Annotated in this window: 100 protein-coding genes, 4 pseudogenes and 1 riboswitch (1 of these 105 running past the window's edge); of the genes and pseudogenes, 55 read left to right on the top strand and 49 right to left on the bottom strand. The window is 41.4% G+C overall.

The window, feature by feature from the left end; translation table 11 throughout:
* Positions 1-813 carry the end of an RHS repeat domain-containing protein gene (locus B0X70_RS08040; protein ID WP_217471255.1) on the top strand. 4,053 nt of this gene lie to the left of the window's left edge, so 813 of the gene's 4,866 nt are visible here — the last part of the coding sequence; the start codon falls outside the window, past its left edge; its stop codon occupies positions 811-813.
* Between the two features lie 112 nt (positions 814-925).
* Here the strand turns inward: B0X70_RS08040 and yiaY are convergent, their stop codons facing one another.
* On the bottom strand, positions 926-2,077 hold the full coding sequence (yiaY, locus tag B0X70_RS08035; RefSeq protein WP_217471254.1) for an L-threonine dehydrogenase: 1,152 nt from the start codon (positions 2,075-2,077) through the stop codon (positions 926-928).
* 297 nt (positions 2,078-2,374) lie between these two features.
* Between yiaY and B0X70_RS08030 the strand changes: the two genes are divergently transcribed.
* From B0X70_RS08030 to B0X70_RS08020, 3 genes are all read left to right on the top strand, one after another.
* On the top strand, positions 2,375-2,866 hold the full coding sequence (locus B0X70_RS08030) for a YbaK/prolyl-tRNA synthetase associated domain-containing protein (protein ID WP_217471253.1): 492 nt from the start codon (positions 2,375-2,377) through the stop codon (positions 2,864-2,866).
* A 493-nt stretch (positions 2,867-3,359) separates the two neighbouring features.
* A complete protein-coding gene (locus B0X70_RS08025) occupies positions 3,360-3,980 on the top strand; it encodes a beta/gamma crystallin domain-containing protein (RefSeq protein WP_036777938.1) in 621 nt (206 codons plus the stop codon).
* A gap of 836 nt (positions 3,981-4,816) precedes the next feature.
* Complete coding sequence (locus tag B0X70_RS08020) at positions 4,817-5,446, top strand: beta/gamma crystallin domain-containing protein (protein WP_217471252.1); 630 nt, start codon at positions 4,817-4,819, stop codon at positions 5,444-5,446.
* 181 nt (positions 5,447-5,627) lie between these two features.
* Here B0X70_RS08020 and gndA read toward each other — a convergent pair whose 3' ends face one another.
* Positions 5,628-7,034, bottom strand: coding sequence for an NADP-dependent phosphogluconate dehydrogenase (gene gndA / locus B0X70_RS08015; protein ID WP_217471251.1), 1,407 nt, complete (start codon positions 7,032-7,034; stop codon positions 5,628-5,630).
* A gap of 245 nt (positions 7,035-7,279) precedes the next feature.
* Between gndA and B0X70_RS08010 the strand changes: the two genes are divergently transcribed.
* Together B0X70_RS08010 and B0X70_RS08005 are read left to right on the top strand one after the other, a co-directional pair.
* A complete protein-coding gene (locus B0X70_RS08010) occupies positions 7,280-8,851 on the top strand; it encodes a TerC family protein (protein WP_036777931.1) in 1,572 nt (523 codons plus the stop codon).
* 287 nt (positions 8,852-9,138) lie between these two features.
* Positions 9,139-9,576, top strand: a complete 438-nt coding sequence (locus tag B0X70_RS08005) for a GNAT family N-acetyltransferase (protein WP_217471250.1) — start codon at positions 9,139-9,141, stop codon at positions 9,574-9,576.
* Between the two features lie 134 nt (positions 9,577-9,710).
* On the opposite strand, the gene asmA is transcribed toward B0X70_RS08005, so the two are convergent.
* The 4 genes from asmA to apbC form a co-directional block, all read right to left on the bottom strand.
* A complete protein-coding gene (gene asmA / locus B0X70_RS08000) occupies positions 9,711-11,543 on the bottom strand; it encodes an outer membrane assembly protein AsmA (RefSeq protein ID WP_217471249.1) in 1,833 nt (610 codons plus the stop codon).
* Positions 11,544-11,600: 57 nt separating this feature from the next.
* Positions 11,601-12,182: a dCTP deaminase gene (gene dcd, locus B0X70_RS07995; RefSeq protein ID WP_040151020.1), complete on the bottom strand. Its 582-nt coding sequence runs from the start codon at positions 12,180-12,182 to the stop codon at positions 11,601-11,603.
* Positions 12,183-12,240: 58 nt separating this feature from the next.
* Complete coding sequence (udk, locus tag B0X70_RS07990) at positions 12,241-12,882, bottom strand: uridine kinase (protein WP_118985326.1); 642 nt, start codon at positions 12,880-12,882, stop codon at positions 12,241-12,243.
* A gap of 272 nt (positions 12,883-13,154) precedes the next feature.
* A complete protein-coding gene (gene apbC, locus B0X70_RS07985) occupies positions 13,155-14,267 on the bottom strand; it encodes an iron-sulfur cluster carrier protein ApbC (RefSeq protein WP_217471248.1) in 1,113 nt (370 codons plus the stop codon).
* 221 nt (positions 14,268-14,488) lie between these two features.
* Between apbC and metG the strand changes: the two genes are divergently transcribed.
* From metG to sanA, 6 genes are all read left to right on the top strand, one after another.
* The gene (metG, locus tag B0X70_RS07980) at positions 14,489-16,516 is read left to right on the top strand and encodes a methionine--tRNA ligase (protein WP_217471247.1); all 2,028 of its coding nucleotides are present in this window, start codon (positions 14,489-14,491) and stop codon (positions 16,514-16,516) included.
* Positions 16,517-16,647: 131 nt separating this feature from the next.
* Positions 16,648-17,076 (top strand): CidA/LrgA family protein, encoded by a 429-nt coding sequence (locus B0X70_RS07975; protein ID WP_217471246.1) that lies wholly within the window; start codon positions 16,648-16,650, stop codon positions 17,074-17,076.
* Positions 17,077-17,078: 2 nt separating this feature from the next.
* Positions 17,079-17,774: a CidB/LrgB family autolysis modulator gene (locus B0X70_RS07970; RefSeq protein WP_036814618.1), complete on the top strand. Its 696-nt coding sequence runs from the start codon at positions 17,079-17,081 to the stop codon at positions 17,772-17,774.
* Between the two features lie 142 nt (positions 17,775-17,916).
* The gene (gene cdd / locus B0X70_RS07965) at positions 17,917-18,801 is read left to right on the top strand and encodes a cytidine deaminase (protein ID WP_217471245.1); all 885 of its coding nucleotides are present in this window, start codon (positions 17,917-17,919) and stop codon (positions 18,799-18,801) included.
* Between the two features lie 214 nt (positions 18,802-19,015).
* Entirely contained in the window at positions 19,016-20,713 is a 1,698-nt protein-coding gene (locus B0X70_RS07960) for an NAD-dependent malic enzyme (RefSeq protein ID WP_217471244.1), read from the top strand.
* 144 nt (positions 20,714-20,857) lie between these two features.
* On the top strand, positions 20,858-21,682 hold the full coding sequence (gene sanA / locus B0X70_RS07955; protein WP_246593472.1) for an outer membrane permeability protein SanA: 825 nt from the start codon (positions 20,858-20,860) through the stop codon (positions 21,680-21,682).
* Here the strand turns inward: sanA and yeiB are convergent.
* The 3 genes from yeiB to B0X70_RS07940 all read right to left on the bottom strand — a co-directional run bounded on the left by yeiB (position 21,570) and on the right by B0X70_RS07940 (position 24,758).
* The gene (yeiB, locus tag B0X70_RS07950; RefSeq protein ID WP_217471243.1) at positions 21,570-22,718 is read right to left on the bottom strand and encodes a DUF418 domain-containing protein YeiB; all 1,149 of its coding nucleotides are present in this window, start codon (positions 22,716-22,718) and stop codon (positions 21,570-21,572) included. The two genes, sanA and yeiB, sit on opposite strands and share 113 nt — an antisense overlap.
* A gap of 21 nt (positions 22,719-22,739) precedes the next feature.
* On the bottom strand, positions 22,740-23,399 hold the full coding sequence (folE, locus tag B0X70_RS07945; protein WP_036777911.1) for a GTP cyclohydrolase I FolE: 660 nt from the start codon (positions 23,397-23,399) through the stop codon (positions 22,740-22,742).
* Positions 23,400-23,570: 171 nt separating this feature from the next.
* Positions 23,571-24,758 (bottom strand): YbfB/YjiJ family MFS transporter, encoded by a 1,188-nt coding sequence (locus tag B0X70_RS07940; protein ID WP_418889066.1) that lies wholly within the window; start codon positions 24,756-24,758, stop codon positions 23,571-23,573.
* A 381-nt stretch (positions 24,759-25,139) separates the two neighbouring features.
* On the opposite strand from B0X70_RS07940, the gene B0X70_RS07935 reads away from it, so the two are divergent.
* The 3 genes from B0X70_RS07935 to moeB all read left to right on the top strand — a co-directional run bounded on the left by B0X70_RS07935 (position 25,140) and on the right by moeB (position 28,102).
* Positions 25,140-25,886: an SDR family NAD(P)-dependent oxidoreductase gene (locus tag B0X70_RS07935; protein WP_036777910.1), complete on the top strand. Its 747-nt coding sequence runs from the start codon at positions 25,140-25,142 to the stop codon at positions 25,884-25,886.
* A 222-nt stretch (positions 25,887-26,108) separates the two neighbouring features.
* Positions 26,109-27,350 (top strand): molybdopterin molybdotransferase MoeA, encoded by a 1,242-nt coding sequence (gene moeA, locus B0X70_RS07930; protein ID WP_046394732.1) that lies wholly within the window; start codon positions 26,109-26,111, stop codon positions 27,348-27,350.
* Positions 27,350-28,102, top strand: coding sequence for a molybdopterin-synthase adenylyltransferase MoeB (gene moeB / locus B0X70_RS07925; RefSeq protein ID WP_046394733.1), 753 nt, complete (start codon positions 27,350-27,352; stop codon positions 28,100-28,102). Before moeA ends, moeB begins: the two co-directional genes overlap by 1 nt.
* Before the next feature lie 98 nt (positions 28,103-28,200).
* Here the strand turns inward: moeB and B0X70_RS07920 are convergent, their stop codons facing one another.
* The 5 genes from B0X70_RS07920 to B0X70_RS07900 all read right to left on the bottom strand — a co-directional run bounded on the left by B0X70_RS07920 (position 28,201) and on the right by B0X70_RS07900 (position 33,618).
* Positions 28,201-29,796: an ABC-F family ATPase gene (locus B0X70_RS07920; RefSeq protein WP_046394734.1), complete on the bottom strand. Its 1,596-nt coding sequence runs from the start codon at positions 29,794-29,796 to the stop codon at positions 28,201-28,203.
* Between the two features lie 257 nt (positions 29,797-30,053).
* Positions 30,054-30,548 (bottom strand): aminoglycoside 6'-N-acetyltransferase, encoded by a 495-nt coding sequence (gene aac(6'), locus B0X70_RS07915; RefSeq protein ID WP_082300795.1) that lies wholly within the window; start codon positions 30,546-30,548, stop codon positions 30,054-30,056.
* A gap of 111 nt (positions 30,549-30,659) precedes the next feature.
* Positions 30,660-31,817: an iron-containing alcohol dehydrogenase gene (locus tag B0X70_RS07910; RefSeq protein ID WP_046394735.1), complete on the bottom strand. Its 1,158-nt coding sequence runs from the start codon at positions 31,815-31,817 to the stop codon at positions 30,660-30,662.
* Between the two features lie 40 nt (positions 31,818-31,857).
* Positions 31,858-32,895 (bottom strand): NADPH-dependent curcumin/dihydrocurcumin reductase, encoded by a 1,038-nt coding sequence (locus B0X70_RS07905; RefSeq protein ID WP_046394736.1) that lies wholly within the window; start codon positions 32,893-32,895, stop codon positions 31,858-31,860.
* Positions 32,896-33,018: 123 nt separating this feature from the next.
* Positions 33,019-33,618, bottom strand: coding sequence for a TetR/AcrR family transcriptional regulator (locus B0X70_RS07900; RefSeq protein WP_046394737.1), 600 nt, complete (start codon positions 33,616-33,618; stop codon positions 33,019-33,021).
* A 1,160-nt stretch (positions 33,619-34,778) separates the two neighbouring features.
* On the opposite strand from B0X70_RS07900, the gene B0X70_RS07895 reads away from it, so the two are divergent.
* Positions 34,779-35,189 carry a hypothetical protein gene (locus B0X70_RS07895; protein ID WP_036777902.1) on the top strand — a complete coding sequence of 137 codons (411 nt, stop codon included), beginning with the start codon at positions 34,779-34,781 and terminating at the stop codon, positions 35,187-35,189.
* Between the two features lie 251 nt (positions 35,190-35,440).
* Here B0X70_RS07895 and B0X70_RS07890 read toward each other — a convergent pair whose 3' ends face one another.
* A complete protein-coding gene (locus B0X70_RS07890; protein WP_046394738.1) occupies positions 35,441-36,004 on the bottom strand; it encodes an LOG family protein in 564 nt (187 codons plus the stop codon).
* A 431-nt stretch (positions 36,005-36,435) separates the two neighbouring features.
* On the opposite strand from B0X70_RS07890, the gene rhtA reads away from it, so the two are divergent.
* From rhtA to B0X70_RS07875, 3 genes are all read left to right on the top strand, one after another.
* On the top strand, positions 36,436-37,329 hold the full coding sequence (gene rhtA, locus B0X70_RS07885) for a threonine/homoserine exporter RhtA (protein WP_046394739.1): 894 nt from the start codon (positions 36,436-36,438) through the stop codon (positions 37,327-37,329).
* Between the two features lie 278 nt (positions 37,330-37,607).
* A complete protein-coding gene (gene dps, locus B0X70_RS07880; RefSeq protein ID WP_105396643.1) occupies positions 37,608-38,114 on the top strand; it encodes a DNA starvation/stationary phase protection protein Dps in 507 nt (168 codons plus the stop codon).
* A 218-nt stretch (positions 38,115-38,332) separates the two neighbouring features.
* Entirely contained in the window at positions 38,333-38,554 is a 222-nt protein-coding gene (locus B0X70_RS07875) for an alkylphosphonate utilization protein (RefSeq protein ID WP_036777898.1), read from the top strand.
* Positions 38,555-38,715: 161 nt separating this feature from the next.
* Here B0X70_RS07875 and B0X70_RS07870 read toward each other — a convergent pair whose 3' ends face one another.
* Entirely contained in the window at positions 38,716-39,123 is a 408-nt protein-coding gene (locus B0X70_RS07870) for a hypothetical protein (RefSeq protein ID WP_217471241.1), read from the bottom strand.
* 169 nt (positions 39,124-39,292) lie between these two features.
* On the opposite strand from B0X70_RS07870, the gene B0X70_RS25930 reads away from it, so the two are divergent.
* The 4 genes and pseudogenes from B0X70_RS25930 to B0X70_RS07855 all read left to right on the top strand — a co-directional run bounded on the left by B0X70_RS25930 (position 39,293) and on the right by B0X70_RS07855 (position 41,936).
* Positions 39,293-39,511 carry a type II toxin-antitoxin system RelE/ParE family toxin gene (locus tag B0X70_RS25930; protein WP_072165121.1) on the top strand — a complete coding sequence of 73 codons (219 nt, stop codon included), beginning with the start codon at positions 39,293-39,295 and terminating at the stop codon, positions 39,509-39,511.
* A 2-nt stretch (positions 39,512-39,513) separates the two neighbouring features.
* A pseudogene (locus B0X70_RS07865) lies at positions 39,514-39,699 on the top strand (helix-turn-helix domain-containing transcriptional regulator); the annotation flags it as partial.
* A gap of 233 nt (positions 39,700-39,932) precedes the next feature.
* Positions 39,933-40,730, top strand: a pseudogene (dkgB, locus tag B0X70_RS07860) (2,5-didehydrogluconate reductase DkgB).
* Between the two features lie 246 nt (positions 40,731-40,976).
* Positions 40,977-41,936 carry an alkene reductase gene (locus B0X70_RS07855; protein WP_246593471.1) on the top strand — a complete coding sequence of 320 codons (960 nt, stop codon included), beginning with the start codon at positions 40,977-40,979 and terminating at the stop codon, positions 41,934-41,936.
* A gap of 22 nt (positions 41,937-41,958) precedes the next feature.
* Here B0X70_RS07855 and B0X70_RS07850 read toward each other — a convergent pair whose 3' ends face one another.
* Entirely contained in the window at positions 41,959-43,128 is a 1,170-nt protein-coding gene (locus tag B0X70_RS07850; RefSeq protein ID WP_217471702.1) for an RNA-guided endonuclease InsQ/TnpB family protein, read from the bottom strand.
* Here B0X70_RS07850 and B0X70_RS07845 point away from each other — a divergent pair.
* Together B0X70_RS07845 and B0X70_RS07840 are read left to right on the top strand one after the other, a co-directional pair.
* Positions 43,103-43,309 (top strand): hypothetical protein, encoded by a 207-nt coding sequence (locus B0X70_RS07845; RefSeq protein WP_217471814.1) that lies wholly within the window; start codon positions 43,103-43,105, stop codon positions 43,307-43,309. The two genes, B0X70_RS07850 and B0X70_RS07845, sit on opposite strands and share 26 nt — an antisense overlap.
* A pseudogene (locus tag B0X70_RS07840) lies at positions 43,288-43,449 on the top strand (alkene reductase); the annotation flags it as partial. The gene B0X70_RS07845 and the pseudogene B0X70_RS07840, both read left to right, overlap by 22 nt.
* A 165-nt stretch (positions 43,450-43,614) precedes the next feature.
* On the opposite strand, the gene yafC reads toward B0X70_RS07840, so the two are convergent.
* A complete protein-coding gene (gene yafC, locus B0X70_RS07835) occupies positions 43,615-44,544 on the bottom strand; it encodes a DNA-binding transcriptional regulator YafC (RefSeq protein ID WP_217471240.1) in 930 nt (309 codons plus the stop codon).
* A complete protein-coding gene (gene dinG / locus B0X70_RS07830; RefSeq protein WP_217471701.1) occupies positions 44,541-46,691 on the bottom strand; it encodes an ATP-dependent DNA helicase DinG in 2,151 nt (716 codons plus the stop codon). The genes yafC and dinG overlap by 4 nt, the downstream gene beginning before the upstream one ends.
* Before the next feature lie 164 nt (positions 46,692-46,855).
* On the opposite strand from dinG, the gene B0X70_RS07825 reads away from it, so the two are divergent.
* The 7 genes from B0X70_RS07825 to B0X70_RS07795 all read left to right on the top strand — a co-directional run bounded on the left by B0X70_RS07825 (position 46,856) and on the right by B0X70_RS07795 (position 54,799).
* Entirely contained in the window at positions 46,856-47,017 is a 162-nt protein-coding gene (locus tag B0X70_RS07825; protein WP_162835243.1) for a hypothetical protein, read from the top strand.
* A 62-nt stretch (positions 47,018-47,079) separates the two neighbouring features.
* Positions 47,080-47,919: a 3-mercaptopyruvate sulfurtransferase gene (gene sseA / locus B0X70_RS07820; protein ID WP_105396853.1), complete on the top strand. Its 840-nt coding sequence runs from the start codon at positions 47,080-47,082 to the stop codon at positions 47,917-47,919.
* 323 nt (positions 47,920-48,242) lie between these two features.
* A complete protein-coding gene (locus tag B0X70_RS07815; protein WP_217471239.1) occupies positions 48,243-49,367 on the top strand; it encodes a lipase family protein in 1,125 nt (374 codons plus the stop codon).
* Between the two features lie 480 nt (positions 49,368-49,847).
* The gene (locus tag B0X70_RS07810; protein ID WP_046397504.1) at positions 49,848-50,966 is read left to right on the top strand and encodes a lipase family protein; all 1,119 of its coding nucleotides are present in this window, start codon (positions 49,848-49,850) and stop codon (positions 50,964-50,966) included.
* A 379-nt stretch (positions 50,967-51,345) separates the two neighbouring features.
* Positions 51,346-52,422: a lipase family protein gene (locus B0X70_RS07805; protein WP_046397505.1), complete on the top strand. Its 1,077-nt coding sequence runs from the start codon at positions 51,346-51,348 to the stop codon at positions 52,420-52,422.
* 459 nt (positions 52,423-52,881) lie between these two features.
* Entirely contained in the window at positions 52,882-53,994 is a 1,113-nt protein-coding gene (locus tag B0X70_RS07800; protein ID WP_046396822.1) for a lipase family protein, read from the top strand.
* A 250-nt stretch (positions 53,995-54,244) separates the two neighbouring features.
* A complete protein-coding gene (locus B0X70_RS07795; protein ID WP_217471238.1) occupies positions 54,245-54,799 on the top strand; it encodes a GNAT family N-acetyltransferase in 555 nt (184 codons plus the stop codon).
* Positions 54,800-54,911: 112 nt separating this feature from the next.
* Here the strand turns inward: B0X70_RS07795 and dusC are convergent, their stop codons facing one another.
* Complete coding sequence (gene dusC, locus B0X70_RS07790) at positions 54,912-55,844, bottom strand: tRNA dihydrouridine(16) synthase DusC (protein ID WP_217471237.1); 933 nt, start codon at positions 55,842-55,844, stop codon at positions 54,912-54,914.
* Positions 55,845-55,847: 3 nt separating this feature from the next.
* Complete coding sequence (gene rhlE, locus B0X70_RS07785; protein WP_217471236.1) at positions 55,848-57,134, bottom strand: ATP-dependent RNA helicase RhlE; 1,287 nt, start codon at positions 57,132-57,134, stop codon at positions 55,848-55,850.
* A gap of 302 nt (positions 57,135-57,436) precedes the next feature.
* Here rhlE and B0X70_RS07780 point away from each other — a divergent pair, with 302 nt between their 5' ends.
* Genes B0X70_RS07780 through B0X70_RS07760 form a run of 5 tightly spaced genes read left to right on the top strand, consistent with a single transcriptional unit; the run spans position 57,437 to position 63,154 of the window.
* Complete coding sequence (locus tag B0X70_RS07780; RefSeq protein WP_036777886.1) at positions 57,437-58,123, top strand: transcriptional regulator; 687 nt, start codon at positions 57,437-57,439, stop codon at positions 58,121-58,123.
* A gap of 16 nt (positions 58,124-58,139) precedes the next feature.
* A complete protein-coding gene (gene hlyD / locus B0X70_RS07775; protein WP_217471235.1) occupies positions 58,140-59,132 on the top strand; it encodes a secretion protein HlyD in 993 nt (330 codons plus the stop codon).
* Positions 59,133-59,141: 9 nt separating this feature from the next.
* Positions 59,142-60,878, top strand: coding sequence for an ATP-binding cassette domain-containing protein (locus tag B0X70_RS07770; protein WP_217471234.1), 1,737 nt, complete (start codon positions 59,142-59,144; stop codon positions 60,876-60,878).
* A complete protein-coding gene (locus tag B0X70_RS07765; RefSeq protein WP_217471233.1) occupies positions 60,875-62,035 on the top strand; it encodes an ABC transporter permease in 1,161 nt (386 codons plus the stop codon). Before B0X70_RS07770 ends, B0X70_RS07765 begins: the two co-directional genes overlap by 4 nt.
* A gap of 12 nt (positions 62,036-62,047) precedes the next feature.
* Positions 62,048-63,154 (top strand): ABC transporter permease, encoded by a 1,107-nt coding sequence (locus B0X70_RS07760; RefSeq protein ID WP_217471232.1) that lies wholly within the window; start codon positions 62,048-62,050, stop codon positions 63,152-63,154.
* A 66-nt stretch (positions 63,155-63,220) separates the two neighbouring features.
* Here the strand turns inward: B0X70_RS07760 and B0X70_RS07755 are convergent, their stop codons facing one another.
* The 5 genes from B0X70_RS07755 to moaA form a co-directional block, all read right to left on the bottom strand.
* Positions 63,221-63,931: a Bax inhibitor-1/YccA family protein gene (locus B0X70_RS07755; protein ID WP_110091467.1), complete on the bottom strand. Its 711-nt coding sequence runs from the start codon at positions 63,929-63,931 to the stop codon at positions 63,221-63,223.
* A 180-nt stretch (positions 63,932-64,111) separates the two neighbouring features.
* On the bottom strand, positions 64,112-64,567 hold the full coding sequence (gene moaE / locus B0X70_RS07750) for a molybdopterin synthase catalytic subunit MoaE (RefSeq protein ID WP_217471231.1): 456 nt from the start codon (positions 64,565-64,567) through the stop codon (positions 64,112-64,114).
* A gap of 20 nt (positions 64,568-64,587) precedes the next feature.
* Positions 64,588-64,833: a molybdopterin synthase sulfur carrier subunit gene (moaD, locus tag B0X70_RS07745; RefSeq protein WP_036777878.1), complete on the bottom strand. Its 246-nt coding sequence runs from the start codon at positions 64,831-64,833 to the stop codon at positions 64,588-64,590.
* Positions 64,833-65,309: a cyclic pyranopterin monophosphate synthase MoaC gene (gene moaC, locus B0X70_RS07740; protein WP_036777877.1), complete on the bottom strand. Its 477-nt coding sequence runs from the start codon at positions 65,307-65,309 to the stop codon at positions 64,833-64,835. The genes moaD and moaC overlap by 1 nt, the downstream gene beginning before the upstream one ends.
* A 39-nt stretch (positions 65,310-65,348) precedes the next feature.
* A complete protein-coding gene (gene moaA, locus B0X70_RS07735) occupies positions 65,349-66,329 on the bottom strand; it encodes a GTP 3',8-cyclase MoaA (RefSeq protein ID WP_040150973.1) in 981 nt (326 codons plus the stop codon).
* Positions 66,319-66,463: riboswitch (molybdenum cofactor riboswitch) on the bottom strand. Its footprint overlaps the gene before it by 11 nt.
* 244 nt (positions 66,464-66,707) lie before the next feature.
* Here moaA and yvcK point away from each other — a divergent pair.
* Together yvcK and B0X70_RS07725 are read left to right on the top strand one after the other, a co-directional pair.
* The gene (gene yvcK / locus B0X70_RS07730; RefSeq protein WP_046396809.1) at positions 66,708-67,616 is read left to right on the top strand and encodes a uridine diphosphate-N-acetylglucosamine-binding protein YvcK; all 909 of its coding nucleotides are present in this window, start codon (positions 66,708-66,710) and stop codon (positions 67,614-67,616) included.
* 624 nt (positions 67,617-68,240) lie between these two features.
* Positions 68,241-68,528, top strand: a complete 288-nt coding sequence (locus B0X70_RS07725) for a hypothetical protein (protein WP_217471230.1) — start codon at positions 68,241-68,243, stop codon at positions 68,526-68,528.
* An 814-nt stretch (positions 68,529-69,342) separates the two neighbouring features.
* Here B0X70_RS07725 and B0X70_RS07720 read toward each other — a convergent pair.
* The 5 genes and pseudogenes from B0X70_RS07720 to uvrB form a co-directional block, all read right to left on the bottom strand.
* Positions 69,343-69,771, bottom strand: a pseudogene (locus B0X70_RS07720) (type VI immunity family protein); the annotation flags it as partial.
* 38 nt (positions 69,772-69,809) lie between these two features.
* A complete protein-coding gene (locus tag B0X70_RS07715; RefSeq protein WP_217471229.1) occupies positions 69,810-70,955 on the bottom strand; it encodes a DUF3396 domain-containing protein in 1,146 nt (381 codons plus the stop codon).
* Between the two features lie 14 nt (positions 70,956-70,969).
* Positions 70,970-72,328, bottom strand: coding sequence for a VRR-NUC domain-containing protein (locus tag B0X70_RS07710; protein WP_217471228.1), 1,359 nt, complete (start codon positions 72,326-72,328; stop codon positions 70,970-70,972).
* A gap of 2 nt (positions 72,329-72,330) precedes the next feature.
* Positions 72,331-74,472 carry a type VI secretion system Vgr family protein gene (locus B0X70_RS07705; protein ID WP_246593470.1) on the bottom strand — a complete coding sequence of 714 codons (2,142 nt, stop codon included), beginning with the start codon at positions 74,470-74,472 and terminating at the stop codon, positions 72,331-72,333.
* 504 nt (positions 74,473-74,976) lie between these two features.
* Positions 74,977-76,986: an excinuclease ABC subunit UvrB gene (gene uvrB, locus B0X70_RS07700; RefSeq protein ID WP_217471227.1), complete on the bottom strand. Its 2,010-nt coding sequence runs from the start codon at positions 76,984-76,986 to the stop codon at positions 74,977-74,979.
* Between the two features lie 1,736 nt (positions 76,987-78,722).
* Here uvrB and B0X70_RS07695 point away from each other — a divergent pair.
* Positions 78,723-79,337, top strand: coding sequence for a helix-turn-helix domain-containing protein (locus tag B0X70_RS07695; RefSeq protein WP_046395960.1), 615 nt, complete (start codon positions 78,723-78,725; stop codon positions 79,335-79,337).
* The gene (locus B0X70_RS07690; RefSeq protein ID WP_217471226.1) at positions 79,338-80,231 is read left to right on the top strand and encodes a queuosine precursor transporter; all 894 of its coding nucleotides are present in this window, start codon (positions 79,338-79,340) and stop codon (positions 80,229-80,231) included. It abuts the gene before it with no gap.
* Positions 80,232-80,448: 217 nt separating this feature from the next.
* Here B0X70_RS07690 and bioD read toward each other — a convergent pair whose 3' ends face one another.
* Genes bioD through bioB form a run of 4 tightly spaced genes read right to left on the bottom strand, consistent with a single transcriptional unit; the run spans position 80,449 to position 84,061 of the window.
* Positions 80,449-81,129 (bottom strand): dethiobiotin synthase, encoded by a 681-nt coding sequence (bioD, locus tag B0X70_RS07685; RefSeq protein WP_217471225.1) that lies wholly within the window; start codon positions 81,127-81,129, stop codon positions 80,449-80,451.
* On the bottom strand, positions 81,122-81,889 hold the full coding sequence (gene bioC, locus B0X70_RS07680; RefSeq protein WP_036780700.1) for a malonyl-ACP O-methyltransferase BioC: 768 nt from the start codon (positions 81,887-81,889) through the stop codon (positions 81,122-81,124). Before bioC ends, bioD begins: the two co-directional genes overlap by 8 nt.
* Positions 81,873-83,024, bottom strand: a complete 1,152-nt coding sequence (gene bioF / locus B0X70_RS07675) for an 8-amino-7-oxononanoate synthase (RefSeq protein ID WP_217471224.1) — start codon at positions 83,022-83,024, stop codon at positions 81,873-81,875. Before bioF ends, bioC begins: the two co-directional genes overlap by 17 nt.
* Positions 83,024-84,061, bottom strand: coding sequence for a biotin synthase BioB (gene bioB, locus B0X70_RS07670; protein ID WP_036812938.1), 1,038 nt, complete (start codon positions 84,059-84,061; stop codon positions 83,024-83,026). Before bioB ends, bioF begins: the two co-directional genes overlap by 1 nt.
* Before the next feature lie 94 nt (positions 84,062-84,155).
* Between bioB and bioA the strand changes: the two genes are divergently transcribed.
* The gene (gene bioA, locus B0X70_RS07665; RefSeq protein WP_217471223.1) at positions 84,156-85,427 is read left to right on the top strand and encodes an adenosylmethionine--8-amino-7-oxononanoate transaminase; all 1,272 of its coding nucleotides are present in this window, start codon (positions 84,156-84,158) and stop codon (positions 85,425-85,427) included.
* 96 nt (positions 85,428-85,523) lie between these two features.
* On the opposite strand, the gene B0X70_RS07660 is transcribed toward bioA, so the two are convergent.
* Both B0X70_RS07660 and B0X70_RS25575 read right to left on the bottom strand, forming a co-directional pair.
* Positions 85,524-86,693, bottom strand: coding sequence for an RNA-guided endonuclease InsQ/TnpB family protein (locus B0X70_RS07660; RefSeq protein ID WP_214040620.1), 1,170 nt, complete (start codon positions 86,691-86,693; stop codon positions 85,524-85,526).
* Positions 86,694-86,734: 41 nt separating this feature from the next.
* On the bottom strand, positions 86,735-86,869 hold the full coding sequence (locus B0X70_RS25575) for a hypothetical protein (protein ID WP_256448172.1): 135 nt from the start codon (positions 86,867-86,869) through the stop codon (positions 86,735-86,737).
* A gap of 211 nt (positions 86,870-87,080) precedes the next feature.
* Between B0X70_RS25575 and B0X70_RS07655 the strand changes: the two genes are divergently transcribed.
* Complete coding sequence (locus B0X70_RS07655; RefSeq protein ID WP_036812928.1) at positions 87,081-88,133, top strand: Abi family protein; 1,053 nt, start codon at positions 87,081-87,083, stop codon at positions 88,131-88,133.
* Between the two features lie 359 nt (positions 88,134-88,492).
* Here B0X70_RS07655 and pgl read toward each other — a convergent pair whose 3' ends face one another.
* Entirely contained in the window at positions 88,493-89,479 is a 987-nt protein-coding gene (gene pgl / locus B0X70_RS07650) for a 6-phosphogluconolactonase (RefSeq protein WP_110087192.1), read from the bottom strand.
* A 145-nt stretch (positions 89,480-89,624) separates the two neighbouring features.
* Here pgl and B0X70_RS07645 point away from each other — a divergent pair, with 145 nt between their 5' ends.
* Positions 89,625-90,443: a pyridoxal phosphatase gene (locus tag B0X70_RS07645; RefSeq protein ID WP_110087191.1), complete on the top strand. Its 819-nt coding sequence runs from the start codon at positions 89,625-89,627 to the stop codon at positions 90,441-90,443.
* Positions 90,444-90,559: 116 nt separating this feature from the next.
* On the opposite strand, the gene modC is transcribed toward B0X70_RS07645, so the two are convergent.
* The 4 genes from modC to B0X70_RS07625 all read right to left on the bottom strand — a co-directional run bounded on the left by modC (position 90,560) and on the right by B0X70_RS07625 (position 93,481).
* Positions 90,560-91,624, bottom strand: a complete 1,065-nt coding sequence (modC, locus tag B0X70_RS07640; RefSeq protein WP_217471222.1) for a molybdenum ABC transporter ATP-binding protein ModC — start codon at positions 91,622-91,624, stop codon at positions 90,560-90,562.
* The gene (gene modB / locus B0X70_RS07635) at positions 91,618-92,313 is read right to left on the bottom strand and encodes a molybdate ABC transporter permease subunit (protein WP_110087193.1); all 696 of its coding nucleotides are present in this window, start codon (positions 92,311-92,313) and stop codon (positions 91,618-91,620) included. The genes modC and modB overlap by 7 nt, the downstream gene beginning before the upstream one ends.
* Positions 92,314-92,327: 14 nt before the next feature.
* Positions 92,328-93,098, bottom strand: coding sequence for a molybdate ABC transporter substrate-binding protein (modA, locus tag B0X70_RS07630; RefSeq protein ID WP_110087189.1), 771 nt, complete (start codon positions 93,096-93,098; stop codon positions 92,328-92,330).
* Positions 93,099-93,346: 248 nt separating this feature from the next.
* Positions 93,347-93,481: an AcrZ family multidrug efflux pump-associated protein gene (locus B0X70_RS07625; RefSeq protein ID WP_071647086.1), complete on the bottom strand. Its 135-nt coding sequence runs from the start codon at positions 93,479-93,481 to the stop codon at positions 93,347-93,349.
* A 184-nt stretch (positions 93,482-93,665) separates the two neighbouring features.
* Between B0X70_RS07625 and modE the strand changes: the two genes are divergently transcribed.
* From modE to B0X70_RS07600, 5 genes are all read left to right on the top strand, one after another.
* Positions 93,666-94,457, top strand: coding sequence for a molybdenum-dependent transcriptional regulator ModE (modE, locus tag B0X70_RS07620; protein WP_217471221.1), 792 nt, complete (start codon positions 93,666-93,668; stop codon positions 94,455-94,457).
* A 176-nt stretch (positions 94,458-94,633) separates the two neighbouring features.
* On the top strand, positions 94,634-96,109 hold the full coding sequence (modF, locus tag B0X70_RS07615; RefSeq protein WP_217471220.1) for a molybdate ABC transporter ATP-binding protein ModF: 1,476 nt from the start codon (positions 94,634-94,636) through the stop codon (positions 96,107-96,109).
* Positions 96,110-96,572: 463 nt separating this feature from the next.
* Complete coding sequence (locus tag B0X70_RS07610; protein ID WP_217471219.1) at positions 96,573-96,950, top strand: hypothetical protein; 378 nt, start codon at positions 96,573-96,575, stop codon at positions 96,948-96,950.
* A gap of 96 nt (positions 96,951-97,046) precedes the next feature.
* A complete protein-coding gene (locus B0X70_RS07605; RefSeq protein ID WP_217471218.1) occupies positions 97,047-100,298 on the top strand; it encodes a hypothetical protein in 3,252 nt (1,083 codons plus the stop codon).
* Between the two features lie 173 nt (positions 100,299-100,471).
* The gene (locus B0X70_RS07600; RefSeq protein WP_217471217.1) at positions 100,472-101,983 is read left to right on the top strand and encodes a transposase; all 1,512 of its coding nucleotides are present in this window, start codon (positions 100,472-100,474) and stop codon (positions 101,981-101,983) included.
* 20 nt (positions 101,984-102,003) lie between these two features.
* Here B0X70_RS07600 and B0X70_RS07595 read toward each other — a convergent pair whose 3' ends face one another.
* Complete coding sequence (locus B0X70_RS07595; protein ID WP_217471699.1) at positions 102,004-103,173, bottom strand: RNA-guided endonuclease InsQ/TnpB family protein; 1,170 nt, start codon at positions 103,171-103,173, stop codon at positions 102,004-102,006.
* 329 nt (positions 103,174-103,502) lie between these two features.
* Between B0X70_RS07595 and B0X70_RS07590 the strand changes: the two genes are divergently transcribed.
* The 3 genes from B0X70_RS07590 (at position 103,503) to gpmA (ending at position 106,041) form a co-directional block, all read left to right on the top strand.
* Positions 103,503-103,988, top strand: a complete 486-nt coding sequence (locus B0X70_RS07590; RefSeq protein ID WP_217471216.1) for a hypothetical protein — start codon at positions 103,503-103,505, stop codon at positions 103,986-103,988.
* A 316-nt stretch (positions 103,989-104,304) separates the two neighbouring features.
* Entirely contained in the window at positions 104,305-105,129 is an 825-nt protein-coding gene (locus B0X70_RS07585) for a CPBP family intramembrane glutamic endopeptidase (protein WP_217471698.1), read from the top strand.
* Positions 105,130-105,288: 159 nt separating this feature from the next.
* Positions 105,289-106,041, top strand: coding sequence for a 2,3-diphosphoglycerate-dependent phosphoglycerate mutase (gpmA, locus tag B0X70_RS07580; protein ID WP_217471215.1), 753 nt, complete (start codon positions 105,289-105,291; stop codon positions 106,039-106,041).
* 96 nt (positions 106,042-106,137) lie between these two features.
* Here gpmA and aroG read toward each other — a convergent pair whose 3' ends face one another.
* The 3 genes from aroG to nadA all read right to left on the bottom strand — a co-directional run bounded on the left by aroG (position 106,138) and on the right by nadA (position 109,272).
* Positions 106,138-107,190, bottom strand: coding sequence for a 3-deoxy-7-phosphoheptulonate synthase AroG (gene aroG / locus B0X70_RS07575; protein WP_036812891.1), 1,053 nt, complete (start codon positions 107,188-107,190; stop codon positions 106,138-106,140).
* Between the two features lie 260 nt (positions 107,191-107,450).
* Entirely contained in the window at positions 107,451-108,176 is a 726-nt protein-coding gene (pnuC, locus tag B0X70_RS07570) for a nicotinamide riboside transporter PnuC (protein ID WP_036812889.1), read from the bottom strand.
* A 55-nt stretch (positions 108,177-108,231) separates the two neighbouring features.
* Positions 108,232-109,272, bottom strand: a complete 1,041-nt coding sequence (gene nadA, locus B0X70_RS07565; RefSeq protein WP_217471214.1) for a quinolinate synthase NadA — start codon at positions 109,270-109,272, stop codon at positions 108,232-108,234.
* 1,151 nt (positions 109,273-110,423) lie between these two features.
* Here nadA and B0X70_RS07560 point away from each other — a divergent pair.
* The 3 genes from B0X70_RS07560 to B0X70_RS07550 all read left to right on the top strand — a co-directional run bounded on the left by B0X70_RS07560 (position 110,424) and on the right by B0X70_RS07550 (position 112,796).
* A complete protein-coding gene (locus B0X70_RS07560; protein WP_217471213.1) occupies positions 110,424-111,182 on the top strand; it encodes an ATP-binding cassette domain-containing protein in 759 nt (252 codons plus the stop codon).
* 98 nt (positions 111,183-111,280) lie between these two features.
* Positions 111,281-112,033 (top strand): ABC-2 family transporter protein, encoded by a 753-nt coding sequence (locus tag B0X70_RS07555; RefSeq protein ID WP_217471212.1) that lies wholly within the window; start codon positions 111,281-111,283, stop codon positions 112,031-112,033.
* Positions 112,020-112,796, top strand: coding sequence for an ABC-2 family transporter protein (locus B0X70_RS07550; RefSeq protein ID WP_236545981.1), 777 nt, complete (start codon positions 112,020-112,022; stop codon positions 112,794-112,796). Before B0X70_RS07555 ends, B0X70_RS07550 begins: the two co-directional genes overlap by 14 nt.
* A gap of 287 nt (positions 112,797-113,083) precedes the next feature.
* Here the strand turns inward: B0X70_RS07550 and B0X70_RS07545 are convergent, their stop codons facing one another.
* From B0X70_RS07545 to B0X70_RS07535, 3 genes are all read right to left on the bottom strand, one after another.
* Positions 113,084-113,956: a phage tail protein gene (locus B0X70_RS07545; RefSeq protein ID WP_217471211.1), complete on the bottom strand. Its 873-nt coding sequence runs from the start codon at positions 113,954-113,956 to the stop codon at positions 113,084-113,086.
* A 409-nt stretch (positions 113,957-114,365) separates the two neighbouring features.
* A complete protein-coding gene (locus B0X70_RS07540; protein ID WP_036812871.1) occupies positions 114,366-114,749 on the bottom strand; it encodes a hypothetical protein in 384 nt (127 codons plus the stop codon).
* Positions 114,746-115,102 (bottom strand): tlde1 domain-containing protein, encoded by a 357-nt coding sequence (locus tag B0X70_RS07535; protein WP_046396219.1) that lies wholly within the window; start codon positions 115,100-115,102, stop codon positions 114,746-114,748. Before B0X70_RS07535 ends, B0X70_RS07540 begins: the two co-directional genes overlap by 4 nt.
* Positions 115,103-115,343 lie beyond the last annotated feature (241 nt).

The raw sequence follows: 115,343 nt of genomic DNA, 5'->3' as shown, positions 1-115,343 counted from the left end.
AATGGCCATCTTAGTGCAGGGGGAACATTAGGCATTGCACTCGGTGCAATCAGTACCATTGTGGGCATTGTATCTCTGGGCGACAGAGCGGCAATTAGTGCGGGCTTAATTGCAGGCGGCGGAATTCTCGGTGCCATGACTTCTACCGGTGCCCTTGCCGTCACTGCGCCAGTGATTGAGTTGGCCGCTAATACGATAGGAATTGAATCAATCCTATTATCAGAAACATCTCACACATCAAATTGGGCTAGTGTAGGGTTGAAAATATTGAGCGTTGGGGCCAGTGCTTTCTCATTGATGCGATCGGCACGAAGTGGTACCCAAGCAATCAGCGCGGGTGTCGGTGTTATCGGGTCAGTACCTCTCGAATTTGGTCAGTTTGCCAGACGTTCCAACAGACGTTGGAGTTTAGCCTTACCGGCAATACCATTTGATGCAACTTCAACGGGACTCACTCTGGGAACAGCGGCCTCTTCTATGGCAGACCGTAATGCTAATGCCGCTAATATCTTAGGATGGGTATCTGTAGGTTTTAATACTGTTGCAACAACGGCGGGACTAGCAAATCTGGCTCATAAGGCTTATTCAATCGACTGTCACACTTGGGAACTTAACACGGCGGCAGGTATTGTTGAAAGGAACAACACATATATTTTATCCCGTTTAACACAACTGGAATCAGAAGCAGTGAATGTCCATCCGTCCATTCGCGCAGTTGAAGTGAATCAAACATTCCGCAATAGTATCGGGGATCTATTTAGTCAATCGTCCATTGAAACCCGTAACATGCTACGAGGTCGCCTGACAATATAAACATTCTGCACGAAAAACGACTAAAAGGAGACGTAGACATCTACGTCTCCTTTTAATGACTGCTCCCCGCCCAATTAGGTATAGATATCTACACGAAATGAACGTTTATAAATCACATAGCAGCTTTAAAGATTGCAACAATTTCCTCGTGGGTAGCCTGAACCGGATTAGTCAAACAACATATATCTTTCAAGGCATTAGTTGCTAACTCTGGTAAATCTTCTAGTTTGACATTCAATTCAGCCAAACCAGCGGGAATGCCAATATCTTTTAATAACTTACGAATTTCAGCAATACATGCCGCAGCCCCTTGCTGATCATTCATAGCGCTTACATCTACCCCCATTGCGGCGGCGATATCTTTCAAACGCCCCGCAACTGCTTTAGCGTTGAACTCTTGAACATGCGGCAACAAAACAGCATTACATATACCATGTGGTAAATCATAAGTGCCACCCAATTGGTGAGACATGGCGTGAACATACCCCAGTAATGCACTATTAAACGCCATGCCCGCCAAGAATTGTGCATAGGCCATGTTTTCACGTGCTTCTATATTGCTCCCATCTGCAACTGCCTGGCGTAAAGAGTAACTAATCATCGAGATTGCTTTCAGTGCACAAGCATCCGTTATTGGATTAGCCGCAGTAGAAACATAGGCTTCAACCGCATGAGTCATTGCGTCCATTCCGGTTGCGGCGGTTAACCCTTTCGGCATTCCCACCATCAATTCTGGATCGTTCACAGACAAAACAGGTGTTATTTTCTTATCAGCAATGGCCATTTTAATATGGCTTTCAGTATCGGTAATGACACAGAAACGTGACATTTCTGACGCAGTACCCGCAGTCGTATTAATAGAGATTAATGGCAAATGCGGTTTAGATGAACGACCAATACCTACATAATCCCGGATATCTCCTCCATTAGCAGCGACTAACACAATCGCCTTTGCACAATCATGTGACGACCCACCGCCTAAAGAAATAACGCAATCACTATTATGCTGACGCAGAATATCCAAACCTTCCTCAACGTTAACTGTCGTCGGATTCGGATGGGTTCCATCATAGATTTCACTCTCAATATCAACATCAGATAATAGAGCTTGAACTTTTGCCGCCACTCCAATTTTACTTAAAACACGATCAGTCACAATCAATGCTCGTTTGTAACCATCAACTTTCATCGTATTTATCGCTTTAACCAAACAACCCGCACCAAACATATTTACTGATGCCATAAAAAAAGTCGTAGTCATCATTGATAATTCCTTAATATTAAAATAGTTTTAGAATGAAAATATATGAAAATTAAAATTTAAAAATCACCTAATGGAACTACAGATCATTGCTCTTGCAACAAACATAAATAATAGTTCTATTTAAACCACATAATTCAAAAAATATAAATATATACATCGGTAGAGTTAGATGATGTTTATTAAAATAGTATTTGATAATTTTCCCTATTGGTAATATATGTAATTAGCAATATAATAAATACAATAATCGATAAGATTAATATATCAATTCACAAGATTATTACTTAGGAGTTTATTTTGCCCTCTAACGAAATATTTAACCGCCTGACTGCATTACTCGATAATCATCATGCCAGCTATCGGGTGGTGGAACATCCAACCGCCGGACGTTCCGAAGAAGTTGCAAAAATCCGTGGTACGCAACTTGGACAAGGAGCAAAAGGGTTAGTTTGCCATGTTAAAGGGGAAGGATTCCGTCAATACGTACTCGCTGTACTACCTGCGGATCAACAAGCCGACCTCTCTTCACTGGCAAAACAGATCGGTGGCAACCGCGCCTCACTGGCAAGCCCTAAAGAAGTTTTTGAACTGACTCAATGTGTGTTTGGCGCTATTCCACCTTTTAGTTTCCATCCAGATCTGAAACTAGTCGCAGACCCTTTATTGTTTGAACGTTTCGATGAACTGGCTTTTAATGCCGGCAGCCTTGAACTCTCTGTGATTCTTAACACTCAAGATTATCACCGAATTGCACAACCTGAATTAGTGAGTTTTCACCGGGTAGAATAAATACCATTGCAAAAAAATGATATTTGTCAAATAGCCTATAGAAATAGGCTATTTAAGATAATATTCTAAACATATTTATTGAAAGTGGTGACTATCCTACCCTATAACGCTATATCACGAGATAAAGTCATCATTATTGCTACATTATATAAACATTAAACAGAGAGGTATAATTATCAAATACCATGAATATCTAATTATTCACTACTGAGCCATATACAAAAAATTATCAATTACATTAGGGGATAATTCCCTACCCCAATAAAGGTGTCTTTTGATAGGAATCTTCAATTATTTTTAATTTCAGAATCTTTATTTCAATTATCAGCATAAAATGACATGTCAATTATATTGGTGTTATATTGGCAACAATTTAATATGCCTATTCATTATATTTTATTAAATACAAGAACCCACACTCACTGTATTCTCATATCGCTTTCAAAAAGAAAGATGACGTTTTTTTAAAATAAAGTTTAAGGAATAGAAAAATATGACTAATAAGTTAGTTACAGGTGCAACTTTTTTCGATAGAAAATACTTTCTGGGTGAAGCGCACCATTATCCAGAAAATGATGTTATTATTCCACTGCCTTATGATCTCAACGACAGATTCCGCTCAGTAAGAGTTGGAACACTATCAAAAGTTTATGCATGGCGTCATCAGAGCGATTGTGAACCAGGTCAACGCTATCGTGAATGGGAATACGATCATCCAGATATCGATAGAGAAATTAGAGGATTATCTAAGTTCAAAGTAGCACCAAAAGATACCTGTCTAGTTGCATTAAGACTTATTGATGATACTTATTCAGGTATTAAATTCTCAATGTTCACGAATACACATTGTGTGGGTCCAGTTGAAACAACAACTGATGATGATTATGCACTGGTTGGTATACTGCCATTTGAGACCGAGTTAGTCACTGCCATTGCAATAAGAAATACCAGTACTGGAGTATATATTAATAACGGATCATTCTATTTCTATCGTGATGCAAATGGTGTTGTTACTATTGATGAGAAAGCTAATTTCCCTAAAAATCTCAGAATAGTTAATGTAGGTGGTAATCGTTTCGATATTCATATTATCAGTACCGATTTTTCTAACTAATCCGGTCATAATGTAACAATAATTAACCATTGTTTTCAGACAGGCTACGTTCTGAAAATTTAAGCAACACCGTTGCGGAATATCATTAAAAACCGCAACGGTGTATTCATTTTTGCCAATAAAATAAATTTTTAACAATCAGTTAGCCATTCACTGTTATTTGTCTTTTTTCATAAAAATTTATAACTAAAAAGTTAAATAATAATTTAACCTAAAAAAACATTAAATCAATATCCCCAAGAACAATGATCATAATCTATTTCCTTTGAGATAAATAGTTCCCTAACGATTAATTCTAAAAATTATAGAAACATCCAACCATTACATTATTGCATATTTAATTCTAGGTATTTTCATAATATTATTAATAAAAAACAATCTTATAACATCTACTCAAAACACCAAACATGAAAAATATTCACAATTAAATTGAATACCAAGCCTAAGATACAAGACTCACTAAAAGTATCAAACTCTCATATTTCAAACAGTTAGTTGGACTATATTAATATAATTATCAAGATATTATTAGGTACTTTTTAAACAGCTTTACTTTATACATTTTTATGCTAATTTTAATATTAACCTATCGAATATTATTCCTTTATTGACTGGATATATCACATCTAAAGATGAGGAACGAATAAATTATTAGTAGCAAATATCATATATAAAAAGCCAATTTGTAAAAATAGTAGAAACGAGCAAATACTATATACTTCGCATTAATACAACCAGGTATATTTCCAGAAAAGCATTACATAGGCATTTATTAGCAGAAACATTATTTCTTGGCAACCTATATATTACTTACATTAACTTTAAGGAGTAAAAGAATGACAAAAGAATTAATTACCGGCGTCACATTTTTCGAAGAGAAAAACTATCAGGGTAAGTCACATGATTACCCAGAGCTAGATAAAATTATATCGCTCCCTTCCAATCTTAACGATAAGTTCCGTTCAGTAAAAATTGGCAAGTTATCAAAAGTCCATGCATGGCGCCATTATAACGATCCAGAGAGTAAATATTATGAGTGGGTAGTCGATAATCCAGATATCGATAGAGAAATCAGAGGATTATCTAAATTCAGAATTATGCAGAAAGATACGAAACTGGTTGCACTAAGAATCATCGATGATACTCATTCAGATATAAAATTCTCTATGATTGTCAAGATATTTAATGGAGAAGAACAAGAAACAATCGACGTTAACGCAACAACAGATGATAATTATACTGTCGTTAACGAATTATTGGTACAGAAAGAGATAGTCACTTCAATTTATGTAAGAAATGTCAACACCGGAGAATATATTAGTAACGGGTCATTCTATTTTTCTTATGATGCTGTCGGTATTGCAACTGTCGATGAGGGCCTCAATTTCCCTAAAAACTTGAAGCTGGTTCATGTAGGGAATAATCGTTTTGATTTTCACATTATTAGTATTGATCCTATTGTTTAATCCGGGATTAATGTGACAATCATCACACTCAGATAAGTCATATTCTGAAATTCAGGCTACGCCGTTACGGTACATTTGTTAAAAAACCGTAACGGCATATTCCAGACGATCGCGGAAATTAAAACCGCATCATATCTGATGTGGCCTCTTCACGTTCCTGGTCAATCGATAATACTTGGGCTTATTCCATCCATTCAGTATGGAAAACCCCCTCTTTATCAGTACGCTTATAAGTATGAGCACCAAAATAATCACGTTGAGCCTGAATTAAATTAGCGGGCAATACAGCAGAACGATAACTATCATAGTAAGAAATAGCAGCGGAGAACGTGGGAGTTGGGATACCATTTTGCACACCATACGAGACGACATCACGCAGCGCTTGCTGATATTCATCAGCAATTTTCTTAAAGTAAGGCGCCAACAACAGGTTAGCAATATCCGCATTTTCGTTATACGCGTCAGTAATTTTTTGCAGGAATTGAGCACGAATAATACAACCCGCCCGGAAAATCCCGGCAATCTCACCGTAATTGAGATCCCACTGGTACTCATCAGATGCCGCTTTCAATTGCTGAAAACCCTGAGCATAAGAGACAATTTTACCCAAATAAAGCGCACGGCGGACTTTCTCAATAAATTCGGCCTTATCACCTTTAAATGGTTGTGCTTCCGGCCCGCTCAAAATTTTAGCCGCAGCCATTCGCTGATCTTTTAGAGAAGAGATATAACGTGCAAATACTGATTCTGTGATCAACGTCACTGGAATACCTAAATCCAGAGAGCTCTGGCTGGTCCACTTACCCGTGCCTTTATTTGCTGCTTCATCCAAAATCACATCAACCAAATATTGGCCTGCTTCATCTTTCTTACGGAAAATATCAGCAGTGATTTCAATCAAATAGCTACTCAATTCGCCGTTATTCCAGTCAGTGAAAATCTCAGACAGTTCTTCATTACTCAGATTTAGGGCATTCTTCAATAAAGAATAGGCTTCAGCAATAAGCTGCATATCACCGTATTCAATGCCATTGTGAACCATTTTCACATAATGGCCGGCGCCATCCGGTCCAATATAGGCCACACAAGGTTCACCTTCCGCTTTAGCCGCAATCTCTTGCAGAATTGGCGCTACCAATTCATACGCCTCTTTTTGACCGCCAGGCATGATAGATGGCCCTTTCAATGCCCCCTCTTCACCACCGGAAACCCCGGTACCGATAAAATTAAAACCTTGAGCAGAAAGCTCTCGATTACGACGGATAGTATCCTGAAAATAGGTATTACCCCCATCAATCAAAATATCACCTTTATCCAGATGTGGAGTCAGTGAAGCAATAGTTTTATCGGTTGCTTCACCAGCCTTAACCATGAGCAGAATACGGCGCGGTTTTTCCAGTGAATCGACAAATTCTTCGATAGTGTAGCTTGGAACTAATTTCTTCCCCGGATTTTCGGCGATCACTTCGTCAGTTTTATCACTTGAACGGTTAAATATAGATACGGAATAACCACGGCTCTCAATATTTAGCGCCAGATTACGCCCCATCACCGCCATACCGACAACACCAATCTGCTGCTTGGACATGAATAACTCCTGTCTGATGATAATTCTGCACACTAATAATAATTAGTATGCAATTTGTTAATGTGATCACATGTTAACTCAGGATGCGTCCTAATGGATAGTTATTGGTGCCATCGATGCCGCCACACCTCATTTTTTGGAAAAAACTTCCCAAGATGAAAAATCAACTATTGAAATTTGATGAGTCAATGCCCATTATTCATTATTCGGCATGAGCCGTCATATTAAAAGGTAAAACAAACTGTATGGAATGGATCGCTGATCCGACGATATGGGCTGGACTGGTTACTCTTATCGTTCTAGAAATTGTCCTTGGAATCGACAACTTGGTCTTTATTGCCATTCTGGCAGATAAACTTCCTGAAAAACTAAGAGACAAAGCAAGAATTACAGGTCTGAGTTGCGCATTACTGATGCGTGTCGTACTGCTTTTTAGTCTTTCCTGGCTGATAACGCTAACTCATCCATTAATTACGCTTTGGGAACATCCATTTAGCGCCCGCGACTTGATTATGCTGATAGGCGGCCTTTTCTTACTGTTCAAAGCGACGATGGAGCTGAATGAACGGCTGGAAGGTAAAGATGCCCACTCAGGACAACAGCGCAAAACATCTAAATTTTGGACGGTTGTCGTTCAGATAATTGTCCTTGATGCTGTATTCTCACTAGATTCAGTGGTTACTGCTGTTGGTATGGTAGACAACATCGGTATCATGATCGCGGCAGTCACCATTGCGATGTTCCTGATGATACTGGCAAGTAAGCCGCTGACCACTTTCGTCAATGCTCACCCGACTATCGTTATTCTCTGTCTGAGCTTCTTGTTGATGATCGGTTTCAGTCTGGTAGCCGAAGGTTTTGGTTATCACATACCAAAAGGCTACTTGTACGCCGCTATCGGCTTCTCCATTATGATTGAATCCTTAAATCAATTTGCCCAGTTTAACCGCCGCAGATTTCTTACTGCTTCCCGTTCGCTACGTGAAAGAACAGCCGAAGCTGTTTTACGTATCCTGAGTGGTAAGCATGAAAACGCAGAATTGGACAATCATACATCTAATCTGATTTCTGATAATCAGGAAGTGTTTGATCCACAAGAACGCCAAATGATTGCCAGAGTTCTGGGTATGGCGCAGCGTAACGTCAACAGTATCATGACTTCCCGTCACGACGTGGAGTACCTTGATATTCATGCACCAACCGAAAATCTGACGCAAATACTGAGTAAAAGTCCTCACACACGCATTGTGGTAACAGATGAAAATATCAGTGACGAACCATTAGGTGTTGTCCATGTTATTGATTTATTGAATCAACAGCTTAACCAACAACCTTTCGATTTACACTCGCTGATAAAACAACCGCTGATTTTCCCTGAACAGCTTTCACTACTTCAGGCATTGGAGCAGTTCCGCCAAGCACAAACTCACTTCGCGTTTGTTGTCGATGAATTTGGTTCTGTGGAAGGCGTGGTGACCTTGACCGACGTAATGGAAACTATCGCGGGTAATTTGCCGGTAGATGGCGAAGAAACTGATGCCCGCCATGATATTCAGGCGACTGAAAATGGTGGTTGGATCGCCAATGGTTATATGCCGCTGGATGATTTGATCCTTTATGTTCCTTTGCAACTGGATGAAAAACGTGAATATCAAACCTTGGCAGGTTTATTGATGGAACATTCACAACATATTCCACAACAAGGCGAGCAATTACAGATTGATAATTATCTGTTTGAACCGTTGGAAGTGACCAGTCACCGAATTAATAAGGTAAAAATCACCCCTCTGGCGTCAGAGGAAGAAAATAAAGAATAACTCAGTGTTATTGATCATTAATCATATTTGCCATCACTGAGTTTTTCCTCGGAAACAAAATAAAACCCGGTCAGTTTAAACTGTACCGGGATTTTTTTAGCCTTTGCTATCAATACTATATTCGGAACTATTATATGCGGAACTCTATGCGAATACTGTTAATGATTTATCTAACTAAATTAAATAACTTTGTATTTAGAACAAAAAATCCATAGCTTCTCAATTCAATAAACTTCATATACACTTGCCAATCAATAATATTATTCATCAATTTAAAAGGATATTACATGAATATAACCCTCGCTGATGTTGATAAAAACAATTATGAAGATGTCTGTGATCTAACAGTAACCGATGACCAGTGTGAATATGTCGCAGATAACGTGTGGTCACTGGTTGAATCAAAATTCAATCCCTCATACCAAACACGTGCAATTTGCTTAGACGATAAACCTGTCGGATTTTTTATGTGGGTGCCTGAAACAGATCAAAAGACATCAATTTGGCGATTTATGGTGGATCAACAACATCAAAATAAAGGCATTGGACGCCAGGCAATGCTGCTAGCCCTTAATGAAATTAGGCAAACAAATGGATTAAAAGAAATAGAAATCTGTTATAAGCCAAGCAACACTGTAGCAAGCAACTTTTATGCCAGTTTTGGCTTTGTTGAAGTCGGCATGGATGAAAAAAATGAAGAGATGTTAGCAATTATTAAAATTTAACTCACAAGTAGAAATTCACTTTTGTACCGAAATTGACCGCTCAGGCAACGATAAGAATTTATTTAAGTATCTGGTTAAGCATAATAGTCAATTAACCAGAATTGAACGGTCAAATCAGGCATGAGCTAATACAGCTAATGACTGCTACGTTCAACCCAATCGTTAATAGCCTGCTTTACCTTGTCCTCCAACTCATTACGTAGCAGTTGTTCAATATCCAAATTGTATTGCAGATTATCCCAATGACCATAAACTCTCAGTGGTACTTTCATTTTTCGCAGACGGCTAACCAATTCATTATCTTTGCCCCATCCTTGTGTTACCTGTACTTTTAAAGCGACATCAACATTTTGTTTAAGTATATTAGCCTTACCCTGTCCATCAATATTTAGCAGATCAGATACCGCATGAAGTCGACTGATTTTTATATCACCTCGATTCAGTACCGCTTTAACATCAAGCTTTTTGGCACGGGTAAAGTTATCCATATTATCAGTAATATTCACTTTATCCGTTGCACGAGCAACAGATTGCTGGACTAATTGTGCGATATTTAATCCATACATTTTGGCATTAACTAAACTGAAATTAAGATCACCCTGCCAAATATGCGAAATCGCATAACCATCATATCCTTTACCAGAAAGATCCCCATTCAGATTGAATTTACCACTAAATGCCTGTGGTAAAGAAAATGCTTTGAGTACCGGTTCCAGTTCTATATTCCGCAGCAAAGGTTTTGCGTGTAACTTAAGTTGATTACCCGTTGCATCTAAAAAAACCGGAATAGAGAAATCACCACCAAATAATTTGCCATTCAGAGTAGAAATTTCAGCGACACCACTATTACTTGTCGCTTTCAATATCAGGTTATCGATCTCCATTCCTCGATAAACAAACTTATCCGCATTAATAATCACATTAGCATTAAAATCATTTAGGAACGTGGCGCTATAATCAGTCTGGGCAGAGCTTGAAACAGCGATCACCGGTTTAGCCGAACTATTCTCTACCCGGTAATAACGTTTAACTTCTGAGCCTTCTTTAGGAAACAAGTCCCATCCCATCAGATTATCTAGATTCAGTTTTTGGGAAGATAAGTCGATCTGATAATCCGCGTGAGCCCCCAACATGGCTTTTATACTGCCATGCAGTTCACTCTCATTAGCGGTGAAACTCAACATCTGTAAAGAAACGATTTGCGGTTCATCTGCCGTCTCTTTTTGATAAACAGCATGTACTTTTCCTGAACCACTAATTCCCCCCGTAGGTATACCCGCGCCCTGGAATTGATAATCAAAAGAGTCAATATTACCAGCAACACGATATGGATAATCAGTAATATCAACATCAGCATTAAGATTAAAAGCCAGTTCTTGCTGATTCTTACTGACTTTGCTACTTAACTCCACGCTGATATGGTTTTGGTTATCCCGCGCCATCAGCAGATTAATATCGCGGACATTTAACTGCTCATGCTCATCACGCTGCCAAATAAGCAAACTATCCACGACTTTAATTCTGGCAATATCAAGCTTCCAACCCTCCCCCTTCGCAACAGAATTGGCCGCACTCCCTTTTGGTGCAATAGGGATATTCTCTTTTTTCTGAGATTGACTCTCTGGGGTTACTCTCAATATCGCCCCTTTCAGCATCACCTCTTTCACAGCAAGTTGATGAGAAAGAAGCGGCCACAACTCCACATCAAGACGCATATTTTCTGCCGTCACTGTTGGCTGAGCCGCTCCTGGGGCCGTTAATGACATACGCCCGGTAATAATGCTCAGTTTTGGCCAGACATGCCAGCGCATACCATCTTGCAGGACGAGTTGGTAGCCACTCTTCTTTTGCACCTGTTTGACCATATAAGCACGAAAGTCATTCGGGTTCACCAACATGACTAATGCTGCCAGACCGGTAATAATCACGACCAGCAAAATAATCAGTGTCGTCAGTAATCTCTTCATGACTTCCTCCGCTTTTTTGTCAAAACAGTCAATGCAACTCAATAGCCGATAAAAATATTAATCTTCATCAATACGACTACCCACCGCACCCTGTTGGTTTTTATACTTCGCGTCTTGACGACGGTTATACGGACGGTCTGCGGAACCAGACAATGGTTCAAAACTCAAAGCGCCGATGACCATGCCCGGACGTAACGCCAGAGGCAATTTACCGGAGTTATAGAATTCGAGAACAATCTGACCATGCCAACCAGGATCAATCCGATGTGCCGTCACGTGCACCATCAACCCAAGACGAGCAAGAGAAGAACGGCCATCAAGCCAGCCCACCAAATCGTCCGGCAATGTGACGGATTCCAGCGTAACAGCCAGTGCCAACTCGCCAGGATGGAGGAAAAAAACCTCATCGTCAGACAGGATAATTTCATCACTCATCACACGATCAAGCGCAGCGCTGACCTCATCTTTCGGGCCACTCAAATCAATATATGCCGCAGTATGACCACAGAAAACACGAAACTGATTCCCAAGGCGCACATCAGCAGTTGCCCCGTTAATGCGTTCAATCGGCGGACGTGGAGCAATGATCAATTTACCTTCATCAAGCCATTTAATTATGTCGCGGTCACAGAGTCGCATTATTTCCTCTCAAATACGATGATGCTTATCAATTCAATGCCTGACAAGCAAAGTTTTATTATTCGCAGAACTGACCAATTTTGGCTTTCAATATATCAATCGCTACTCGGTTTTTACCCCCGCGCGGCACAATAATATCTGCATATTGCTTTGATGGTTCAATAAATTGCAGGAACATTGGACGCACAGTTTTATGATATTGCTCAATCACCGAATCCAGAGAGCGTCCCCGTTCATGCACATCCCGTTTAATACGACGCATAAGGCAAATATCCAGTGGCGTATCAACAAAAATAGAGAAGTCCATCTCCTGACGCAAGCGTTTATCAGTCAATAACAAAATACCCTCTAGGATAATAACTCTTTTCGGCGCAAAATGAATCGATTCTAGTTTACGTGTATGGGCAACATAATCGTATTGTGGTAATTCAATTGATTCACCCATTTTCAGCGCTTGCAGGTGAGAAAAGAGCAGATTGTGATCCATTGAGCTTGGATGGTCATAATTAGTCTTATAACGCTCTTCCATTGATAGATTGCTCTGATCTTTATAATAGCAATCCTCTGGTATAATACCGATATTGTGATCACCAACCTGAGCGCGTAATTCACGATAAAGTGTATTAGCAATGAGACTTTTACCTGAGGCAGATGCACCAGAAATTCCTACAATTGTGCACTGATATGCTTCGTCAGCCATAATAGAGATAACCTGATTCTAGAAAAAAATGGGAACAAAGCACTTATGAGTGCTAAGTTTGGCGAGATTATAGGGAGTTAATGGTATCTGTTCCAGTGTAAACAAGATAAGTCTCATTTTTTTCGAAGCGTTTCGCATAAAAACGATGTAACAAGGGAAATCGTAACGAGGGAAATCGGACAAGCATACTTATTCCCCATACAAAATCTCCCCATGCAAAAAGCGGGCAATGAAAACATCCATCGCCCGCTATCATCAATCAAATACCCGCATTAAACGGCACGGAATGAGATTTCTGTTGGTATCTTCTCACCTTGCCAATACATCTGCGCTGAAATATTCGCGGCAATTTCGCGATAAATATCCGTGAATTCACTATCAGGATCACTGATAACCGTTGGCTGACCACGATCCAGATCTTCACGCAGTGAAATATGCAGAGGGATTTGTCCCAATAATTTACAGTGATATTTAACCGCCAATTTTTCTGCCCCACCCGTACCAAAGATAGGTTCCGAATGACCACAGTTGCTGCAAACATGCACACTCATGTTTTCGACAATCCCCAATACAGGCACCTTCACTTTCTGGAACATGACGATACCTTTCATTGCGTCAATCAAAGCAATATCCTGAGGCGTTGTTACCACCAGCGCCCCCGTTACCGGGATGTTTTGTGACAAAGTGAGTTGAATATCACCGGTCCCTGGTGGCATATCGATAACCAGATAATCAAGATCCGGCCATAATGTATCCTGTAACATCTGCATCAATGCTTTACTAGCCATTGGGCCACGCCATACCATTGCATTATCGTCTGTTACTAAATAACCAATAGAGTTAGTGGCAAGGCCATGCGTCATGATCGGCGCCATATGCTGCCCATCAGGGGAAGTTGGGCGCTCTTTGGAGGTTCCCAACATACTCGGAACAGAAGGGCCGTAGATATCTGCATCAAGAATACCGACCTTTGCCCCCTCTTGAGCCAATGCCAGCGCCAGGTTTACGGCGGTGCTGGATTTACCCACCCCGCCTTTACCTGAGCTGACAGCCAAAATATTACGGACGCCATTAATTCCCGGCAGATCATTAGCACGACGTAATGTGCTGATATCATGGATCAATTTCCATGCCACCGATTTTGCGCCAGTTACCGCCTGTAATTTTTCCGTTGTCGCCGCTTTTAACGCTTTAAAGCCGCGTTGCCAGACAAACGGCATCAGTAATTCAATGTGCAAAACACCATCAAGCATCGTACAGTGATGTAAAGCTTTCAGTGTTATCAAATCACGTTCTAGTGTCAGGTGTGTAAAAGCAGCAAGTATTTTTGTTACCTGAGATTTCAGCAGGTCAGGATTGGTCTGCTCGGGGGATTGTGAGTTCATCCCGGCTCCTTTAATGATTATCATTAGCTAAAAACCATCTCTCCATCATAACAGAACCCAATGCGTTCAGATAAGATTGGCGACAAAAACCCGCTTCCCGTTCACTGATTCGATTTTTATCCAACAAAACGCACTAAGATTGAGCCTTACCCTAGCGACAATTTTTTTAATCGGTTAACATCAAACTTCCTTTTTCACTTATTGGAAGTCAGATCCTTACTATGTCTCAAGTCGCAAAAAAATTATTGGTGACGTGCGCGTTGCCATATGCTAACGGTCCAATCCATCTCGGTCACATGCTGGAACATATCCAAGCAGATATTTGGGTCCGTTTTCAGCGAATGCGCGGCAAAGAGGTTCACTTTATCTGTGCCGATGACGCTCATGGAACGCCAATCATGCTGAAAGCTCAGCAAATGGGTATTGCTCCTGAAGAGATGATCGCCACGGTGAACCAAGAGCATCATCAGGATTTTACTGGCTTTTCGGTGAGCTACGATAACTATCACTCTACGCATAGTGAAGAGAACCAAGCGTTCTCAACGAAAATCTATCTCGAACTGAAAAAAAACGGCCATATTAAGAATCGTACTATTTCTCAGTTATACGATCCTGAGAAGAATATGTTTCTGCCGGATCGCTTTGTCAAAGGTAGCTGCCCGAAATGTAAGGCAGAAGATCAGTATGGCGATAACTGTGAAGTTTGCGGTTCGACTTACAGTCCGACTGAACTAATCAGCCCCCGTTCTGCCGTCTCCGGTGCGACGCCAGAAATGCGTGAAACAGAGCACTTCTTCTTCGATCTGCCCGCATTCAGTGACATGCTGCAAGCCTGGACCCGTTCCGGCGCATTACAAGAACAAGTTGCTAACAAAATGCAGGAATGGTTTGAATCCGGTTTACAACAATGGGATATCACCCGCGACGCCCCCTATTTCGGTTTTGAAATTCCTGATGCGCCGGGCAAATATTTCTATGTTTGGCTGGATGCCCCTATTGGGTATATGGGTTCTTTCCAAAACCTGTGTGACAAACGCGGCAATCTAAGCTTTGATGAGTTCTGGGCAAAAGATTCCACTACCGATCTATATCACTTTATCGGTAAAGACATTGTTTATTTCCACAGCCTGTTCTGGCCGGCCATGTTGGAAGGCAGCGGTTATCGTAAGCCAACCAATGTGTTTGTTCACGGCTATGTCACCGTCAACGGCGCGAAGATGTCCAAATCCCGTGGTACTTTTATTAAAGCCAGCACTTACTTGGATCATCTGGATGCAGACTGTTTGCGTTATTACTATGCAGCCAAACTCTCTGCTCGCATTGATGATATCGATCTGAATCTGGAAGATTTTGTTCAACGTGTTAACAGCGATATCGTTAATAAAGTTGTTAACCTGGCCTCCCGTAATGCAGGCTTCATTAATAAACGCTTTAACGGCAAGCTGGCGGATAAACTGGCTGATCCGGCGCTTTACCAACAGTTTATTGATGGGGCCAAGGTGATTGCAGAAGAGTTTAATAACCGCGAATTCAGCAAAGCAATCCGCGAAATCATGGCACTGGCTGATTTGGCAAACCGTTATGTGGATGAGCAAGCGCCGTGGGTGGTAGCAAAAGAAGAAGGTCGTGATGCCGAGCTTCAAGCTATCTGTTCAATGGGCATCAATCTGTTCCGCGTTTTGATGACTTTCCTGAAACCCGTTTTGCCAAATCTGGCAGAACGCGCAGAGGCTTTCTTAAATACAGAACTCACCTGGCATGGTATTGAACAACCGTTGCTGGATCATCAAGTTTCTGCCTTTAAGGCGCTGTTCAATCGTATTGATATGGATAAAGTGAACGCTATGGTTGCAGCATCTAAAGAGAGCATCAACACACCACAAAAAGTCAGCGGTCCACTGGCGGAAGATCCAATTCAAGACACGATCACCTTCGATGATTTTGCCAAAGTTGATATGCGCGTCGCCCTTATTAAACAGGCTGATTTTGTCGAAGGCTCGGATAAGTTGTTGAAACTGATGCTGGATCTGGGTGGCGAAACCCGCCAGGTATTCTCTGGTATCCGCTCCAGTTATCCTGATCCAAAAGCGCTGGAAGGCCGTTTAACCATTATGGTAGCCAATCTGGCGCCACGCAAAATGCGCTTTGGTATTTCGGAAGGGATGGTTATGGCGGCTGGACCTGGTGGAAAAGATATCTTCTTACTCAGCCCTGACAGCGGCGCCCAACCCGGTATGCAAGTGAAATAATAGTCAATTTATTTCATTAATATTTTTACCCACGGGGATCAGCAATGGTCCCCGTTTTTTTGGTGTGATCTATGGCACATTCCCAAGGTTAATTGTATGATGAATACCTCACCAGAATTAGGAATTTTGTTATGTCGTTTCGTGAAGTACTGATTATTGGTTGGCAGTACCTGCGAGCATTTGTTCTGATTTATTTGTGTTTGCTGACAGGTAATGCCATTTCTTCCCTATTACCCATCATTATTCCCGGCAGTATTATCGGCATGTTGATATTGTTCGTTTTATTAGCTTTTCAACTAATTCCTGCTCATTGGGCAAAACCAGGCTGTAGTCTGTTACTAAAAAATATGACTTTGTTGTTTCTGCCTATCGGCGTCGGCGTGATGAATTATTACGATCAACTCAGCCAACAGATAGTTCCGATTGTTTTTTCATGTCTGATCAGTACCGTAATCGTTATGATTATCGTGGCTTACAGTTCCCATTATGTTCATCGTGAACGCCCGATTATAGGTTCCGCATCAGAAGTTAAGAGTGAACAACAAAGACAAGAGAAATAAAAATGTTAAGTCACATTTGGTGGTCGCTGCCATTAACATTAGTTGTATTCTACACCGCAAGAAAACTGTCGCTACGATTCAAAATTCCTATTCTGAACCCCTTATTGGTTTCTATCGCCATCATTATTCCAATATTGTTAATAACCCACACGTCCTATGAACACTATTTTGCCGGCAGCCGAATTCTAAATGATCTACTCCAGCCCGCCGTGGTCGCGCTGGCATTTCCTTTATATGAGCAACTACACCAGATCCGTGCCCAATGGAAATCCATTATCAGCATCTGTTTTATCGGCACTATTGTCGCTATGGTGACAGGCACTGCTATTGCCTTGTGGATGGGAGCAACACCTGAAATGGCCGCTTCGATATTACCTAAATCCGTCACAACACCAATAGCAATGGCAGTAGCTGATGCCATTGGCGGTATTCCGGCAATCAGCGCTGCTTGTGTTATTTTCGTCGGCGTTTTCGGTGCAATATTTGGTCATAACCTGTTCGATCTGTTACAGGTAAAAACCAAAGCGTCCCGCGGTTTAGCAATGGGAACAGCATCACATGCTTTGGGTACTGCCCGCTGTGCAGAAGTTAATTTCGTTGAAGGCGCATACAGCTCATTGGCATTGATGACCTGCGGTATCATTACTTCACTAACAGCTCCCTTTATATTCCCAGTGTTGTTATACCTATTTAGCTAGTTTAGCTGTTAGGAAATTTGATATTAATCGCTTGATTACCCACTTCAATTACATAAGTCTCATTCATCTATATGACATTTATCACATTACAAATATAATCAGACAACTTAGAATGATCTTAAGTTAATTCGGAGATCACACTATGCAAGCTCGTTTTCATCCTATTTGGGTACAGTTACCCCTTAAACTACAGGATGCACTTTTACCTTACGCAGGAAACAATGACTTTCCTGCCATGCTCACTGCTAAACAGGCTAAATCTATTAAGAAAGCCTGCGGTTTTGACGATAACACCCTGGCTGTCGCCCTGTTGCCACTTGCAGCGGCATGTTCCCTGACACCAATATCACATTTTAATGTTGGCGCCATTGCCCGCGGTAAAAGCGGAAATCTCTATTTTGGCGCTAATATGGAATTTGCTGGCGTGCCACTACAACAAACGATTCATGCTGAACAATGTGCGATTACCCACGCTTGGTTATTGGGTGAGAAAAAACTGGCGTCTGTTACTGTGAATTACTCTCCGTGCGGCCATTGCCGCCAATTTATGAATGAACTTAATAGTGGCTCCCAATTAGAGATTCACCTGCCAAAGCAGGTACCTTCAACATTAGGCCATTATCTGCCAGATTCTTTTGGCCCAAACGATCTGGGCATCAAGACGTTGTTGATGGACCCGGTTAATCATGGTTATAAACTAGAAACCACGGATACATTAGTCCTGACTGCATTAGATGCAGCAAACCAGAGCTATGCCCCATACAGTAATTCCTACAGTGGTGCTGCTCTTTTAGGAAAAGATGGAAAAATTTATCCTGGGCGTTATGCAGAAAATGCCGCGTTTAACCCAAGCTTACCCCCATTACAAGCAGCGCTAATTCTGATGAACATTTCTGGTGGTGATTGCCTGGCTATCGACAGAGCTGTATTGGTTGAGGAAAAAAACTGTGATTTATCCCAACGGAGTGCAACTCAATCCATACTTGCTACGCTCGGTTGCAGCAAATTTGATTACTACACTTTCTGAATCCAGTGGAAAATTCATTTTTCCCTCTATGCAGATAGAGGGTTTTCCGCTATAAAAAACAATTATCGTAACATTTTATTAGCCAAATCTGGATGTTATCTCTCATTTTCACTCATAATACCTATAATTAAGTAACATTTACTGTACATATTTTTCCTATCTCTTAGGATCTGTCGCTAACCTTGTTATCCATTTAGTTCAAAGAGTAAGATTCATGGAACTGGAACACGAAAGTAAACGTCCACTATATATTCCCTATTCTGGCCCAATGCTGTTGGAATTTCCCCTGCTGAATAAAGGCAGCGCTTTTACTGAAGAAGAACGCAGCAACTTTAATCTTTACGGTTTATTACCGGAAGCGGTCGAAACCATCGAAGAACAAGCTGAACGTGCTTATCGACAGTATCTTGATTTCAAAAATGATGCAGATAAGCACATTTATCTGCGAAATATTCAGGACACTAACGAAACCCTGTTCTACCGCCTGCTGGATGCACATTTGAACGAAATGATGCCAATCATCTACACGCCAACCGTTGGCGAAGCTTGTGAGCACTTTTCCGATATTTACCGCCGTGCCCGTGGCCTGTTCATCTCATATCCAAACAAAGCACATATTGATGACATGCTGCAAAATGCGACCAAACAAAATGTAAAAGTCATCGTTGTTACCGATGGTGAACGTATCCTTGGTTTGGGCGACCAAGGCATTGGCGGCATGGGTATTCCTATCGGCAAACTCTCCTTGTATACCTCCTGCGGTGGTATCAGCCCAGCTTATACACTACCAGTCGTCCTGGATGTCGGCACCAACAACCCGCAACGCCTGAATGACCCGTTATATATGGGCTGGCGTCACCCGCGCATCACCGGTGAAGAGTATGATGAATTTGTAGACGAATTTATTCAGGCTGTTAAACGCCGTTGGCCAAACGTGCTGCTGCAATTTGAAGATTTCGCACAAAAAAATGCCATGCCTCTTCTTAATCGTTATCGCCACGAGATTTGTTGCTTTAATGATGATATTCAGGGAACTGCCGCCGTTACGTTAGGTAGCTTAATTGCAGCCAGTCGCGCGGCGGGCCGTCAATTGAAAGATCAAACAGTCACCTTCCTCGGAGCGGGTTCCGCCGGTTGCGGCATTGCAGAACAGATCGTCGCCCAGATGAAATCAGAAGGGTTAAGCGAAGAACAAGCTCGTGCCCGTATTTTCATGGTTGACCGCTTCGGTTTATTGACAGACAAACTGCCAAATCTATTGGATTTCCAGAATAAGCTAGTGCAAAAAAGCGACTCATTGACTCAATGGGATGTGAACAGCGATGCCATCTCGCTGCTCGATGTTGTCCGTAATGCTAAACCGACGGTATTGATTGGTGTTTCAGGTCAGTCAGGTTTGTTTACAGAAGAGATCATCCGTGAGATGCATAAACACTGTGAACGTCCAATCGTCATGCCATTATCGAACCCAACTTCCCGCGTTGAAGCCCGCCCTGAAGATATCATCAACTGGACGGATGGCTCGGCTCTGGTTGCGACAGGTAGCCCATTTAATCCGGTAAAATATAAAGACCAGGAGTATCCAATCGCCCAATGTAACAACGCCTATATCTTCCCTGGAATTGGTCTGGGTGTTATTGCGTCAGGGGCCAAACTGGTTACTGACGGTATGTTGATGGCAGCAAGCCGGACGCTGGCGGATTGTTCACCTCTAGCCCAACAAGGTCAAGGCCCGTTACTGCCACTTATTGATGATATTCAGGAAGTATCACGCAAAATTGCTAAACAAGTCGCCAAAGAAGCACAAATACAGGGCGTTGCCACTGTTACCTCAGATGGCGCACTGGATGAAGCAATTGAGCGCAACTTCTGGAAACCTGAATATCGCGTGTACAAACGTACTTCATTCTGATTCTTATCGCTAAAAATATGCAAAAAGCCTGTTAGTAAAAGTAAATTAACAGGCTTTTTTCCTAAAGAGAAAACTTGCTTAGAAATTTCAGGTAAAGTAGCCTTTAACAAATTCAGTCATTAATGTGTATAAAAAGGCAAAAGCATGTGGAAGCGCCTGATAACTGGTCTGTTATTCATCACAGGGATGCTGATACTGACAGCTATTGCACTTGACCGCTGGATTAGCTGGAAAACAGCCCCCTATATCTTTGATGATCTTAAACGACTTCCTGAACGCGAAGTAGGTATAGTGCTTGGTACATCTAAATATTACCTTTCCGGCGCCCCAAATCAGTACTATATGTACCGCATCCAAGGAGCCGTTAACGCTTATAACAGCGACAAAATTAAATATTTATTACTTAGTGGCGATAACGCTCAACAGAGCTACAACGAACCAGTCACCATGCGCAGAGATTTGGTAAAAGCGGGCATTCCTGCTGCAAATATCGTCTTGGATTTTGCGGGTTTCAGAACCCTTGATTCGATAGTCAGAACCCGAAAGGTTTTTAATACTAATGATTTTACGATTATCACTCAACGATTTCATTGCGAACGAGCACTGTTTATCGCTATGCATATGGGAATTACCGCCCAATGTTATGCAGTTTCTACACCTAAAAATATGGTTACTGTTCGATTACGTGAAATCATTGCTCGCCTTGGCGCCCTGACTGATCTTTATATTCTGAAACGTGAACCTCGTTTCCTCGGCCCTCTGATCCCCATTCCAGCTCCGCATAAGGTACCAAAAGGCATGACTGATTACCCCGCCGTAACCCCGGAAGAATTACGGGCAACGGACAAAACCCAACTTAAGCAGACCGGGCCAACACCGCCGTCATCTTACGCCACCGCCGTTCTACCGGCCCTTGCGGGTAACGGCGTAACCACCAGCATGAAAACAGAATATTCACCGCCCAAATAGGAAGAATAAATGCAAGTAATTCCAAACGGCTAAATTGACCAAAAAACCCAAGATTATAAAACAACAGAGTGCAAATTAAGGTTTGTAGCAAGTAATTACTCATCGCCATTCGTCCAACCTGACTGAGCCAGTAATTAATTCGCCAGCATGAAATAACCGGCCAGAAACCATATATCAAAGCCATATAACCCAGTGCCTGAAATGGCGTTACCAACTCAGCAAGGATATAACCGACAATACCTGACCAAAAGTAATCCCAATTATGGATATATTGGAACACGACAGAGAATATCTGAACAGCAACACTGAGTGGTATCAGCAATAGCGCCACATTTCGATAATGGCTTACTGAAAATTCACCTTTTAACCAACCATTACGCACTAATCCCGCACCACATAACATCATGCCGATAAGCTGCCAGCCATACTGAACAAACAGCATAACCATCATCAACATGACCTGATTGAAACGCTCTTTTACTGCCAGCCATCCACCAGACGTTTTCCAATATGTTTCGTATAACATATGGAATTCCGTCTGCTGCCAAGAAATATCATTAGATTCGCCACGGGAAAGAAAGCCAAGAATAAACAATAGCGCTAATCCGATCAGATAAAAAATAGCGCCTTTCATAAATAACCTGCTGCTGGCGCTATTTTGGCTAATCAATTGAAAGCTGAAAAAACCGGCCAAACTATAAGAGAGCAAAATATCGCCATCCCAAAATAGAATGCCATGTCCCAGTCCAATTAGAGCCAGTATGGTTAACCGTGGATAATTCCAGATTGTGCCCCTTGGTAATAGTAGCTCCAAGGTTGCACCAAATAAAAAGGCCAAAATACACAGGAACTTTCCCTGAACAAAAACGTTAAGTACAGACCAGACAATCAAGTCAGTTAAAGAAGCTGAACCATTATATGCCGGATTCAAATAAGCGGCGGATGGCAAAGCAAAACCGGAGATATTGAGTAGCAATATCCCCAGTATTGCCAGACCACGAATACTATCCAGCGAGTCAATTCTCTGGCAGGCCATTCTTATATCCCGATGTAAAAATTACACATGGCGAGTCGTGCGTAAAAACTCTTGACGGGTATTTTGACTAGATTTAAACAATCCACCCAGGGAAGTTGTTGTCGTGGTACTGGTTGCATCTCGGATACCCCGCGCTTTCACGCAGTAATGGACCGCATCAATCGATACAGCAACATTATTGGTGCCAAGCAGTGTCTGTAATGCAATCAGGATCTGTTGGGTCAGACGTTCCTGTACCTGTGGACGTTGCGAAAAAAATTGCACAATACGGTTAATCTTAGACAACCCAATGACTTTATCTTTTGGGATATAAGCAACCGTCGCCTTGCCATCAATGGTTACAAAATGGTGTTCACAGGTGCTGGTTAGCGTGATATCACGCACTGTCACCATTTCATCCACTTTCATCTTATTTTCTATCAATGTGATTTTCGGGAAATTACTGTAGTCCAACCCGGAAAAAATCTCATCGACGTACATTTTCGCAATACGACCGGGGGTTTCTGCCAAACTGTCATCACGCAAATCGAGATTCAACAGTTTCATAATTTCCGTCATATGCTCCTCAATACGCGCTTTACGCACTTCCGGTACCAATGCCTGACCACGCAAAGGCGTTTCAAGACCACGAGCTTCCAGCGCCGAATGCACCAGTTCAGCTTCTTTACTTAAGGATGACATTATTTTCTCCAAAGACATTACTTTGCATCATCTGGCGGGTAGTAAAATGGATGTTCGAGTCATGAAGACCATAACTGAAACAATTCACTACTAACAGGTAACTATTGCACACACTGTAAATGAGCACGTGGTGATTATCCAGTGATTGCTTTTCATAATTATATGAATTTTTTACACACGCCCTTCACTGGTCGGTTTATTTTTATTACAAACCAATAACCCAGCAATGACCAAAGTAATCAATGCGACATATAACGCAGGCTCCAATCTCCCGGTTATCGCGGTAGAAACCGCTGACAGCATCGGCCCAATAAGCTGCCCGACCGCATATCCGGTGGTTAATAACCCGGCCATATAACGGCTATGTTCTGGTGCTAATTCACGCCCATACTGAAACGCCATTTGCACCACACACATAAAACCACCACCAACCAACAAAGAGCTTAATGCCAGACCACCTATTCCCGGAATGCTCTCAGCGATGAGAATGCCCACAGCTTGAATCCATAAAGTGATCGCAAGCCGAATTTGCGTTGTCAACATATGACGGGTCAGAATAGCAAAACCGATGCCGATGACTGCGGCGCCACCAAATATTGGCCAGACAAACTGTGCAAACAAGCTGCCGGGGAAACGATCACTTGCCATTTGCGAAAGAAAAGTCGCAGGTAAAATATAACCAAACCCCGCCAGGCTGTAACTCCATACCAACCGCTTAATTGCCGGGGTCAAAATTAGTTTATTCACTTCGACTTGTGAACGGTGTAGCTCGCCACGACGGGGCAAATGCCGACTAATATAGATACTACAAATCAGCGCCAAAATGCCATATAACAACCACGCTTCGGAAGCGCTCATTTGCCATGCTTGAATACCGATAGCAAGGATACCAGTAACGAATATCCCGACTCCCGGTCCCGCAAATATGGCAGCACTCAACGCAGGACGATTCAATTTAGTCAACTGTTCATTGGCCCATGATGTCACCAACACCAATGTCCAGCCGCTCGCCCAACCAATAAAAAAACGGGCGATACTGTGCAATATCGCCCCATACAGTAGCGCAGAGAGCAACGTAATAATCACCGCCCCCCATAATCCGGTCCAAAGCCGATATTCAATCAAACGGCGCGCCCGCATTGCATCATAGGAGCCGGCCAGATATCCCAGATAGTTAAAAGCCGCAACGATACCAGCCCCAGTCAAACTAAACTGGCATTCTGCGATCATTAAAGGCACTTGAGGAGTGAAGGCCGTACGCCCAATTCCCATAGCGACGACCAGCGCCAAAAATCCACTCATTGCGATATGAAAAGCGAGGTAGCAGTGACTTTGTTGAGGAGAAATTGAATTGTTCATAGCCATAAAATATTATTTTTTTAATTCATTTTTCATAAGCCGTAACAGAAATCAAATACAACATACATTTTTAATTAACAAAGTTCCCAGAAAAACGTAAATTATTTCTGCCCATAAATAAAAAATCAGTAAGCAATTAATTACAGTATCTGGAACGTCAGCGTATATAAATTTTCGTACTCGGCTCCACTTATTTACTTTACCTCTAGTAAGTTACCTCTATTAAAATTAAATCGAGTCTTACAACACAACATTAGCTGAATTAGTCAGGCTTCCACACAATATTGTCCACACAATAATGCCAAAATGGTACTAACAAACCTGTCTATAAGAGATATGATTTATCATGTTATGTACAAATATTAATTAAGGAGCATTTTTATGTATAAAGCATTTCAAGGTAAGACAGCCATTGTAACCGGTGGTGGAACCGGTATAGGACGGGCTATCAGTATTATGCTGGCAAAACAAGGCGCTGCTGTCGCAGTGATCTATTCACAAAGTGAACTTGAAGCGCAGGAAACAACAGAAACCATTATCAAGGATGGGGGGCAAGCTATCGCGATAAAAGCGGATGTTGCCGACGAATCGGCTGTGCAGGCAATGATAAACACCGTCGTGGAAAAATTTAGCGGGATCGACTATCTGGTGAATAACGCGGCGACAACCAGACAACTTCAATTTGAAGATCTCGATGCCATATCTAGCGATATTTGGGATACCATTATTGATGTTAATGTGAAAGGCACATTTTATTGTTGCCGGTATGCGGCACCTTATCTTAAAGCAAGAACGGGGAGTGCTATCGTGAATGTCGGTAGTATCGCCGGCGAAACGGGCTTAGGTTCTTGTATCCCCTATGCCGCTTCCAAATCAGCGGTTCACGGACTGACAAAATCCTTAGCTCGGGCACTGGCTCCATCGGTCAGGGTTAACTGCGTAGCGCCAGGCGCCGTTGAAACAAGATGGTGGAAAGGGAGAGAAGAGAAAATGCATACGCTTTGCACTTATTTGCCCTTAGAAAGAATTTCAACGCCAGAAGATGTTGCAGAAATAACCTTAATGTTGTTAAAAGCAGAATCGATGACAGGACAAATCATAACAGTTGACAGTGGTCAAACCTTATAATCTCTTGCCCGCTTTCTAACCTGGCTATGACAACAGCATATCCCCTGACGCCAGGTTAATCGTCATGTTCTACGTACTTATCACATGTCGCGGCATTTTGGATAACCGACACCAATATCGCCGCGTTTATGGAACATACGATCAAAATCAAATATCACTCACACCTATGATGATCTCTGCCATAATGCCGTTAATAAAAAACGTTATCTGGGAGCATCACTTATGGATCACTGTCATACCTCTGGATTGATCTCTTTGCAGCAGGCGTTGGAAAAACTTCTGACGCAAGTTACACCACTGACTGACACAGAAACCGTCAGCCTCCCGCAAACATCAGGACGCATCACTGCAACAAATATTATTTCTCCTATCAATGTGCCCCCTTTTGCTAACTCAGCAATGGATGGTTATGCCGTACGCCATGCGGATTTAAATGGCGCCAAACCACTGCCTCTGGCAGGAAAAGCGCTGGCAGGCTCCCCCTTTCAAGGAGAATGGCCGGTTGCAACTTGTATCCGCATTATGACTGGCGCACCGATCCCCACTGGCGCTGATACGGTTATTATGCAGGAACACACAGAAATTACTGACGATGGCATCGTTTTCACTCAGCCAGCTAAACAAGGTCAAAATATCCGTCTGGCCGGCGAAGATATAACTAAAGGTGCAGTGGTACTACCCGCAGGCAACAAATTATCCACCGCTCAGTTACCCTTGATTGCATCTTTAGGCGTCACCGACGTTGAAGTGGTTCGCAAATTGAAAGTCGCGATTTTCTCGACGGGTGATGAACTACAAGCTATCGGTCAACCGCTTAAAGAAGGGCAAATTTATGATACCAACCGTTTTGCCATTCGCCTGATGCTGGAGAAGCTGGATTGCGACATTATTGATTTCGGGGTTATTGCAGACAATCCCCAAGCTTTACGGCATGTTTTTGAGGAAGCAGATCAAAAAGCTGATTTAGTCATCAGCAGCGGCGGCGTTTCTGTGGGTGAAGCAGACTACACCAAGCAGATATTGGATGAATTAGGCGAGATCAGTTTCTGGAAACTGGCAATTAAACCGGGTAAACCTTTCGCTTTTGGCAAACTAAAAAATACTTGGTTCTGTGGTCTGCCCGGTAATCCAGTTTCAGCCGTTCTCACTTTCTATCAATTAGTTCAACCTTTAATCGCGCGTCTGTCCGGTTTTACGGCATGGCAACCCCCTATGCGTCTGCGCGCCAAAGTCACCACGCCACTGAAAAAGACACCGGGAAGAATGGATTTTCAACGGGGTATTGCTTCGGTGAATGAACAAGGTGAGCTAGAAGTCCGTACGACAGGGCATCAGGGCTCTCATATATTTAGTTCATTCAATCAGGGGAACTGCTTCATTGTTCTGGAACGTGAGCGTGGGCGGGTAGAAGTTGGTGAAAATGTTGAAATCGAATTGTTCAATCACTTACTGAAAAATGAATAATGACCATTGAACTCACAGACACAGAAATCCTACGCTATAACCGTCAGATTGTTCTACGTGGGTTTGATTTTGACGGTCAGGAAAAATTGAAATCTTCGACGATCCTGATAGTCGGTGCGGGTGGTTTAGGTTGCGCGGCATCCCAATATTTGACCGCAGCAGGTGTCGGAACAATAACATTACTGGATTTTGATACCGTTTCTCTCTCGAACCTGCAACGGCAGATACTGCATCGGGATGAACGTATCGGCATGGCTAAGGTGCATTCAGCCCAATTAACGCTCCGGGCAATAAACCCACATGTCACGATTAAAACCGTTAATGGATTACTGGAAGATCAGGCGCTAGATGAACTTATCAGCCAGAATGATGTTGTCTTGGATTGTACTGATAATGTAGCAATCCGCGAACAACTGAACCGCTTGTGTCTGGCAGAAAAAACACCGCTAGTTTCCGGCGCCGCTATTCGCATGGAAGGACAACTAACTACATTTACTTATCAGCCAGATGCTCCCTGCTACCGTTGCCTGAGCAGGCTGTTTGGCGAAAACAATTTAACATGTGTAGAAACGGGAGTGATGGCGCCATTAGTCGGTACCATCGGTACATTGCAAGCAATGGAAACCATCAAACTCCTTACTGGATACGGCAAAGTCAGTAGCGGAAAAGTTTTATTGTTTGATGCAATGACGATGCAATTTCATGATATTAAATTATCCAAAGATCCCAATTGCGAAGTGTGCAACAGTTAATCTATCCACCGATAGAAATAACAAGTAGTAGAAATAACAAACAATAGAAATAACACGCCCCGGTTATCTCAACCAGGGCGATTTATCTCATAAGATGATTACTCAACAATTCCCTGACTTCTCAGATACTCATCATAAGTACCTTTGAAATCAATGACCTTATCAGATTTAATTTCCATAACTCGGCTTGCCAATGAGCTAACAAATTCCCGATCATGAGAAACAAATATCAAAGTACCTTTATACAATTCAAGCGCAAGGTTCAAGGATTCAATGGATTCCATATCCAAGTGGTTTGTTGGTTCATCCATTATCAGAATATTTGGTTGTTGCATCATCAATTTACCAAATAGCATCCGTCCTTTTTCACCACCCGATAACACTTTGACTTTTTTCTTAATGTCATCCTGGCTGAACAACAAACGTCCTAATACGCTACGAACAGCTTGTTCATCGTCCCCTTCTCTCTTCCATTGGCTCATCCAGTCAAAAACCGTCAGATCGCAGTCAAAATCACTGGCATGATCCTGAGCGTAGTAACCAATGCTACTATTTTCAGACCATTTAACTGTGCCGCTATTTGGCTCTGTCTCACCAACTAATGTTTTCAGAAAGGTCGTTTTACCGATACCGTTAGCACCGATAACAGCTATTTTCTCGCCAACCTCCAGCAAAAGATTGAGATTTTTAAACAGAGGACCATTGTCATAACCTTTAGTCAAACCTTCCAATTCCAGAGCATTACGGAACAACTTTTTATCCTGCTCAAAACGAATATAGGGATTCTGACGACTGGATGCTTTAACTTCTTCCAACTGGATTTTATCAATCTGACGAGCACGGGAAGTCGCCTGTTTTGATTTAGACGCATTAGCGCTAAAACGGCTGACAAAAGACTGTAACTCCGCAATCTGCGCTTTCTTCTTCGCATTATCAGCTAGCAGACGCTCACGGGCTTGAGTGGCGGCAACCATATATTCATCATAATTACCGGGGAACAGACGTAATGCACCGTAATCAAGGTCGGCCATATGAGTACAAACTGTATTCAGGAAATGACGATCATGGGAAATAATGATCATGGTGCTATTTCGTTCATTCAGTATTTGCTCTAACCAACGAATCGTATCGATATCCAAGTTGTTCGTTGGTTCATCCAATAACAGAACATCAGGATTAGAAAACAGTGCCTGAGCCAGCAATACACGCAATTTCCAGCCTGGCGCCACTTCGCTCATCAAACCGTAATGCTGTTCTACTGGAATACCAACACCTAGCAACAACTCTCCGGCACGCGCTTCGGCACTATAACCATCCATCTCGCCATAAGCGACTTCCAGATCCGCAACGCGATAGCCATCCTCTTCGCTCATTTCCGCCATCGCATAGATTCGGTCACGCTCCTGCTTTACCTGCCACAGTTCCGTGTGCCCCATAATCACGGTATCCAACACCGTGTACTCTTCAAAAGCAAACTGATCCTGACGCAGTTTACCAATACGTTCATTGGGATCGGTGCTGACATTACCGGCAGTGGGTGTCAGATCACCACCCAGGATTTTCATAAAAGTGGATTTACCGGAACCATTCGCGCCAATCAGACCATAACGGTTACCGTTGCCAAACTTGACAGAAATGTTTTCAAACAGGGGCTTACTGCCAAATTGCATGGTGATGTTGTTTGTACTTAACACTGCATTCGCTCTTACATTTAGAAACAAAAGGGAAATCGGAAAAATCAATAGCGGCGCATTATGCCACAACAAGGTTAAGAGATCGCGGGAAGTTTTGTGCGTTATTCGAGCTAATTAAAGATGCATACATGAGGTTAAGTTATCATGTCAGAGAGACATAATATATGTAGCACAATGTAATTCGCATCAGCATTCAGTTATAAGAGATGAATGATGATAGAAATAATCCAAGTCCCATTTCGCCATCCAATTGATCCCTATTTGATTAACTTCCTGAAAAAAACTACCCGTTCTGTTTCTATAAACCCAAGAGACAAATGAAGAGCCAGTGATTCTTCATTATTTATTTCAGCGTCTGATGCCATTTCAGTACATCCACGATCCTTAGCCCAATTTTTAATATGAGTGATAAGACGAGTCGCTAAACCCTTTCTTCTTAATTCCGGGGAAATATAGATCCCTTCAAGGTAAGCTACTGGAGAGGAATTGCATCCATTGACATATTCAAATCTCAGTGAAGCCTCTGCAAAACCGCAAAAATCACCTAAATCCGATTGGATCATAAAAGCAATCTGGTTATCAGAATTCAAAATCGAGTTCATTTCTTCACGGTGACTTTCTTCTGATGCCGTAGGCCATAATCTATTCCGCAAATACAACCATTCATTAAAATTATGGCTGTTACTCACTACAATTCGATAGAGATTATTTTCCAACTGAATATGCGACGATTGCTGATGTTTATTATCCATTTTTGACTCAAACATTTTTTTCCTATTTAACTTACATCGTACTGCAAATTCGTTCCCTAAAATAGACTCCAGAGAGAAGCCCTGGAATTTTCCCCAGGGCGCTCCTCCAACTTAAAGGCTTGCTTGCAAGATTTGGCGACTAATATCTAACGTAATGTCTCTGTTTTCACCCAATTGAGTCAGACCGTGAGCTTCCAATCGTTTCACCACCCGATCAATGTCATCAACACCAAGGTTGTAATCTGACAAATGGGTCTGAATTCCTAAATCCTCGAAGAAACCGCGAGTATATGCAATAGCTTGATCAATTCGTTGTTCTTCATCTCCACTGGTAATACCCCAAACACGCTCACCGTACTGCAACAATTTGACACGCTTGCTTTCCCGGCAGATTTTCAGAGTAGCAGGCAGGAGAATCGCCAATGTTCGAGCATGATCAATACCGTAAAGCGCAGTTAATTCATGACCGATGTAATGTGTGGACCAATCCTGCGGCACACCAGCACCAATCAAACCATTGAGAGCCAAAGTCGCGACCCACATTAGATTGGAGCGGATCTCGTAATTATCCGAGGCGTTTATCGCCTGAGGACCTATTTCAATCAATATCTGCAATAGCCCCTCAGCAAACCGATCCTGCACCATACCGTTGGCCGGATAAGTCAAATACTGTTCCATAATGTGTGCGAAAGCATCAACTACCCCATTAGCTACCTGACGTAATGGAAGAGTATAAGTCTTCGTTGGGTCCATAATGGAGAATTGAGGAAAAACAAGCGAACTCATAAAATCCAGCTTAACTTGTTTCGCTTTATTAGTAATCACCGAACTACTGTTCATCTCTGAACCCGTCGCGGGTAGCGTCAAAACGGTGCCAAACGGAAGAGCACTTTGAACAAGCGATCCCCCCTCTTCCAAAATACGCCAAGGCTCTCCTGCAAAATTCACAGCCGCCGCCACAAATTTAGTGCCATCAATCACAGAGCCGCCACCGACAGCGAGCAAGAAATTCACTTCACTATTGCGTATCAATTCAACCGCTTTCATCAACGTTTCGTAAGTCGGATTAGCTTCAATACCACCAAACTCCTGGACAGTTCTATTAACCAACGCACTTCTGACTTCATCCAACGTTCCAGTTTTTTCAGCACTGTTGCCGCCGTAGAGAATCAGTACCCGCGCATCCCGTGGCACCAAGCTATCAAGACGGCTAATAGTTTCTTTACCAAAAACGATTTTAGTTGGGTTGTAATACCTAAAATTTCGCACAACTACCTCACTGTATAGGTCGAATTATGTCTAGTAGCATTTAATTATCAGGACCGACACGGACGACTAACTTGCCGAAATTATGGCCTTGCAACAAGCCAATAAACGCCTGTGGAGCATTTTCCAAACCTGACACCACCTCTTCACGATATTTTATCCTACCATCATCAAACCATGCGGATATATCATGTGAAAATTCATCAAAACGCCGAGTATAATTATCAGTCACAATGAATCCCTCCATCCGAATTCGCTTTCTCAACAGTTTATTCATCAACAAAAACAAGCGATCTGGCCCTTCTGGAAGGTTAGTGGAGTTATAACGAGAAACCATTCCGCAAACCGGAACGCGAGCAAAGTCATTCAGTAACGGCAAAACAGCGTCAAATACCTTGCCGCCCACATTTTCAAAATAAATATCAATTCCCTTCGAACAAGCCTTGCACAACTGTTCTTCAAAGTCTGGAGCATGGTGGTCAAGGCAAACATCAAATCCCAATATATCAACAGCATGGCGACACTTTTCCGCACCACCCGCTACGCCAACGACATAACAGCCTTTAAGCTTACCGATCTGACCAACCGTTGCACCAACCGGACCCGTTGCCGCAGCAACAACCAATGTTTCACCAGCCTTGGGTTGACCGATATCCAACAGCCCGGTATAAGCAGTCAAGCCTGGCATACCAAACACTCCTAATTGGTAGGATGGGTGAACAGGCGATTGGCCTAAGTTGAGAAGGCCGCTACCATCGGAAGCGGCATAATCCTGCCAACCGCTATATGCCAGTACCCAATCACCCACCTGATATCTCCGATGATTTGAAGACACTACCCGACTCACTGTTGCACCAACCATAACGCTATCAAGCTCCACCGGTGGCACATAAGATGGTTCATCGCTCATTCGCCCACGCATATAAGGATCTAGCGAAAGAAAAACGCTGCGTAACAGTATTTCTTTCTCCTTTATCTCAGGAATAGGTTGCTGTTCCAGACGAAAATCAGTCAGTGTCGGGGAACCATTCGGACGTGAAGCCAAGACGATACGGCGATTTATTTGTTGTGTTTGAAACATTCATCTTCTCCTTCAACATTAAAAGTCAGTATCATTGAGATACCCAAAAAGTAGACCAGTCGTCTAATCATTAAGTATAAAAAAACACTGATGAATAGTGACTTCCAACAGTGTTTTTATTCGCTATGCATTCAATAATCGCTTCGTGGTAGCCATAGCACTTTGTAACGGTGCGCTACTCTGGGTGATCTTCGCCATCAGGCTAGCCCCTAACCAAGTCTGATATAACGCTTCAGCCAGTGGAAAAGCTTCCTCAACAGCACAATCCAATCCACCCTCATGGACAATGCTTTCCACGACAGAGGCAAGGCGCATAACAATACTCTTTGTCCCATTCTCCAACACCAAGCGCATCGCTACAGATAGATCACTCACCTCAGCTCCGAGCTTAACCGCCAAACACTTTTGCCCACAAACAGTACCGTCTTCCAACGGCTCCAACCAACCTTGCCAGTACTGCATTAAGTTCTCTTTCGCTGTCCACTCCTTACGCGCCATGATGTTATCCATCCTTTCGAGATGGCACGTAAAGTAATCTTCAAGCATAGCGGCGCCAAATACCTCTTTCGACGCGAAATAATGGTAAAACGAGCCTTTCGGCACTTCTGCCGCCTTTAAAATTTCATTAAGTCCGACGGCTGAAAAGCCTTTACATCCAATAACTTGTTGAGCAATGTCTAGGATGTGCTGACGGATATCTTGGGGGTTTCTATTCGTTTGCATAGATACAACTTATACCGAATTAGACCAGTCGTCTACAATTTAAAACAAAAATTTTCAGTGGGCAAAAAAATTAGGAAATTCTCTGCTAACACCACTTGCTACCCGTTTCTTACTGATTTATAGCGTCACTCTAAAGCGCATGTTACACCGGCAACTTATCAATAGAATAATCCATCATTAAAAATAGACTGTTTTGATTTTTTACTTTTAATAAGATAGCAAGAAGCTTCCAATTGGTGCTCTGAATGACGCAATGACATCGTGATGTGATTTAATTTGATGCAGAATGTGCTCTCAAATCAAACACGAAGAAGAAAACAATAAAAATCAATAATACCACACTGCAAATAAACATATTAATGACCAATGACATTACACTTATAATAATTTCATTTTTTTATGATATTTTTATCAGGATGTAATAGTCCCTGTAGTGAATATAATATTAGATCATTATCCAAATCTCTGTTAATCAATAAATCAGAAAACTTATTAGCAATAAGAAAGACTTATAAAATGAGTGTACTTATTGCTGCTCAGAATAAACACAATCTGTCACTAAGTTATACTCATTCAATATTACAATACATTAACATCTCATCAATATAATGACGAATTAATGTTCAAAAATAATAAAATTATTATTAACTGGTCATAGACCTAGTGACCTATTTTTATTTGCCATTATGGTTGTTTTATATATTAGCTATTAAAAACATAGACATATTTTATCATTTACATCTACGTTTTTAGGTACAAAAATATAATTAACCGGTTGTTATTTTATAATAAAACACAAAGAGTAAAAAAATTGACTTTTATCTGAGAGAAAAGGTATCTTAAAAAACATCGAGGCAAAATAAAGCCTTTTATCTACACCATTTAATAGATAGTTTTTTTGATTTTAATATTTTAAAAGGATAAAAATTATTAAAAGCGATAATAAAATGGTGGTAACGATAAATAAAAACACCAAAATATAAAAAGATTGAAATTCAGGAAATATAAAGAAATGGAATTCTAATAAGAAGTAAAAATAAGCTATCAAATATAGCTAAGAAGGTTCTACCCCAAGTTATTTTATATAACCATAACAGGTTGAATTAAAATCTTGGAATTTATTAATTATACTTTTAAAATCAATCGCAAGAGGTAATACTATGTCAGAGATCGAAGCAATTTCCTTAAAAGCGCCAATCAGCGTTATCGCGAAAGTAACTAACAAATCACCATATAAACTTAAACTTATTCAGGATTCTATCCGTCTTGATCAAGGTGAGTGGACCACTCTTCCTCCTCAAGTAATTAATAGAAGCAATGACAATACTCCTGGAAAAGCGATTTGGAGAAGTGATTCAAACAGCCTGTTAGGTGGTGTTGCAGGGCGTTGTACCTATGTATTTGTAGATAGCAAAGGCGAAATCTATAGCATCTATATTACATGGAGCAATCCTTTGATTGGCAGCAGCAGCTACTCAATCTCAACCGATTATTTAGGTGATGATTTACACTTATCCTATACAGCGGATGGCGGTAACAATCCAATAGTAGAATATATGATTGTAAGCTAATATTTAACCATTAATATTAACAACCATTCCTGTGGCAAAATATTTAAATAAATATTTATGCAACAGGAATGGTTTATTTATTTCGAGAAGCAATATCTGTATCTCCATTTTGGATAATACAATTAACTCAACCTGATTAAAATAGTGATTTCTAGCCACTACATTTAATACTCTTATCAGCTCAAGTTTTATTTTCTGGTTCCTTATTGACAGTATTAAAATGATATCACTTTTTCATTATAAAATTGATTTTAATATGTTTTTATCGATGGCGCCCGATAAGTATCAAAACGATCGAGTAAGATGGCAGGATCTTGTTCAATTATTGCCATATGACGATATTTTTCATGCAAAAATTGTTCATCCGCCATTTTATTAATCATGGCAATGAGCGGATCATAAAAGTTATTAATATTAAGAATACCGCAAGGTTTTGTATGTAACCCAATCTGACTCCAGGTAAATACCTCGCTAAACTCTTCCAACGTACCAAAACCACCAGGTAAAGCAACAAAACCATCAGCTAATTCAATCATTTTGTTTTTACGCTGATGCATAGTTTCAACAACGTATAATTCAGTCAGCTTTTTATGTGATATTTCCCGTGCTTCCAATAATGTTGGAATAACACCAATCACTTTCCCGCCCTCTGCCAAAACCGTATTAGCAACAGTTCCCATAATACCTACACTGGCGCCACCATAAATAAGCGTAAGATTACGTTTAACCAATTCCTTTGCGAAGATAATGACATTTTCTTTATAGATTTCAGATACACCCAGACTTGAACCACAATAAACAGCAATACTTTTCATTATCTCAGCTCCTGTTGCTTTATCTCCACATGAAAATCAGGATTATACGTTAATATCACAATCATACAACTCACTTATAAAACTGATATCAAGCAAAACAAAATAAGAATGGCTTTTTCATATTCAATATATTAGCATTAATCATAACTTATGCTTAATTATTATGATATGAAATCAAACATCAATCAGATTGTAATAAATACCTTCATCACTTGTAATCCCTCAATTATCAACACATCAAAATAAAATATAGATTTATATCAGGATTATATTTCAATAATAAAATTTAATTTCACTATAACCATATAATATGGTCTAATAAATGAAAAATATTTCGTTAAAATTATATTCTCTAAACCTATTGAGTTATCTACGTTTCACTGCGAAGATTATCGGTCAGATCATTTGATTTTAATTGAGGTTTTGCCCGGATGTCTTCTTCCAAGCTCCAAAAGAGTGCCTTTCCATTAATACCTGTAATACTGTTACTGCTTGCCATGACATCAATTCAGAGCGGTGCTTCTCTTGCCAAAACGCTGTTTCCGGTCATCGGCGCACCGGGTGTTACCGCACTGCGCCTAGGTCTTGGAACTATCATTCTGTTTATTATTTTTAAACCCTGGCGTCTGCGTTTTAGCCGAAAATCCATCATGCCGCTGCTTACCTATGGTATTGCTCTTGGCGCGATGAATTATACATTCTATATGGCGCTGACAACTATTCCTTTAGGTATTGCCGTGGCCCTTGAGTTTACCGGCCCGCTGGCTGTAGCCATGTTCTCATCACGCCGACCAATAGATTTTCTCTGGGTGGCATTGGTTATCACCGGCTTAGCTTTCCTACTCCCTATTGGCAATAATAATATTGATAACTTAGATCCTATAGGGATCATTTATGCACTCAGCGCAGGTGTTTGCTGGGCGCTATATATTATTTTCGGCCAACGCGCCGGTGCAGGTCATGGAGCAGCAACAGTGTCTGTTGGTTCATTTATCGCTGCTATGATATTTTTCCCTGTCGGTTTGATACAAACAGGGCCAGAACTATTATTTGATGTGTCCATTCTCCCTCTGGCGCTGGCAATTGCGATTCTATCTACTGCATTCCCATATACACTGGAAATGATCGCTCTGACCCGTTTACCCGCACAGACATTTGGTACTCTGATGAGCCTTGAACCCGCACTGGGTGCGCTATCTGGTATTGTATTTTTGAACGAACATTTGACTATAACGCAATGGCTGGCACTATTCTGTATTATTTTTGCCTCCATCGGTTCTACGTCAACAATAAAAGGAAAACCTAAAATCACCGAAGTCGATTAATTATTTTCTTTAATCGAGATAAAATGGAAGCCGGAGTCATAACGTTATTCTCCGGTTTTTTTATAAATGAACTCATTCATGATTAAATTATTCACACAAATTCATCTTATAAATTATTATATTTTTCAATATTATCATAAGAATTCCATGGTAAATATTTTCCTATAAAAATTAACTATTGATTTAATAGGAACAAGCTATATGATTTAAGACTAATATTGAGTTACATTCGTCTCAGTCAATAAAAAACTCATTATTAATACCAAGGGAAAACTATTATGGATACTGCAAGATTAATCAAAACAGGGATATCCACACTACTTTATACTCGCAATGATATCGATGATGATATTAAACAGGAAACCATTGAAATTCTGAACCACACGGTTATCCAATTTATTGATCTTTCCCTGCTTACCAAACAAGCACATTGGAACATGCGTGGCAGAAATTTCATTTCCATCCATGAAATGCTGGATACCTTTCGTGCCACGATTACTGAACATACGGATATTTTTGCAGAAAGAGTCGTACAACTAGGTGGAACAGCTCTTGGCACCGTACAAGAAATTAGTAGACACACGATACTGAAAAGTTACCCAACAAATATCCATGACGTGCAAGACCATCTAAAAGCATTAGCCGACCGTTATGCTGTTGTCGCTAATGATATCCGCAAAGCGATGGATGAAGTTGAGGATGAAAACACCGCGGATATGTTAACCGCCGCCTCCCGTGATCTCGACAAATTCTTATGGTTTATTGAAGCAAGCGTTGAGCAATAAAATATAAAGAGCCGTCATATTAAGAGCTCTGAGACTTACAGGTCCCTGTTAACAACGGGGACCTGTTTACATTAACCTTTCATTACCCAAGACTCCGACACAGCAAAACATCATAAAATGCCCTCCATACGGATAAATTTCGCCATATTCTTTAAAAATCAGCACAAATTGTCTATAATCCACACTTATTTTCAGAAATAACTTGAGGAAATAATAAAATGGATAACGAAGTAAAAGACAGTAATGGCACCCTGCTTAATGATGGTGATTCTGTACAGATCATTAAGGATCTAAAAGTAAAGGGCACATCAGCAACGCTAAAACGCGGCACTTTAATTAAAAATATCCGTTTAACTCATCGTGACGATGAAATCGAATGTAACGCAGATAAAATCAGAGGGTTAGTATTGAAAACCTGTTTCCTGAAAAAAGTAGGATAAATCGCCTTTTCTATCGATCTTATTTACCGGATTAGCGATAAAAAAAGGGGGGGAGAAGGCTGCTCAAGGGCAACCTTGTTAAGCGGTGAGCGAAGCGAACTAACAGCCCCCCTTTCTTTATGTCTATGCTTATAACTATCGTTAAAACAATCTAATATCTTTTAATTTTTCTCAACGGAGAACAAAACCGTGCGATCTGTATCACCTTGTTTTATCTTTATAAAAATATTACCTTTACTCCAATACTCACCGCCATTTTTCATAAATCCTATATTTTCAATATAGTTTATTAACTCTATTTTACGATTCGGATTAACATTTGAAAATACAACCTCGTTAATCATTGGTTTTGTCCCATCAGGTGAATCGTAATAAATAATATAGTCACTTGAAATAAATGGCATTCCTTTAATTTCATCAAAAGTGAACATATTATATTTAATAAAGTCATTTTTCGTATATGACAAATTAATATTTACAAATAAAACAGGGGTAATTAAAACCACCCCCAAACAAATAAATATAATAAATATTTTTTTTATAAATTTATTCAATTTCAATGCCAACATCTCTTTTTACACCTATGTTATATCCAGTTTTATCGTTAATATGTATTAATACTTGACTTCCATCTATATCATTTATAGGTGATATAGTATTCAAAAATGCGGGTAAAGACGAATAATAAAGCCTAAGCTATATTGACAAAATTGTAGCTTTAAAGCTACAACATGCCACATGAATACGATTAAACATTACCCCATTTCCGATGAACGGGATTTACATATAGAGTTCCTGAAAGAGATTCGTGACCCGATAGCGAAATCAAAAATTTCGTCGCGGGTTAACCGGATGGTCACAGGAAATTTTGGTGATCATAAACCATGCAGAGAAGGTGTCTGGGAGCTTCATATAGACCTGGCTATTGCATGCCTGAAAGATTACTTAAAGAGGTGATTATGACCAAAGCACGTTTACATGATGATGCGATGGCGCAGCTTCTCCGCGAAGACCCTGAATTTGCGCAGTACTATCTGCATCAGGCTTTTGTTGATATGGATGAAGAAGGCGGGCAGGAAACGTTTCTAATAGCATTGCGCCACGTAGTAGAGGCGCATGGAGGAATGGCTCAGATTGCTGACAAAAAGCGCAAGAATATAAAAAACAATATATAGAGCTAAATTAAGCTTGAGAAAAATATCAAAAAACTAACTATGCCTCTTGTTAAATGAAGTTCCTGTAAATAATTTATTTAAATTAATTTAAGTTATATCTTTGTCATATCAGCAAAAGACTTCTGCGTTTATTGCTCTTTTTTATTGCAATTTATCTCATGATAATAAAACCTTTCTTAATTAAATATTAAATGAGGCTTATTATGTCTGTTCCTGCATTTGGATTAGGTACTTTTCGTTTGAAAGATGATGTTGTGATTACATCAGTAAAAAATGCTCTTGAATTGGGATATCGTGCAATTGATACAGCACAGATTTATGAGAATGAAGCAGCGGTAGGACAAGCCATAGAAGAAAGCGGTGTAGCCCGTGAAGATATCTATATCACGACAAAAATCTGGACAGAAAATTTGGGCAAGGAAAAATTGATACCGAGTCTTAAAGAGAGTATAGCTAAGCTGCGCACTGATTATGTTGACTTGACGTTAATTCATTGGCCATCCCCAAATAACGTTGTCAGTGTTGATGAAACAATGAATGCGTTACTGGCCGCCAAAAATATGGGATTGACACGAGAAATCGGCGTTTCAAACTTTACCATTGATCTAATGCAACAGGCTATCGATGCAGTAGGTGTTGAACACATCGCCACGAACCAGATTGAACTTTCTCCCTATCTACAAAACTGTCATGTGACAGCTTGGGCGAAAGATCATGGAATTCATATCACTTCCTATATGACCCTTGCTTATAGTAAAGCTCTTCAAGATGAGGTTATCGGACGCATAGCCACAAAACATCAGGCCACTCCTGCGTAGGTGATTTTGTCTTGGGCGATGACATTAGGTTATAGCGTGATCCCTTCTTCAACTAAACGCGAAAATTTACAAAGTAATCTGAGGGCTTCCATGCTTAGACTTGATGCAAACGATATGACGGCTATCGCCACACTTGACCGTAACGAACGCCTGGTTAGTCCAGAAGGGCTTGCCCCTCAATGAGATAATTAATTAATCCTGCTTATTAATAAACTCGATAATCTCTTAGCGTTGCAGGAGAATATTTGTTTATTTCAGCTCCTTCGGGAGCTGTTTACATATTTACTTAGATATAAAAAAACTCGAACATTTTTACATTTACAGCAAAAGTCTTTTGTACTAATAAGCCTTTTTAGAAAGAATTCGCGAAGCATAATATCTCCATATACACAAATTAAAATCAATGATTAATGAAGAGTGAGGAATATTATGCTGTTTGAACGCTATTCTCTGAATGGTTTGTCGTTATCTAATCGCATTGTTATGCCGCCAATGACACGTTCACGGGCCGGAACAGACGGTATAGCGACTGATTTGATGGCTGAATATTATGCACAACGTGCCAGTGCGGGACTAATTATCAGCGAAGGTACACAAATCAGCCAACAGGGACAAGGATATGCATGGACGCCAGGTATTTATAAGTCTGAGCAGGTGATAGGATGGAAAAAAGTAACAGATGCGGTACATATGGCAGGAGGCAAAATTTTTGCTCAATTATGGCATGTGGGACGAGTTTCACACACGATTCTACAACCTGATAATTCTGCGCCTGTTTCTCCCTCTGCCCTCCAAGCAAAAGGTGTAAAAGTTTTTCTGGATGTGGAAGGCCGTGGACCTGAACATGGTATCGGTGAAATGGTACAACACTCGCAGCCACGAGCACTGACACTTGATGAAATTCCAGATATCGTAAATGATTATGTTCAAGCGGCAAATAATGCTATTGCCGCCGGTTTTGATGGCGTAGAGCTTCATGCAGCGAATGGTTATCTTATTAATCAGTTTATTGATTCTCAGACTAACCTACGAGATGACGAATATGGTGGAACTTTACAAAATCGCTTACGTTTCTTGAGAGAAGTCGCTACATCAGTGGCTACCGCAATAGGGAAAGATAAGCTAGGTGTTCGCCTGGCGCCACTCACAACCCTGATGGGTTCAAAAGATGACACGCCCGAAGCAACTTATCTGGCTGCCGCGAGTGTGCTGAATAATATCGGGGTAGCTTATATTCATATTGCCGAAGCTGACTGGGAAGACGCTCCCGTCATGCCAGTCGCCTTCAAAGAAGCTTTTCGCATACTTTATCACGGCACGCTGATATATTCGGGAAAATACACTTTGGAACGCGCGGAAGAAGCGCTAAGTGACTGCTCCCCGCCGTAAAAACGGCGAGGCTTCCCACTTCTCAGGCCGCCACCGTCTTTATGACGGATTTACGCTGGCCTCCGTGGGCAGAGACGACGAGTCCCGCCGCCTGTAATTCTGTTATGCCCTTGCGCTCGATGTTGAGCGCCGCATTGATATCGCGGTCATGTTCGACTCGACAGAAAGGGCATTGCCAGAGCCGCTTACACAGCGGCATTTCCAGCATTTTGTAACCGCAGCAATGGCAGGTTTTCGAACTGGCGAACCACTGATCCAGTTTGACCAGATGGACGCCTGCCGCTGCGGCTTTGTATTCCAGTTTCTTGATGAAGCCATGCCAGCCCGCATCCCCGATAGCGCGGGCAAGGTGGTGATTCTTCATCATGTTGGCCGATTTCAGCGTCTCCACAATGATCGCTTGGTTTTCGTCAACCATTGAACGAGACAGTTTGTGTTGAAAATCGGCGCGGGCATTCGCTACCCGCTCATGTACGGCGGCAAGCCTCTGTCGTGCTTTACCGCGGTTGGCGCTGCCTTTTTGTTTCCGGGAGAGGGCCTTCTGTTTACGCCTCAGATTACGGCCGGCATTGATAAGATGACGGGGATTGGCCATCTTATCTCCGCTGGATTTGACAGCGTAGTGAGACAATCCCATATCCAAACCTGTCATCTGGGTTATCAAAGCGGGCTTCGCGGGCGCGGCCAGGCCGTCATCACAGAGTATCGAGGCGTAGTATTTACCGGTGGCTGAACAACTCAGCGTAATGCTTTTCACCTCTCCGGTCATTTCACGGTGCAGACGGGCTTCTATCGGCGATAATTTGGGTATTTTTATTGCCCCGTCCAACACCTTCACCCCGACACAATGATAGCTGGACTGCCTGCCATGCTTGCGTTTGAATGTCGGGAAGCGCGCTTTCAGCTTCGGATTAAAAAAGTGGGAAAACGCCATATCGAGGTTAATCACCGCCTGCTGCAAGGCGATGGAATCATACGCTTTGAGCCAGGCATACCGGCGGGATTTTTTCGCCACTGACAGTAAGGGTTTGAGGTCTTTACGCGGGCTGAGGTTCACCCCGTGGCGTTGATAAGCGTGCTTCTTGATGTGGAGCGCCTTGTTGTACGCGAAACGGACCGCACCGAACTGAGCATTGAGATAATCAGCCTGTTCGGGTGTCGGGTAAATGCGGACTTTGGTGGCTCTTAACATCATCAGCGCTCATCGGGATAGTTTATGTATTTTAACCGCTTTTTGGGGCCGTGTCCCCCCCGAGCTGCCAGTGAACGTGATGGTTAATAACCTGAAAGCCCTGCGGGCTTTTCGCCTTATATCACCGCCCGCATTGGGCGAGGGTTTACGGCGGATTTTGCTAAAGGCTGGGCGGATCTGATTGGATTTGGTCGCTCCTTTATTGCTAATCCAGATTTACCCTATCGTCTTGCCAATAGGCTAGAACTAAACCAGCCGATAAAAGAAAAATTTTTCGGTGGTAATGTGGAAGGGTATACCGATTATTTGGCTATAAGCTAATAGAAATCCCTCCCACTCTTTTAAAGAGTGGGAAAATTGTGATGAAATAATTCATTCTTACTGTCAAGGCGTCTAATTTTCTATTTCAAAAGAGAATATGTTATGACTGAAACAAACTCATTTAGCAATTTTCGGGGGAATTACTCTTTCCCGCAAATAGGATAACTAATTCTTCCCACTTTTTAATAAACTCGTTAAACCCCTTTGGGAACTGTTTACATATTCACTCAGAAAATCGATAAATGCTCTAATTCGGGTGCTTACAGCCTGATCACTGTAATATACAGCATTGAAAGGCATCCCGACGGGTAATCGTTTTTCAACCAGTAGTTCAACAAGTTCACCGCTGACAATCTCCTGATCAATCATATAATCAGACAGACACGCGATACCATTACCCGTTAAACATAGTTGTTTAAGGGTTTCACCACTGTTGGAAGAAAGTCCCACTGTTATTTCATGTAGTTGTCCGTCCTGACAAGCTATCGGCCAGGTATTAAGTGATACCGGTTCGGTAAAACCAAGACAAATATGATTTTCTAACTCATCGATACATTGCGGTATGCCATATTTTTTCAGATATTCAGGAGAGGCGACAATTTTTCGGTAGCTGGAAAAAAGTGGTCTGGCTCGAAGACTGGAGTCGGTTAAGTTGCCAGCACGAATGGCAATATCTACTTTGCGCTCAATCAAATTGATATAAGTTTCCGAAGAAATCAATGATAACGTTATTTCTGGATAGCGTTCGCGAAAAGGTTTAATTAATGGTATCAGTAAATGTAATACGACTGGTGTTGCAGCATCGATACGCAATAAACCACTTGGTACGTGTTTCGATTCCATAAGTTCAGTTTCAGCGGCGGCCATTTCTTGTAGAACATGCTGAACTCGGCGGAAATAACGCTGACCTTCTTCGGTTAGACTAAGCTGACGGGTTGTGCGATTGAGCAGACTCACACCTAGTTTCTTTTCAAGTTTTTTTATAGAACGGCTCACGGCGGAATTTGCTAATTGCAGATGTTCCGCCGCACGACTAAAACTCCCGCTTTCCACGACTGACACGAAAATTGTTAACTCTTCTGAATTTGCCTTCATAATTGCCTTTCTTGTAAAAGAGTATTCATGTTCCCAATTTCCGCCTCTGAAAGAACTTCCGGCTGCTCAATGGGGAAAACGGGCAAAGCCTGCAATAATCTTGGGCCATACCTTTTGCTCAGTAAGCGCCTGTCATAAATCACCACATCACCATAGCATTCATGACTACGGATAAGTCTCCCGACTTGCTGAATAAGGCTAAAAGAAGCACTTGGTAAACTCTGCACTTCAAAAGGATAACGTTTAAGTGATTTCAACCATTCGCTTTCAGTGATAATGACCGGATTATTCACTGGCGGAAATGAGATTTTTTGAATGTGAACTTGGGATAGATAATCCCCCTTTAAATCCAAACCTTCCGCAAAAGATTGCAATCCAATCAGCACACTACATTGTCCCTCATTGATACGCTGACAATGTGTTTCCACTAACCGATAACGTGGCTGATCACCCTGCACAAGTAACATCAGGCGTAAGTCTGTCACATAAGAGAGAAAGATATCCATCGCCCTCTGACTGCTGAACAAAATCAACATACCTTTATGTTGCTGCCTCAACAATTGAGTCCTAAAATAACACGCCATCTCTTGCAAATGAGCGGCTTCATTGTGAAGTGTCGGCTCCAATGACATTTTGGGAATAACCAGTTTGCCCTGCCGTATATGATCAAAAGGTGATGACAATGCGACAAAACGGTCGCCTGCTTTTTCAGTTAACCCGGTCAACTCCTGAATACGAGAAAAACTATTCAGAGAACGAAGCGTCGCCGATGTCACGACGACATGAGGAATACTGCGCCAAAGCAGTTGATTAAGCTGTTCGCTGACTCTGATGCCGGCACAATGGAAATAGAGATGTGACTGATTTCTTTCATCACGGCGTCTCAGCCATTTTGATATCGGCGCACTGGATGACTCTTCCAACGCCGCCAAACGCCACAGCTTAGCCATATTTTCAAAATATCCAAGCGCACGGCTGGTATGCAAAATAGAACGATGCAATCTGACAATATCCTGCTTAGCCGTCCGGTCAGTTAAATCATTCAGTATCGCTTCTGTTAATCCCCGTAAACCATCGGTCAATTTAAATAACTGCTGACAACAAAGCAGCAAATTATCCGGCAATTTACCCATCTCAAACAGATACTCATCGACTTCATTCTTTTCAGGTAAAAGCGCCTGAGTGATAGTGGCAAGCTCTCTAAAGCATTCCCGTAGTTTTTCACAGTGTTCATTCAGGCGACTAGCATTAGCTAAACGTGGTGGCTTTGCCGGATGGAATTGCACCAGATATTGCTCAACATGACGAACAAAAGTATCTAATTGACCATTAAGTTGAAACAGGGTGATTTCCCCCTCAACTTCCAAAGAATCCCTGGCGACATCAGGTATATGGTGTCCTTCGTCGAGGACCAATAGTAAATTTTTAGCATCAGGCAGTACTGACTCACTTTCCAATGCCGCCATCACTAACGCATGGTTAGCCACCACCACATCGACATTTTCGATCTCACGGCGAGCAATAAAAAATGGGCAACGATGATAATACTGACAGTTACGCCCCAGACAATTTGCTTTATCCGTGCTCACTTTCCCCCACAAAGCATCGGACAAAGCCAGTTTATGGTGATCACGCAATCCATCCCAAGAAAAGGTTGTGTAATCACTACGCAACCGACGACACAATTCCCTCTCTTCACTATTAGCAAGTTCTGTTTTGTCCTCAACCAAAAACATAAGATCAATCTGTTCGCTATCGGTTGCACAGATAGCTTCAAGATTGCGTGGACAGACATAACGACCGCGACCAAAAGCACCGGTAAATTTCAGATCAGGAATAATTTTGCGCAACAGTGGCAGGTCTTTACTGTAAATCTGATCTTGTAAAGCGACATTCGCCGTACTTACAACCAATGGCTTACTTTCCGCTCTACTGATTGCAATGCCAGGTATCAGGTAAGAGAGGGTTTTACCAATGCCTGTTGGCGCCTCAATAACCAAATGACGACCTTCCTGATCCGCCAGCGTTTTTGCAACTTCGGCAATCATCTGTCGCTGCGGAGCACGAGAAATAAAACCATCAATATGTTGAGGTAATGCTTTATACCACTGGCTTATCTGATTTTTTATTGAATTGGAAAGCGCCATTGAATTCTCTGACATACAACCGGAGTGCTATTGTCCCACAGAGAAGAAATGAAATCAGCTTCATGTCGAGGCGACAATCAACTCGTTTGTTAAATTGGCTAGCACCTTGCCAGCTATTCAGAACGCTATATACTTTCTACTTTCTACAACACCTGAGAACAATAATGAAAAAGCTCCTTATCATTTTCATCGCTATCTTTGCATTTGGTTCAATTGGCGGCGTATTCTTAGCGGGCCTTAATATGTATACCCGCTCAACCACACCGATAGAATCACTAACCAATCAACAGCAAGAGACCGCTACAGCACCGATACAACAACAATAACGGGCTGTAACACTTATTTTATCCTTGTATCTAATTCATCTTCGTGTCAAGTGAGGGACCCCATGAATAACGCATACTTTGTCACTCCACAATGGTTAAAAGATCATCTTGATGATGAGAACATTGTCATCCTTGATGCAACCGCCCCACCGCCACCTCAACAAATTGATTGCCATAAACTTTGGCTGGATACCCATATTCCCAGCGCCCAATTTTTTGATTTAGACAAAGTTGCCAATCATCAAAGTGGATTGCCTCATATGCTGCCCGATCCACAAACTTTTAGTCAGGCGGTTGGTGCAATGGGCATTAGTGAAAATCATCTCGTCGTGATTTATGACCAAGGCAATATGTTCTCTGCCCCTCGCGCGTGGTGGACATTTAAGATCTTCGGTAGCCGTAACGTCCGTATTCTCGATGGCGGTTTACAAGGTTGGCAACAGGCAGGATTGCCAACAGAATCAGGTGAAGTGAAACGCAATCCCCAAATCTTTAGTGTCGATTTCAATGCCGACAAAGTGAAATCGCTGGAACACATTCTGGATTCGCTCAATGATCAACAGACCCAAATTGTCGATGCCAGAGCAATGGACCGTTTTCAAGCCAAAGCGCCAGAACCGCGCCCCGGCTTAAAAATGGGTCGTATTCCCGGTAGTAAAAACGTTCCGTGGACCATGTTAGTAGAAAATGGTCATTTTAAATCAGCAAATGAAATAACAGATATTTTCCATCAGCAAGATGTCGATTTAACCAAATCTATTATCGCCAGTTGTGGATCGGGTATGACCGCTGCCGTTTTGATTCTGGGTTTAGATATCATCGGTAAAAAAGATGTTTATTTATATGATGGCTCATGGGCTGAATGGGGAGCAGACAATAACACCCTGCCACTTGAAAAATAATTAAATACCATAGGGCATATCCACTCTATGCCCTTTAATTATTTAGCATAAACAAATAGATATATTCTTCAACCGTCAAATAACACCCAATCAAATAATTTTCGTATCATTATATTTCAAAACCCCATTTATTAATTTCATTCCTCACCCTCAGTTAATATTATTTTTTATAAATCATAGTTACATTAAATAATAAAATAAATATATTTATAAATTTAAATATTATTATTATCAAATTAAAATTCGACTCTATTTTTTATTTAAAAATAAGATTAAGATACTATTCCATACCAACATTTATATCATAAAAATGGAGAGTAAAAATGACTATTTCTCTTAAAGATCAAAGAACAAATCTCGCGCTCAGCTTTATCAGCGGTGCAGGAAGTATAATAACCGAAAAACCAGAACCGACTATGGTTGCGGAAAACATTCAAACATCATTGGAAAAGAGCAAAGTAACCGCCAATAGATTCTCTGTTATTTGGGGACCTGCTGTTTTCCGTGTTGATAATGGAAAAAACAGTAAAGATAATAAGGACGACCACGTTTTATTTCTTGTAAAAAATCGCAAAATTCCCCATGATTATCGCATCGTTATCCGTGGCTCATGGTCCGATGTTAACTGGCAGGTTGAAAACTTTGCTGTACACGAAACCGTAAATTGGTCACTTTGGGATCAAAATATCCCGGAAGAGTTTAAAGACGCTAAAATCTCCTATGGAACCCACATAGCATTAGACTATATTGTTAATCAAGTAAAAAGTAACAATATTCCTGGTTATGGAGAATCACTCATTGAAGCAATTAATAAAATTGCTGCGGAAAAAGGTATTCATAATATTACCATCACCGGCCACAGTTTGGGTGGTATTCTCGCCTCTACCCTTGGATTATATTTAAAACGCTTATACCTTAATAAAGGGAACAACAACATCCGTATTCATGTTTGCTCTTTTGCCAACCCAAATACCGGTAATGATGTTTTTGCCTCTTACATTAAATATGTTTTTAACCACACGTCAGCAACCAGCTATAAGAGCCATTTCTTAAGGGTCCATAATCAAAAAGATGTTATTTCCCTCATCTGGAATTTGGACGGATTAGAAAAGATTCCAACTATCTATGAACCATTAATTAAATTAGATGAAAAATTAATTGACAGATTTAAAAAGATTGTTCTGCTTGTGAAAGATAAGGGTTACACCAAACTCACGCCAGATTTATATTTTACGGCACCTATTTTAAAATTAGATCTCAATAAGCAAGTTGTTTTTCAACATATTAAAGCCTATGCCAACCAATATGGCATGAATTTAGTGGAGGTTAATGACGGTACTCAACCCCCTATTGATGATATTGTGGTTATTAATAGTAATCTATCTCAAGATATCGTCGCTTATTTCTTACTTATACCTCTGCCTGATGGTAATATTAATGTAGAATAAATTGATTATGCTTTATCTATATTTTATATAAAGTTAATGGAGCCTTATTACAAAGGCTCCATTAAACAACAGCGACTTAAATATAATAATAAAATCACTTCCCTCTACATATCATTAGAATATCACTGATTTATAATCATTCCCAATGAAATTATTCACAAAGACAATCTCAAAGTTATTTATATATTACCACCATCAAGTAATAAATATAATTCTAAAAAATAGCAATAATATTTACATGTAATTATTCAATATATAATCTTGATCATTTACTTTTAATTTCAAAATAAATAATTTATATTTTTGTCAAATGAAACAATATCAAAAAACCCATGTAATTATTTGACAGATTTAAAAGTTATTATTAACTTTAAGTTTAATTCTGTTTTTGTCTAAATGGAAGAAAAAAAGAATTAAATCTCGATATTTAAACCTACACCTCGCATTAATACTTATTACATGAAAAAATAGGGAGTAAAAATGACTATTTCTCGTGAAGATCAAAAAATAAATCTCGCGCTCAGCCTCGTTATTAACTCTGGAGGTATAAAAACTAGCAAACCAGAACCGGGCATTGTTTCGGAAAATATCCACAGATCATTGGAAAACAGTAAAGCAACAGCAAATAAATTCACTATCATCTGGGGACCCGCGGTGTTCCGCGTTGATGACGTTGGTGGGAAAAAAAGCGTTATAGATAAAAAGGATGATCATGTTCTATTCATTGCACAAAATCGCCATGACCCAAATGACTATCGCGTGGTTATTCGGGGATCATGGTCCGATATTAACTGGCTCAATGAAGATATTATTGTCTGTAAGACTCAAGATTGGGCACGATGGGATTCAAGATCACCTGAAAATGCCAAGATAGCCTATGGCACTGACATGGCATTAGGCTATGTTCTTAATCAATTGAAAAGCAACAATCCTCCAGGTTATGGAGAATCACTCACTGATGCCATTGATAAAATTGCCCTGAAAGAAGGGATACAAAATATTACTATCACAGGACACAGTTTAGGAGGCGTACTATCTTCTACCATTGGTTTATATCTAAAGAGACGGTATCTTGATAAAAGAAGCAACAATATTCGAATTAATGTTTGTGCTTTTGCAGGCCCAACTGCTGGTAACGATGTTTTTGCTTCTTACTCTGAATCTGTTCTTAATGAAATATCAACTGTTGGTTACAAAAGTGATTTTCTGAGAATTCATAATAGTACAGATGTCGTTCCCTTAGCCTGGAATATAAATGATTTGGAGAAAGTTAAAGCTATCTATCCAGTATTAAGTGTAACAATTGATGCTCTTATCGTTTCTGTCCTTGATAAGAATTACACGCAAATTTCCCCAGATCTCCCTATTAATTCACAGATTCCAATATTACCAATAGCATCGTTTGACGATTTACTGGTTAATATTGGCAATCAACATGTTCGTGCCTATACCAAAGAGTATGGCATGAGTTTCATCACCATTGATGATAGTTCAAATATACCGACTGATTACGATATTGTTGTCGTTAATGATAGCCTATCCGAAAGTATCATTGATCTCTTCAAATTTTTAACCAAGGATAGAGTCAGTACTACATAACTTTATCCCATCATGTAAAATATAAGTGGAGCCTTTATTAAAGGTTCCATTCATTGCAATAAATGACTTTCCATAAGCGACATTATACACAAAGTAACTTCATATAATCTTTCAAAGATGTAATGATATTTTCATGGAATTATTTGGCACATCACTTTTATCACCTATCTTTAATTTCGTAATAAATAATTTACATATCGCCAAATAAAATAACATTAAAAAATCCTTTGCACACATTTGACAAATTTAAAATTCATTATTAACTTTAAAATTAACTATATTTTCATTTAAACGGAAGATTAAAAAATTTAAACCTTGATGTTTTAGTCCAAACATCAGATCAATATTTATCATATGGAAGAAATAGACGGGGGTAAAAATGACGATATCTCTTGAAGAGCAAAAATTAAATCTCGCGTTAAGTCTTATTATCAATTCTGGAGAAATTTCTGACAAACCAGACAAAATAAACATCATTGAGTCTGATATTAATAAATCACTTAAGAGCAGTAAGACAACGGCAGATAAATTCTCTATCGTTTGGGGACCGGCAGTGTTCCATATTGATGAAAAATACCATGATAAAAAATATGATCACGTTGTAATGATTGTGAAAAATACCGACAATCCAAGTGATTATCGCCTTGTTATTCGAGGAACCTGGTCCCAGATTAATGCGATTGATGAAGATCTTCTTGTAGCTACAACTGTAGACTGGTCAAATTGGGATACAAATATCCCTCAAGAGTTTAAAGACGCAAAGATCTCCTATGGAACAGACTTAGCATTAAAGCCTCTTATTAATGGCAAGCCTATTAATAAGGATTACGTATCACTAATCGATGAAATTGATAGAATTACCACAGAAGAAGGAAAAGATAAGATACTGAATATTACCGTCACGGGACACAGTTTGGGCGGTTTACTCGCTTCTACTATTGGTTTATATCTTAAAAGGCGCTACATCAGCAACAACAATATACGCATTCACGTTTGCTCCTTTGCAGGCCCCACTGCCGGCAATGATATTTTCGCATCCTATTCTGACGCTTTTTTCAAAGGAACATTAAGCCCTAACTCTTATGAAAGTCATTTTCTGAGAATTCATAACAATCATGATATCGTTCCCTTGGCATGGGCTATCGAAGATTTAAAGAAAATTAAGGCTATCTATCCACATATAGCAATCGAAGTATTGGTTGATGCCGCTATTTTTTTTGTCCTCGATAAAAATTACACCCAGATCTTTCCAGATTACTCTTTTACTACAAAGATTCCAGACTCCATTCACGGCTTATTTAATAAGATAGGTTATCAACATATCGATGCATATCCCGAAGGCTATGGCATGAGTTTCATTCGAATCGAGAATGGTCCAGAGATACCGACTAGTTACGATATTGTTGTGGTTAATGATAGTCTATCCGAAAGGATTATTGATCTCTTCAAGTTTTAAACCAAGGATAAAATCGATATTACATAAATTTATCTTATTACGTATATATTTGATTTAATATAAATGGAACCTTTATTAAAGGTTCCATTCATTGCAATAAGTTATTTTTTCTACCTATCATTAATCACAGCAATTCACTATCACTCACTTTTTCAGACACCAATTAAATTATTTCTACAGAGAATACATAGCTACACCCTTCACGTTATCATTCCCGATAGTTAATATAATCTTACAAAATCATAGCATAATTTTTATCGATTATTTTAAAGTTCATAATAGATAATTTATTTTGTTAAATAAAATAACTTTAAAAAATTATATACTCTCCTTTAACAGATTTAAAGATTATTATTAACTTTGACTCTGTTATTTAAATAAAAACCCAAAGTATTGATCATTGATGTTTAAGCTAACACATCAGATCAACATTCATTATATTAAAAATTGGAAATAAAAATGACAATTTCTCTTGAAGATCAAAAAATAAATCTCGCGTTAGGCTTTATTATTAACTCAGGGAGTATAATAACGAATCAACCAGAACCGGCTATCGTTTCAGAAAATATTAAAAAGTCATTAGCAAGTAGTAAAGCGACAGCAAACAGATTCTCTATCGTTTGGGGTCCTGCTGTTTTTCGTGTCGGTAGTGTTGATGTTAATAAGAAAAAGAGCGTTTCAGATAAAAAAGATGATCACGTTTTATTTATTGTAAAAGATCTCAACAATCCAAACGATTATCGAATTGTTATTCGCGGATCATGGTCTGCTGTTAACTGGTTTGATGAGAATTTCAATGTAGGAACAACTGAAAACTGGTCAATTTGGGATTCAAAAGCCCCCAAAGAGGCTAAAATTTCAAAAGGAACCCATATAACTTTAGACTATACTGTCAACCAAATAAAGAGCAATAACCCTCCTGGTTATGGAGAATCACTGGTTGAAGCAATTGATAAAATTGCTCTGGAAGAAGGCGTACATAATATTACTCTTACAGGGCACAGTTTAGGCGGTGTAATGGCCTCTACACTTGGTCTGTACTTAAAGAGACGTTATATTGATAAAGGAAACAATAATATTCGTATTCATGTTTCCTCCTTTGCTGCCCCAACTGCCGGTAACGATGTTTTTGCAGCCTATAGTGAATCTGTTTTTAATGGAACATTACTCTCTAGCTATAAAAGTCATTTCCTCCGGGTCCACAATCGCAAAGATATTGTCACCCTAGCCTGGAGTGTAAAAGGATTAGAAGAAATTAAGGTTCTCTATCCAATATCCACTTTAATCGTTAACGGTTTTATCTCCGTCGTGAAGGATAAGAATTACACTCAACTTACGCCAGATTTAGCTTTTACTGCACCTGATTTAAAACCTTCTCAAGGTTTAATTGAAAAACTAGTATCCCAACACATTGATGCTTATGCTAAAGAGTATGGCATGAGTTTTACTGTAGTTAATGATCGTTCTAATCCCCCGACCAATTACGATATTGTTGTGATTAACGATGGTCAATCTCGCAATATTAAAAACTTTTTATCATCTATTATTCAAGATGAAGGTAATATCTGTTAATTTCACCATATTGAGCCATTTTATAACTTAACCAAAATGGAACCTTGATTAAAGGTTCCATTCTTTTCCCAACGTGCCCAGATCATTCATAGTAACCATTATCACATCAATTAAAATTTCTTTGACAAAAATATCACATAATGGTAATTAAATTCATTATCATCTAACAAGACAGGAGGAATCATTAATATTTCAATTAACACCTTTTGCTACTTTTTTATAAGACAGAACATTACAAAGGGAAACTAAAATGGAACAAAAAAAACTAGAAACCAAAAGATTAATATTATCTCCTTTAAAAAGTAAGGCTCATATACAAATTCAAAACATCTTTCCTCAATGGGAAATTGTTCGTTATCTTACAGCAAACACCCCGTGGCCCTACCCAGATAATGGCGCCCTGGAATATATAAATAATATTGCGCTACCATCAATGGCAGAAGGAAATGCATGGTTTTGGACTATCAGAAAGAAGGATGAGCCATCTATAATAATAGGAATGATATCGCTATATGAGCAAGAAAATAATAATAGAGGTTTCTGGCTAGATCCACAATGGCATGGAAACGGATTTATGACCGAAGCAGTCCAAGTAGTTACTGATTTTTGGTTTAATACCCTAAATCGCCAAGTCCTCAGAGCGCCTAAATCCAGTGACAATATTGCCTCAAAGAAAATATCAATTAAAAGTGGTATGCGGTTAATAAGACTAGAGAATAAAGATTTTGTTAGTGGAAGAATGCTCTCGGAGACATGGGAAATAACTCGCGATGAGTGGAATAACAATAATTCTCAAAAAGAGTAACTGCCTTACATATTCATGGGCGTGCTTTTGCCTAAGCACTGCCCAAGTTCATTTTTCATAACAAAGAAGAGCAAAATAAATGGAAACGTTTTAAGTTGCTCTTAATCATCTGTCACACCAAGGAGATCACATGCGCTATATCAACAGACGTTTTTAACTTTCTTATCTCTTCAAACAGCGTTGTTGCCTCTTCATATTCTTTGCGCAAATAACCAAGCCACTGTTTAATCCGGGCAACATGATATTGCCCGGTATCACCCTGCTTTTCCAACCGGATATATTTTTGCAGTAGTTGAACAACATCCTGCCAGCACATTTTTGGCTCGTTATATTTCACCACTCGGCTCAAATTAGGAACATGAAGCGCCCCTCGCCCAATCATGACAGCATCGCAGCCTGTCACACTCAGGCAATCCTGCGCACTTTGCCAATCCCAAATTTCACCATTAGCGATAACCGGAATGGCAAGACGTTGGCGAATTTCACCAATCGCTTGCCAGTTAATACGCTCCGCTTGATAACCATCCTCTTTAGTTCGCCCATGAACCGTAATTTCCGTCGCGCCCGCCTGTTGTACCGCATCAGCAATTTCGAATTGCCGATCACCACTATCCCAACCCAAACGAACCTTAACCGTCACAGGCAAATGAGCAGGTACCGCTTCACGTATCGCTTTTGCCCCCTGATAAATCAGTTCAGGATCTTTTAGCAACGTTGCCCCGCCACCGCTACCATTGACCGTTTTTGACGGGCAACCGCAATTTAAATCAACTCCATAGGACCCTAATTCAATCGCTCGTGCCGCATTTTCCGCTAGCCATTGTGGGTATTGCCCCAAGAGCTGAATCCGCACCAATGTGCCGGATGGCGTCCGGCTTTGGTTACGTAATTCAGGGCAAAGCCGATAAAAAGATTTTACTGGCAATAGGCTATCGACAACCCGTAAAAATTCCGTAATGCACAGATCATACTCGTTAATCTCACTCAGAAGTTCCCTGACCAAAGAGTCCAGCACACCTTCCATCGGCGCCAGTAAAACCCGCATTAATTAACCTCTGGCGCTCGGCGATTTATGAGATCCATCATGATTGCGGCTACGCTGACGCGAAGGCGCCCCAGAACGGCGATGGCTATTTTTCTGCCGATTATCGCCACGTGCCTGACGGCCATTCTGAATAGGTTCGGCCTTGATGGTTGGATCTGGCTCATAGCCAGGAATCGCCATACGAGGAATCTCCCGTTTTAGCAAACGCTCAATATCTTTCAACAATTTGTGCTCATCAACACAGACCAAAGAAAGTGCCTGCCCTGTTGCGTCTGCCCGACCAGTACGACCGATACGATGGACATAATCTTCGGCGACATTAGGCAATTCAAAATTCACTACATAAGGCAGTTGATCAATATCCAGACCACGAGCTGCAATATCTGTCGCAACTAATACCCTGATGCGGCCCGCTTTAAAATCAGCCAACGCACGGGTTCTCGCCCCCTGACTTTTGTTACCATGAATAGCAGCAGCCGTTACACCATCTTTATTTAACTGTTCCGCCAAACGGTTTGCGCCATGCTTGGTTCGGGTAAACACCAGAACTTGCTGCCAGTTACGGCTGCCGATCAAGAAAGAGAGCAGCTCGCCTTTACGCTTTTTATCAACAAAGTGAACAAACTGTTCAATCTGTTCAGAAGCAGAATTACGACGTGCAACCTCAACACTAACAGGATCATGCAGTAACTTATTGGCTAAATTTTTGATATCGTCAGAGAAAGTTGCAGAAAACAGCAAATTTTGCCGTTTCGGCGGTAATTTATTCAGCACTCGGCGGATGTCATGAATAAATCCCATATCCAGCATACGGTCAGCTTCATCCAATATCAGAATCTCTACCCGCGATAAATCAACTGCATTCTGATGTTCAAGATCCAGTAAACGCCCCGGCGTGGCGACCAAAATATCCACACCACCACGCAATTTCATCATCTGAGGATTAATGCTAACACCGCCAAAAACAACCAGAGAGCGCAATCTGAGGTATTTACTGTAATCACGTACATTTTCCCCCACTTGAGCAGCCAATTCACGGGTTGGCGTCAGGATTAATGCTCTGACCGGTCGGCGCCCTTTCACCTGAATAGAAGAATCATTTAACCGTTGCAGCATGGGTAAGGTAAAACCTGCGGTTTTACCCGTGCCTGTTTGAGCACTCGCTAATAAATCTTTACCTGCTAATACGACAGGGATTGCCTGCTGTTGGATTGGCGTTGGCGCCGAATAACCTTGTTCTTCAATGGCACGCAAAATATCAGCACTTAAGCCAAGTGATTCAAAATTCATAAATAAGAAATGCTCCAGACTTCACCATTCCTGAACGCTATTCAGGGGCAGTTTTATGGGAAGAAAATCAGACGTGGTAAATACCACAAAGAAAAAAACACAAACTGCAATGCGCCATATCTGAATTATTATATCAGATATACTTTCTGATGGCGCAACTAAAACTACAGCTATTTAGCCGGTAATTTTCATGATCCATAACATTTTTATGCAATTTACATTGATTTACTATAAGTATAGAGTTAACCCATGATTGATATTTTGTTTAAGTCTTTTGATTATTTGCAACAGGATTCATGTCCATGTCAGTCAACAACACCCAAACCGCCAGAGGCGAACAAGCTAAACAACAGTTACTCGAAGCAGCCCTTGAAATTTTCGGTAAATCAGGACTGACCGGTGCAACGACTAGGGAAATCGCATTGCGCGCTCAACAGAACATTGCTGCCATAGCCTACTATTTTGGATCTAAAGAGGGGCTTTATCAGGCAGTCGCCCAGTATATTACTGATACAATCAAGAAGGAGTTCACTCATCTTTTTAAAGAGATTGATGATTTTTTTTCATCATCAACGACAGGTGCGCCGGAAAATATATTGAGATTAATTCACGAAGGATTTCTTGGCGTTAATCGTCTGATGATTGAAAAAGAGAGTATCAATATCAGCCGAATAATGGCCAGAGAGCAACTCGCCCCAACGGATGCCTATACTCTAATCCATGAGCAAGCGCTAGCTCCCCTCCATAATAGATTAAATAAACTGATTGCCAGCTATATCGGCGCCGATGAACATCAGCTCTCTACCATGCTGCATGCCCATGCGCTCATGGGAGAAATTCTCACTTTCAGAATGGCAAGGGAAACCTTATTACGTCAAACAGGCTGGAATAATATTGGACCCGAAGAATATAAATTGATTGATCAGATCCTTATCCAGCATATTGATTTATTACTGAATGGACTGAAAAAACAGAATTCGAATAAATAAAATAACAGGGAATATCATGTACAACAAAAAAGTCACGCTGGCAATATTAGTGGTCGCCGTTGTTCTTGGCGCTATTTTAGGAAGTTACTATTATCAAGGTAAAAATGATAAAACTCTGACTCTCTATGGCAACGTAGATATACGTACTGTTAATCTGAGTTTCCGGGTTGGCGGCAAACTCGCCAGCCTGCAAGTTGATGAAGGCGATACCATTGCAGCTAATCAAGCAATCGGCCAACTGGATAATGGGCCATTTATTAACGCCCTTAATAAAGCGAAAGCCACTCGTGATAGCGCTAAAGCCCGTTTAGCTATGATGGAAGAGGGTTATCGCACCGAAGAAATTGCCCAAGTCCGTTCAGAAGTTGCACAACGTGAGGCGGCCTGGCATTTCGCCGATAGTTTCTTCAAACGCCAACAAGGTCTATGGCAAAGCAAAGTTATTTCAGCCAACGAACTAGATGATGCTAAAACTGACCGTAACCAAGCGTTAGCGGCTTTACAAGCAGCAAAAGATAAACTGAACCAGTTCGAAACCGGTTATCGTAAAGAAGAAATTGCAGAAGCCAAAGGCCAGCTTGCTCAAGCCGAAGCGGCTGTTGCTCAGGCTGAATTGGACTTACAAGATACTCAACTGACTTCCCCCTCGCCGGGGACTATCCTAACCCGCGCCATTGAACCCGGCACCATGCTGGCGGCAGGCAATACGGTGTTTACACTTTCGCTGACTGACCCGGTTTGGGTTCGAGCTTATATCAGTGAAAGCCATCTTGGGCTGGCAACGCCCGGACGTGAAATTTTGCTCTATACCGACAGCCGTAAAGATAAACCTTATCACGGCAAAATTGGCTTTATTTCACCCACAGCCGAATTTACGCCAAAAAATGTAGAGACTCCTGATCTACGTACCGATCTAGTCTATCGATTGCGCATTATTGTCACCGACCCGGATGAGGCCCTGCGTCAAGGTATGCCAGTTACCCTGCATTTTTCTGATTCAGACAAATAAGGGGCTGTCATGAGCAGCGCTGCATATACGATAACGTTGGCAAAAGTCGAGAAAACTTTTCCTAACTTGAGTCATCCTGCGGTATCCAGCCTAACCGCTGAGATCTACGGTGGCTCTGTCACCGGCCTTGTCGGGCCGGATGGAGCGGGAAAAACTACGCTGATACGCATGTTAGCAGGCTTACTGAAACCCGATAGTGGTTCTATTGCAATCATGGGGCTTGATCCGATAAAAGATGGCGTACAAGTGCGTTTTGAACTGGGTTATATGCCGCAGAAATTTGGCCTGTATGAAGATCTCACCGTATTAGAAAACCTGAATCTGTATGCAGATCTGCGCGGCGTTCTGGGTGATGAACGTAAGAAAACCTATGAGCAATTACTCACGTTTACCGATCTGACCCGTTTTACCGGGCGACTGGCGGGCAAGCTTTCAGGCGGTATGAAGCAAAAACTGGGGCTGGCCTGTACTTTGCTTGGCAAACCCAAAGTTCTGCTGCTGGATGAACCCGGCGTTGGCGTTGACCCAATCGCCCGCCGCGAACTCTGGAGGATGGTTCACGAACTGGCAGATGATGGCATGCTAATTCTCTGGAGCACCTCTTATCTGGATGAAGCTGAACAGTGTCGCGATGTCCTGTTACTTAATCAAGGAAAATTGCTCCACCACGGGCAGCCGCAAAAATTAACCCAAAAGATGTTCGGACGTTCTTTTTTGCTTGATACCAAACAGGATTCCCGTAGAAAAACACTGCAACACGCTCTTACCTTGCCACAAGTCACCGATGGCGTGATTCAGGGAAAATATGTTCGTCTTATTCTCAAACCTGATGTCTCCCCGCAAGAATTGCTTAACCGGCTTGAACTCCCAGAGGCTGAAATCATTAAAGCAACTCCTCGCTTTGAAGATGCTTTTATCGATTTACTCGGCGGCGGCTCTACCCGTCGTTCGGAATTGGCAGAGATCATGCCACGAATCACAGCTAACCCGACAGAAACAGTGATTGAAGCACAGGATTTAACCAAGAAATTTGGCGATTTTGCTGCCACTGACCATGTTGATTTTCAGGTGAAACGCGGAGAAATCTTTGGTCTGCTTGGCCCAAACGGCGCCGGTAAATCCACCACATTCAAAATGATGTGCGGGCTTATGGTACCTACTAGCGGTAAGGCACTGGTATTGGAAATGGATCTTAAAACCAGCTCCGGGAAAGCTCGCCAACATTTGGGTTATATGGCGCAGAAATTTTCTCTGTACGGCAACCTGACGGTTGAACAGAACTTGAAATTCTTCTCCGGCATTTACGGTCTGCAAGGACGTAAACAAAAAGAGAAAATTGACGGCATGATCGACGCTTTCAATCTCAAATCGGTTTTACAGCAAACCACCGATGAATTGCCTCTGGGATATAAACAGCGCCTTGCCCTCTCCTGCTCATTGATGCATGAGCCAGACATTCTGTTTCTGGACGAGCCGACTTCTGGCGTTGATCCGCAGATACGACGCGAATTCTGGCTACATATCAACGGCATGGTAGATAAAGGCGTCACCGTTATGGTGACTACTCACTTTATGGATGAAGCTGAATATTGTGACCGAATAGGGCTGGTATTTCGCGGTAAATTGATTGCCGCCGGAACACCGGATGATTTGAAACAATTGGTTGCTACCGATGAAAATCCTGACCCATCAATGGAACAGGCGTTTATTGATCTGGTCATTAATTATGATGAGGAGCCACAATGAATAGCCCAAAGCAACATGCTCCACAGCAAGCTGTCCGTTTCTCTTGGTGGCGACTGAAAGCACTTTGTGTAAAAGAGACAAAACAGATCTTGCGTGATCCCACCAGCGGATTAATTTCTATTGTCATTCCATTGATTCTGTTATTTATCTTCGGCTATGGTATTAATCTCGACTCCAGCACCGTCCGTCTTGGTATTCTGGTAGAGCAACAAAGTAAAGAGGCTCGTGAGTTGATACAAGCTTTTGCCGGTTCACCCTATATTGAACCCAAAATCAGTGATAATCGTCAGCAATTAATTAATATGATGCAATCAGGAGAAATACGTGGGCTGGTTGTCATTCCTGTTAATTTCGATACGCAACTTGCCCGCTCTGATGGTAAAGCACAAATTCAGGTCATTACTGACGGCAGCGAACCCAATACCGCAAGCTTTGTACAAAATTATGCCAAAGGCGTATGGCAGATTTGGCTACAACAAAGAGGGCAAGATCAGGGCAACGCGACTAATCCATTAATTGATATGCAGGTCCGTTATTGGTTCAATCCGGCAACAATTAGCCAGCATTTCATCATTCCCGGCGCAATCACCATTATCATTACCGTGGTTGGCGCCATCCTGACGTCATTGGTAGTCGCTCGTGAATGGGAACGCGGTACAATGGAAGCCCTGCTGTCTACTCAAATTACCCGCGCCGAATTACTGCTTTCTAAACTCTTGCCTTATCAAGTGCTTGGATCATTCTCCATGCTACTCTGCATGCTGGTGGCCGTATTAGTGCTAGATGTACCCTACCGAGGCTCGCTGTGGATATTGTCTGCGATCACTAGCCTCTATCTGGCTACTGCCCTTGGTATCGGGCTTTTGATCTCTACGGTGACACGCAACCAATTTAATGCAGCAATGATAGCGTTGAATGTCGCCTTTCTGCCTGCAATTATGCTTTCCGGCTTCATCTTTGAAATAAACAGTATGCCCGCCTTTATTCAGGTAGCAACCTATTTCATCCCGGCTCGTTATTTTGTCAGTAGCTTGCATACGCTCTTTCTGGCTGGAAATATCAGCACGGTATTGATGATAAATCTATTATTACTGATCGCCTCCGCTATTGTGTTTATTGGCCTGACTGCATGGAAAACCCAGCGGCGTCTGGATTAAGAAGGAGTTAGCATGTTTTATCGTCTTTACACCCTGATTATTAAAGAATTGCAGTCTCTACTCAGAGATCCGCAAACACGGGCCATCTTGGTTATGCCGGTTATCTTCCAGATGATCTTATTTCCTCTATCAGCAACCCTTGATGTGACTAACGCGACTATTGCTATTTTTGATGAAGACAAAGGCAAAGCCTCTATTGAACTCACCCAACGGCTGGCAAAATCAAAAGCATTTCCTGACGTGATATTGCTAAACCATGCACAAGAAATACAACCAGTCATCGATCACCAAAAAGCCTTATTATTGGTACGCTTCCCACAAGATTTCAGTGCTAAGATTGCCAGCCATAACCCAGTTTCCCTCCAGGTATTGCTGGATGGACGCAATTCTAACAGCGCTCAAATTGCAGCGGGCTATATCCAAGAAATTGTCCTTAACTATCAACAGGAACTAATGGGTAACCTGCCGAAAGCCACTAATAGCGAGTTGGTGATCCGCAATTGGTATAACCCTAACTTGGACTATAAATGGTTTGTCGTCCCCTCTTTGGTGGCACTAATTACCACAGTCGGGATATTGACGGTCACCGCACTGTCAATTGCGCGTGAAAGGGAACAGGGAACGCTGGACCAGTTACTGGTTTCACCTATGACCACCTGGCAGATTTTCATTGGCAAAGCAGTTCCTGCGGTGATTGTCGCTACCTTTCAGGCAACGTTAGTGCTCGCTATTGGCATCTTCTGCTATCAAATCCCCTTTTCTGGTTCACTCACGCTGTTTTACTGCGCTATGCTGATATACAGTTTATCGCTGGTGGGATTTGGCCTGTTAATCTCTTCCCTTTGCTACACTCAGCAACAGGCGTTTATTGGCGTATTTGTCTTTATCATGCCCGCTATCTTAATCTCCGGTTATATTTCTCCGGTTGAAAATATGCCCGGATGGTTACAAGAGATCACCTGGATTAATCCTATTTGGCACTTTAACGACATCACCAAGCAAATTTATCTCAAAGATGCTGATTTCACTGTTATCTGGAGAAGTCTATGGCCTCTTTTGGCCATTACCGCTACAACCGGTAATCTTGCTTATTGGTTATTTCGACGGAAGATTGCTTAACAAAAATGACCCTGCATTTTAGCTATGCTTAACGATGCAGGGCTTTTATCAGAAGCAAATCAGCGGTTAACGGCGATCGCCAAAAATACGCAATAACATCAAGAACATGTTGATAAAGTCTAGATACAGCGTCAGTGCGCCGACAATCGAGAATTTACGCAAATTCTCCTTGTCATTCACATCCAGATCTTCACCCATCTCTTTCAGCTTCTGAGTGTCATAAGCGGTTAAGCCCGCAAAGATAACGACACCAATGTAGGTTACCGCCCACGTCAACGCTTCACTCTTTAACCATAAGTTAATCAGAGAAGCCAAAATGATGCCGATCAGCCCCATAAACAAGAAGCTACCAAGGCCACTCAGGCTACGTTTGGTGGTATAGCCGTAAAAACTCAGCGCGCCAAACATCCCCGCCGTCACGACAAAAGTGCTCGCAACGGAGCCGATAGTATAGATAACGAAAATACTAGAAAGCGTCAGGCCGGTCAGCGCCGAATAGAGCATAAATAGCCCCGTGGCTAACGAAGCTCCCATACGGTTAATCATGCCAGAGAGGACGAAAACCAACCCAAACTGGGCAATAATCACCCCATAGAAGAGTACTGAGTTTGAGAAAATATATTCAACAATATCCTGATTTTGTGACACATACCAAGCCACAAACGCGGTTAACAACAGGCCACAAGTCATCCAACCATAAACCTGGGCCATATAAGTTTGCAGGCCGGTTCCAGCTTGCTGGATTATCGAACCATTAGAGCGTGGATATCGATCCATGAAGCTTACCTTTTATAACAATATTCAAAAATCCAGGTTGTTCAGTATCAACAACCCACTCAAGTTTTATACATTATCATAGAAAATAAACAAAACAATTAACTATTCAATAATTACTCATATAGCAATCTTTTTAATCAACTCTTTTTCGAAGCGCTTCGCAGAATTTAGCAAAAACTTTCATGACCAACGTCCCGCGGCTTCCTGATCACTCTCACGGGATTCAACCCAGCGTTCACCATCAGACAAAAACTCTTTTTTCCAGAAAGGCGCCTGCGTTTTCAAATAATCCATAATAAATTCAGCCGCTTCAAAAGCCATATGACGATGAGTACCGGTTACACCTACAAACACAATCTCATCACCCGGATAAAGCGTACCAATCCGATGGATAACACTGATTCGCTGCAACGGCCAGCGACTGCGTGCTTCGGTGACAATACGCTGTAACGTTTTTTCCGTCATTCCCGGATAATGTTCCAATCTCAGCGCACCGACATTATCGCCCAAATTATGATTGCGGACTTTGCCGGTGAAAGTGACGATAGCGCCATCTTCATCACACTGCGCAAGCCATTGATATTCATCCCCTACATTGAAATTTTCCGGCCCAACGAAAATGCGGGTGTTGTTCATTGATCATTCCCCAGCATTGATCATCCCCCAGTCACTGGCGGGAAAAAAGCCACTTCATCACCATCCTGTAATGAGTGCCCGCCATGAACGAGAGATTGGTTTACCGCTGACAACAATTTTCCATCTTCCAACGCCAAGGCCCAACGCTCTCCCTTTGATATTAACGCCTTTCTCAACCCATCAACGGTTGTGTAACGATTATCGAGATCCAGTGAATCAGTACCTACCAGCTCACGTACCTGAGCAAAAAATAGTACTTTAATCATTATTCCGCCTTAAAATAGCCTAATTTTCCGCCTATCTTCTCCAGCAAACGAACTGGCCCAATGACCATATCTTTCTGTACTGCTTTACACATATCGTAAATTGTCAAAGCCGCGACCGACGCCGCTGTCAGTGCCTCCATTTCAACCCCGGTTCTCCCGGTCAGACGACAACAAGATTCAATTCTGACCCGGTTATATTCCGTTTGTGCCTCCAACTGGATTTCTACTTTAGTTAGCTGTAATGGATGACATAGCGGAATTAATTCCCATGTGCGCTTTGCCGCCTGGATACCCGCTATTCTCGCGGTGGCAAATACATCACCTTTGTGATGGCTGCCATCAATAATCATTGCCAATGTTTCCGGCTTCATTTCAACAAAAGCTTCTGCCCGGGCCTCGCGTGATGTTTCAGCTTTAGCGGAAACATCAACCATATGTGCTTCACCGGTAGAATTGATGTGGGTTAATTGAGACATTCTCAGCTCCTGAAAAAACAACAATATCTAGACGGTAAATTAACCGCCGATGACAGAAAGATTTGGGGTGATGCCGCTATCGCCTTGATGAAGAAAATGGGTTTCCCGTTTATGTCGCAATCCACCCTGAATACGCAATTTCAGATCACCGAGTTGCTCTTCACTTGCCAACAAGTCACGCAGTGGTATCCCCTGTTCACCAAACAGGCATAAATGAAGATTACCTATTGAAGAAACACGTAACCGATTACAACTTCGACAAAAATCTTTCTCATAAGGCATGATCAGACCAATTTCTCCTTGATAATCAGGATGGTTAAAAACCTGTGCCGGTCCATCACTGCGTGAACGTTGAAGCAACTGCCAACCATCAAGCAACAGACGTTCCCGGATAGTTTCTCCCGAAATGTGGTATTGACGAAACATTTCTCCGCCGTCACCGGTTTCCATCAACTCGATGAATCTCAATTGAATTGGACGATCTTTTATCCAGTTCAAAAAAGCGGGCAGGCGGATATCATTCACATTTTTCATCAACACCACGTTGACTTTCACTTTATTAAAACCCGCCGCAAATGCTGCATCAATACCGCGCATCACCTGAAAAAATTTGTCCTGTCCGGTAATCGCATGAAACTGGCGAGGATCAAGCGTGTCCATACTGACATTCACCGCAGTTAAACCCGCCTCTTTCCACTGAGCAACATCCCGTTCCATTCGATAACCGTTGGTAGTTACCGCCAGGGTTTTAATCAACTTATTCTCACGTATGACGGAAATAATATCGGTGAAATCACGGCGCATGGTCGGTTCGCCACCCGTCAAACGGATTTTCTCTGTACCCAGATCGGCAAACGCTCGGCCAACAAGACGGATTTCGGATAATGTCAAAAAGGAGTGATGTCCACGGGGTTTATAACCCTCCGGCAGGCAATAAGTACACCGAAAATTACATACATCGGTAATGGATAGCCGTAAATAGTAAAATTTACGAGCAAAAGCATCTATGAGTTGTTCCACAATAACACCTTTCCAAACATGGGAGACGCAGGCATTTCTGCCTCACATCCTGGTGACTCAATGGTCACGGCCAAAACATCATATCGCTGTGTAAAAAGTGAGTTAGACGCAGAGGCTAGGAGTTAATTTCAACATCTGTGATTTACATTTCCACTACAAATTCTAGCGCTTAACAAAGGAAAATGCGAATACCTACTTTCGTTATATAATTGAATATACAATGAATTAGCCAGTGGCAGAACAAATCACAGGCAATTTCTATTGGTGATTGATTAAAACATTGCGCCCAATCATAACGCGAGTTGGTTAATCGTGTTTTATAATAAATTACGTTAAAATTATTCGGTAAATATACGTTCAGTTAGCAACAGGAATTCTATGCGAAATCGCACATTAGCCGATTTAGATCGGGTAGTTGCTTTAGGTGGAGGTCATGGCCTTGGGCGCGTTATGTCCTCTCTTTCATCACTAGGCTCCCGCCTGACAGGCATTGTCACCACGACAGATAATGGCGGCTCAACCGGCAGAATCCGGCGTTCGGAAGGCGGTATTGCCTGGGGTGATACCCGCAATTGTTTAAATCAGCTTATTACCGAACCCAGTGTCGCGTCGGCAATGTTCGAATACCGTTTCGGTGGCAATGGAGAATTGGCCGGGCACAATCTGGGTAATCTGATGCTTAAAGCGTTGGATCATCTGAGCGTCAGGCCCCTTGAGGCGATTAATTTAATCCGCAGTTTACTGAAAGTTAATGCTCATCTTATTCCAATGTCTGAGCAGCCCGTTGACCTGATGGCAATAGATGATCAAGGCAACACCATTTATGGTGAAGTTAATGTTGATCAGTTGCACTGTATTCCTCAGGAGTTGATGCTTTATCCTCCCGCGACGGCAACAAAAGAGGCATTGGATGCTATTACTCAGGCAGATCTGATTATCATCGGTCCAGGCAGCTTCTTTACCAGTTTGATGCCATTGCTGCTGCTTGAAGATCTCACCCAAGCCCTGCGCCGTAGCAATGCCAATATGATTTATATCGGTAATCTTGGCAAAGAATTAAGTGCCGCCGCCGCTGAACTGACGCTGAAAGATAAGCTGGAAATAATGGAAAACAAAATTGGCAGCCGGATAATTGATGCGGTCATTGTTGGCCCTTGTACAGATATCAGCGACCTTAACGGCCGAATTATCACTCAGCAAATACTCGAAGCACAGGATGTTCCCTACCGCCACGACCGTGAATTACTGCATCAAGCGTTAGAGAATACCCTGCAAAACCTTGGGTGACTGTTCCCTCCGTTAAAGAGGGTGTCGCAAAAGCTCTCCTTTATGACGACATTTCTACAACAACTGATGCTTTCCATTCACACCGGGCGTCAGAAAAATCTACTCAAAATCGCGGTTTATTTTCAATGCCGGCCTTTTGCGACACCCTCGCATTGGGCCAGGATTTACCAGGCAATTGCTAAAAAAGCCTTTTTTATCTATCAGTGTGGTTTTAAAAGCGGGAAAAGAGGCCAAGTTAACCACGAAAAAACCGGTAAAAACTTTAATCATCAAAAGTAAAAAGCAGTGATTAAGGATTTTTAAAAGCGGATGAAAAGTCCGATGGCATTCGGACATTGGAAGAGAAAACATCAGAAAAAACAGGTTTTAAATTGATTAAACAAGGTGAAAAGATGACAGTGTTAACCTAATAACAATAATATATCCTATCAAAATATTTAACCGTATTAACCGCATTAACCGCATTAACCGCATTAAACCAACTTGCTTAAATAAAAGATTTTGCCTGACTGCAACAAGTTTACGAAAAATCAGAGACTATAATTGTAGAAAACCGGGCAGCTTTTAGATTAACCCCAGAAAATCAAGGATATTTAGCAACATTAAAAATGATTAAAGAAATTGGTGTTAATCTTAATACCGTTATCAGTTCTGCCACCCTCACTGGTTTTAAACCTAAAAGATAAAATACAGAAAAAGGAGAAACCAGAAACCAGAAACCAGAAACCAGAAACCAGAAACCAGAAACCAGAAACCAGAAACCAGAAACCAGAAACCAGAAACCAGAAACCAGAAACCAGAAACCAGAAACCAGAAACCAGAAAACCTAAATATCAGTTTAATGAAAACAAGGAGGTTAAATACGGTTTAGAAAATATAAAAACCATTAAACCTACTACAATTAATCAATAAAAATCACTTATCAAGCAGATTTCCAATTAAAAAACAGCCTCTAAGAGTGAAAACCACAGCTCAAGTTTATCATATTTTTAATATTATTTTTTACTTATATTTCCATTTTACCGGTGATTAATCAACTAAGTATTAAGAAATAGGCACCTCATTGATGCCAGATTTTTAAAAGGCATAGCGTGACTAAAAACAGCCTATTCTTTACTATGTTTAAACATTTATCAGCAATACTATTACATTTAGTCGAAATTCACTAACCATTAACCAAGAGTTGAAAAGCAATAATCACGTAAAATAACATTAATGGAATAGATTAACGCTCAAGTATTTTCTCACCCTCATTTTACGAACAAATAAATAAAAAACGTGATAAAAAAAGAGATAAAGAGATTAATCTGGCAGGACTTAAATGCTAAAAAAGAGTTATCCTAAAAAGCATTAATGGTGTCTTTATACTATCAAGCTATTGATTAGTGATTTACAAAGAAAAGATAAAGGGTGATGATTTAAAAAAACCCGCAGAATTTTCAGTAAAACAATATTGGTAAAAAAATACTGGTAAAACCATGTCAGTTAAAATAAATCGGATATGATTAACATTCGTTAAATGTAAAACCACGATATATCATAATGTTTAAATTTCGCAAAAAGCATATAGCAAAAAGATAAAAAACGGTTAAAACCAGATACCGATTAAAATCATACGTTAAAAAAATAACTTTTAATCACAGTTTAAAACCTGCTCTGGTTTTATGGGTATTTCAATTAAAGGCTTTATACCCTATGGATTTCAAGATACATCGCGACGGCAAGGGAGTGAATCCCCGGGCAACACCAGACTCAGGTAGGAGCTACTATCGTCACCATCAATTTCTCGGGAATCTAGGTAACGCAATCAGATAATGAGGAGATTCATCTTCGTTTTTAACATCACTAACCACCCAATCACAGAGCTGATTTTTTTCCTAGTGAGAATACCTTCCTCTATCTTAATAATATTTTCCGGTGAATATTTGCTTAACCCTTTCAGTGAATAGCTGTGAAAACACAGATGAGTACCGAACTCCTCCCGAAAGCGCCGGTAGCAGGCCAGAATGCGCTGTTTCTTTTCCGGGGTGTAACCCTGTTTAAAAAACAGAGTGATAGAAATCCCAAGACGAGAAACGGTCAGCCCATCGCCATTGAGGAAGGTAAACGCGGTCAGTTGTGATTTCAACTGGGCAAAGTCGTCTGAAATTTCCATCATTTTCTTTGTTAGTTATTAAGTCAGTAGATAATCTGTTATTCCCACATATTTGCCGCTTCCCGGATCAGATGCCAGAGGGTTGTGCCCTTCTCTGCACCTTCAACATCGAAAGCCATCGCGCCCTGAGCAAAGAAGTACTGCCTGCCCGGCAGGCTATCGGTTCGCCAGATCCCGCTAACCAGTGCCGGATGGTCACTTCTCAAAGGGGTCACTTGCAACGGGCCACGGTCATAACGGGCATACCAGGCTTGTGTGGAAATATCATCAAAATGCCCCTCTCCATAAAAATGCAGTGAATCACCTTCTCCCGGAACAAAACGTATCGGACGTATCAGTTGGTTAATGGCAAAATAACTCTCCGGGACACTGCCCGGCAGTGGCGTTAAGTCCGGGTATTCACCGGCCCGGATAATCAGGCCATCACGGTAAGAACTAATCACCACATCCCGGTAGGGGCGCAGCACCTGACGTATCCAGAATTCCCCACCCAGTCGGTTTACAAATCGTTTGGACAACAGGGTGATCCAGTTAATGCTTCGGATGGAGTGGGCATAATCGTCCAGCGTGGTGTGAACTGTGGAGTTGACTTGCAGGGCAGGGTAACGCAGGGCCAGTTGGTACTCCAGAGGAAAATAGTCATGATAATCTCTGGGTAAGACCAGGCAGTAACCACAGTCTCCCCAGTCAGGTTCGAGTTGTTCACACAGAAAGTCCAGCCAGGCCATAAACCGGGTTATGCCCTCTTGTTCCTTTAGATAATCCCAGGGCAATACCAGACTAAGGTAAGAGCTACTGTCGTCACCATCGATTTCTCGAGAATCCAAGTAATGCATCAGATAGTGAGGGGCTTCATAGATGTTTTTAGCGTCACTAATATCCCAAGTAGAAAGCTGATTTTTTTTCTGATTAAGAATACCTTCTTCCACTTTGGCTATATGTTCCGGTGAATATTTTTTTAACCCTTTTAGAGCATGGCGGTGAAAACGCAGGTGAGTACCAAACTCTTCGCGAAAGCGCCGGTAGCAGGCCAGAATGCGCTGTTTTTTCTCCGGTGTGTAACCCTGTTTAAAAAACAGGGTAATTGAGAGACCCAGGCGGGAAACAGTCAGTCCATCGGCATTGCTAAAAAGAAAAGAGGTCAGTTGTGATCTCAGTTGGGCAAAGTAATTTGAAGTATCCATATTCTCTCCGTTAATTATGAAGCGGTAGCGAATGTCACACTCGCCAATATTGCCAGGACGGCAGCTAACGCGGCGGCGCTTACCGCAGCAGCAGCGGCTAAAATCTCCACCAGTGCAATCAGCGCGGCAGTGACGGCAAGGGTGACAAGGATAACAACGGCGACACCGGCAATAATCACCACCATTTCCAGCATGCTTTCACCCACCTCTTTCAGTATCTGCATCCAGCTAATGTTTTTGAGCTCTTCCAGAGTGATATCTGAACCCTGTTGCACCGTCTGCCACCGGGCTTTTATCTCACTTTCAGTCCAGGTCACGATTTTCCCCGTTTGTGCACTGACCCAGGAAAAAGCGTAGCTGACCTGATGGCTTATCGGGTCAATAACTTCTTCACACACCCACTTGCCGGCCTGATTGAGCCATGAACCAAACTGGGCAAGGAGCTCCCGGGTACTGTCGCGGACATAATTCAACCCATTTTCGGCCAGACCCGCCACCTCCTGCCCGAGGATAACCCAGTCTTCATAGCTGGGTAAAAAAGACCACGGGGAGGTACTGACCAGTGGGAGTTTTTTGGTCAGCGGTTGCGGAATAGTCCCCGGCACTCCCTCTGCGGGAGAAGCGGGTAAAGCTTCCTCATCAGGCGGCGAACCGGGTGGCAGCGGGGCCAGTGGGATGGGATTTTTATAGTATTGGGAACCGGGCTGATAAAGTTTTCGCCACGCTTCATCGTACTGTTTTTGCTCTTCTGTACGACTATCGCTGACTCGCATTACGCCAAAACGATCACGGGTAGCAATCTGGATATAATCTTTTTCTTGATCTCTACTTAGCTCATCACCCGGAAATTTCACTTCAATCAACATTTTTAGGTTATCAGGATGCACAGAGCCATCAAAGTAGGTGGCACTTCTGCCCGGCCAGCGAAGAGCTTCATCTTTAACCAGAATAATATCGGGGCGCCGAATACCAACAATTCCAAATTTCTCCATATCGGCGTCAGAAGGCCGGGCAAACGGATTACTGGATTGTGGTAAATTATTACTATAACGCTGCTTAGAGACTTGACTGGTCGCCAGCATGGGCAGAGGAACGTCTTTAGTCGCTCTGATAGCAAACACCACTTCTGCTTTATAAGGCCACAGGAAATCGTGTTTATACTCTTCAACTTTGATTAATCCGCTCATGACAACCTGTTTAAGAAAGCGAATAGCGCCCTGTTTAGTGAAAATTATTGCCGGCAGCCGCTGGGCATATTCAGCTTTTCTCGCCAGATAACAGGGATCTTCATCGGCGGGAAAAACCCCTATTTCCATCGTACAATTAATTGAGGTGACAGCCGGGCACATCTTGCCATTGTTGGATATTGCCATATTTATTTCTCCGTAAATTCCATCACATACTCTACCGGCGTGTTATCACCGACTTCGTATAAGGTTTGCTTCGGTTTCGGTGGGGCTTCCGGCGAACTCAGTTGTAGATTTTCTTCGGCCTCACTCCGTACAGTCATCGTTCTGCCCAGCGCATCGGTTTTACCGGAAAGGGTCTGACCGCCAGCGGTGGTAATGGTATAGCGGGTATGCGCCAGCGGCTTACCACTCTGTTCACTCAGCAGGGTATAGCGGGCGGAGTAGTCAAACAGCGCACCGGCGGATTTTCTTCCTGTCACATGGTCGGTCATGGTGATGCTGACCCCTTCGATACGAATATTCCCCATCGGGTCAATGACTATCTGTCCGCCTGCGTTCCCAATGATGATTTGCCCGCTTTCCGAGTGCATTGTGATATGTTTACCCACGGTAATTTGCTGGTTATCTTCGATGTTTAATTGATGGCTTTTACCAATGGAAATGGCTTGCTGGCCTTTAATGGTCACCGTTTGATTTTGACCGACTTCAAGCGTCTGGCAGCCCTGAACCGCTTCATCATCCTCGTTTTTAATTATCGCCGCGCGGTTATGCGCCACTTCTGTTTGCTGGTCATGGCCTATCTGCGTGGTTTTATCCCAGAGAATCTGCGTTTTCATATTCCGTTGAGCATGAATAAACACTTCCTCGCTGCCTCTTTCATCCTCAAAACGCAGTTCATTAAATCCCTGCCCGCCGCGAGTCCGGGTTTTAAAGGTGGTACGGGTTTTCTCCAGCGGTAAATCAAGCGGCGGGCGGTTGAGGCCATTGTAGGTACACCCCGTCACAATCGGACGGTCGATATCGCCGTTGAGATAGCTGACGATCACCTCCTGCCCGACGCGCGGTATCGCCATAAAACCGAAACCGTTGCCGTTCCAGCCCTGGGCCACCCGTACCCAGCAAGACGCGAGGTCGTCCGCTTTATCGTAACGGTTCCAGTGGAAATGGATGCGTATCGCGCCGTGTTCGTTCACATAAATCTCTTCGCTTCCCGGCCCGACCACCGTGGCGACTTCATCACCGTCCGCCAGCGGTTTGTAGCGGTAAGGGGGCCGCCAGTCCTGTCGCCCCGGAATAAAGGCGACCTCGTTGGTCAGCGTGGTTCCTTCGCCGCCGTCGTCCGACGCGACAGGTTGCCACCCATAATGCGTGACAGACAGCACCTGCCAGCGGTCGTTCATGGCCTCTATGGGATGGGATTGCAGGGTAAAAATTTTGCCCGGACGCAGCCGGATACAGTTGGTTTTGGCGGTGCCGACTTTGCTGTAGTTTCGTAACTGTTCCAGCCGCAGTTGGGTAAACGGTTTTGCTTCCGCGTCCCACTGGAAACGCCCGTAACTTTCAAACACCAAATGGTGCCCGCTATCGTCGGTTGTCTCCCGGTGTTCAAGTGCATAGTTAGGGTTAAGAAAGTTACGATCTTTCTGGACCGTGCCATTCGAGCACAGGTATTCGCCATAACTCCACTGGTATGCGGTAGTATCTGTCTCGTCCGTTTCAGGGTGCGTATTGTAAGTCAGATCGATACCCGCCCGCATGCCCAGATAGCAATCACAGAACAACAGCTGTTTTTCATCAAACCAGAAAATAATGCCCTCTTCCGCCGCCAGTCGGCACCAGAAATCATAGGCGGATTCGCGTTTTTGCGTGGTGTATTCCCGTTCGGCATGGCGTTTATAGAGCGTATCGCAGGTAAATAAAATACGATGCTCTTTAAGCAGGATCGTTAAGATTTCCGGTACGGACTTTCGATGGAAAATACGGCTGTCCTGATTGAGCGTCATCAGCCACATTGTGGGGCGGACAGTGAAAATATAAAAAGTCCGACGGCCATCGGTATTATCCTGTTCAGCCCCGGTTATCAAGCCATTAATGGTCCGTTCGGTGACGCCATTGCGGGTAATGGTCAGTGACGCGCTGTCCCCCAGTTGTTCATTCAGGGGAATGTCATCACGTGAGCTCACCACTTTTAACGTCAGGCGATAAAGCTGTGACAGCTCTTCCTGTAAAGTAAATTGCGCTACCTGAAAGGTGGTTTGGGGCAGTGCGCCAATTCGGCAGGTGAAAACTAATCCATCCATATTTGAAACCCTACATAATTGAGCCATTATCCTGAGATGGGGATAACGCAAGAAGCCATTAAACGAGTCATTACAGCGGCTCTTTTAAATAGCGCCGGTCTGTTCCGCGGTAAAAAAATGACAGCGTAAAACAGCCATCATTTAATACGTGGCGTTAGAGAGAACAACAGACCGCTTCCAACTGAGTAGGATGGAGTGGAGACAGATAACAGATAACAGATAACAGATAACAGATAACAGAGAATTTCGCTCTCTAAATATTATGACCACAAGATCACGATATTTATCAGATGAATATGAAGAAAATGTGATTAATGTCACGAAAAATGGCTAATTAATCGCCATCAATGCCGATTTTTCATATTGAATTCTTTGATTAATAAATCGCTCAACAGCTCCTTTTTCAATCGAAAAATTTAGCCTGTCATGGGTTGTCACTCCCAATAACAGGCAATAAATCTCTGCGGGTTTATTTTCAATGCTGGCCTTTTGCGACATCCTCGCATTGGGCCAGGATTTACGGGGCAATTGTTAAGAATTGGCAATAAATTGCTCACGCAATGCCTGAACCTGATCCCGAACACTCGCCGCCTGCTCGAATTCAAGATCCTGCGCATACTGGTACATCTTCGCTTCCAGCTCGCGGATTTTGCTTTCCAGCTCTTTGGTAGACAGTTTGCTGAATGTTTCCGTTGTGGCAACAGCTTTACCTCTGCCCTTCCCTTTGCCATTCGTCGGCTGCCCGATTTGCAGAATATCACCAATTTTCTTATTCAGACCTTTTGGAATAATGCCGTGTTTTTCATTAAATATCTGCTGCTTAGCACGCCGGCGTTCCGTTTCACCAATCGCTTTCGCCATTGAATCAGTTATCTTATCGCCATAAAGAATCGCTTTACCATATAGGTTACGGGCAGCACGCCCAATCGTCTGAATTAATGAACGTTCAGACCGCAGGAAACCTTCTTTATCCGCATCCAGAATGGCTACCAGAGAAACTTCCGGCATATCCAGCCCTTCCCTCAGCAAGTTAATCCCCACTAATACATCAAACTCACCTAAACGAAGATCCCGAATAATTTCCACACGTTCGACAGTATCAATATCCGAATGCAAATAACGAACCCGTTCACCGTGTTCTTCCAAATACTCCGTTAAATCCTCCGCCATTCGCTTAGTCAATGTAGTGACCAACACCCGCTCATTTTTCACCGCCCGGATGCGGATTTCAGACAATAAATCATCAACTTGCGTTGCGACAGGACGCACCTCCACTTCCGGATCAAGCAAGCCAGTAGGACGCACCACCTGTTCCACCACATCGCCACCAGATTTTTCCAATTCATATTTGCCCGGCGTAGCCGAAATATAAATTGTCTGTGGAGCCAGTGCCTCAAATTCTTCAAACCGAAGTGGGCGATTATCCAGCGCGGAAGGCATACGGAAACCATATTCCACCAGCGTCTCTTTGCGGGAGCGATCTCCTCGGTACATCCCACCAATTTGCGGGATGGTAACGTGCGATTCATCCACTACCAGCAAACCATCAGCAGGGAGATAATCAAACAGTGTCGGCGGCGGCTCCCCCTCAGCACGGCCAGAGAGGTAACGGGAATAGTTTTCAATACCGGAGCAATAACCCAATTCATTCATCATTTCCAAATCGAATTGAGTACGCTGCGTAATACGTTGCTCTTCCAGCAATTTACCATTTGCCAGTAATACCTTACGCCGCTGCTCAAGCTCAATTTTAATCGCTTCCATTGCCTGAATAATACGTTCACGCGGAGTAACATAGTGAGTTTTAGGATAAACGGTGTATCGTGGAACATGATATTGAATCTGCCCTGTTAGCGGATCAAACAGTGATAACCGTTCTACTTCATCATCAAATAGCTCAACGCGCAGGGCATGCTCATCAGATTCAGCCGGAAAGATATCAATCACTTCACCGCGTACCCTAAATGTCCCTCGCTGAAATGCCTGATCATTACGGGTATATTGCAATTCAGCCAAACGCCGCAGAATAGAACGTTGATCAATAATCATACCGTTAGTCAGGTGAAGCATCATTTTTAGGTAACTATCGGGATCACCCAAACCATAAATAGCCGAGACAGATGCAACAACAATCACATCTCGCCGCTCCAGCAAAGCCTTGGTAGCAGACAAACGCATTTGCTCAATGTGTTCGTTTACGGAAGCATCTTTTTCAATAAAAGTATCGGAGCTTGGCACATAAGCTTCCGGTTGATAATAATCGTAGTAAGAAACAAAGTACTCTACGGCATTTTCTGGGAAAAAGTCCTTCATTTCACTGTAAAGTTGAGCCGCCAGTGTCTTGTTCGGAGCAAGTACCATCGTTGGTCGGTTTAAATTGGCTATCACATTAGCGATAGTGAATGTCTTACCCGACCCCGTTACCCCTAGCAAAGTCTGGTGGGCAAGCCCATCTTCTAAGCCTTCCTGTAATTGGCGGATAGCCTCTGGTTGATCACCACCCGGTTGGAAGTCAGAACGTAATTTGAACACCTTAGTCATCGGTATCTCACTTTCCTAACATTAATGCACATATAATACTGGATAAAAAACCAGCTTCAAGTTGGTTTTATAAAAACGGACTTAATTAGGTCACTTTCCTATCAATTAAACATGCGTTGATATCAAAATAAATGCCATTTTATCCCCAAATTATCTTGATTTTTCCATTTTTTATATGATCCGCTGAAAGGTGACAACATGGAGCATCATCACTGGCCAGACAGGGCTTGATTTTAGTTATCTTATTGATATTTAAAAGGATTAAAACAAAGACGAGAATAACATCAACCTTGACTCAAGCCGCGTATTTTCTTGCGTTGCGTCACTTTTCTAAGTCTAATACACAAGGTTATCCACAGGAATAGTGGATAACTCTACAAACCCTATTAACTGTACGAGGTTGCAATATCATGCCACAAAATAGGTATTCTCTATCGATAAAAATTTTTACTATTTTTTTACCTTTATCTCAGTTATTTGTTCCAAAAAAATGAATAACTTTGCTGAAATAAGTAAGAATTTTCTCATGTGAATTAAACATCAATAAACTATATTCGTTCAATGCTACTATAATTAAAGGTAGATAATCGTCAGTGTTTTCTGTATGATTAGTGCAAAAAACTGCCTTTTCTGCATCAAGTAGTAGAAAACAATACTGATACTAGATTGGAATTTTTATTCAACAGGAGATAACCGGTGAACAGTTTCCTGTATGGAAATCTGTTACTCAAGAGGAAAGTTGTGTTTTTGTTAAGCAGAAATAGGCTTTTCTGCTTCCTGCTCTTTTAGCAATAGCAGATTCAATATCATCAACAGCGCTTTTGACTATTTTTACTATGTCGATAAACAATGCTGTCGATAAACAATGTTGTCAATAAACAATGCCAACAAATAATACCTATAAACAATTACCTATAGACAATGCCGATAAATATTTACCAAAAACAATAATTGGCTTAATTGGCATGAACAAAATCCGTTTTTTAATTAGGATATTAATGTATGTTATTGATAAATTAATGAATTTACATCAGTATATCTCCTATTTTACAAAATGAGCCCCATCGCGAACACGTAAAAAAATGATAGATACACAAATATCAAATCGACATTGCCCTCGTAAAACGTCCAATATTCTGTTGGCTATCTCCGATCGAAAAACTACTCTGTATCTATCATTCACAATTTCAATCGATTGCTGTTCCAAAGCATCTTTATACTGCCATTTCCTGGTGTTTTAACCGTGTTATCATTTTATTAATTTACTAATTTCAGTCCTAATGTTTATTTCACTTCCTCTGTTTTCTTGATATTCCCTAGTGCTAAAAGAAATAACCCACTTCCAAACTCGAAGGATAAAGTAGCTCTTTCCCCGAGAGATTTATAATAAGAATAATATTTTGTTTGATGCTATCTGATGACCCAAAAACACATCAACACAACTTAACATTATTATAATAAAATCCATAAAGTCAACACAAAAATAAACATAAAGTTCAGTTTTGTGTAAACTTTATAATGAATTTCACTTAATTACATGATTTAACTTTCATTTTTAGAATATAAATGTAAATCCATGAGCATTTTCTGATATAGGATGTGCTAATATAGATCATCAGAAAATTAAGATATTAAAAGTAAAATCAATAAATTATCACAATGAGTGGTTTTTTCACACTGGACAATATCATCAAGTAATATATAGTAATGCTGTTATTTTTATATAAAGGATTTTCATGAAAACATCTAACGCACAGCGAAAAACAAATATCATTAAAAATATAGAATATTTGATACGTACCCGTGGAGAAACCAAGAGTTCTTTTTCCAATCGAACAGGATTAACCCGTACCACCATTTATAAAATCCTGGAAGGGCAAGTCAATAACGTTCAACAATCTACTATTCTTCGGATCTCCGATTTTTTCGGTGTTTCCTGTGAAGAAATAGAATATTATGACCTTGAACAATTAGAACGCCTCAATGAAACACTCTCAACCGAAGGCAATAAAAATCCTTCGGCTATCCCTATCGTTCCACAATCTGAATTTTTAGCCGTTTCTGAGAAAAAAATCGGTCAGCTTGTTACCGAGTATCCATTGACCTATTTCTTTGGTGATGAATCAAACATGCTGGCTCTTAAAGTTGAATCGGCAATAGAGGATACATTCATTCCCGGCGAGGTGATCCTGATAAAACGTCCCCCCACATTAGTCACCAATACGCCATTATTGTATTACGCTAAGGGAATTGGGTTCTTTATCCGGCAAGAGAGAAATGATGATTACCTCGATAGGAAACCCTACAAAAATGCTCATTTCTTAGGCTATATCGTAGGAGAAAGACTATAAATGACCGCAAATCAGAAGTTTAAATTACTGGGATTCACAAGATACGGTAAATTATCGGCAAACGTCATGGTACTAGCGACAGGCAAGACCATTACTATGGGGTTAAAAGAACTAGCCGACAGTGATATCTCAGAAGACCTGAGCAGGCATGAACTCAGTACGATATACAGGAAATTATACAGCCACAGTAATATCGTAACAGCTTATGAACTTGGGGATCGTCATGAGCGTTCATGGCAAGCCTATTTGCTCATTAGCATCGCACTCAGTGTTATCTATATTTTCTCCACCATATGTGGCGTGAAGCCCATTCATATCCCGATCCTTAATATCGTCACGCCTCCTGGCGTTTTTATTTACCCTATTACCTTCTTGCTGGTCGATATTCTGAACGAATTCTATGGATTACGTCTGGCAAGAAGAACGATTATTATCTCTTTCGCAGCAAACCTATTATTTGTTCTCGGGCTTTGGGGAACCGCACTGATGCCGGGTGTTCCTGGATGGGAGTTTGGTGCAACTTATAATGGAATAGTCAATAGTATTGTATCTGTATTATTGGCATCATCTCTTGCTTATTTCATCTCTGAAAATATAAATTCGTATCTCCTTTGCAAAATAAAATCTCTCACCAATTCAAAGTATCTTTTCCTGCGAGTAATAACCAGTACTGTTATCGCCTCAGCATTCGACAGTATAATATTTTGCTCCGTTGCTTTCTATGGTGTTCTCGGTATAGATATCATAAAAGAAATGATTATCGCCCAGTTCCTCATTAAAGTGGTTTATTCTATCCTGGGTGTAGGCCCTATTTACCTGGTAAGAAAGATATTCAGGAATTATATAAACCACCCAACAGATGCTCCAGTGAATAAAAAACTTGCCGAAGTATGAATGGATATTCGCCTTTGTCAGAAGATAGAAAAGTTACTGAAAAATATAATTTTTATGCCGGAATACCGTTCCGGCATATTGTCCTAAAATAACTCTTTACATATCATCAGCAGTGAAATCCACATATTCATTATCAGAAACAGAGATATGCATAGTGCAATCATTTATCGTGACATTAAAATAAAATTCCATCAAATTAGATTTGTAGATTAATAATTCAATTAACCAGTAAGTTTAAATCTATATATTCCCCTAAATGATTAAAATATCCTTGGGTTAAATGAGGAATCTTACCCAATAAAGGCGCGGGTAACATACGCTCTAATGTCGCCAAATATTCTTGTTGTCGCTTGCTTGCAGGTTCAACTTCATTAGCTATCCACCCTGCAAAATGCAACCCTGAACCTATAATCGCCTTCACGGTAAGTATCGCATGATTAATACAGCCCAGTTTTACCCCCACGGTCAAAATAACCGGCAATTGCTCTTTAACCACCCAGTCAGCAAAAGTCGCCGATTGCGATAAAGGGGTATACCAACCACCAGCGCCCTCAACTAAAACCCAGTTCGCTTTCTTTTCTAACTGACGTAATCCCGCAGACATAACAGCAAAATCAATAGGTTGATTCAGGCCATCGCTGGCAATATGGGGTGATGTTGCTTCAACAAATACTAACGGATTCACTTCTTCATATTGCAAAGGCACAGAACTATTTGCCAACAATGCCAGCGCATCGGAATTACGAATACCTACCGGTGTTATTTCACTACCGGAAGCGACAGGTTTATAACCTGCTGTTTTATATCCTGCTTTAGTTGCCGCTTGTAGCAAAGCACAACTTACAACTGTTTTACCCACTTCGGTATCTGTACCCGTCAAAAACCAGCACTTAGTCACGATAAATCACTCCAAAGACAACTTGATAGCTAAGAGGCAAATGTTCATTTTCTCGTGGATAAGCCTGTTCCAAAGCAATCAGCCGTTCACGCGTCATCAACCCCTGCTGACGCCCATAATGAAGGTGAGTCGCGCCAATCCCTTTCAGCGAACCCAATAGCGGCAATATATGAGAATATTGCTGGCGATAAACATGACTAATAAGACAATGCCGGAATCCCCGACACGCATCTTTAATCGTCTGCTGCGGCAGGAAGTGATTAATATGCTGGTAGTTATCAACCACGCTCCAGGCTTGTTTCAATTCATGTAATGAACCTTTAGCCAAGGTGGAAAACAGAATCAATCCACCAGGGCGTGTTACCCGATAAAGTTCTCTTAAAGCGCTGGATAAATTCTCACACCACTGAACAACCAGATTACTGAAACAGATATCAACACTGCTGTCAGCAAGCCCTAAATGTTCAATATCCCCTTGTAAATAATAGTCAGCCGCCAACTGTTTACGGGCATGAATCAACATACCTGACGCCAAATCCAATGCAATAACCTGCTTCCCCTGTTGCCGCCAGCGGTGACTAAAAAACCCCGTACCGCAACCGGCATCCAAGACTAACTTACCAGGATGCCCATCGGCTTGTTGCATGAGGAATTCACCAGCTTGCTGCTGTAATTTCGCAACCACATCATAGTTGGCGGCTGCTCGACCAAATGCTCCGGCAATCGCCTGTTTATTAACAAATTCAACTACGGAACTCATGCAATACCTCCATCAACATATCAATATCCTGTAGCGTATGGCTGGCCGTCAAAGTAATACGTAATCTGGCACTGCCCGGCGGCACTGTTGGTGGACGAATGGCTGTAACCCAAATCCCTTTTTGTTGCAAATACCGGGATAAGGAGATACTCAGTTCATTATCACTCACAATCAATGGCTGAATCGCTGTGGTTGAATCGGTCAGATTAAAGGGCAATTTCTGCGCCTGCTGACGAAAGTAATTGATATTCTGTTGCAATCGTTGACGTAATTCATCACCAGCTTGTATCTGCCGAACAGCTTCAGAAAGCGCCTGTGCTTGCGCGGGCGGCATAGAAGTGCTGTAGATCAGATGACGGGCATACTGAATCAGATATTCTGCCGTCTGTTCATCACAAAGCACTGCGGCGCCACTCAACCCAAATGCTTTACCAAAAGTGACAATCAAGATCTCTGGTTTGACTTTCTGTTGCCAACAACTTCCCCTTCCCTGCTCACCACAGACACCAATACCATGAGCATCATCCACCATTAGCCAGTTTCCAGAAGCCTTGGTTTGCTGATGAATATCTGCCAACGGTGCACAGTCACCATCCATACTAAATACACCTTCCGTCACCACCAGCGTCTTACCAATACAAGGTTTTGCCAATAAATCTGCAAGTGATTCAGGTTGATTATGAAGAAAACGCCGTAATTGAGCCGGAGAATGCATCGCCGCTTCCATTAATGAAGCATGACTCAGACGATCGGCAATAATCCGATCCTGTTTCGTCATTAACGCGGCAATGACCCCTTGATTCGCAGAATATCCTGAAATAAACAGTAATGCTTTTGGATAACCCAACCAGTCAGCTAATTGCTGTTCCAATAGCTGATGGGCTTTTGTATAACCCGCAATATGACCTGATCCCCCACTGCCAACGCCATATTGTTCAGCTCCCCGCTGCCATGCAGCAATGACTGCGGAATTAGCGCTTAACCCAAGGTAATCATTACTGGAAAAATTAAGATATTTGTCATCAACGGTATACAGGAAACGTCCATCTGATTTCTGATTGACCTGCCGCTGACGCCATAGAGAAGTATCCCGACGCTCAGACAATTGCCGGGAAAGATAAGCTGACCAATCCATTATAATGCCGCGTTATAAAATTGTTCGTTATCTGCATTGATGATAGCTTCTGCCAAATACTGCTGTTGCTGATTATCACCGAATGCCGTCTGAGTCTGCTGAGGATTAATACCCAACTTGCGAAACAGTTGTAAGTCTTTATCTTCCGCAGGGTTGGGTGTAGTGAGCAACTTACAGCCATAGAAAATAGAATTAGCGCCAGCCATAAAACACATCGCTTGTGTCTGCTCATTCATCTGTTCACGACCTGCGGATAACCGGACATGAGAAGATGGCATCATGATCCTGGCAACAGCAATCGTGCGGATAAAATCGAAAGGGTCGACATCTTCGTTTTCAGCCAATGGCGTGCCCTTGACTTTAACCAACATGTTGATGGGTACACTCTCCGGCGGTTTTGGCAGATTTGCCAGTTGTACCAATAACGCGGCCCGATCACGGATCGCTTCACCCAAACCGACAATACCACCAGAGCACACCTTTATTCCTGCTTCACGTACTTTATCAAGGGTATCCAATCTGTCTTGATAGGTTCGAGTGGTAATGATGTTGCCATAAAATTCCGGGGAGGTATCAAGATTGTGGTTGTAATAATCTAATCCTGCCTCCGCCAGTCGCTGTGCTTGTGAACCATTGAGCATACCCAGCGTCATGCAGGTTTCCATTCCCAGTGCTTTGACTTCCTTAACCATTTTTTCCAGATAAGGCATATCCCTCTCATGGGGATTTTTCCACGCGGCACCCATACAAAAACGTGTTGAACCGGCATTTTTGGCCTTACGGGCAGAATCAATCACCTGTTCCACTTCCATCAACCGCTCTTTTTCAAGACCTGTTTTGTAACGGGAACTTTGCGGGCAATATTTACAATCCTCCGGACAAGCCCCGGTTTTGATGGAAAGTAGTGTACTGACCTGTACTTGCTGTGGGTCAAAATAGATACGATGAACCTGTTGTGCTTGAAATAATAATTCGAAAAAAGGTTTATCAAACAGCTCTTGCGCCTGCTTAATTGTCCATTGCTTACGCTCAATCACAATAACATCTCCAGTGTGAAAAAAGTGTAGCCAGTTTAAATAATGCCGCTATACTGTCAACCAATTTTAAGTAAATTAGTTTACATCAAACCTTATGACTGCTTCCGATATTGAATTTGATCTACGCCATATTTGGCATCCCTATACCTCCATGACCAACCCTCTTCCGGTTTACCCTGTCGTTGGCGCTTCTGGAGTGGAACTAGAGTTGTCTGATGGCCGTAAGCTGGTGGATGGCATGTCTTCCTGGTGGGCCGCCATTCATGGATATAATCATCCGGTTTTGAACCAAGCCGCTAAGGTTCAGCTTGATCAGATGTCCCATGTCATGTTTGGCGGCATTACTCATCCACCCGCAGTGGCACTTTGCAGGCAATTAACAGCAATCTCCCCCCCCTCACTGGAATGTGTCTTTCTGGCGGATTCAGGTTCCGTTGCGGTAGAAGTGGCGTTAAAAATGGCATTGCAATACTGGCAAGCAAAAGGTGAGAAACGTCAGCGTATTTTGACATTACGGCACGGTTACCACGGTGACACATTCGGCGCTATGTCGGTCTGTGATCCCGACAATTCAATGCATAATCTCTACAAAGGCTATCTGCCACCCCATCTGTTTGCCGAATCGCCTCAGTGCGGATTTGATTCTCAATGGGACGAACGGGATATCATGCCATTTCGTACTTTGCTGGAGCAGTATTCCCGTGATATCGCCGCAGTGATCCTTGAGCCTATCGTACAGGGTGCTGGAGGAATGCGCATTTATCATCCTGAATATCTGCGTCAGGTCAGAATGCTTTGTGATCAACATCAAATTCTATTAATTGCGGATGAAATTGCCACCGGTTTTGGCCGCACAGGAAAATTGTTTGCTTGTGAACATGCTGAAATTGAGCCGGATATTTTATGTGTAGGAAAAGCGCTGACAGGTGGTTATATGACACTATCAGCAACACTGACAACCCGTAAGGTAGCTGAAACGATTAGCAATGGCGAAGCAGGCTGTTTTATGCATGGCCCAACGTTTATGGGCAATCCATTAGCTTGTGCCGTGGCAGAAGCCAGTTTGAAACTGTTATTACACAGCCCTTGGCAACAACGTATTAAATCAATTGAAAACCAATTAAAGAGTGAGTTGATGCCACTAAAACACCATGCAAAAGTGGCTGATGTTCGGGTATTAGGTGCAATTGGCGTCGTGGAGATGAAGCAACCCGTGAATATGGCGGTGTTGCAGCACCATTTTGTTTCTCAAGGTGTCTGGATAAGACCATTTGGCAAGCTGATCTATTTGATGCCGCCTTATATTATTCAACCGGAGCAACTTTCACGCCTGACAAAGGCTGTCTCTGGTTCAATAAATTTGTAATTTTTCTTTATTAAATAAATTCTTCTGAATTTATTACTGAGCAGTTAATAAAGGTGACTGCTCCCCGCCGTAAAAAACGGCGAGGCTTCCCACTTCTCAGGCCGCCACCGTCGATGCAACGGATTTACGCTGGCCTCCGTGGGCAGAGACGACGAGTCCCGCCGCCTGTAATTCTGTTATGCCCTTGCGCTGGATGTTGATCGCCGCATTGATATCGCGGTCATGTTCAACACCACAGCAAGCACATTGCCAGATCCGCTTACGCAGCGGCATTTCCGGCATTTTGTGACCGCAGCAATGACAGGTTTTCGAACTGGCGAACCACTGATCCAGTTTGACCAGATGAACGCCCGCCGCTGCGGCTTTGTATTCCAGTTTCTTGATGAAGCCATGCCAGCCCGCATCCCCGATAGCGCGGGCAAGGTGGTGATTCTTCATCATGTTGGCCGATTTCAGTGTCTCAACAATGATCGCTTGGTTTTCGTCAACTATTGTCCGAGAGAGTTTGTGTTGAAAATCGGCGCGGGCATGGGCTACCCGCTCATGGACGGCCGCCAGACGTAATCGGGCCTTGCCGCGGTTAGCGCTGCCCTGTTGTTTGCGGGACAGCGATTTCTGTTTACGACGCAGGTTACGGGCGGCGTTGATAAGGTGACGCGGGTTATTGACCTTCTCCCCGGTCGACTCGATAAGATAGTGGGACAACCCCATATCACACCCGGTCACGCGGGTGATAACATCCGGCTTTTCCGGCACCTCCCTGCCGTCGTCACACAGGATAGCGGCGAAATATTTTCCCGTGGCGGTGCGAGAGAGCGTAATGCTCTTCACTTTCCCTTCAATTTTTCTGTGTATACGGGCCTCTATCGGTGACAATTTCGGGATCTTCACTGCGCCCTCCAGCACTTTCACCCCAACACAGTGATAGCTGGACTGCTTGCCCTGTTTGCGTTTGAATGTGGGAAGTTGGGCGCGCAACTTTGGATTGAAGAAATTATCAAACGCGGTATGCAGATTGATCACCGCCTGCTGTAACGCGATAGAATCATATGCCCTGAGCCAAGCATACTTACGGGATTGCTTCGCGACCGCCAGGAGCGGTTTGAGGTCTTTGCGCGGATGTAAACTTACGCCGTGATGTTTGTAGACATGCTTTTTGATGTGCAGCGCCTTGTTGTATGCAAAACGGACCGCGCCGAACTGGCCGTTAAGATACCCGGCCTGTTCGGGTGTAGGGTAGATGCGGACTTTGGTCGCTCTTAGCATGTTCAGCGCTCATTGAGAAAGTGCATTGATTTTAGCCTGTTTTACCGGCAGATATCAATCCAGTCAGGAGACGTCGGAGTCGCCAGCCCTAAAGCCCTCTGGGCTTTTCGCCTGATATCCCCGCCCGCACTGGGCAAGGGTTTACGGCGGTTTTTGCTAAGTTCCGGCTTGATCAAAAAAGGCTCCCAATTAGGAGCCTTTTTTGAAAAATTTCTTCACACTCCGACCTTCGCAATGAGTAGGGGCGGGTGCTTACACAAGTAGAGTTACCTCTGGGTAAAGATCATCCAGCAAATCGGCAAAAATGTCAACACCAGCTTTACATAGAATATAAAGCAAGCCTTAATGTAGGTATAGTTAAACAACTCTACAGGGAAATGAACAACTATGACCATAACGACAATTATAGATTCACTATCGAGTTACAGATTTTCTACCTATCAGCTTCCTGTATTAGGTGGAATGACAAAAGAAGAATGCTTGGGCATCTATCTGTGGAACAAACAACTTGCCAGTGCTTTTTTCCCCGCACTCCAAATTATCGAGGTCTCCCTACGCAACGCCATTTATCAAGGATATATCCGTTATGAAGAGATAAAAATTGAAAACACATTTAACCAAGCACAATGGCAAGTAGAAAAAAACAAGATTGATAAATTCTGGTTTATTAATGTCTTCACTCAAAAAAATAATGCTGAAACATATAGGAACATTTTGTCAGCAACAAGGCAACTACAAAAAGATGGGAAAGCATTAACCCCAGAGAATTATATTGCAAAACTTACACTAGGTTTTTGGGTATCAATGGTAAATAATAGTTACGATATACAAAGAAATTCATATCTGACATTATGGCCTGAACTTCGTGGATTAGTTTTTCCATATGCTCTAGATACACAAACTCAGCGCCCCCTTTCTATTAATAGTATCGGCAATGAGTTAAAAGAAATCAACAAGATCCGAAATCGGTTGTCACATCATGAACCTTTGTGGCGCTCTAAAAATGCATACCAAATGGAACACATAATTAATAATGTTGTTGAAAGTTATGAGAAGTGCTTAAAGGTTATCAGGTGGATCAATCCATCTAATTTAAAACTGTTATCCATTATTGAAAATAACATCAAGATGAGTGAATTATGCAGTATTCATTCTCTTTGGAAAAATAAACAATTACCCACGGGGCTATCATCTCTACCAATAATAACAGGATGGGGGGATGAAAATAAACTAGATGTTACTCATATAGGAGAAATAGTAAAAATAGTCGATACCCGATATGCCTTAATAAAAAGCCAAAAGGATAAAACTATATTTTTTGCCAACTCTAAGGACATGAAAAATAATATTCAAAACTATAGTACTGGAACACTAGTGAGATTTACTCCAGAAGCGAGTAAAAATCAATATCCCAATGCAAAAAATGTTGAACAAGCTTAACTTCATTAGTGTGGCTAACCATAAATAAGCGCAAAAAATCATAGTGAAAAACTGTTTGCAAATTTATTTCTGCATGTACAATCCGACGAAAATGGCAATTTCAATGCAAAAATCTTGTAGAAAACTTTCACAAGAAATTTTGCAACATAAATGACCAGAAAATTTAGCAGATGAGTTTAGAACAACCGAGCAGACACAGAAACCATTTTTGCATCTGTCCGGTTGTATGACTGCGAAATTTGGAGTTGTATTAGCTCAAACTTGAGCTGGTAACTACCGGTTATTTACATCAATGTCTACCAGACTAAACCGTAACCAGCACACACGATCACCGTTAACACCCAACAATCTTATCAAATTCACAGAGCCAGCACCGTTACCCACATTGGGCCTTGACCTACTGGATAACGCGTCAACTCAGTCAATTTACCGGTATATTGATCAATAGAAGAGACTGAAATATGGTCAGACTTTTGACCGGATGCAATCAGATATTTTCCACTGTGATCAATAGCAAAACCACGCGGCTGAGTTTCGGTTTTATAGTGTCCTGCCAACGTCAAATTAAGACCATCTTGTGAAATAACAAAATGGCTGATCAAACTTGAAGTCCGTTCACTGGTATAAAGGTGACGACCATCCGGTGTAATATGAATATCCGCAGACCAACGAACACCCGCTAAATCCGCCGGTAATGAATCAATCGTCTGAACAGCCCGGTATTTTTCCCACTTGCGATAAACATCCACCGTAGAATCCAGCTCATTAATACAGTAAATCACCTGCTGATTTGGATGAAATGCCATATGACGAGGACCCGACCCCATTGCCGTAGTGATTTCCTCAGCACGCTTTTCTGTCAGATAACCCTCTTCTGCCATCTCAAAAATACGGATGTGATCTTCTTTCAGACAAGGAACCAATAGTTGTTTATTATCCCAGTCAATATTAGCTGAATGCGGTGCTTGCAAACCTTCAATAACCTGAACCGGTTCACCCACAATCCCCTGTTCGTCAATTAGGCTGACACTCAGATTGTTATAACTATAGGAGGCAGAGAATAGAAAGCGACCTTGTTTATCTGTAGAGATATGAGTCGGGCTACCCGGTATTGATGAAATCCCCTGTTGTACCAGTTCCCCACCAGAGCCAATCTGGTAAGTGACAATACTGAATTGTGGTCGGATGCCAACATAAAGATGTTTACGATCCGGGCTAACCACCATTGGTTGTACTTCCCCCGGTACATCAACTGTCTGAATGAGTGATAACTCACCTTCATTATTCAGGCTCCAAACATGAATCTGACAACTGTTTGGACTCGCCGTATAAACTACTTGTTTCATCTTCACTCCTTAATTATCTATTACCATTTTATTGCGCTGTAACGACTCGATTAGTTTTATCGGTTAAACTCACCGCACAATTGGTGTAGCTTTATTCAGTTTCAATGTAATATCCTTATATTATATATAGTTATGAGGCTAATTTATGTCATATCGCATCATTGCGCTGGATCTGGATGGTACACTACTCGATCCTCAAAAAAATATCCTGCCAGAATCACTCATTGTACTAAATGAAGCACGTAAAGCTGGTATTAAGGTGCTGATCGCCACTGGCCGTCATCATGTCGCTATCCACCCTTTTTATCAGGCTTTGCAACTCGATACTCCTGCCATCTGCTGTAATGGTACTTATCTGTATGATTACCATGAAAAGAAAGTATTAGCCTCAGATCCGCTGTCATCTCAAGAAGCTATAAAAGTTCTCTCCCACTTAAAAAACACAGATATTCACCGTCTAATGTATGTGGATGACGCCATGTTATATGAAGAACCGTATGACACAGTTGTCCGTACCATAAAATGGTCTGAAACCCTACCTGAATCTCAACGTCCAACTATGCGACATGTTGATAGCTTTCAGCATGCTATTGATGAAGTACAGTCTATTTGGAAATTTGCCACCAGCTCTCCTGATTTAGTAAAACTGCGGGAAGTAACTGCACAAATCGAAAATGACACAGGTCTTTCGTGTGAATGGTCATGGTTCGATCAGGTGGATATTAGCAAGAGAGGTAACAGCAAAGGTATGCGTTTGCAACAGTGGGTTGAATCTCAAGGCATGAGGATGAAAGATGTTATTGCCTTTGGTGATAACTTTAATGACCTGAGTATGCTGGAAGCCGCAGGACTCGGTGTCGCTATGGGTAACAGTGTAGATGCTATCAAAGAACGAGCCGATCTGGTGACGCTGGATAATACTCAGCCAGGTATTGCCGAAGTTATTCGCAAGTATGTTCTATAAACCCACAAAACCACACTTCGGGGTAATCCTTAAATAGGTTCCCCGTTGTTATTTACATAGCGATCCAATTGCTTCCGGTAGCTACCAACTTACGAATCACTTCTTATAAACAGAGACTACAATTGCCGATTAAGAGAAACACTTTTTATCTGAGCATAAAGCCACTGGCCAAGCCGCAAATTAAGTTCATCCCTTGCCCACGGAGTGATCCTTGCCCATAAATAGTGACCACTCAGCGTTAATTTGACATCAACCTGTCCATTATCATCAAAAAATTCAACCACTTTCACCGCCAAAATATTACGGATACTACTGCCGCGCGGCGGTTCCAGTACTAATGAAACATCTGACGCATCTATTCTGATACGCAAATCGGTTCCCGGTTGAACATCAATTTTCGGCAACCATAAAGCCTGATCAGCGAGCGCCACCGCTGTCATTTCATAACGATTATGATGTTCAACCATTGAAACATTCAGAATACTGCTAAGAGTCTCTTTTTGTAACCAAAGACGTAGCGCACTACTGGACCAAACCTCTTCCAATTTTCCTGTTGCCCTGACTTTTCCGTTATCCATAACGAGTACATTTTCTGCCAGACGAAGGATCTCATCCAGATTATGGCTGACATACAAAATCGGAATGCTGACCTCTTCAGAAAGCTTTTCAAGATAAGGCAGTAGTTCTCTTTTACGGGGAAGATCCAGCGATGCCAACGGTTCATCCATTAACAACAGATCCGGTGCCGTCAATAAAGCTCGACCGATAGCAACCCGCTGCTTTTCACCGCCGGATAAGGTAAGAGGAAAACGAGATAGTAAGTGCTCAATCCCTAGCAAACTAACAATGCTCTCAAATTCCGGCTTCATCACCGGAGACATCCCGTATTGAAGATTACCTTTTACTCGATAATGAGGAAAAAGCCGGGCATCCTGAAAAACATAGCCTATACGGCGTTGCTCTGGCGGCAAGCAGGTACCTTTTTCAATATCAACCAGCACATGATCATTAAGGACAATCCGCCCTTTCTGTGGACGTATCAAACCGGCAATAACATTTATCAGTGAAGTTTTCCCAGCGCCTGAAAGACCAAAAACAGCCGTAATTCCCTCAGTGGGTAGCTGTGTCTTGACCTGTAAATGAAAATCACCGAGTTGTTGCTCAAAATCCAGCTCTAACATGTTGCTCCCAAACGTCTCCTTCCCCAACGGGTTAACCATTCAGAAACCATCAGTGACATCAACGCCAGAATAATGGCAATGACACACAAACGAGCCGCGGCGGTTTCTGCTCCGGGGGTTTCAATCAAGGTATACATCGCCAAAGGGATCGTCCGCGTTTCGCCTGGAATATTGGATACAAAAGTGATAGTTGCGCCAAATTCACCCAATGAACGGGCAAATGCCAAAACAGTGCCCACAATAACCCCAGGCAAAGAGAGCGGCAATGTGATAGTAAAAAATACCTTCAACGGATTCGCTCCCAAAGTACGAGCGGCCTGTTCCAGTCGTCGATCGACACCTTCCAACGCCAGACGTATCGCCCTGACCATCAACGGAAAAGCAACAATAGCAGAAGCCAATGCGGCGCCACGCCAACTAAATGCGAAGCTGATCCCAAACCAGTCATATAACCATTCACCGATAAATCCACGACGCCCCATACTGATCAACAACAAATAACCCACTACCACTGGCGGCAACACCAGCGGCAGATGGATAAGACTGTCGAGTAATGATTTACCGGGAAACTGGAAACGAGCAAGAATCCACGCCATTAAGATCCCAAATGGCAGACTCAGTAATACCGCCATACCTGAAACTTCCAGACTCAGGATGATGGCCTGCCATTCGTATTCACTCAACATCACCAAAAAATCCATTCCTAAAGTGGGTGAAAACCGTAACGTTTAAAAATTGCAACGGCTTCAGGGGTTTTCAAATATTCATAAAAATCGAGAACGGCAGGATTACTATGGTCTTTAATAATCGCCATTGGGTACTCAATAGGTTTGTGGCTCTCTTCCGGGAAGATCCCCACCACTTTGACTTTATCACTTGCAACGACATCTGAACCATAAACGATACCCAACGGAACTTCAGCACGTTCCACCAACGCCAGACCGCTGCGCACATTACTGGTACGCGCTAGCAGAGGATTAACCGTCTCCCATGCTCCCAAATATTGCAGAGACTCTTTAACATAAATACCCACAGGAACATGATCGGGATCGCCAACGGCAAGACGGCCGCCTTCTAACAAAGATTTCCATTTGGTTTCTTTATTAATGTCAACTTTATTGAGCCTGCTCGCTTTCGGCGCAATCAGAACGAGTTGATTTCCTAACATAGTCAACCGAGTTTCATCAATAATCAGCTTCTTCCCGGCAACATAATCCATCCACTGTTGATCAGCGGAAATAAAAATATCTGCCGGCGCACCTTGCTCAATCTGGCGAGCCAAAGTAGAAGATGAAGCATAAGAAGCCGCCACTTCACCTTTTGTCTTTTGCTTATACTGTAGTGCAATATCATCAAGTGCATTAGTCAGAGAAGCAGCAGCGAATAATGTGACTTTTTCCGCAGCCCACACTTGCCACGTCAAAGCAAAAGAAACGACAACGCCGACTAGCAGTTTGCCAAAACTCTTTCTCATCTGTTTTCCACCTGTTTCTTACCCATTAGTTCGTTGTGTATAACAAGATATAGCGTTGAATGGAAGAGTGTTCCAATATTAATCGGCAAATTGTGAGCAACTTTTACTATCTAATTTAATTCGAATTAAAATACTATAATAGAAAAACCAGATGAATAAAATGGAACTAATTATAATTAATTAAGACAAATTACCCGGTAAATCACCGGGTAATCGGAATAGCATCTGGTGTAAAAGAAATATTAGTTTTACTTTTCAGAACGACCAATACGGGAAACGATATTAAACAATTCCCCAAGACCATAAATTAAACCTAAAATTCCAGCCATCACCACCGGTACCATGACCAGGGCAAAAGCCATACTTCTAATCAACTCAAACATGGTAGCCTCACATAATGGCTCATTTAATGAGCCAGAAACATAACACATTTTTAACCATAGCGGGTAATACCGCTATAATTAGTACTATTCTAGACAAAAGACAAACAACAGTAACCGGCTAAACGTGCGTTTTTGTGGGTTAGCCAATAAAAATTTACGATTATATTTCCTGAAAAAAACTATTATGCAAGCCGAAATTCTATTGACACTGAAATTACAACAACGGTTATTCGCCGATCCACGGCGAATATTATTACTTAAACAGATTAAAGTAACCGGCTCTATCAGCCAGGGGGCAAAACTGGCGGGGATCAGCTATAAAAGCGCCTGGGATGCTATTAACGAAATGAATCAGTTAGCAGATGAAATAGTGGTGGATCGTGCTACAGGCGGTAAAGGAGGCGGCGGAGCAAATCTTACCCACTACGGCGAACGTCTGTTGCAACTTTACGATCTACTGACACAAATTCAGCAAAAAGCCTTTGATGTGCTAAAAGATGACCAACTTCCCCTCAATAGCCTGTTAGCTGCGATTTCCCGTTTTTCTCTGCAAACCAGCGCCCGTAACCAATTTTTTGGCACAATTACTGACCGTGACCATAATCAGGTGCAACAACATGTCCGCATCTTACTGGCAGATGGTCAAACATCGCTGAATGCGGCATTAACGGAACAGAGCGCTAACCGTCTTGGCTTGGTAAAAGGTAAGGAGGTATTGGCGCTCATTAAAGCGCCTTGGGTGAGACTTACTAAAGAACAGTTCGTTATCGGTCATTTCGACAATGCCCTGACAGGGCAGATCAGTAACATTGAAACGGGCGAAGAGAACACAGAAACTATTATTGTCCTTGATGGCGGCGAAACCCTCTGCTCCACCCTGCCCAATCAAGAAATCAATAACCTGAAACTGCATCCTGGAGATAAAATCACTGCACTTTTTAATGCTGACCAGGTGATTATTGCAACTCTGTGTTAAGAATTGCGGCTATTATCACTGAACAATTAAGAATATCCAGGGATATCATGGCATTACGTACCTTACATATCCCTTGGCGTCGAATATTAAATGTTAATTAAAAGTTAATATTGACATTCTACGGCATTCCGCTTATTTGTGGAAAGATATTTGCGTTGCTTAAAAAGGAATAAAAGATGTCTGAATTGCAAATAACGCAAGGCTGTTTCCGTTTAAGTGATACTCGAACCTTGCAGTTATCATCACTAAAAATAACCTCTGGTGAAAATTGGGCTTTTATTGGCGCTAATGGCAGCGGAAAATCATCATTGGCCCGTGCGCTTTCAAATGAATTAGTCCTACTTTCCGGTGAACGAAATTGCTCATTTCACAGGTGCGCCCGCGTCTCTCAAGAACAATTACAAAAACTGACGGAAGAAGAATGGCAACGCAATAATACTGATATGCTCAGTGATGATGAAGATGATACCGGCCGCACTGCGGCAGAAATTATTCAGCTTTATCATAAAGATAATGAACTTTGTCTGGAGCTGGCAAAACAGTTCGGTATTATGGATTTACTTTCCCGTCGTTTTAAATATCTTTCTACCGGCGAAACCCACAAGACATTACTTTGCCAGGCACTAATGGCTTCACCTGACTTGCTGATTCTTGATGAACCTTTTAATGGCCTTGATCTATTCGCTCGTGGTCAATTCGCTGAATTACTGGAAAAATTGTCATCAAAAGGGATCGTTTTGGTACTTATCCTTAACCGATTTAGTGAAATCCCAGATTTTATCAACCAGATTGGCGTACTCGCGGATTGCCAGCTAACCTCTATTGGCATCAAAGAAAAGGTGATGGCGGATTCACTGGTGGCTCAACTGGCTCACAGTGAAAAATTGGACGGCATTCATTTACCTGAAACAGATGAATTTCCTGTCGATGAGCAATTACCGCCCGATCAGCCTCTGATTATCCTACGTAACGGTATCGTTCAATATAATGATCAACCCATTCTGCATGGACTAGATTGGCAAGTTAATCCAAGAGAACATTGGCAAATTATTGGCCCAAATGGCGCCGGAAAATCAACGCTTTTGAGTCTGATTACCGGAGATCATCCTCAAGGCTACAGTAATGAGCTGATCCTTTTTGGCCGCCAACGCGGTAGCGGCGAAACTATTTGGGATATCAAACGCCATATTGGTTATATCAGCAACAGCATTCATTTGGAATATCGTGTCAGTATCAGCGTTCGTAATGTGATTCTATCTGGTTTCTTCGATTCAATCGGTCTTTATCAGACCGTATCAGATCGCCAACAGCAACTTGCTGATGAATGGCTGGCTTTACTGGGATTATCGGCTCAGATTGCCAACGGCCCGTTTCAGCGCCTTTCATGGGGACAACAACGGCTGGTTCTAATAGCTCGCGCACTGGTTAAACATCCGGCTTTATTGATCCTTGATGAACCTCTGCAAGGGCTTGATCCACTCAACCGCCAGTTAATATTACGTTTCATTGATATCATGATCGCTGACGGTGATACTCAGCTACTGTTTGTTTCTCATCATCAGGAAGACGCGCCGCAATGCATTACTCACCGGCTGATATTTATTCCTGATGGCGACATATATCGCTATAAAACAGAAAGAATTAACCATTAAAGTATTAACATGAGATTAATACTGGAAAAAAACCAGCATTGCAGAATGTGTACTGATGTCAACCTCGTAGCAATACACATGCAAGCATGCTGGCTTTATCTATTCACAACAATTATAAAGCGCCAAGAAAGTCAGGCACATAAAAATACCCACCGTTAATTTTTTCTCCGTAAGATAATTTAATTATGAAAACAATACATTTAAATATAAGAACATTAATTTCATATAGCCGAAAATAATAAAATCAACCCTTCAATTATTTATACTTAAATGAAATTTAATTCACTTAACAATCCCACCTCACGATTACAATCATTATATAGACATTCATCACATTTAATTAAATAGATTATTTGGCGAATTAGATTTTCGATTAAACTATTCCTAGAAGTAAAGTGACAGAATGTTTCCATCAGACCAAAGATGGATTCCCGACTATTACATACCCATTGGGAGAATAACAATGAGTGGTCTAAGCGCCGTCATATCAGTCAAGCTTAAACTTGGTCAAGACAGTTATAACGTTGATTTAAATATTCCATCAGCAACCCCGACTCCTGAAGCGCCTTTTCTTTTTAGTGTAGTTTCACCCGAAAAAGGTGAGCAACCTGCAAATACTTTATTAGAAGTCGCTATCGGTAATGCAAATCATATTTATGTTGCCGTTGCACCACCAAGTTCATTATTGAAAGAAACAGGTGTTGATAAGGTGGTGGAAAATCTTAATGTTGTTGTTTCCGAAGGTAAATACAACAAAACAGACAAGAAGTTTGACCAAGATAAAAACGAAGATAAAGGTAAAGACGAAGATAAAGGTAAAGACCAAGATAAAAATAAATAAGCCTAAATTATCCGCTCAATATTAACCATAAGGCTATGCGTTTATAACCATAAATAACATAGCCTTAGCTATACATTTCACTATCTGAGGTAAAATATGGGAACACGATTTGAGATTGACGCCCATTTTTATGGGCGCAAATGCAAAATATTTGATGGCGAAATGCTTAGCCCGATACAATGCCGGCTTGCTTTATTCAACAGTTATTCTCTCATCTATATTGATATGACTGCAAAACAGGCAGGAGCTGACAATCTCAATATCTTTGAATTACTCAACCATGCTTTTCATCTTGGCCTACCGGAGAAAGAAGCCCCGTTATTAATACAGGACGCGGGTTTTTTTACTTTCTCCAATCATGCCAATCCACCAGAAGCAGAGAAACTGTGTAACATTTTTCCACAAATACCTTTGCCAAAATCAGTGACAGAAATGGAAACGCCGGTATCCCATAGTTGTACCTTCTGGCTAACCTTGCGTTTAAAAGGCAATTATTTATTTAACAACTTAATTGAGATTGGCGTTAAAAACGGCGATCTGCCACAGGCAGATATCTCGCTCAGTGGGCGTTTAGAGCAGGGAATATCCGCAGGCGAATCAATTAAAAAAAGCCGCTATACTGCCGTTCTTCCTGATTTCAAGCTATTTAATATTTTTGGCTTCAATAATTTAATACTTCAATATCAGTTTGATAATCACTCAAAATATGAAATAGCAGGCACTATCACATTAAATTTGTTCCAGGAAACGTATTGTTTTGACGGGGCTTTAAGCGCAGACGAAAAGCAAGTGCAGGCATCTTTAAAAATCTGTCACGAAAACTCAAAAAGCACTATTGATAAGCCCTTTGACGGAAGAATGACTGGCGTCACATTTGGTGATTTATCTTTTGGCATTAATTACACTTTTGCCATTCCAGAAAAGAAACAATCTAAAGTTGGATTATATTGGATAGAGGGAACAATTAATTATGCAGAACTACCGGCATTAAGTGGGCGTCTTTATTTTCTAGATAATACCCCCATATTAGCTTCAGTCGCTATCAATCAAGATTTATCGATACATCGTATATTTGAGGCATCATTTGCTGGTTCTAATTTCTCCTGGCCAAGTCATTTTATCGATATCGATTTTCATCAGGGTAGCAACCTTTATTACCGGCGCGAAACAGACGGTGATATTAAACAGGAAAATGCTATTATTTCCTCTTTAGCCGAAAAGTCTCTGTTATTAAATCAGGATATCACCCATTATCAACCAGGATTTCACCTCCATGCCCTGTTTGACATTACACTGATTGAAACTTTAAAGCTCATGGGGGATATACAAATTACCAAAGAGGGCATCAATGCAGAGATTCAGCTACTTAATCCAATTTCATTATTTGTACTTCAAATTACCGGTTTTGAGCAGGACCCCGGTCCAACCCTGCTTTTCTCCACCGTCAAAGAAAATAAATTCGTCTTTCGCTGTGGGCTACTGTTTTTTAAACATGATTTTGGTTTAAATGTAGAAATATCAGGTACAAAAGATAAAACCGGGAAATTAAAAATCAGTGGCTCATTGTCCTCAGACAAAGTTTCTTCTCCTTTGTTACCTAATCCAACGAAATTAGGTTTTTCCTATAGTAAGAGCGAAGGATTTAAAATTACTAACTGGCCTGCGTTTGATTTAGATAACAACCAGTTTATTAATTTTATAGAAGAATTAAAGAAGCTCTCACGTAATAAAGGTTCCAATTGCGGCCAATTAACCCAATTTATCAATGAACATTTACTCACATCCCGGTTTTCTATTTCCCCGTCGTTTGATACTAAGACGAATAATGCTAGTCAGAAAGACCAACTGTATTTTGTGTTAAACGGTAAGTATACAATGGCAATGGCAGGAACGGATTTCGTTACTCTCTCCTTCCCAAAAACCGTAGAGTTTTTGCTGCCAAACGACCTCTCTTTAGAGAAATTACCTGACGCTATCGGTGCAGCGCTGAAAAGCGCGGCTGAATCTTTTGTTAAAGGGCTATTGGAAAATCGTGAAGATATCGCTACCTTTCTGACGTTGACAGCCGCCGAGAAAGCCGCTGATTATGCCATGACATTACTGTGTGAAGGGTTGGTTGACGCTGCATTAACAGAAGCAGTCCAGAGCGGTGCAGAAGCTTTAGCCGCTGCCGGGGGCGTAGCAGCGGGAGCGGCTGTCATAGGTGGCATTATCAATAAAATTAAAGATGAAATTGACAGCAAACCAGCACCTCCCAATCCCCCCAAGCCTGCTGATCCCAAACCACCTGAAAATTTGTCAGCAACCTATGAATATAAGGATAATAAGGCTAAATTCGAATGGGGTTATACGGAAAATGCTGACGGTTATCAGGTCAAATTAAAAGCGCCAAATAATGAAACATTATTCAAGAAAGAACTAAATCACAACAATAATTCATTTATTTTACCTATCACGCCGGAATTAGCCGCTGGCGTTTATACCTGGTCAGTAGCCGCCACCAGGAAAGAATTTACCAGCTCAGAAAATCAATTACAGCAACATCGTCTGCCAATACCGGAATTAAACATCAATTTAGAAACAAAGCCCGTTATTGAAAAAAATATTAATCTTATATTGCAGTGGAATCTGGTAACAGGTGCCAGTCACTATAACGTAAAAATCGAGAGAGATGGACAAACCGAAAACCTCTCAATTGCCGCTCCACAGAATTCAGTGACTATTATTTTCGATAAGCTGAAACCTGCCGGGAAATATCGTTTCTCATTAGCAGCATTGAACAACCCTAATTATATTGCCAGCGAACTTTGTCAGGTTCAGCAATGGTTACGTCTGGAGACTCCTCAGCAAATTCAGGCTAATTACCAATCTGGCGGCATAGAGATTCAATGGCAATGTAGCCCCGATACTACCCATTATTTACTCAGCTTACAGGCACCAAACAGTACATGGATATATCAACAAACCGTGAGTTCCACAACTGGACGAGCTCATATCCCTTTACCACCGATCCCGATTACAGGAACATATCAACTTTATCTGGCTAGTATGCCGGATGCCACCGCAACATCAATCCCAAGTATCTGGAGTGACGGAGTGGCAATAGAGGTGGTGATAACACCAGAACAAATTGCACAGTCGGCATATCAACAGCAGATGAATGGCAATGATTGCGGCAAACGGATAATTAAATCCTTCCCTGATCTCAAGGCGAATATGCTCGCAGCAACTATGGCGCAAGTAGGCTATATAGCCGTAGAAACCGGGCAAGGATTAAAATCGGCCTACCCATCCATCAGCGCCAGCGAAATAACCGCTGTCCTGCTAGAAACTTATGGTAGGCAGTAGTTGTATCATGAGTTTATTTAAATAAAAATAAGGAGCATTACTATGACCTCAGTCTCCAAGGCGATGTTAATAGATACATTGCAATGTGACTGCTCCCCGCCGTAAAGAGGGTGTCGCAAAAGGCGTGTATTATCCGTTAAGATCTGCGTACTTCTTTTAAGCGCAGATCTTTTATGACCTTATTCATTCGAAAACGGGAACCTTCCCTTCATACCGGACGTCAGTTTGTCAAAGCTCAGCACTTACCTGTATTGGATGGCTCCCTTTCCCTTTCTGATTATCTCAGGCAAATGGGGGAGCGTAGCGCATTTATTGTTACTGACATTCTTGATGAGCAAGATTGGGGCCCTTTTGAACGCCATTATGCTTCGACAGGGAGAGCCCCTTATTCTCCACGCTCCATGATAGGGATCCTGCTTTATGGGATCATGAAAGGACACTGCTCGCTCAGAGAACTTGAACGACTTGCGCGTTTAGATTTAGGCTGTATTTTTGTCAGTCAGGGAATTACGCCCGATCATGCCAGTCTTGGGCGTTTTATTTATCAGCACCAATCCGTCCTGACGGGCTCGTTTTTTAAGGCACTGACCTTATCCATTTTGCACCGTAGTCATTCGGACGGCTCGTGCCTGGCCGGTGACGGGACAGTGATAGAGGCGGCCTGTTCTCATTACCACCTTTTAACTCAGGAAGCGATTTCACGTGAAAAAAATACTCTCACGGCCACCCCTGCCACAGCGCAGACAGAAAAACGCATAAAGCAATTGGAACAGGGAGCCAGCGTATTACGGCGCCGACAAGAAAATCGCGAAAAAAAAGGGAAGGATGCCAGCCAACTGCGTATCAATCCAACAGAACCCGAAGCCGTCGTCCAGAAACTTAAGCGGGGAAGGGGATTTTCAACTTCCTATAAACCGTCTGTTTTAGTCAACAACAGACGTCTTATCGTCGCTCACACGGTCGATCCCTCCAGTGAAACCCAAGTGATGGCCGCGTTATTGGCGCAGAATCTCACTATCTCGGGCGGTCACCCGGAAAAATTGATATTGGATGCCGGTTATTTCCATGACGATGTGATTGCTGAGGCGAAGAAACATCAGATCTTGCTGTTTTGTGCAGAAAATTCAGACCGACAGCGTGCACGAAAAATCTATCCTAAATCATTATTTACTTATGATGCTGAGCAAGATTGCTATATTTGTCCTGCGCATCACCAATTGTCCCTGCAAAGTACAGTGAAAGCCACTGAAAAAACGCGGCCCTATCGGGTTTATAGCGCTGACAATTGTGCCGGATGCCCGCAGAAAGCGGGCTGCACAAAGGCTAAAGGAGGAAGAAAAATAAAACGTTATCCGGAAGATGAAGGGAGGGAGGCGCTTCGTTTGCATATGGCCCGACCCGAGTCAAAACAGATATTGAGTCAACGAAAGAGCCTGGTAGAACCGGTATTTTCGGCATTACGGGGAATTCAGAGACTGGAACGCTTTCGGCGTAAGGGATTGTCAGCGGTAAAGCTGGAGTTTTCCCTGCATGCAATGGCCTATAACTTATCAAGAGCGGTGGCTCTGATATTAGGGATTATTTTTAGCCTGTTATCCATACAAATAACAGGCTGCCCAAAGTCAGTGATTGAATTTAACTTGATGCTTGAAAAAGTGACCTTAACCTTTTGCGACACCCTCTAAACGGCGAGGCTTCCCACTTCTCAGGCCGCCACCGTCTTTATGACGGATTTACGCTGGCCTCCGTGGGCAGAAACGACGAGTCCCGCCGCCTGTAATTCCTGTATGCCCTTGCGCTCGATGTTGAGCGCCGCGTTGATATCACGGTCATGTTCGACACCACAGCAAGGACATGGCCAGCTCCGCTTATGCAGCGGCAGTTCTGGCATTTTGTGACCGCAACAGTGACAGGTTTTCGAACTGGCGAACCACTGATCCAGCTTCACCAGATGAACCCCTTTCTCTGCGGCTTTGTATTCCAGTTTCTTGATGAAGCCATGCCAGCCCGCATCGCCGATAGCGCGAGCCAGCCTGGGATTCTTCATCATGTTGGCCGATTTCAGCGTCTCAACAATTATCGCTTGGTTTTCGTCAACCATTGTTCGGGAGAGTTTGTGTTGAAAATCGGCGCGAGCATTCGCTACCCGCTCGTGTACGGCGGCAAGCCTCTGTCGTGCTTTACGGCGGTTGGCGCTGCCTTTTTGTTTCCGGGAGAGGGCCTTCTGTTTACGCCTCAGATTACGGCCGGCATTGATAAGATGACGGGGATTGGCCATCTTATCTCCGCTGGATTTGATAGCGTAGTGAGATAATCCCATATCCAAACCTGTCATCTGGGTTATCAAAGAGGGCTTCTCGGGCGCGGCCATGCTGTCATCACAGAGTATCGAGGCGTAGTATTTACCGGTGGCTGAACGGCTCAGCGTAATGCTTTTCACCTCTCCGGTCATTTCACGGTGCAGACGGGCTTCTATCGGCGATAACTTGGGTATTTTTATTGCCCCGTCCAGCACCTTCACCCCGACACAATGATAGCTGGACTGCCTGCCATGCTTGCGTTTGAACGCCGGGAAGCGCGCTTTCAGCTTCGGATTAAAAAAGTTGGAAAACGCCATATCGAGGTTAATCACCGCCTGCTGCAAGGCGATGGCGTCATACGCTTTGAGCCAGGCATACCGGCGGGATTTTTTCGCCACTGACAGTAAGGGCTTGAGGTCTTTACGCGGGCTGAGGTTCACCCCGTGGCGTTGATAAGCGTGCTTCTTGATGTGGAGCGCCTTGTTGTACGCGAAACGAACCGCACCGAACTGAGCATTGAGATAATCAGCCTGTTCTGGCGTCGGGTAAATGCGGACTTTGGTGGCTCTTAACATCATCAGCGCTCATCGGTATAGTTGATGTATTTTAACCGCTTTTTTTGGCCGTGTCCCCCCGGGCTGGCAATGAGCGTGATGGTTAATAACCTGAAAGCCCTACGGGCTTTTCGCCTTATATCACCGCCCGCATTGGGCGAGGGTTTACGGCGGATTTTGCTAAAAGGGATAACAACACTATTGCTAATGCTCTACGTGAAGTCTCTCTGACCCCACTTTACCCCATTGATATCGCCGCTATTTTACGCCAGCTTGACTTCCCTATTAGCGAGATTGCAATTGCACTGCACAAGCACTTCCCAACGCTTGATCCGCTAGACGTTGGTCAAATGTTGCTTGATCCTAAAGTGTATCCAGCAACAACTCGCCCGGAGTTAATTGCAGCCTTGGGTGGAGCTGGCTTTCAAGCCCAAGAAGCTGAATTAGCGGCCAATATTTTGTATCCAGTAACCATATCTGTATCTGCGGATAAACCTTGGCAGAATAGCGATGTGACAGTTAATACAAATCTGACAACCACAATTACCTATCTCAGCGGCACATGGTCTTTTAACCCACAGTATAACGATTGTCAGGCAGAAGGAGATAAGGCTCATATTGCCCAGGAAGACTACACGTTGCCAGGCCAGCCAGTAGGAGCACTGGTAGGCCGTGTCGGTGAAACCGTTTTTTTGATTGGCCGTGAAGCTAGTGTCCCGAGTGGGTTATCTGGTGAATTACAGCTTTGTATCAATGATGATTTAAAAGGACGTTATGGCGCCGGATTGACAGATAATAAAGGTGCGCTGGAGGTTAAAATCAGTACACGAAAATAAGCGAATTTGTACTCGATCAAGCTCAATCTGACAGCCACCAGTTATTTATACAAGTGGCTGATCTGTCTAATATCTCAATGAAATTTATTTTCCATACCATATTGAATCAGATCTAATAACACGGCTTTTTCTTAGGCAAACTTTGACCAAAAAATAATTCTCACCGATGGATTTCTTCTCCGACCAGTTAAAAAAGCATCGCAATTTAGTTATTATGCATTATTATTTTTTGCTCACTAAATAACATCTATCATCGATTTTTGGTCTGCTTTTCAGATCGTTTTTTAATTTGTTAAAAATAAAGGGAAATTATATGATTTGGGGTTTACTTGCTACATCACTAGCGTTATTAGCTATACACCGCACAACTGCACTTATTGTTCTACTGGCCGCGATTATTACCGGATTCGTCACGCAAACTATGATTTATCCGGCCATCGCCACTATTGCGATTATTTTTTTGTTAGGTGCGCTACGTATCTATTTTCAGCAAAATAACATCATTAAAATAACCACTGAACTGCTATTACTCGCCTTTGCAGTGGCATTATTCCTACATCTGCTCCCCGGTTTTAATAACCTGAAATATCTCGATAAAGTTCAAATAGGCCCTCATAGCGCCCCATTCTCAATGTATTTCAACTTTGACAAAGCACTCATTCCTTTCTTGCTGTTATGCTGCATGCCTGGCCTATTTACAACAAAACCACTGGCAAAAGTTCGCCCTTATGCGTGGATAATCTTGACTGTTGCCATTCCTGCACTACTCAGTGTTGCAACAACCTTAGGAGGACTAGCGGTTGAACTGCATATGCCACAATGGTTGCCGATGTTTATTTTGGCAAATATTTTCTTTGTTTCCCTGGCAGAAGAAGCGCTATTCCGTGGCTATATCCAACAGAGGTTAAGCCAGTGGATTAACCCCTATTTCGCCCTGATCATCACCGCTTTGATTTTTGGCGGCGCACACTTCGTCGGCGGCCCATTACTGATGATTTTTGCTACGCTTGCAGGATTAATATATGGGCTAGCGTGGATGTGGAGCGGCCGTCTGTGGGTCGCTGTTGGGTTCCATTTCGCGCTCAATTTGGTTCATTTGCTGTTCTTTACTTACCCAATCAAGTTGGTGAGCGCACTATAAACGTGTCAAACTTGCCTGGTATCCATTCAGCAATCTGCAAGAGATTTAGGTTTTCAAGCAAATAAAGTTTGAAACAAGACTATTGATTGCTGTTCTGGAGCATAGAGCAATATAATGCGCTCAATTATCATTAAGTTTGATTTTTAAGGAGTTTAAGCTATGGCTGTCACTAAACTGGTTCTGGTAAGACATGGCGAAAGCGAGTGGAACAAAGAGAACCGTTTCACTGGCTGGACTGACGTCGCGTTATCTGAAAAAGGTCGCGCCGAAGCTCAACAAGCAGGGCAATTGTTGAAAGAAGAAGATTTTGTTTTTGATTTTGCCTACACCTCGGTGCTAAAACGCGCTATCCATACGCTGTGGAACATTCTGGATCAAGTTGATCAACAGTGGTTGCCGGTTGAAAAAAACTGGAAACTGAATGAGCGTCATTATGGCGCTCTGCAAGGTCTGGACAAATCAGAAACCGCGGCTAAATACGGTGATGATCAGGTTAAACTGTGGCGTCGTGGTTTTGCTATCACCCCACCAGATTTAACGAAAGATGATGAACGTTTCCCAGGCCATGATCCACGTTATGCGAATTTAAAACCAGAAGAGTTACCCGTGACTGAAAGTCTGGCAACGACTATTGAACGCGTGATCCCTTACTGGGAAGAAGTTATCAAACCGCGTGTTGCTCAAGGTGAAAAAGTGATTATCGCAGCGCACGGTAATTCTTTACGCGCATTGGTTAAATATCTGGACAATATGAGCGAAGAAGCCATTCTTGAGCTAAATATCCCAACAGCAGTACCTTTGGTTTATGAATTCGACGAAAACATGAAACCAATCAAACATTACTATCTGGGTAACGCTGATGAAATTGCAGCAAAAGCCGCGGCAGTAGCCAACCAAGGTAAGGCAAAGTAATTTCCTTGCTATAAAAAATTGCTGACAGCGTATTTTCCAGCAAACATAAAAAACCGGAGTTGTCGATTCCGGTTTTTTCACATTGGAAAAATGTTATCAGCCACGACGCGCTTTTATTGCCGACGACAATTGACGTAACAAAATTTCAGTGTCAGCCCAACCAATGCAAGCATCAGTAATACTTTTACCGTATACCAATGGCAGACCGCTATCCGGATTCTGATTTCCCTCTTCCAAATGACTTTCTACCATGACACCAATAATCGCTTTCTCCCCAGCGATAAGCTGCCGACTCACATCTGAACACACATCCATCTGCTTTTTAAATTGTTTAGAACTATTGGCATGACTGAAATCAATCATAATCCTTGCCGGCAAACCTGCTTTTTCCAGCCCTTGCTTCACGGCAGCAACATGTTCGGCACTATAATTCGGCTCTTTACCACCACGCAGGATAATATGACAATCGTTGTTTCCGCTGGTATTCACAATCGCGGAATGTCCCCACTTAGTGACAGAAAGAAAACTGTGGGGGGAACCTGCCGCATTAATCGCATCAATGGCAACTTTTATCGCACCATCGGTGCCATTTTTAAAACCAACCGGACAGGAAAGACCAGAAGCCAACTCACGATGGACCTGAGATTCCGTTGTACGAGCGCCAATTGCTCCCCAACTCATCAAATCGGCTAAATACTGTGGAGAAATCATATCCAGATATTCACCCGCAGCCGGTAGCCCCATGTCATTAATATCCCGCAACAACTGACGAGCTAAACGCAAACCGTCATTAATATCAAAACTGTGATTCATATGAGGGTCATTAATTAGCCCTTTCCAGCCAATGGTTGTGCGCGGTTTTTCAAAATAAACTCGCATGACAACTTCCAGATCCTCTTTCAGCTCCTCACGCAATTCATTCAACCGCCCGGCATATTCCATTGCTGCTTTAGGATCATGAATAGAACATGGCCCAATCACAACCAACAGACGATCATCTTCCCCCGTCAGAATTTGATGAATCGTTTTGCGAGCCTTACGTACTGTAAATGCAGCCTTTTCAGTTGCTGGAAATTTTTCAAGTAGTGCCACAGGAGGTAATAATTCTTTTATCTCTTTAATTCTTATATCATCATTCTGATAATTCATAGCCCTCTCTCATCTAACATCTTTGTATATTTAATTAAAGCAATCTTGTGATTTTAATCTAACTGTTAGAAGCCAAACTGTAAATATTCTTTGTAGAGAATAAATAAATCAATGCTTAACTCAAGACATAGCAAGATATAGTTAAATGTGGTTAGCTCTATTCTTATGGTTGAAATATCTTTAGAAATGAGAATTATCAAAGTAAATACCTAAAAATATGCCAGAAATCGACAAAACAATTCTCTGGCATAGTTAGGAAACTATTTCCTATGGGATAATGGCAAAGAATGGTTTTCCTTAGCTGCCTGAATCCACAAACGGGAGCCATTAAATGCAATGCCCAACAGAATCACATACTGCAACGACATTGCCAGCACGCCTTGATGGAAATAGATAACAACGCTTATCACATTGATAACTATCCACACCAACCAGTTTTCAACATATTTGCGGGTCATCAGAACCATTGCCACAATGGATAGCACCGTCATTGTCGAATCCCAGAATGGGAACGCATCAGGCTCCAACATCGGCATCTGAACATTAAAGCCAAATTTTTGCATCATCATAACGGCAATCTGAGTCAGATAGCCAAAGACCCGATCAATATTAAAAGTCATCATGGCAATTAATAGCACGGAAATTAGACCAATTATTGCCGCCTTATTCAAACTTAACCAACGTATTTTAAGTTCAATCTGCTGCTGATCATTAACCCTGCTCCAGGCATACCAACCATAAATATTTGCCGCAAAGAAGAATAATTGCAGCAATAAACTGGCATAAAGTTGAATTTGAAAGAAAATCACAGCAAATAATGTGACATTAATGAGTCCAAACAAATAGTTAATTATCTTCTCCTGACTGGCAAACCAAATACATAACAAACCGGCGATCGTACCAACTGCCTCAATCCACGATAAATCATATCCTCCCTTTCCCAGAGGTATATTGACTAATATGTTGTTAATACTGAAAAAATCCATCTGTTATATCCTATTTATTACCTACAATAAAATATTACTCTCACTATTCAATTTCCTATTTTAACTGAGTTGCAAAATCAAGCATCCTATTTAAAGGAAGCAATGCCTTTTCCCGCAATTCTTTTTCAACCAATATTTCATGCTGATCCCCTCCCCGTTCCAGTCCCTGAACGATGGCTTGTAAGCCATTCATTGCCATCCACGGACAGTGAGCACAACTACGGCAACTCGCCCCCTCCCCAGCCGTAGGCGCTGCAAATAACTGCTTCTCAGGACATACTTGCTGCATTTTATAAAAGATACCTTTATCTGTTGCCACAATCAGTTTCTGATGTGGCAAAGATTGGGCGGCTTTGATTAATTGACTGGTCGAACCAACAGCATCAGCCAGATCAATAACAGCTTGCGGTGATTCAGGATGAACCAATACCGCGGCATCGGGATGCAGACCTTTTACCCTGATCAAAGCCTGAGTTTTAAATTCATCATGAACAATACAAGCCCCTTGCCAACAAAGAATATCGGCTCCTGTTTGTTTACGGACATAATTCCCCAAGTGGCGATCGGGCGCCCAAATTATCTTCTTCCCCTGACTATCCAGATAATCGATCAGCTCAACAGCGATACTTGAAGTCACAACCCAATCCGCTCGTGCTTTAACGGCTGCTGACGTATTTGCATAAACCACCACGGTACGATCAGGATTGTCATCACAAAACTGGGTGAACTCTTTTTCAGGGCAACCAAGATCTAACGAACACTCAGCTTCCAACGTAGGCATTAAAACACACTTCTCAGGATTAAGAATTTTGGCGGTTTCTCCCATAAATCGCACACCGGCAACTAATAAAGTAGAGGCGGGATGCTTATTGCCAAAACGTGCCATTTCCAGTGAATCAGCAACACATCCTCCTGTCTCTTCTGCTAAAGCCTGGATCTCAGGATCGGTGTAATAATGTGCAACCATAACAGCATCCTGCTGTTTCAGAAGGCGTTTAATTTTTTCACGGCAATGTTTTTTTTCAGCCTTACTGAGAAAAGCAGGTTTGGGAGGGAATGGATAAATAGTTGAATTAAAATCAATATACTGGTTCATTACGCTGACCCTCTGTTTAGTATATGGTTTTAAAAAGCGAAATTTTTGGTTTTTAGCCCGAAAATCCGCCCAAATTTGTTTAATATACTAAACAAAATGATCGATTTATAGTAATTTATCGCGAGATATTTTCGTCTGTGAGGGCTAAACAGAAAACAGAAAACAGAAAACAGAAAACAGAAAACAGAAAACAGAAAACATTATTATATTTGTAAGTGCTGTTTTGTTAAAGCCATTTATTAAATTATTTTTTAATTAAAAAGTAAGAAGATTTTCAATATGAGAATCTTTTTAACGGTTTATCATCTTTTTAACAGCAAATTCAAGTTAATAGTAAATACGTTTTCTAGAAAGAGAGTTAATTGAATTCAGTCGAAATCCATTAACCATTAACAGTGAGTTAAAAAAATTAGAACACAAAAACATTATCCTAATAGACTGGTATTTAAGTGTTTTCTCTCCGTTATTTTATGAAGTAAACCATAAAAGATAGCAAAATAAAAAAGCGGTGAAAACGGTTAATATGGCAGGATTTAAGTTCTGAGAAAACTTGATTATCCGAAAAAACATAAAGGGTAGCGACTGATGAAAACTATTTAGGATTGCCAGTAAAACAGCGTCAACAAAGACAAAAAGCAAGTATAATTAATGTCTTAAAACATAAAACCAGATATACCATGATGATTAAAATTGATAAAAAGCAGACGTAAAAAGTGGTAAAACAACTGTTAAAACCTGATACCGATTAAACCCTGGAGTTAAAACTATTACTTTTAACAATCGCTTAAAACCCATCCACCATAAAACCACCAGTTAAAACCGGTGGTTTTAAATTTTTACATAAAAGAGTAAGTACAACATCTAATAAAGAGTCCGCTCTGTGATGTGGTTCAGCATTTTTGTTAACAAACTTGTTTTCTAATTTGACAACAAATATTAATTTTAATATAAATTCAGTTAAAGCCGCTATATTTTAAGTTGGCATTTATAAACTAGTGAAATATTAGATAAGTTATTTTTGGATCAAGATTATGCGAAAGGAATAATGAATATAGATAAAGAGAAATTTATTGTTTATGGTAAAAATAGTAAAGTAAAATAATATATCATGCATGATAATGACATATTACTTACCAGGATAGTGAATTAAAATGATAAAAATCACTGATTTATGCTTTAGTTATAAAAGTAGAGAAATTAAGAAAAATATTTTTAAAAATATATTTTCATTAAATGAAGTCGAAGTGATTTTATTTAAAAATATAAACATTGAAATATTTGACGATAGCAAGATTATAGGATTACTGGGTAAGAATGGTGCCGGAAAAACAACTTTAATAAAACTAATTTCCGGTATTTTAACTCCAAATTCTGGAAATATTACCGTTTTTGGCATTAATTCAAGTGGAAGACCTCTTAATCTTTTATCCAATCTTGGTATCGTTTTTGGCAATAAATCAATGCTTTGGGAGGAGTTATCTCTCTATGAGAATATTGAGCTTTTTTCTAAGATATATAAACGTAATTATGATAAGAATAGTGTTGAGAATATGATAGAAATGTTGAACCTTAGAAATATAGCAAAAAAACCAGCAAAAACGTGTTCTTTAGGTCAATCTGTGAAATCCAACTTATTAATACACTTTCTTAATAGGCCAAAATTATTGATATTGGATGAACCAACAATTGGATTAGATATAGAGTCACAAATTCTATTAAGAAATATCTTAAAAGATTATGCTAAAAATAATGAAAGTAAAATACTAATTACCTCACATAATATGATAGATATTGCTGATGTTTGCAAGGATATTATCTTCTTGAAGGATGGTGAAATATCAAAAATAAATCTAAATAAAAATAATTCGAAAGAAAAGAATGCGCTATATCTAAATAAGATTCCAAAATAGCGCTACATCTTATGCTACTAATAATTCTATGTATAACAATGGGTTGAAGAAGGCCATGTGTAGCAGAATTATGAAACGTTATTTAGAGGGCCTTTTCTGTGATAATTAAATTTTCTTTTATTGAAACCATTAGGGCTAAGAATATAATATTTGGTTACTTATTTATAATTATAACATTATATGCGGTTGAGCTATCTTTTTGGGACACCATGACAAAATCAAATGGTTTTGTTAACTATACGCATGATGAGATAATAGTTTATATATTATGGTCTGTTATTATATTTCAATTAACAAGTATTACCGGGTTTCCAGAAAATTTATCGTTCCATATTGAAGATGGTAGTATAGATAGATTAATTATAATGCCAAAATCAATACTATTATATTATTCAGAATATGCTTTGGGACAGATATTAGCTAGATTATTTATAATGTCACCATTAATTTTATTCATAATTATATACCAAAAGGACATTCCTAATTTTATATATCTATTTATTTCTTTATGTATAGGGTTGTTTATCAACTTGTACTTAACAATGATATTGTCATGTATGGCATTCAAATTTAGAGGCTCGTATTCTTTTATAATTATTAAGGATACTTTATCATGGGTCCTTTCAGGCGCGTTAATACCATTAGATGTGTTTGGTGATTCTTTAAAATCAATATTTAATTATATTCCATTTCAATATATCACCTATATTCCAGTTAAAATTGCGACAAATTCAACATCTATTTATTTTATATTTAATGGATTTTTAATCATGATGTTCTTAATGATAATTTTTAATTTTATTTGGAATTATATGTTAAAATACAATCAAGGGTATAATGGCAATGCTTAAAATTATATTTATTGGTTTTAAAAGTGGATTATCAGAAGCAAAAAAAAGCCCATTAAATTTTTGGTTATCCGCTTTTGTTAATTTCAGTTACTATATAGCACAAGCTTTCTTTTGGTATGCTATTTTAAATTCACAATCTTCAGGTTATATTTTATCTGATGATTTTATTATTATATTTTTTACTACGGTATGTTTAGTCGATAATTTTTATCTTTTTTTATTTGGTAAAGGAAGCCTCTTGCTGGTTAAAAAAGTCAAATCATTAAAATTAGAACCTCATTTGGCGTTACCTATAAATACTCAATTCTTATATATCACTACAAACATTGCATTTGAGCATTTTTTGTTGTCATTCCTATCTTTAGTATTATTTTTTACTGTACATATTTACCTTGGCACTAATATTTTGTTGGTTTTTTTACATTTTATAATGGCATTAGAGGGAGTCTTAATACTTACTTCAATTACATGGATCATAAGAACAACAATATTTTGGACAAATTCATTAGTTAGTATTAAAAACTCAAATCCTTGTTTTAAAGTATTGGTGAGACCTGAACAATCTTTTCATGGTGTAGTTCGTTTTATTTTAATGTTCATACTTCCGTGTCTATTTATAACGGGTGTTCCAGCTTCAGTAGCAAGTGGAATAATGAGTATGAAATGGTTTTTTATTCAAACTTTGGTAACATTGATTTTAATTTTTATAGCGAAATTGGTTTTTGATATTGGTGTTAAAAGGTATTCTAAATATATCACGTGAAGAAACCTAATGAAATTGGGAATTATTTCAGGCAGCCATAGATCGCATTCTAATTCAAGTAAAGTTGGTGATTTCTTAGATTCACTTGAAATAACTAAAAAATTTACTTTTATTATATAGTGATAACGAATTAGTGCATAAGCCAGCATTGTTAGTGTCAATATCCGCTGGAAACGGTGACACTTTTTGTATTTCTGAATTAAGGTCATCTGGATATAAAAATAATAAAAAAATAAAGCCAAACTAACCGGCTTTATTCTTACTTTAAGCTGTACCGTCCACTAAAATTACGCTGCCCTTACAATATAGTTAAATGCCACGTTACGAGGTCTATTTTCGTTAGCGGTTGGGACTTGTCTTGATGCATCAATGTCAAAATAGGTAAGATCAGAACTAGCGCCGCCATTTGCTGAACGTGTATCTGCCGTAGCATATCGTGACGATGCCATGACCCCACTCACAACAGGCGTCTGAGGAGCACCGCCCATCTGGGCATGTATAACTTGAGTTGACCCCGTAATATTTCTGATTGCATCTCCCTGCCAAGACAAAAGCCCACGACCACCATCAACACCTCGATTATCATCCCATCCGCGGATAAATTCTCCTCTTAAATCAGGTAATCTACCGCTAGGATAAGCCTCCGCCAACTTCGGATACTGTAATTTATTAAAAGGTGAACCATTACAAATGAAATAACCGAAAGGTGGATAGATTAGCGGCCAGGGAATAGGAGAACCCACAGGTATATTAATCTCTTCACGTAATGAATTTATTACGTCCTGAACAAGCTTTTGTGTAGCCGCCAATGTGTCGCTATTGCCCATCACATTTGTCAGCTGAACCACACCTTTTTGTGTTAATGAAGCACTGGGCATATCTGTTGTAATTTTTTGTTCTATCGCCTTATTTAACTGAGCAGTAAGTTTGGCTACATTTCCATCATCCAGAACATCATTGCCAGATCGTGTCGCGATAAAATCAGCGACGACAGATGATATGGTTGATGACTGACGTAATACCTTATTTAACAAGTGGGTGGGAACATTATCCGGAGAAAATCCTGTCTGCAACCCCTGGCTTTGCTCATATTTTTCTTGACTAATGACATTCGCATTATCACTAATAGAAAAAGCTTTAAAATCATTTTTAGAACTCATATATTTTCCTTAAATTAAATAATGTGACTTTATAATCAACATTTTGAATTATTGTAGAAATAGTCTCCTGCAATTCAGGCTAATCAAAGTCTAGTTCAGGAAAAATATAATACTGTGTTCTTATTACTTATAAGGTTAATCGTTTTTGTATCATTGGCAGTAATAAGTAGTTCAACATTTTAGAATCTAAAATATCCCGCCAATTTATATTTAATATTTGGAAATTATTTCTTTATTATTTCTTCTATTTCATCCTGTAAAACCCCATGCAAGAATATCGATGTTACTCTGAAATTTCACCGCACAAATACGACACATTATCCTCTCTATTTCAGTTTTCAGAATAAAAATAAAGCCGGGCTAACCGGCTTTTATTTCCTTATCTATTCCGTTGCTTGATAGAATAGATTTATGGAATGACTATAATACTAGGATCTGTTAACGAACATTCGATGTTTGATACTAGAGCGACAGCAATAATATTTACTGTCGAATTTCTTGATTTATCAAACAAAGAGACCTTTATCACCTCAGTAGAGAGTTTTTCCCCTTCCACTCCATCATTTAACGTAATTATCCTACCATTGTGTTTCAGAGGAAGTTCATTTAACAGAATGCTAGCACTCTTTGAGATATCAACGTTATCAGACTTAATAATACCTTTTTGTTCAGCTTTCTGTATTACTTGTTGAACATTCCAACCGTTAATATCTGCACAACCATCAGATCTTGTTCCCGCCACAGCGTTAGCCGTAAAAAGCATCGCAGTTAATATCAATATTAATCTTTTCATTCGACAACCAAATCCGTATCGTGCGAGAGCAATATCTCACGTCGTATATCTCTATTAAGAATTATACAACCTTCTGATGAATGTTGGGGATCTTTTCTGCTAGCACCGTGAATTCTAAAAGCACTACGGCCATGCATATCATTACAACTACATGGGTCAAGGATAATAGTCATGGGGCCTTTTGAGTTATTTTCACCGGTTATTTTATAATAACCTCTGGGTATAGGACCTAAGTTTTTTATACCTTCTGATGCAGGATTATTCTTATGTATACCCTGACCACTCCAACCGTGGCCAATAAGCTTTGTATCGTGATAAATTTCACCACTATACTGTTGATAAATCCATGTCATAGTGCGTACCTCTACTTGAATATTAATAACAAAGTTTCATTTCTACAAATCAAGTGAAACTCATATAGTTCATCAATTAGACAATAGCATATCTGGATAGTTCTTATACATTACTAAAATAACTGCATTTATTCTCCATACCTTCCTGTAACTTTTTTTGCCTCCGGTTCCAAACTGAATCTTCTGGCATCTAGACACAAGTATCTAAGGATATTGATACTATTCTACAATTTCATAGCAT

Source organism: Photorhabdus akhurstii (assembly GCF_019090985.1).
GTDB classification, from domain to species: domain Bacteria; phylum Pseudomonadota; class Gammaproteobacteria; order Enterobacterales; family Enterobacteriaceae; genus Photorhabdus; species Photorhabdus akhurstii.
This window is presented reverse-complemented; position numbering and strand designations above follow the sequence as displayed.

Coding starts and splice junctions, on each gene's coding strand:
- B0X70_RS07855 (WP_246593471.1), top strand. CDS start 40,977: ATGCTGTTTGAACGCTATTCTCTGAATGGTTTGTCGTTATCTAATCGC.
- B0X70_RS07850 (WP_217471702.1), bottom strand. CDS start 43,128: ATGTTAAGAGCCACCAAAGTCCGCATTTACCCGACACCCGAACAGGCT.
- B0X70_RS07755 (WP_110091467.1), bottom strand. CDS start 63,931: ATGGATCGATATCCACGCTCTAATGGTTCGATAATCCAGCAAGCTGGA.
- dps (WP_105396643.1), top strand. CDS start 37,608: ATGGATACTGCAAGATTAATCAAAACAGGGATATCCACACTACTTTAT.
- modC (WP_217471222.1), bottom strand. CDS start 91,624: ATGTTAGAGCTGGATTTTGAGCAACAACTCGGTGATTTTCATTTACAG.
- nadA (WP_217471214.1), bottom strand. CDS start 109,272: ATGAACCAGTATATTGATTTTAATTCAACTATTTATCCATTCCCTCCC.
- B0X70_RS07960 (WP_217471244.1), top strand. CDS start 19,016: ATGGAACTGGAACACGAAAGTAAACGTCCACTATATATTCCCTATTCT.
- B0X70_RS07825 (WP_162835243.1), top strand. CDS start 46,856: ATGAAAAAGCTCCTTATCATTTTCATCGCTATCTTTGCATTTGGTTCA.
- B0X70_RS07770 (WP_217471234.1), top strand. CDS start 59,142: ATGAGCAGCGCTGCATATACGATAACGTTGGCAAAAGTCGAGAAAACT.
- modE (WP_217471221.1), top strand. CDS start 93,666: ATGCAAGCCGAAATTCTATTGACACTGAAATTACAACAACGGTTATTC.
- hlyD (WP_217471235.1), top strand. CDS start 58,140: ATGTACAACAAAAAAGTCACGCTGGCAATATTAGTGGTCGCCGTTGTT.
- bioC (WP_036780700.1), bottom strand. CDS start 81,889: ATGAGTTCCGTAGTTGAATTTGTTAATAAACAGGCGATTGCCGGAGCA.
- B0X70_RS07870 (WP_217471241.1), bottom strand. CDS start 39,123: ATGTTGGCATTGAAATTGAATAAATTTATAAAAAAAATATTTATTATA.
- B0X70_RS07695 (WP_046395960.1), top strand. CDS start 78,723: ATGAAAACATCTAACGCACAGCGAAAAACAAATATCATTAAAAATATA.
- B0X70_RS07590 (WP_217471216.1), top strand. CDS start 103,503: ATGTTGCTTGATCCTAAAGTGTATCCAGCAACAACTCGCCCGGAGTTA.
- B0X70_RS07895 (WP_036777902.1), top strand. CDS start 34,779: ATGTCAGAGATCGAAGCAATTTCCTTAAAAGCGCCAATCAGCGTTATC.
- bioF (WP_217471224.1), bottom strand. CDS start 83,024: ATGGATTGGTCAGCTTATCTTTCCCGGCAATTGTCTGAGCGTCGGGAT.
- B0X70_RS07545 (WP_217471211.1), bottom strand. CDS start 113,956: ATGAGTTCTAAAAATGATTTTAAAGCTTTTTCTATTAGTGATAATGCG.
- moaC (WP_036777877.1), bottom strand. CDS start 65,309: ATGTCTCAATTAACCCACATCAATTCTACCGGTGAAGCACATATGGTT.
- moaE (WP_217471231.1), bottom strand. CDS start 64,567: ATGAACAACACCCGCATTTTCGTTGGGCCGGAAAATTTCAATGTAGGG.
- B0X70_RS08020 (WP_217471252.1), top strand. CDS start 4,817: ATGACAAAAGAATTAATTACCGGCGTCACATTTTTCGAAGAGAAAAAC.
- B0X70_RS07940 (WP_418889066.1), bottom strand. CDS start 24,758: ATGAACAATTCAATTTCTCCTCAACAAAGTCACTGCTACCTCGCTTTT.
- dcd (WP_040151020.1), bottom strand. CDS start 12,182: ATGCGACTCTGTGACCGCGACATAATTAAATGGCTTGATGAAGGTAAA.
- B0X70_RS07890 (WP_046394738.1), bottom strand. CDS start 36,004: ATGAAAAGTATTGCTGTTTATTGTGGTTCAAGTCTGGGTGTATCTGAA.
- B0X70_RS07535 (WP_046396219.1), bottom strand. CDS start 115,102: ATGACATGGATTTATCAACAGTATAGTGGTGAAATTTATCACGATACA.
- asmA (WP_217471249.1), bottom strand. CDS start 11,543: ATGAAGAGATTACTGACGACACTGATTATTTTGCTGGTCGTGATTATT.
- B0X70_RS07645 (WP_110087191.1), top strand. CDS start 89,625: ATGTCATATCGCATCATTGCGCTGGATCTGGATGGTACACTACTCGAT.
- B0X70_RS25930 (WP_072165121.1), top strand. CDS start 39,293: ATGAATACGATTAAACATTACCCCATTTCCGATGAACGGGATTTACAT.
- B0X70_RS07595 (WP_217471699.1), bottom strand. CDS start 103,173: ATGTTAAGAGCCACCAAAGTCCGCATTTACCCGACGCCAGAACAGGCT.
- dinG (WP_217471701.1), bottom strand. CDS start 46,691: ATGGCGCTTTCCAATTCAATAAAAAATCAGATAAGCCAGTGGTATAAA.
- modA (WP_110087189.1), bottom strand. CDS start 93,098: ATGAGAAAGAGTTTTGGCAAACTGCTAGTCGGCGTTGTCGTTTCTTTT.
- sanA (WP_246593472.1), top strand. CDS start 20,858: ATGTGGAAGCGCCTGATAACTGGTCTGTTATTCATCACAGGGATGCTG.
- B0X70_RS07810 (WP_046397504.1), top strand. CDS start 49,848: ATGACTATTTCTCGTGAAGATCAAAAAATAAATCTCGCGCTCAGCCTC.
- B0X70_RS08005 (WP_217471250.1), top strand. CDS start 9,139: ATGAATATAACCCTCGCTGATGTTGATAAAAACAATTATGAAGATGTC.
- B0X70_RS07900 (WP_046394737.1), bottom strand. CDS start 33,618: ATGCAAACGAATAGAAACCCCCAAGATATCCGTCAGCACATCCTAGAC.
- sseA (WP_105396853.1), top strand. CDS start 47,080: ATGAATAACGCATACTTTGTCACTCCACAATGGTTAAAAGATCATCTT.
- B0X70_RS07710 (WP_217471228.1), bottom strand. CDS start 72,328: ATGGCAATATCCAACAATGGCAAGATGTGCCCGGCTGTCACCTCAATT.
- B0X70_RS07875 (WP_036777898.1), top strand. CDS start 38,333: ATGGATAACGAAGTAAAAGACAGTAATGGCACCCTGCTTAATGATGGT.
- dusC (WP_217471237.1), bottom strand. CDS start 55,844: ATGCGGGTTTTACTGGCGCCGATGGAAGGTGTGCTGGACTCTTTGGTC.
- apbC (WP_217471248.1), bottom strand. CDS start 14,267: ATGAACTCACAATCCCCCGAGCAGACCAATCCTGACCTGCTGAAATCT.
- B0X70_RS07765 (WP_217471233.1), top strand. CDS start 60,875: ATGAATAGCCCAAAGCAACATGCTCCACAGCAAGCTGTCCGTTTCTCT.
- pnuC (WP_036812889.1), bottom strand. CDS start 108,176: ATGGATTTTTTCAGTATTAACAACATATTAGTCAATATACCTCTGGGA.
- yiaY (WP_217471254.1), bottom strand. CDS start 2,077: ATGATGACTACGACTTTTTTTATGGCATCAGTAAATATGTTTGGTGCG.
- B0X70_RS07975 (WP_217471246.1), top strand. CDS start 16,648: ATGTCGTTTCGTGAAGTACTGATTATTGGTTGGCAGTACCTGCGAGCA.
- B0X70_RS07655 (WP_036812928.1), top strand. CDS start 87,081: ATGACCATAACGACAATTATAGATTCACTATCGAGTTACAGATTTTCT.
- B0X70_RS07660 (WP_214040620.1), bottom strand. CDS start 86,693: ATGCTAAGAGCGACCAAAGTCCGCATCTACCCTACACCCGAACAGGCC.
- bioA (WP_217471223.1), top strand. CDS start 84,156: ATGACTGCTTCCGATATTGAATTTGATCTACGCCATATTTGGCATCCC.
- udk (WP_118985326.1), bottom strand. CDS start 12,882: ATGGCTGACGAAGCATATCAGTGCACAATTGTAGGAATTTCTGGTGCA.
- B0X70_RS07715 (WP_217471229.1), bottom strand. CDS start 70,955: ATGGATACTTCAAATTACTTTGCCCAACTGAGATCACAACTGACCTCT.
- gndA (WP_217471251.1), bottom strand. CDS start 7,034: ATGTCCAAGCAGCAGATTGGTGTTGTCGGTATGGCGGTGATGGGGCGT.
- B0X70_RS07815 (WP_217471239.1), top strand. CDS start 48,243: ATGACTATTTCTCTTAAAGATCAAAGAACAAATCTCGCGCTCAGCTTT.
- B0X70_RS07690 (WP_217471226.1), top strand. CDS start 79,338: ATGACCGCAAATCAGAAGTTTAAATTACTGGGATTCACAAGATACGGT.
- B0X70_RS07705 (WP_246593470.1), bottom strand. CDS start 74,472: ATGGCTCAATTATGTAGGGTTTCAAATATGGATGGATTAGTTTTCACC.
- metG (WP_217471247.1), top strand. CDS start 14,489: ATGTCTCAAGTCGCAAAAAAATTATTGGTGACGTGCGCGTTGCCATAT.
- pgl (WP_110087192.1), bottom strand. CDS start 89,479: ATGAAACAAGTAGTTTATACGGCGAGTCCAAACAGTTGTCAGATTCAT.
- B0X70_RS07805 (WP_046397505.1), top strand. CDS start 51,346: ATGACGATATCTCTTGAAGAGCAAAAATTAAATCTCGCGTTAAGTCTT.
- moaD (WP_036777878.1), bottom strand. CDS start 64,833: ATGATTAAAGTACTATTTTTTGCTCAGGTACGTGAGCTGGTAGGTACT.
- gpmA (WP_217471215.1), top strand. CDS start 105,289: ATGGCTGTCACTAAACTGGTTCTGGTAAGACATGGCGAAAGCGAGTGG.
- B0X70_RS07540 (WP_036812871.1), bottom strand. CDS start 114,749: ATGAAAAGATTAATATTGATATTAACTGCGATGCTTTTTACGGCTAAC.
- B0X70_RS07605 (WP_217471218.1), top strand. CDS start 97,047: ATGGGAACACGATTTGAGATTGACGCCCATTTTTATGGGCGCAAATGC.
- B0X70_RS07845 (WP_217471814.1), top strand. CDS start 43,103: ATGCGGACTTTGGTGGCTCTTAACATCATCAGCGCTCATCGGGATAGT.
- yeiB (WP_217471243.1), bottom strand. CDS start 22,718: ATGGCCTGCCAGAGAATTGACTCGCTGGATAGTATTCGTGGTCTGGCA.
- uvrB (WP_217471227.1), bottom strand. CDS start 76,986: ATGACTAAGGTGTTCAAATTACGTTCTGACTTCCAACCGGGTGGTGAT.
- aroG (WP_036812891.1), bottom strand. CDS start 107,190: ATGAATTATCAGAATGATGATATAAGAATTAAAGAGATAAAAGAATTA.
- B0X70_RS07935 (WP_036777910.1), top strand. CDS start 25,140: ATGTATAAAGCATTTCAAGGTAAGACAGCCATTGTAACCGGTGGTGGA.
- yafC (WP_217471240.1), bottom strand. CDS start 44,544: ATGAAGGCAAATTCAGAAGAGTTAACAATTTTCGTGTCAGTCGTGGAA.
- B0X70_RS07600 (WP_217471217.1), top strand. CDS start 100,472: ATGACCTTATTCATTCGAAAACGGGAACCTTCCCTTCATACCGGACGT.
- moeA (WP_046394732.1), top strand. CDS start 26,109: ATGGATCACTGTCATACCTCTGGATTGATCTCTTTGCAGCAGGCGTTG.
- B0X70_RS07795 (WP_217471238.1), top strand. CDS start 54,245: ATGGAACAAAAAAAACTAGAAACCAAAAGATTAATATTATCTCCTTTA.
- B0X70_RS08025 (WP_036777938.1), top strand. CDS start 3,360: ATGACTAATAAGTTAGTTACAGGTGCAACTTTTTTCGATAGAAAATAC.
- yvcK (WP_046396809.1), top strand. CDS start 66,708: ATGCGAAATCGCACATTAGCCGATTTAGATCGGGTAGTTGCTTTAGGT.
- B0X70_RS08010 (WP_036777931.1), top strand. CDS start 7,280: ATGGAATGGATCGCTGATCCGACGATATGGGCTGGACTGGTTACTCTT.
- B0X70_RS07625 (WP_071647086.1), bottom strand. CDS start 93,481: ATGTTTGAGTTGATTAGAAGTATGGCTTTTGCCCTGGTCATGGTACCG.
- cdd (WP_217471245.1), top strand. CDS start 17,917: ATGCAAGCTCGTTTTCATCCTATTTGGGTACAGTTACCCCTTAAACTA.
- B0X70_RS07905 (WP_046394736.1), bottom strand. CDS start 32,895: ATGTTTCAAACACAACAAATAAATCGCCGTATCGTCTTGGCTTCACGT.
- moeB (WP_046394733.1), top strand. CDS start 27,350: ATGACCATTGAACTCACAGACACAGAAATCCTACGCTATAACCGTCAG.
- B0X70_RS07780 (WP_036777886.1), top strand. CDS start 57,437: ATGTCAGTCAACAACACCCAAACCGCCAGAGGCGAACAAGCTAAACAA.
- B0X70_RS07800 (WP_046396822.1), top strand. CDS start 52,882: ATGACAATTTCTCTTGAAGATCAAAAAATAAATCTCGCGTTAGGCTTT.
- B0X70_RS07550 (WP_236545981.1), top strand. CDS start 112,020: ATGGCAATGCTTAAAATTATATTTATTGGTTTTAAAAGTGGATTATCA.
- B0X70_RS07970 (WP_036814618.1), top strand. CDS start 17,079: ATGTTAAGTCACATTTGGTGGTCGCTGCCATTAACATTAGTTGTATTC.
- B0X70_RS07760 (WP_217471232.1), top strand. CDS start 62,048: ATGTTTTATCGTCTTTACACCCTGATTATTAAAGAATTGCAGTCTCTA.
- B0X70_RS07610 (WP_217471219.1), top strand. CDS start 96,573: ATGAGTGGTCTAAGCGCCGTCATATCAGTCAAGCTTAAACTTGGTCAA.
- folE (WP_036777911.1), bottom strand. CDS start 23,399: ATGTCATCCTTAAGTAAAGAAGCTGAACTGGTGCATTCGGCGCTGGAA.
- rhlE (WP_217471236.1), bottom strand. CDS start 57,134: ATGAATTTTGAATCACTTGGCTTAAGTGCTGATATTTTGCGTGCCATT.
- rhtA (WP_046394739.1), top strand. CDS start 36,436: ATGTCTTCTTCCAAGCTCCAAAAGAGTGCCTTTCCATTAATACCTGTA.
- modF (WP_217471220.1), top strand. CDS start 94,634: ATGTCTGAATTGCAAATAACGCAAGGCTGTTTCCGTTTAAGTGATACT.
- B0X70_RS07560 (WP_217471213.1), top strand. CDS start 110,424: ATGATAAAAATCACTGATTTATGCTTTAGTTATAAAAGTAGAGAAATT.